Source organism: Sphingomonas sp. FARSPH (assembly GCF_003355005.1).
Taxonomy (GTDB): Bacteria; Pseudomonadota; Alphaproteobacteria; order Sphingomonadales; family Sphingomonadaceae; genus Sphingomonas.
In genome coordinates, this window is sequence record NZ_CP029985.1 from 618,149 (window position 1) to 727,623 (window position 109,475).

Annotated in this window: 110 protein-coding genes, 1 tRNA gene, 1 pseudogene and 2 riboswitches (1 of these 114 cut by a window edge); of the genes and pseudogenes, 58 read left to right on the forward strand and 54 right to left on the reverse strand. The window is 66.6% G+C overall.

Features of this window, described 5'->3' with window-relative positions:
- Positions 1–283: the beginning of a 3-hydroxybutyrate dehydrogenase gene (locus DM480_RS03110; protein WP_115377511.1), read on the reverse strand. It extends 503 nt beyond the left edge of the window; only the first 283 of its 786 coding nucleotides appear in the window; the start codon lies at positions 281–283; its stop codon lies beyond the left edge, outside the window.
- Positions 284–390: 107 nt separating this feature from the next.
- Here DM480_RS03110 and ypfJ point away from each other — a divergent pair, with 107 nt between their 5' ends.
- Positions 391–1,305, forward strand: coding sequence for a KPN_02809 family neutral zinc metallopeptidase (ypfJ, locus tag DM480_RS03115; RefSeq protein WP_115377512.1), 915 nt, complete (start codon positions 391–393; stop codon positions 1,303–1,305).
- A 54-nt stretch (positions 1,306–1,359) separates the two neighbouring features.
- Here ypfJ and DM480_RS03120 read toward each other — a convergent pair whose 3' ends face one another.
- Both DM480_RS03120 and DM480_RS03125 read right to left on the reverse strand, forming a co-directional pair.
- Complete coding sequence (locus tag DM480_RS03120) at positions 1,360–2,349, reverse strand: NADP-dependent oxidoreductase (RefSeq protein WP_115377513.1); 990 nt, start codon at positions 2,347–2,349, stop codon at positions 1,360–1,362.
- Between the two features lie 126 nt (positions 2,350–2,475).
- Positions 2,476–3,687 carry a DUF2171 domain-containing protein gene (locus DM480_RS03125; RefSeq protein WP_115377514.1) on the reverse strand — a complete coding sequence of 404 codons (1,212 nt, stop codon included), beginning with the start codon at positions 3,685–3,687 and terminating at the stop codon, positions 2,476–2,478.
- A 260-nt stretch (positions 3,688–3,947) separates the two neighbouring features.
- Here DM480_RS03125 and DM480_RS03135 point away from each other — a divergent pair.
- Positions 3,948–4,023, forward strand: a tRNA-Ala gene (locus tag DM480_RS03135).
- A gap of 16 nt (positions 4,024–4,039) precedes the next feature.
- Here the strand turns inward: DM480_RS03135 and DM480_RS03140 are convergent.
- Positions 4,040–4,306, reverse strand: a complete 267-nt coding sequence (locus DM480_RS03140; RefSeq protein WP_115380724.1) for a DUF6894 family protein — start codon at positions 4,304–4,306, stop codon at positions 4,040–4,042.
- Positions 4,307–4,444: 138 nt separating this feature from the next.
- On the opposite strand from DM480_RS03140, the gene DM480_RS03145 reads away from it, so the two are divergent.
- Positions 4,445–5,191, forward strand: coding sequence for an NUDIX domain-containing protein (locus tag DM480_RS03145; RefSeq protein WP_115377516.1), 747 nt, complete (start codon positions 4,445–4,447; stop codon positions 5,189–5,191).
- Complete coding sequence (locus DM480_RS03150) at positions 5,191–5,922, forward strand: extensin-like domain-containing protein (protein WP_115377517.1); 732 nt, start codon at positions 5,191–5,193, stop codon at positions 5,920–5,922. Before DM480_RS03145 ends, DM480_RS03150 begins: the two co-directional genes overlap by 1 nt.
- Before the next feature lie 39 nt (positions 5,923–5,961).
- On the opposite strand, the gene DM480_RS03155 is transcribed toward DM480_RS03150, so the two are convergent.
- The 4 genes from DM480_RS03155 to DM480_RS03170 all read right to left on the reverse strand — a co-directional run bounded on the left by DM480_RS03155 (position 5,962) and on the right by DM480_RS03170 (position 9,916).
- Entirely contained in the window at positions 5,962–6,519 is a 558-nt protein-coding gene (locus DM480_RS03155) for a hypothetical protein (RefSeq protein WP_115377518.1), read from the reverse strand.
- Positions 6,520–6,785: 266 nt separating this feature from the next.
- The gene (locus DM480_RS03160; protein ID WP_198665885.1) at positions 6,786–7,079 is read right to left on the reverse strand and encodes a hypothetical protein; all 294 of its coding nucleotides are present in this window, start codon (positions 7,077–7,079) and stop codon (positions 6,786–6,788) included.
- Positions 7,080–7,252: 173 nt separating this feature from the next.
- Positions 7,253–7,993: a Bax inhibitor-1/YccA family protein gene (locus tag DM480_RS03165; RefSeq protein WP_115377519.1), complete on the reverse strand. Its 741-nt coding sequence runs from the start codon at positions 7,991–7,993 to the stop codon at positions 7,253–7,255.
- A 147-nt stretch (positions 7,994–8,140) separates the two neighbouring features.
- Positions 8,141–9,916: a chloride channel protein gene (locus DM480_RS03170; RefSeq protein WP_115377520.1), complete on the reverse strand. Its 1,776-nt coding sequence runs from the start codon at positions 9,914–9,916 to the stop codon at positions 8,141–8,143.
- Between the two features lie 158 nt (positions 9,917–10,074).
- On the opposite strand from DM480_RS03170, the gene thpR reads away from it, so the two are divergent.
- Both thpR and DM480_RS03180 read left to right on the forward strand, forming a co-directional pair.
- Entirely contained in the window at positions 10,075–10,623 is a 549-nt protein-coding gene (thpR, locus tag DM480_RS03175) for an RNA 2',3'-cyclic phosphodiesterase (RefSeq protein WP_115377521.1), read from the forward strand.
- 101 nt (positions 10,624–10,724) lie between these two features.
- Positions 10,725–11,258, forward strand: coding sequence for a superoxide dismutase family protein (locus tag DM480_RS03180; protein ID WP_115377522.1), 534 nt, complete (start codon positions 10,725–10,727; stop codon positions 11,256–11,258).
- 33 nt (positions 11,259–11,291) lie between these two features.
- Here DM480_RS03180 and DM480_RS03185 read toward each other — a convergent pair whose 3' ends face one another.
- Complete coding sequence (locus tag DM480_RS03185) at positions 11,292–12,866, reverse strand: spinster family MFS transporter (RefSeq protein WP_115380728.1); 1,575 nt, start codon at positions 12,864–12,866, stop codon at positions 11,292–11,294.
- A gap of 294 nt (positions 12,867–13,160) precedes the next feature.
- Between DM480_RS03185 and DM480_RS03190 the strand changes: the two genes are divergently transcribed.
- A complete protein-coding gene (locus DM480_RS03190; RefSeq protein WP_115377523.1) occupies positions 13,161–16,265 on the forward strand; it encodes a TonB-dependent receptor in 3,105 nt (1,034 codons plus the stop codon).
- Between the two features lie 216 nt (positions 16,266–16,481).
- On the opposite strand, the gene DM480_RS03195 is transcribed toward DM480_RS03190, so the two are convergent.
- Together DM480_RS03195 and DM480_RS03200 are read right to left on the reverse strand one after the other, a co-directional pair.
- Complete coding sequence (locus DM480_RS03195) at positions 16,482–17,186, reverse strand: hypothetical protein (RefSeq protein WP_115377524.1); 705 nt, start codon at positions 17,184–17,186, stop codon at positions 16,482–16,484.
- Positions 17,187–17,201: 15 nt separating this feature from the next.
- The gene (locus tag DM480_RS03200; RefSeq protein ID WP_115380730.1) at positions 17,202–18,392 is read right to left on the reverse strand and encodes a TIGR04063 family PEP-CTERM/XrtA system glycosyltransferase; all 1,191 of its coding nucleotides are present in this window, start codon (positions 18,390–18,392) and stop codon (positions 17,202–17,204) included.
- Between the two features lie 142 nt (positions 18,393–18,534).
- Here DM480_RS03200 and DM480_RS18685 point away from each other — a divergent pair, with 142 nt between their 5' ends.
- From DM480_RS18685 to DM480_RS03210, 3 genes are read left to right on the forward strand one after another with little or no spacing between them, the layout of a single operon-like run.
- Positions 18,535–18,660 (forward strand): hypothetical protein, encoded by a 126-nt coding sequence (locus tag DM480_RS18685; RefSeq protein WP_269801931.1) that lies wholly within the window; start codon positions 18,535–18,537, stop codon positions 18,658–18,660.
- 9 nt (positions 18,661–18,669) lie between these two features.
- Complete coding sequence (locus DM480_RS03205) at positions 18,670–20,052, forward strand: DUF5935 domain-containing protein (protein ID WP_115377525.1); 1,383 nt, start codon at positions 18,670–18,672, stop codon at positions 20,050–20,052.
- Positions 20,049–21,068, forward strand: a complete 1,020-nt coding sequence (locus DM480_RS03210; protein ID WP_115377526.1) for an acyltransferase family protein — start codon at positions 20,049–20,051, stop codon at positions 21,066–21,068. The genes DM480_RS03205 and DM480_RS03210 overlap by 4 nt, the downstream gene beginning before the upstream one ends.
- Before the next feature lie 26 nt (positions 21,069–21,094).
- On the opposite strand, the gene DM480_RS03215 is transcribed toward DM480_RS03210, so the two are convergent.
- Positions 21,095–21,649 carry a type 1 glutamine amidotransferase domain-containing protein gene (locus tag DM480_RS03215; protein ID WP_115377527.1) on the reverse strand — a complete coding sequence of 185 codons (555 nt, stop codon included), beginning with the start codon at positions 21,647–21,649 and terminating at the stop codon, positions 21,095–21,097.
- 138 nt (positions 21,650–21,787) lie between these two features.
- Between DM480_RS03215 and DM480_RS03220 the strand changes: the two genes are divergently transcribed.
- The 5 genes from DM480_RS03220 to DM480_RS03240 all read left to right on the forward strand — a co-directional run bounded on the left by DM480_RS03220 (position 21,788) and on the right by DM480_RS03240 (position 26,757).
- A complete protein-coding gene (locus DM480_RS03220; RefSeq protein ID WP_115377528.1) occupies positions 21,788–22,825 on the forward strand; it encodes a DNA topoisomerase IB in 1,038 nt (345 codons plus the stop codon).
- 64 nt (positions 22,826–22,889) lie between these two features.
- The gene (locus DM480_RS03225) at positions 22,890–24,044 is read left to right on the forward strand and encodes a mechanosensitive ion channel family protein (RefSeq protein ID WP_115377529.1); all 1,155 of its coding nucleotides are present in this window, start codon (positions 22,890–22,892) and stop codon (positions 24,042–24,044) included.
- A gap of 188 nt (positions 24,045–24,232) precedes the next feature.
- Entirely contained in the window at positions 24,233–24,667 is a 435-nt protein-coding gene (locus DM480_RS03230; RefSeq protein ID WP_115380732.1) for a MaoC family dehydratase, read from the forward strand.
- 71 nt (positions 24,668–24,738) lie between these two features.
- Entirely contained in the window at positions 24,739–25,917 is a 1,179-nt protein-coding gene (locus DM480_RS03235; protein ID WP_115377530.1) for an acetyl-CoA C-acyltransferase, read from the forward strand.
- Positions 25,918–26,274: 357 nt separating this feature from the next.
- Positions 26,275–26,757, forward strand: a complete 483-nt coding sequence (locus tag DM480_RS03240; RefSeq protein ID WP_115377531.1) for a pyridoxamine 5'-phosphate oxidase family protein — start codon at positions 26,275–26,277, stop codon at positions 26,755–26,757.
- A 58-nt stretch (positions 26,758–26,815) separates the two neighbouring features.
- On the opposite strand, the gene DM480_RS03245 is transcribed toward DM480_RS03240, so the two are convergent.
- Positions 26,816–28,066, reverse strand: a complete 1,251-nt coding sequence (locus DM480_RS03245) for a polyhydroxyalkanoate depolymerase (protein ID WP_115377532.1) — start codon at positions 28,064–28,066, stop codon at positions 26,816–26,818.
- A 159-nt stretch (positions 28,067–28,225) separates the two neighbouring features.
- On the opposite strand from DM480_RS03245, the gene DM480_RS03250 reads away from it, so the two are divergent.
- Both DM480_RS03250 and DM480_RS03255 read left to right on the forward strand, forming a co-directional pair.
- Entirely contained in the window at positions 28,226–29,992 is a 1,767-nt protein-coding gene (locus DM480_RS03250; protein ID WP_115377533.1) for an ABC transporter transmembrane domain-containing protein, read from the forward strand.
- Between the two features lie 121 nt (positions 29,993–30,113).
- The gene (locus tag DM480_RS03255) at positions 30,114–31,262 is read left to right on the forward strand and encodes a saccharopine dehydrogenase family protein (protein WP_115377534.1); all 1,149 of its coding nucleotides are present in this window, start codon (positions 30,114–30,116) and stop codon (positions 31,260–31,262) included.
- A 9-nt stretch (positions 31,263–31,271) separates the two neighbouring features.
- Here DM480_RS03255 and DM480_RS03260 read toward each other — a convergent pair whose 3' ends face one another.
- Together DM480_RS03260 and DM480_RS03265 are read right to left on the reverse strand one after the other, a co-directional pair.
- On the reverse strand, positions 31,272–31,601 hold the full coding sequence (locus tag DM480_RS03260) for a hypothetical protein (RefSeq protein WP_115377535.1): 330 nt from the start codon (positions 31,599–31,601) through the stop codon (positions 31,272–31,274).
- Entirely contained in the window at positions 31,598–33,856 is a 2,259-nt protein-coding gene (locus DM480_RS03265; protein WP_198665886.1) for a ribonuclease R family protein, read from the reverse strand. Before DM480_RS03265 ends, DM480_RS03260 begins: the two co-directional genes overlap by 4 nt.
- A 44-nt stretch (positions 33,857–33,900) precedes the next feature.
- Here DM480_RS03265 and trhO point away from each other — a divergent pair, with 44 nt between their 5' ends.
- Positions 33,901–34,821, forward strand: coding sequence for an oxygen-dependent tRNA uridine(34) hydroxylase TrhO (gene trhO / locus DM480_RS03270; RefSeq protein ID WP_115377536.1), 921 nt, complete (start codon positions 33,901–33,903; stop codon positions 34,819–34,821).
- A gap of 108 nt (positions 34,822–34,929) precedes the next feature.
- Here the strand turns inward: trhO and proS are convergent, their stop codons facing one another.
- The 7 genes from proS to rpiA all read right to left on the reverse strand — a co-directional run bounded on the left by proS (position 34,930) and on the right by rpiA (position 43,296).
- Positions 34,930–36,462 (reverse strand): proline--tRNA ligase, encoded by a 1,533-nt coding sequence (gene proS, locus DM480_RS03275; protein WP_115377537.1) that lies wholly within the window; start codon positions 36,460–36,462, stop codon positions 34,930–34,932.
- A 224-nt stretch (positions 36,463–36,686) separates the two neighbouring features.
- Positions 36,687–37,433 (reverse strand): HAD-IIB family hydrolase, encoded by a 747-nt coding sequence (locus DM480_RS03280; protein WP_115377538.1) that lies wholly within the window; start codon positions 37,431–37,433, stop codon positions 36,687–36,689.
- Entirely contained in the window at positions 37,430–38,245 is an 816-nt protein-coding gene (locus tag DM480_RS03285; protein WP_115377539.1) for a Cof-type HAD-IIB family hydrolase, read from the reverse strand. The genes DM480_RS03280 and DM480_RS03285 overlap by 4 nt, the downstream gene beginning before the upstream one ends.
- Complete coding sequence (gnd, locus tag DM480_RS03290; RefSeq protein ID WP_232834101.1) at positions 38,242–39,219, reverse strand: phosphogluconate dehydrogenase (NAD(+)-dependent, decarboxylating); 978 nt, start codon at positions 39,217–39,219, stop codon at positions 38,242–38,244. The genes DM480_RS03285 and gnd overlap by 4 nt, the downstream gene beginning before the upstream one ends.
- Before the next feature lie 85 nt (positions 39,220–39,304).
- The gene (gene tal / locus DM480_RS03295) at positions 39,305–40,429 is read right to left on the reverse strand and encodes a transaldolase (protein ID WP_115377541.1); all 1,125 of its coding nucleotides are present in this window, start codon (positions 40,427–40,429) and stop codon (positions 39,305–39,307) included.
- A complete protein-coding gene (gene tkt / locus DM480_RS03300; RefSeq protein ID WP_115377542.1) occupies positions 40,429–42,522 on the reverse strand; it encodes a transketolase in 2,094 nt (697 codons plus the stop codon). The genes tal and tkt overlap by 1 nt, the downstream gene beginning before the upstream one ends.
- Positions 42,523–42,594: 72 nt before the next feature.
- Entirely contained in the window at positions 42,595–43,296 is a 702-nt protein-coding gene (rpiA, locus tag DM480_RS03305) for a ribose-5-phosphate isomerase RpiA (RefSeq protein WP_115377543.1), read from the reverse strand.
- A gap of 217 nt (positions 43,297–43,513) precedes the next feature.
- Between rpiA and DM480_RS03310 the strand changes: the two genes are divergently transcribed.
- From DM480_RS03310 to DM480_RS03320, 3 genes are read left to right on the forward strand one after another with little or no spacing between them, the layout of a single operon-like run.
- Complete coding sequence (locus tag DM480_RS03310) at positions 43,514–44,725, forward strand: efflux RND transporter periplasmic adaptor subunit (protein WP_405053278.1); 1,212 nt, start codon at positions 43,514–43,516, stop codon at positions 44,723–44,725.
- 4 nt (positions 44,726–44,729) lie between these two features.
- Entirely contained in the window at positions 44,730–47,996 is a 3,267-nt protein-coding gene (locus DM480_RS03315) for an efflux RND transporter permease subunit (RefSeq protein WP_115377544.1), read from the forward strand.
- Positions 47,996–49,612 carry an efflux transporter outer membrane subunit gene (locus DM480_RS03320; RefSeq protein ID WP_115377545.1) on the forward strand — a complete coding sequence of 539 codons (1,617 nt, stop codon included), beginning with the start codon at positions 47,996–47,998 and terminating at the stop codon, positions 49,610–49,612. Before DM480_RS03315 ends, DM480_RS03320 begins: the two co-directional genes overlap by 1 nt.
- Before the next feature lie 87 nt (positions 49,613–49,699).
- Here the strand turns inward: DM480_RS03320 and gcvPB are convergent, their stop codons facing one another.
- The 5 genes from gcvPB to DM480_RS03345 all read right to left on the reverse strand — a co-directional run bounded on the left by gcvPB (position 49,700) and on the right by DM480_RS03345 (position 55,323).
- Positions 49,700–51,274, reverse strand: a complete 1,575-nt coding sequence (gene gcvPB, locus DM480_RS03325; RefSeq protein ID WP_115377546.1) for an aminomethyl-transferring glycine dehydrogenase subunit GcvPB — start codon at positions 51,272–51,274, stop codon at positions 49,700–49,702.
- Complete coding sequence (gcvPA, locus tag DM480_RS03330; RefSeq protein WP_115377547.1) at positions 51,271–52,629, reverse strand: aminomethyl-transferring glycine dehydrogenase subunit GcvPA; 1,359 nt, start codon at positions 52,627–52,629, stop codon at positions 51,271–51,273. Before gcvPA ends, gcvPB begins: the two co-directional genes overlap by 4 nt.
- A 122-nt stretch (positions 52,630–52,751) precedes the next feature.
- Positions 52,752–53,123 carry a glycine cleavage system protein GcvH gene (gcvH, locus tag DM480_RS03335; RefSeq protein ID WP_115377548.1) on the reverse strand — a complete coding sequence of 124 codons (372 nt, stop codon included), beginning with the start codon at positions 53,121–53,123 and terminating at the stop codon, positions 52,752–52,754.
- Between the two features lies 1 nt (position 53,124).
- Entirely contained in the window at positions 53,125–54,324 is a 1,200-nt protein-coding gene (gene gcvT, locus DM480_RS03340; protein ID WP_115377549.1) for a glycine cleavage system aminomethyltransferase GcvT, read from the reverse strand.
- 64 nt (positions 54,325–54,388) lie between these two features.
- Positions 54,389–54,492: riboswitch (glycine riboswitch) on the reverse strand.
- Positions 54,493–54,495: 3 nt separating this feature from the next.
- A riboswitch (glycine riboswitch) is annotated at positions 54,496–54,578 on the reverse strand.
- Between the two features lie 109 nt (positions 54,579–54,687).
- The gene (locus DM480_RS03345) at positions 54,688–55,323 is read right to left on the reverse strand and encodes a hypothetical protein (RefSeq protein ID WP_115377550.1); all 636 of its coding nucleotides are present in this window, start codon (positions 55,321–55,323) and stop codon (positions 54,688–54,690) included.
- Positions 55,324–55,441: 118 nt separating this feature from the next.
- Here DM480_RS03345 and ispH point away from each other — a divergent pair, with 118 nt between their 5' ends.
- Complete coding sequence (gene ispH, locus DM480_RS03350) at positions 55,442–56,422, forward strand: 4-hydroxy-3-methylbut-2-enyl diphosphate reductase (protein ID WP_115377551.1); 981 nt, start codon at positions 55,442–55,444, stop codon at positions 56,420–56,422.
- 11 nt (positions 56,423–56,433) lie between these two features.
- On the opposite strand, the gene DM480_RS03355 is transcribed toward ispH, so the two are convergent.
- Positions 56,434–56,847, reverse strand: a complete 414-nt coding sequence (locus DM480_RS03355; protein WP_115377552.1) for a hypothetical protein — start codon at positions 56,845–56,847, stop codon at positions 56,434–56,436.
- A 149-nt stretch (positions 56,848–56,996) separates the two neighbouring features.
- On the opposite strand from DM480_RS03355, the gene thrB reads away from it, so the two are divergent.
- Complete coding sequence (gene thrB / locus DM480_RS03360) at positions 56,997–57,944, forward strand: homoserine kinase (RefSeq protein WP_115377553.1); 948 nt, start codon at positions 56,997–56,999, stop codon at positions 57,942–57,944.
- Entirely contained in the window at positions 57,941–58,408 is a 468-nt protein-coding gene (gene rnhA, locus DM480_RS03365) for a ribonuclease HI (RefSeq protein WP_115377554.1), read from the forward strand. The genes thrB and rnhA overlap by 4 nt, the downstream gene beginning before the upstream one ends.
- Before the next feature lie 10 nt (positions 58,409–58,418).
- Here rnhA and DM480_RS03370 read toward each other — a convergent pair whose 3' ends face one another.
- Genes DM480_RS03370 through DM480_RS03380 form a run of 3 tightly spaced genes read right to left on the reverse strand, consistent with a single transcriptional unit; the run spans position 58,419 to position 60,657 of the window.
- Complete coding sequence (locus DM480_RS03370) at positions 58,419–58,595, reverse strand: YegP family protein (RefSeq protein WP_115377555.1); 177 nt, start codon at positions 58,593–58,595, stop codon at positions 58,419–58,421.
- A 23-nt stretch (positions 58,596–58,618) separates the two neighbouring features.
- Positions 58,619–59,713 carry an NAD(P)/FAD-dependent oxidoreductase gene (locus tag DM480_RS03375; protein ID WP_115377556.1) on the reverse strand — a complete coding sequence of 365 codons (1,095 nt, stop codon included), beginning with the start codon at positions 59,711–59,713 and terminating at the stop codon, positions 58,619–58,621.
- Entirely contained in the window at positions 59,710–60,657 is a 948-nt protein-coding gene (locus DM480_RS03380; protein ID WP_115377557.1) for an alpha/beta fold hydrolase, read from the reverse strand. Before DM480_RS03380 ends, DM480_RS03375 begins: the two co-directional genes overlap by 4 nt.
- Positions 60,658–60,710: 53 nt before the next feature.
- On the opposite strand from DM480_RS03380, the gene DM480_RS03385 reads away from it, so the two are divergent.
- The 9 genes from DM480_RS03385 to DM480_RS03425 all read left to right on the forward strand — a co-directional run bounded on the left by DM480_RS03385 (position 60,711) and on the right by DM480_RS03425 (position 70,059).
- Complete coding sequence (locus tag DM480_RS03385) at positions 60,711–61,184, forward strand: A24 family peptidase (protein ID WP_115380739.1); 474 nt, start codon at positions 60,711–60,713, stop codon at positions 61,182–61,184.
- A 63-nt stretch (positions 61,185–61,247) separates the two neighbouring features.
- Positions 61,248–62,369, forward strand: a complete 1,122-nt coding sequence (cpaB, locus tag DM480_RS03390) for a Flp pilus assembly protein CpaB (protein WP_115377558.1) — start codon at positions 61,248–61,250, stop codon at positions 62,367–62,369.
- A gap of 1 nt (position 62,370) precedes the next feature.
- Positions 62,371–63,954: a type II and III secretion system protein family protein gene (locus DM480_RS03395; protein WP_115377559.1), complete on the forward strand. Its 1,584-nt coding sequence runs from the start codon at positions 62,371–62,373 to the stop codon at positions 63,952–63,954.
- Between the two features lie 22 nt (positions 63,955–63,976).
- Entirely contained in the window at positions 63,977–64,606 is a 630-nt protein-coding gene (locus tag DM480_RS03400) for a CpaD family pilus assembly lipoprotein (RefSeq protein ID WP_115377560.1), read from the forward strand.
- Between the two features lie 2 nt (positions 64,607–64,608).
- A complete protein-coding gene (locus DM480_RS03405) occupies positions 64,609–65,874 on the forward strand; it encodes a pilus assembly protein CpaE (protein ID WP_115377561.1) in 1,266 nt (421 codons plus the stop codon).
- 71 nt (positions 65,875–65,945) lie between these two features.
- Complete coding sequence (locus tag DM480_RS03410; RefSeq protein WP_115377562.1) at positions 65,946–66,920, forward strand: type II secretion system F family protein; 975 nt, start codon at positions 65,946–65,948, stop codon at positions 66,918–66,920.
- 20 nt (positions 66,921–66,940) lie between these two features.
- The gene (locus tag DM480_RS03415; protein ID WP_115377563.1) at positions 66,941–67,921 is read left to right on the forward strand and encodes a type II secretion system F family protein; all 981 of its coding nucleotides are present in this window, start codon (positions 66,941–66,943) and stop codon (positions 67,919–67,921) included.
- Positions 67,922–67,992: 71 nt separating this feature from the next.
- Positions 67,993–68,361, forward strand: a complete 369-nt coding sequence (locus DM480_RS03420; protein ID WP_115377564.1) for a hypothetical protein — start codon at positions 67,993–67,995, stop codon at positions 68,359–68,361.
- Between the two features lie 48 nt (positions 68,362–68,409).
- Positions 68,410–70,059, forward strand: coding sequence for a thiamine pyrophosphate-binding protein (locus tag DM480_RS03425; RefSeq protein WP_232834102.1), 1,650 nt, complete (start codon positions 68,410–68,412; stop codon positions 70,057–70,059).
- A gap of 63 nt (positions 70,060–70,122) precedes the next feature.
- Here DM480_RS03425 and DM480_RS03430 read toward each other — a convergent pair whose 3' ends face one another.
- From DM480_RS03430 to thiS, 3 genes are all read right to left on the reverse strand, one after another.
- The gene (locus tag DM480_RS03430; RefSeq protein WP_115377565.1) at positions 70,123–70,407 is read right to left on the reverse strand and encodes a hypothetical protein; all 285 of its coding nucleotides are present in this window, start codon (positions 70,405–70,407) and stop codon (positions 70,123–70,125) included.
- 91 nt (positions 70,408–70,498) lie between these two features.
- A complete protein-coding gene (locus DM480_RS03435; protein ID WP_115377566.1) occupies positions 70,499–70,681 on the reverse strand; it encodes a CsbD family protein in 183 nt (60 codons plus the stop codon).
- A gap of 181 nt (positions 70,682–70,862) precedes the next feature.
- A complete protein-coding gene (gene thiS, locus DM480_RS03440; RefSeq protein ID WP_115377567.1) occupies positions 70,863–71,897 on the reverse strand; it encodes a sulfur carrier protein ThiS in 1,035 nt (344 codons plus the stop codon).
- Between the two features lie 186 nt (positions 71,898–72,083).
- Between thiS and aroQ the strand changes: the two genes are divergently transcribed.
- The 8 genes from aroQ to radC all read left to right on the forward strand — a co-directional run bounded on the left by aroQ (position 72,084) and on the right by radC (position 77,946).
- Complete coding sequence (gene aroQ / locus DM480_RS03445) at positions 72,084–72,518, forward strand: type II 3-dehydroquinate dehydratase (RefSeq protein WP_115377568.1); 435 nt, start codon at positions 72,084–72,086, stop codon at positions 72,516–72,518.
- A gap of 14 nt (positions 72,519–72,532) precedes the next feature.
- On the forward strand, positions 72,533–73,030 hold the full coding sequence (accB, locus tag DM480_RS03450) for an acetyl-CoA carboxylase biotin carboxyl carrier protein (RefSeq protein WP_115377569.1): 498 nt from the start codon (positions 72,533–72,535) through the stop codon (positions 73,028–73,030).
- 4 nt (positions 73,031–73,034) lie between these two features.
- On the forward strand, positions 73,035–74,387 hold the full coding sequence (gene accC, locus DM480_RS03455) for an acetyl-CoA carboxylase biotin carboxylase subunit (RefSeq protein WP_115377570.1): 1,353 nt from the start codon (positions 73,035–73,037) through the stop codon (positions 74,385–74,387).
- A gap of 53 nt (positions 74,388–74,440) precedes the next feature.
- Entirely contained in the window at positions 74,441–74,776 is a 336-nt protein-coding gene (locus DM480_RS03460) for an arsenate reductase family protein (RefSeq protein ID WP_115377571.1), read from the forward strand.
- A gap of 153 nt (positions 74,777–74,929) precedes the next feature.
- Complete coding sequence (locus tag DM480_RS03465; protein WP_115377572.1) at positions 74,930–75,268, forward strand: P-II family nitrogen regulator; 339 nt, start codon at positions 74,930–74,932, stop codon at positions 75,266–75,268.
- A gap of 94 nt (positions 75,269–75,362) precedes the next feature.
- Positions 75,363–75,590 (forward strand): DUF6968 family protein, encoded by a 228-nt coding sequence (locus tag DM480_RS18850; RefSeq protein ID WP_443026400.1) that lies wholly within the window; start codon positions 75,363–75,365, stop codon positions 75,588–75,590.
- A 38-nt stretch (positions 75,591–75,628) separates the two neighbouring features.
- Positions 75,629–77,041, forward strand: a complete 1,413-nt coding sequence (gene glnA / locus DM480_RS03470; protein ID WP_115377573.1) for a type I glutamate--ammonia ligase — start codon at positions 75,629–75,631, stop codon at positions 77,039–77,041.
- Positions 77,042–77,262: 221 nt separating this feature from the next.
- Positions 77,263–77,946 carry a RadC family protein gene (radC, locus tag DM480_RS03475; protein ID WP_115377574.1) on the forward strand — a complete coding sequence of 228 codons (684 nt, stop codon included), beginning with the start codon at positions 77,263–77,265 and terminating at the stop codon, positions 77,944–77,946.
- Between the two features lie 54 nt (positions 77,947–78,000).
- Here radC and DM480_RS03480 read toward each other — a convergent pair whose 3' ends face one another.
- Entirely contained in the window at positions 78,001–78,558 is a 558-nt protein-coding gene (locus tag DM480_RS03480; RefSeq protein ID WP_115380743.1) for an EF-hand domain-containing protein, read from the reverse strand.
- Positions 78,559–78,773: 215 nt separating this feature from the next.
- On the opposite strand from DM480_RS03480, the gene purB reads away from it, so the two are divergent.
- Positions 78,774–80,096, forward strand: coding sequence for an adenylosuccinate lyase (gene purB, locus DM480_RS03485; protein ID WP_115377575.1), 1,323 nt, complete (start codon positions 78,774–78,776; stop codon positions 80,094–80,096).
- Here the strand turns inward: purB and DM480_RS03490 are convergent.
- The 3 genes from DM480_RS03490 to DM480_RS03500 form a co-directional block, all read right to left on the reverse strand.
- Positions 79,987–80,592 carry a TM2 domain-containing protein gene (locus DM480_RS03490; RefSeq protein WP_232834103.1) on the reverse strand — a complete coding sequence of 202 codons (606 nt, stop codon included), beginning with the start codon at positions 80,590–80,592 and terminating at the stop codon, positions 79,987–79,989. The two genes, purB and DM480_RS03490, sit on opposite strands and share 110 nt — an antisense overlap.
- A gap of 55 nt (positions 80,593–80,647) precedes the next feature.
- Entirely contained in the window at positions 80,648–81,421 is a 774-nt protein-coding gene (locus DM480_RS03495) for a hypothetical protein (RefSeq protein ID WP_125471454.1), read from the reverse strand.
- 148 nt (positions 81,422–81,569) lie between these two features.
- Positions 81,570–82,097 carry a thioredoxin family protein gene (locus DM480_RS03500; protein WP_232834104.1) on the reverse strand — a complete coding sequence of 176 codons (528 nt, stop codon included), beginning with the start codon at positions 82,095–82,097 and terminating at the stop codon, positions 81,570–81,572.
- Between the two features lie 169 nt (positions 82,098–82,266).
- Here DM480_RS03500 and DM480_RS03505 point away from each other — a divergent pair, with 169 nt between their 5' ends.
- Positions 82,267–82,458: a hypothetical protein gene (locus DM480_RS03505; RefSeq protein ID WP_115377577.1), complete on the forward strand. Its 192-nt coding sequence runs from the start codon at positions 82,267–82,269 to the stop codon at positions 82,456–82,458.
- Positions 82,459–82,461: 3 nt separating this feature from the next.
- Here DM480_RS03505 and DM480_RS03510 read toward each other — a convergent pair whose 3' ends face one another.
- From DM480_RS03510 to dnaK, 3 genes are all read right to left on the reverse strand, one after another.
- A complete protein-coding gene (locus DM480_RS03510) occupies positions 82,462–82,905 on the reverse strand; it encodes a hypothetical protein (RefSeq protein WP_115377578.1) in 444 nt (147 codons plus the stop codon).
- Positions 82,906–82,927: 22 nt separating this feature from the next.
- Entirely contained in the window at positions 82,928–84,052 is a 1,125-nt protein-coding gene (dnaJ, locus tag DM480_RS03515) for a molecular chaperone DnaJ (RefSeq protein WP_115377579.1), read from the reverse strand.
- Between the two features lie 113 nt (positions 84,053–84,165).
- The gene (gene dnaK / locus DM480_RS03520) at positions 84,166–86,076 is read right to left on the reverse strand and encodes a molecular chaperone DnaK (RefSeq protein WP_115377580.1); all 1,911 of its coding nucleotides are present in this window, start codon (positions 86,074–86,076) and stop codon (positions 84,166–84,168) included.
- Positions 86,077–86,238: 162 nt separating this feature from the next.
- On the opposite strand from dnaK, the gene DM480_RS03525 reads away from it, so the two are divergent.
- Positions 86,239–86,685 (forward strand): copper chaperone PCu(A)C, encoded by a 447-nt coding sequence (locus tag DM480_RS03525; RefSeq protein ID WP_232834105.1) that lies wholly within the window; start codon positions 86,239–86,241, stop codon positions 86,683–86,685.
- Between the two features lie 14 nt (positions 86,686–86,699).
- Entirely contained in the window at positions 86,700–86,954 is a 255-nt protein-coding gene (locus DM480_RS03530) for a hypothetical protein (RefSeq protein WP_198665887.1), read from the forward strand.
- Between the two features lie 30 nt (positions 86,955–86,984).
- Here the strand turns inward: DM480_RS03530 and DM480_RS03535 are convergent, their stop codons facing one another.
- Positions 86,985–87,461: a vgr related protein gene (locus tag DM480_RS03535; protein WP_115377581.1), complete on the reverse strand. Its 477-nt coding sequence runs from the start codon at positions 87,459–87,461 to the stop codon at positions 86,985–86,987.
- 353 nt (positions 87,462–87,814) lie between these two features.
- Between DM480_RS03535 and DM480_RS03540 the strand changes: the two genes are divergently transcribed.
- Both DM480_RS03540 and DM480_RS03545 read left to right on the forward strand, forming a co-directional pair.
- Positions 87,815–89,515: a hypothetical protein gene (locus DM480_RS03540; protein ID WP_125471456.1), complete on the forward strand. Its 1,701-nt coding sequence runs from the start codon at positions 87,815–87,817 to the stop codon at positions 89,513–89,515.
- A 49-nt stretch (positions 89,516–89,564) separates the two neighbouring features.
- The gene (locus tag DM480_RS03545) at positions 89,565–90,860 is read left to right on the forward strand and encodes a hypothetical protein (protein ID WP_115377583.1); all 1,296 of its coding nucleotides are present in this window, start codon (positions 89,565–89,567) and stop codon (positions 90,858–90,860) included.
- Between the two features lie 6 nt (positions 90,861–90,866).
- Here the strand turns inward: DM480_RS03545 and DM480_RS03550 are convergent, their stop codons facing one another.
- Positions 90,867–91,418 (reverse strand): recombinase family protein, encoded by a 552-nt coding sequence (locus tag DM480_RS03550; RefSeq protein WP_115377584.1) that lies wholly within the window; start codon positions 91,416–91,418, stop codon positions 90,867–90,869.
- Between the two features lie 213 nt (positions 91,419–91,631).
- Between DM480_RS03550 and DM480_RS18220 the strand changes: the two genes are divergently transcribed.
- From DM480_RS18220 to DM480_RS03560, 3 genes are all read left to right on the forward strand, one after another.
- Positions 91,632–92,042 (forward strand): hypothetical protein, encoded by a 411-nt coding sequence (locus DM480_RS18220; protein WP_198665888.1) that lies wholly within the window; start codon positions 91,632–91,634, stop codon positions 92,040–92,042.
- Positions 92,043–92,111: 69 nt separating this feature from the next.
- Complete coding sequence (locus DM480_RS03555) at positions 92,112–94,322, forward strand: site-specific DNA-methyltransferase (protein WP_198665889.1); 2,211 nt, start codon at positions 92,112–92,114, stop codon at positions 94,320–94,322.
- Positions 94,322–97,471: a BPTD_3080 family restriction endonuclease gene (locus tag DM480_RS03560; RefSeq protein WP_115377585.1), complete on the forward strand. Its 3,150-nt coding sequence runs from the start codon at positions 94,322–94,324 to the stop codon at positions 97,469–97,471. Before DM480_RS03555 ends, DM480_RS03560 begins: the two co-directional genes overlap by 1 nt.
- Here DM480_RS03560 and DM480_RS03565 read toward each other — a convergent pair.
- Positions 97,460–97,765: a DUF6626 family protein gene (locus DM480_RS03565; RefSeq protein WP_125471458.1), complete on the reverse strand. Its 306-nt coding sequence runs from the start codon at positions 97,763–97,765 to the stop codon at positions 97,460–97,462. The genes DM480_RS03560 and DM480_RS03565 overlap by 12 nt on opposite strands.
- A gap of 185 nt (positions 97,766–97,950) precedes the next feature.
- Between DM480_RS03565 and DM480_RS03570 the strand changes: the two genes are divergently transcribed.
- The 5 genes from DM480_RS03570 to DM480_RS03590 all read left to right on the forward strand — a co-directional run bounded on the left by DM480_RS03570 (position 97,951) and on the right by DM480_RS03590 (position 100,272).
- Entirely contained in the window at positions 97,951–98,367 is a 417-nt protein-coding gene (locus DM480_RS03570; protein ID WP_115377587.1) for a hypothetical protein, read from the forward strand.
- A gap of 340 nt (positions 98,368–98,707) precedes the next feature.
- Positions 98,708–99,166, forward strand: a complete 459-nt coding sequence (locus DM480_RS03575) for a hypothetical protein (protein ID WP_115377588.1) — start codon at positions 98,708–98,710, stop codon at positions 99,164–99,166.
- Positions 99,166–99,504, forward strand: a complete 339-nt coding sequence (locus DM480_RS03580) for a DUF3768 domain-containing protein (protein ID WP_115377589.1) — start codon at positions 99,166–99,168, stop codon at positions 99,502–99,504. The genes DM480_RS03575 and DM480_RS03580 overlap by 1 nt, the downstream gene beginning before the upstream one ends.
- On the forward strand, positions 99,504–99,683 hold the full coding sequence (locus DM480_RS03585; RefSeq protein WP_115377590.1) for a hypothetical protein: 180 nt from the start codon (positions 99,504–99,506) through the stop codon (positions 99,681–99,683). The genes DM480_RS03580 and DM480_RS03585 overlap by 1 nt, the downstream gene beginning before the upstream one ends.
- Positions 99,684–99,735: 52 nt before the next feature.
- Positions 99,736–100,272, forward strand: coding sequence for a hypothetical protein (locus DM480_RS03590; protein WP_115380749.1), 537 nt, complete (start codon positions 99,736–99,738; stop codon positions 100,270–100,272).
- A gap of 352 nt (positions 100,273–100,624) precedes the next feature.
- Here the strand turns inward: DM480_RS03590 and DM480_RS03595 are convergent, their stop codons facing one another.
- The 5 genes from DM480_RS03595 to DM480_RS03620 form a co-directional block, all read right to left on the reverse strand.
- Positions 100,625–101,356: a hypothetical protein gene (locus DM480_RS03595; RefSeq protein ID WP_125471460.1), complete on the reverse strand. Its 732-nt coding sequence runs from the start codon at positions 101,354–101,356 to the stop codon at positions 100,625–100,627.
- Positions 101,357–101,410: 54 nt separating this feature from the next.
- Entirely contained in the window at positions 101,411–102,844 is a 1,434-nt protein-coding gene (gene tnpC / locus DM480_RS03605) for an IS66 family transposase (RefSeq protein WP_115380751.1), read from the reverse strand.
- 111 nt (positions 102,845–102,955) lie between these two features.
- Positions 102,956–103,303: an IS66 family insertion sequence element accessory protein TnpB gene (gene tnpB / locus DM480_RS03610; RefSeq protein WP_076711207.1), complete on the reverse strand. Its 348-nt coding sequence runs from the start codon at positions 103,301–103,303 to the stop codon at positions 102,956–102,958.
- Positions 103,300–103,677 (reverse strand): IS66-like element accessory protein TnpA, encoded by a 378-nt coding sequence (gene tnpA, locus DM480_RS03615; RefSeq protein WP_056439051.1) that lies wholly within the window; start codon positions 103,675–103,677, stop codon positions 103,300–103,302. Before tnpA ends, tnpB begins: the two co-directional genes overlap by 4 nt.
- A gap of 55 nt (positions 103,678–103,732) precedes the next feature.
- Positions 103,733–104,869 carry a recombinase family protein gene (locus tag DM480_RS03620; protein ID WP_115377594.1) on the reverse strand — a complete coding sequence of 379 codons (1,137 nt, stop codon included), beginning with the start codon at positions 104,867–104,869 and terminating at the stop codon, positions 103,733–103,735.
- Between the two features lie 59 nt (positions 104,870–104,928).
- Here DM480_RS03620 and DM480_RS03625 point away from each other — a divergent pair.
- Positions 104,929–105,147, forward strand: a pseudogene (locus DM480_RS03625) (vgr related protein); the annotation flags it as partial.
- A 58-nt stretch (positions 105,148–105,205) separates the two neighbouring features.
- On the opposite strand, the gene DM480_RS03630 reads toward DM480_RS03625, so the two are convergent.
- Positions 105,206–106,432 (reverse strand): threonine synthase, encoded by a 1,227-nt coding sequence (locus DM480_RS03630; protein ID WP_115377595.1) that lies wholly within the window; start codon positions 106,430–106,432, stop codon positions 105,206–105,208.
- A gap of 72 nt (positions 106,433–106,504) precedes the next feature.
- On the opposite strand from DM480_RS03630, the gene DM480_RS03635 reads away from it, so the two are divergent.
- Together DM480_RS03635 and DM480_RS03640 are read left to right on the forward strand one after the other, a co-directional pair.
- On the forward strand, positions 106,505–106,756 hold the full coding sequence (locus tag DM480_RS03635) for a BrnT family toxin (protein ID WP_115377596.1): 252 nt from the start codon (positions 106,505–106,507) through the stop codon (positions 106,754–106,756).
- Positions 106,746–107,000 carry a BrnA antitoxin family protein gene (locus DM480_RS03640; RefSeq protein ID WP_115377597.1) on the forward strand — a complete coding sequence of 85 codons (255 nt, stop codon included), beginning with the start codon at positions 106,746–106,748 and terminating at the stop codon, positions 106,998–107,000. Before DM480_RS03635 ends, DM480_RS03640 begins: the two co-directional genes overlap by 11 nt.
- A gap of 7 nt (positions 107,001–107,007) precedes the next feature.
- Here the strand turns inward: DM480_RS03640 and DM480_RS03645 are convergent, their stop codons facing one another.
- Genes DM480_RS03645 through DM480_RS03660 form a run of 4 tightly spaced genes read right to left on the reverse strand, consistent with a single transcriptional unit; the run spans position 107,008 to position 109,327 of the window.
- On the reverse strand, positions 107,008–107,217 hold the full coding sequence (locus DM480_RS03645; RefSeq protein WP_115377598.1) for a hypothetical protein: 210 nt from the start codon (positions 107,215–107,217) through the stop codon (positions 107,008–107,010).
- A gap of 5 nt (positions 107,218–107,222) precedes the next feature.
- The gene (gene grpE, locus DM480_RS03650; protein ID WP_115377599.1) at positions 107,223–107,786 is read right to left on the reverse strand and encodes a nucleotide exchange factor GrpE; all 564 of its coding nucleotides are present in this window, start codon (positions 107,784–107,786) and stop codon (positions 107,223–107,225) included.
- 15 nt (positions 107,787–107,801) lie between these two features.
- The gene (gene hrcA / locus DM480_RS03655; RefSeq protein ID WP_115377600.1) at positions 107,802–108,842 is read right to left on the reverse strand and encodes a heat-inducible transcriptional repressor HrcA; all 1,041 of its coding nucleotides are present in this window, start codon (positions 108,840–108,842) and stop codon (positions 107,802–107,804) included.
- 5 nt (positions 108,843–108,847) lie between these two features.
- Positions 108,848–109,327: a DUF6438 domain-containing protein gene (locus DM480_RS03660; protein ID WP_115377601.1), complete on the reverse strand. Its 480-nt coding sequence runs from the start codon at positions 109,325–109,327 to the stop codon at positions 108,848–108,850.
- Positions 109,328–109,475 lie beyond the last annotated feature (148 nt).

Below are 109,475 nucleotides of genomic sequence, written 5' to 3' on the forward strand. Positions count from 1 at the left end.
GGATGCCCGCGTTGTTAATCAGGATGTCGACGCCGCCAAGCTCATGTGCGGCGCGATCGATCATCGCGCGGATTTGTTCGGGCTGGGTCATGTCGGCGGCATCGTACAGCGCCCCCGCCCCGCTTACGGCGGCCAGTTCGCCCCGCGTTGCCTCGATCGCCTCGGTGTCGCCGAAGCCGTTGATGACGACCGCCGCACCTTCCGCCGCCAGCGCACGGGCATAAGCGAGCCCGATGCCGGAGGTGGATCCGGTGATGACGGCTGTCTTGCCCTTGAGGAACATCGGCGCATTCTCCCTTTTTCTGGCCGCTTCATGCCCGCTTGCCCCATCCGGTTGCAACCGGGCGCCGCGATGCGCATTCGTAACGGCAGCACAACGGAGACCTGCCCATGCGCCTCGACGATTTCGATCCCAACGACATCGATGTCGGTGAGGCGCGTGAAGGCGGCGGATTTGGCGGCGGCGGTGGCGGCGGTCTGCTGTTCGGGCTGCTGCCGCTGATCGGCAGCCGCTTCGGCTGCGGCGGGATCGTCGTCGTGCTGTTGCTGTTGGCGGTATTCGGCGGCCTCGGCAATCTCGGCGGCATGCTGGGCGGCGGCGGCAACACGCCCGCCGTGACGCAGCGCGAGCAGGGCGGCGGGTCGGCGGCAGAGGTGACGCGGCTGTGCACCACCGACGCCAATGCCAAATCGGCGTGCAACGCCTTCCAGTCCGCGCAAAAGACGTGGTCCGCGATCTTCGCAGGGCAGGGCGCGAAGTTCGAGAAGCCGGGCCTGCGCTTCTTCTCGGGCAGCGGCATTTCTGGCTGCGGCGCGGCGCAATCGGCGATGGGCCCATTCTATTGTCCGACCGACCACGACATCTACCTCGACACCAGCTTCTTCAACGAACTGGCGAACCGGTTCGGTGCGAAGGGCGATTTCGCGCAGGATTATGTGATCGCGCACGAATTCGGCCACCACATCCAGAACCTGCTCGGCACGTCGGACCAGGTGCAACGCGTGCAGCGCTCGTCGAGCGAGGCAGAGGGCAATGCCGCCTCCGTCCGGCTGGAATTGCAGGCCGATTGCTACGCCGGTGTCTGGGCGGCGAAGAACCGCGACCGGATGGACGCGACCGATCTTCAGGAGGGGCTGACCGCCGCCAACGCGATCGGCGACGACACGCTGCAGAAGGAAGCGCAGGGACGCGTCGTCCCCGACAGCTTCACGCACGGCACCTCCGCGCAGCGCGTTTACTGGCTGAAGCGCGGGTTCGAGACGGGCGACCCCGCCCAGTGCGATACGTTCAACGGTGCGGTCTGACCGCAACGGATATCCGTTACCCCGGCACGCCTGCCGGGGTGACGGACAGAGCCCCTAGATGCGCACGAGCATCTTGCCGGTGTTGCCGCCGGAAAACAGCGCCAGGAACGCGTCGGGCGTCTTCTCCAGCCCCTCGAACACCGTCTCCTGCCGCTTGAGCTTGCCCTCGGACAGCCAGCCGCCCATGTCGCGATAGAATTCGCCCGCACGGTCGATGTAATCGCTGACGATGAAACCCTGCATCCGCACCCGGTTGCCGATCAGGCGGGCGAGATATTTGAGCGACGTCGGCTCCGCGGAATTATAGACGTCGATCATCCCGCAGATCGCGAAGCGCGCATGGACGTTGGCATGCGCCAGCGCCGCGTCGAGATGCTCGCCACCGACATTGTCGAAATAAACATCGATGCCGTTGCGCGCGACCTCGCCCAGCGCCTTCACCACCGGCACGCCGGCCTTGTAATCGACGACCGCATCCGCACCAAGCGACTGGACCCAGGCGCATTTGTCGGCACCGCCCGCGGAGCCGATGACATGGCACCCCTTCGCCTTGGCGATCTGCACCACGGTCGATCCGACCGCGCCGGCGGCGGCCGAGACGAAGACCGTGTCGCCTTCCTTCAGCTGCGCGACCTCGATCAATCCGAAATAGGCGGTCATTCCGGGCATGCCGAGCTGACCCAGAAACGCCTGCGGATCGACGTCGAGTTGCGGCAGCGGCTGCACCTGCTCCGCGGGCAGGATCGCCTCGTCGCGCCAGCCGCCGAAATGCTGGACCATGTCGCCGGCCGCGAACCGGTCCGACCGGCTTTCGACGACCCGCCCGACCGCACCGCCCTGCATCGGCTTGTTCAGCTCGAACGGCGGCGTATAGCTTTTCACGTCGTTCATACGGCCGCGCATATAGGGATCGACCGACAACCACTGGTTGGCGATCCGCACCTCGCCATCGGCAAGGTCGCGCGTGCCGAGGTCGATCAGCTCGAAATTGTCCATCGTCGGCATGCCATGCGGGCGCGACGTGAGGCTCCAGGCTCTGGCCATATTCCATTCTCCTTCGCGGGACAGCTTGGCCCCATCAGTTTTCAATCGCAACGAAAAAGGCCCGGAAAGACGATGCCTTCCGGGCCTTCTCCTGGGGATCCCGCAGGATCCTTATTGTCGAATGGCTTAGTAGGTGCCCGACGTGTTCCGGTCGGCCGCGGTCTTGTCCGCCGCCTGCGCGCCTGCCGTGGCCGTCGCGCCGGTGCCGGTCACCGTGCCCGTCGTCCCACTATTGGCCTGGCTCGACCAGTTCGCGGTATCGCGGTCGCCCTTGTCGCGACCCTGCACGTTGTCGCCGTAGCCGAACATGGCCTGATTGCGCTCTTCATCGCGCCACGCGGACTTTGCTTCCGACGCGGTCTTGGTCAGCGTCACCTTGTCGTCGACGCTCCTCAGCCAGCTCGACGGGATCGAATGGTGATGGCCGCCGGCATCGCGGTCGTTCTTGGTCAGCAGGATACGGTCGCCGCGCACCTTGTCGACGGTGCCGACATGCTCGCCGTCGCTGCCGACGACGTCCATATGTTCCTCGACCTTGTTCAGCGAATCGCGCTGCCCCTGGCGGTTCGTGCGCCACGAGCTGAATTCGTTCTCGAATTTCGTGCGATTCTCGCGGCGATATTCGTCGTAGTCGCGGTCGAGCGATGCGATTTGGCCACGGCGCCAGTTACCATAATGATCGTCGGTGCCGCTGTCGTAACGCTCGTCATAGCGCGAATCCATCTCGCGGCGGCGCTCCGCTTCCTCGTCGCCGAACCACGAGCGGACCTCGTCGCCGGCGCGCGCGAAGAAACCGCGCTCTTCATAGTCGTAGCCCTGCGGCTGACGGCCATAGCCGCCCTGCTGAGCCGCGCCGCGGTTGTAGCTGCTGCGGCCTTCGCCATAGCTGCCGCGATTGTCGTAGCGGCCGCGATAAGTGTCGTCGTCGGCGTGACGGTTCTGGCCGACGTCGAGGAAGCGGCGGCCATCGTGGCCGTAGCTGCCGTGATATTCCTGACGCGACGCGCCGTAGCGATCCTGGTCTGCGCCATAGCGGCTTTGGCTGCCGTAGCGATTGTCCGACTGGCCCCAGTCACGCGCGCCGCGGTTGTACCCGCCCGCGCCATAGGCCTCGCGGTCGCGGTTGAACCGGTCGCGCTGCTCGTAACGCTGGTTGCCGTATTCGCGGCGCCCGTAATCGCGATCATTGTCGAACGCGCCCGCCGCCTCGTAATCGCGCGCGCTGGAATAGCTGTAGTTGCGGCCCGAGCCATAATCCTGCCCGTAGTCCTGCGTGTCGGAGCGGCCGTAATAGTCGCCCTGCGGATTGGTTCCCCGCGGATAGCGTTCGTAGCCCATGATCGTCTCCTTCGGATGGTCGTCCTGCGGCTGCGGAGCGTCGTTTTTCGCGCTCCTGCGTCCGGCGCTAACAAGCGTCAAAGGTGCGGCTTCGTTCCTATCGTTGCGCTTTCAGAACAACGCAAATTCGCGGCTGCCGGTCGCGTCGGAACGCACCGGCCGCGGGATCAAGATTTTCGTGGGCGGGGCCCGGCGCGCTGTTGCATCACCGGAAAAGGCCCGCTAATGGCGTCGCTCCCGGCCATGCCGGGGCGGAGTGCGGGGCTGTAGCTCAGATGGGAGAGCGCTGCAATCGCACTGCAGAGGTCAGGGGTTCGATTCCCCTCAGCTCCACCACCCACTCCGCCGGCCGCTAGCGCGTCGAGCCGTCCTGCGATCCGTGTTGCTGCGCCGCGGGCGCGAGCGTGCCGACGAAATCCAGCAGGAACAGTGTCAGGCCGTGCGCGTCGGTCACTTCCAGACGCCATTCGTGCCCCGACCAGATATCGCTGATCGGCTCGATCATCTCTGCCGCGAACCGGATCGCGACGCGTTGCGCGGCGGCGAGGTCGGGAAGCTCCCGACCGACCGGGTCGGGGATCGAGACGCCATCGTGGATATGGAAATGGTAACGCGGCACCACGCCCTCCTCGAAGGGGCTTTCCTACCGCCTGTCCTGGATCATTGATCTATACGAAGTTAACCACGTTACCGCGATAGACGGGCCATCGGACATGGCGGGTTGACCCGTTCGGCCGCCGGCGCGTTACACGATGGCATGAGCGCCCTTCCGATTCCGGCCAGCACCCTCGTCATCCTGCGCGACCGGATCGGGCGCGCGCCGGAGCTGTTGATGGTCGAACGGGCAGCGACGATGGCGTTTGCGGCCGGCGCGATGGTCTTTCCCGGCGGCCGTATCGATCCCGACGATTACCGGTTGGCGGAGGTCATGGGTCTGGGCGACGACGGCCCTGCGCGCATCGCCGCGATCCGTGAGACGATCGAGGAAGTAGGGCTGGCGATCGGCGTCGCGCCCACGCCGTCCGCCGCCACCGTCGCCGACCTTCGCGCAAAGCTCCACGCGGGGATGCCGTTCGCGCAGACGCTCGCCGCACACGGGCTGACGCTGATCCCCGATGCGCTGACACCCTTTGCGCGCTGGCTGCCCGATCACCCGGGAATGCGTATCTTCGACACCCTCTTCTTCCTCGCCCGTGCGCCGGCGGACGTCGAGGTCGAGGTCGACGGGACGGAGAACGTCCGCCTTGTCTGGACCACCGCCGCGCAGGCACTGGCGGCAGCGGACGCGGGCGAGGCGACGATCATCTATCCGACGCGCCGCAATCTCGAACGGCTCGCCCGGTTCGATAGCCATGCCGCCGCCTGCGCCGACGCCGCAGCCTTTCCGATGCGCACGATCACGCCCTTCGTCGAGGAACGCGACGGCGTGTTGCATCTTTGCATTCCGGCGGACTGCGGCTATCCGGTTACCGCCGAACCCATGACCGCGGTACGGCGCCACTGATGCGCGGGCTGCGCCGCGCGATCATGTGGTGTGTTGGCCTGCTCGTAGCAGGGGCTGCGCTGCTCGTCGTCTTCGCGCTGATGCGCGGCCGTCCGCAGGATTTGCCCTGGACACCGCTCGACCTCGCCGCGCCGCCGGGCCTGTCGACCGCGCGCAAGCTCGCCGCGCTTGGCGACGACTTGGCGCTCTGCCACGCGCTGCTCGACCAGGCGGGGATCCGGTACACCGCCCTGCCCGCACACCGAGACGGGGCGACATGCGGCTATCGCGACGCGGTGCGCCTCGATCCCGGTGGCGCACGAACGATCGCGCTGACACCGCCAGGGCTCGGTACCACCTGTCCCGTCGCGGCGGCGCTGGCGGTGTGGGAATGGAACGTCGTGCAACCAGCCGCGCAGGCGCGGTTCGGCGTACCCATCGTCCGCATCGAGCATCTCGGCAGCTACGCCTGCCGTCGCCTCTACGGCCGCGCCGCGGGCAACTGGAGCGAACACGCCCGCGCCAATGCGATCGATATCGCGGGCTTTCGCCTGGCCAACGGCACGCGCATTACCGTCGCGCGTGACTGGCGCGGCCAGAGCGCGAAGGCGGCCTTTCTGCGCGACGTGCGGGATGGCGCGTGCCGGGTCTACGCGACCGTCCTGTCCCCCGATTACAATGTCGCGCATCGCGACCATCTGCATCTCGACCAGGCGGATCGCGGCGCGATGGGGCGGCGGGCCTGTCGCTGACCGGCGCCACCCCCCGGTGGGCGCCGGCTGTGCGACGGATCAGTGCGACAGCGTCGCCGATCCGCTGTCGACCTTTTCCACCCATTTCGGGAAGAAGCCCGGCTGGCGGTTCGACCAGCCCGACGCCGTCGCCGCCGCCTCGCTGATCGACTGGAGGAGCTTGCGCCGCACCTCCGGGTGAAGGTGTGGTAGCGCCGCCGCTCCGCAGAAGGCGCTCGGCAACCACGGCCGCACTTCCGCGCCGATCAACCGCTCGTACAGAAAGCGGAAGGCGGAGAAACTGGTCAGCCGCCCCTGCCCCAGATCGAACGCCGCGAGCGTCGTCAGCGGCGTCAGGAACGGCTCGATCTGCGACAGATCGGCGTCGTCAGGTACACGCTGGCGAATTTCGGGAAGCGCGTGATACAGCCGCGCCTGTGCGCGGATACTCGCCGCCTCCACCACGTCGCGCGACCAGCGCGCCATCGCATCCTCCCGGTCCAGCCCGATATCCAGACTGCGCCGGATGTACCGCTGCGTCGCCGCCGCGAACCCTGCGAATTCTTTCATCTCCGCCAGCGTCATCGCACCTTCGGCCGGCTTTCTGCTTGCACCCATCGTCTTCACCCCGCCCGCTGCTTCACATCGACGAAGGCATCATGCGCCCGGATGGTTAACCATTCCCTGAATGCGAACCCTTCGCCGCAACAAAAGCATCACGAATATCGCTGCGTCGCAACATTCATTGCGACGAACCGAGGCTCGACTTGTCGCAAAGCGCACAGGGCATGGTATCGCGGCAACGGCGCGCCTGTGCGGGAACGGACACAAAAGCGGCGGTCCCGGTCTCCCGGAACCGCCGTTCTCGCGTGATCGCGGAGCGCTCAATCCTGCTGTGTGCGCGCCTTTTCAGCGTCCTCATCATAGCCGGAGGACGGCGCGGGGTCGTTGCTGTGCACGGGCTGCGTCGAGGCTGGCGGATCGCTGGCGTCCATCGATTCGTCGAGCGCCGCGTCCAGCCGCGCGTCGGTATCCGCAGGATCGTCCTGCAACCGCCGATGGATCGACTGGTCCTGCCCGGCATCCTGCCGTGCGTCGCGTCCCTTTTCCTCGTCCGCCGGCGGGGCGACGGCAAGGCTGTCCAAGGCCCGCTGGTCCATTGCGTCGTCTATACCCATCGCACCCTCCTGAAAATCGTTGGATACGTTTTGAAACGATGGCTCCGACGGTTCCGTTCCCCCCGCCTCAGCATCATGCGTCGGGGTGCCCCCGTCACGCGCCAAACGTGAAAAAGGCCCGGCGGGATGGCCGCCGGGCCTTCGTTCTTTCGCCGGCAATGCCGATGCGAAGATCAGTTCCGCTGCGACCCGAACAGGCGCAGCACGAACAGGAACATATTGATGAAGTCGAGGTAGAGCGACAGGGCCGACAGCACCACGGCCTTGCCGACCATGCCCGTGCCTGCGACCTGGAAATACAGGCTCTTCGTACGCTGCGTGTCATAGGCGGTCAGCCCTGCGAACAGCAGCACGCCGATGAAGCTGATGACCAGCGCCAGCGGGCCCGAATGCAGGAACAGATTGATCAGGCTGGCAACGATCAGGCCGACGAGGCCGATGATCAGGAACGTGCCAAACGCCGACAGATCCCGCTTCGTGGTGTAGCCGTAGAGGCTGAGCCCCGCGAAACCGGCGGCCGTCGCGAAGAACGCGCCGGCGATCGACGTGCCGCTATAGACGAGGAAGATCGTCGACAGCGACAGGCCCATCAGCGTCGCGAACGCCCAGAACAGCGCCTTCAGCGTGCCCGTCGAGAAGCGCGCTTGGCCAAAGCTCATCGCGAAGACGATGCCGAGCGGCGCCAGCATCAGGATGAGGCGCAACGCGCCGTTCGAGAACACCGCCGCCGCGGCACCCGACATGGCGAAGCCGAGTGCGACGATACCCGTCAGCAGCACGCCCGAGGCCATGTAATTATAGACCGACAGCATGTACGAGCGCAGACCCGCGTCATAGGCGCCGCTGCGCGCGGCACCGGCGCGCGGGGCACCGAATGGCGCGGCGCTCTGCCGGGGGTCGGACCAGTTTGCCATGGTATCCAAAACTCCTTTTCCCGGCCACATGCCGGATAGGCGAAATATCGGCCCCTGCCCCGCGCTTTTCAAGCGAAACCGCGGATCGTTTCACGGACGCGCAACACAACGTTACAGGCGTGCTTTCGTGGCGCCGCATCGCACGCGCTACTTCTCGCCGAACAGTTCGCGCTGCGCCTTTTCCAGTTCGTCGGCGTAGCGTCGCCGGACGTGTGCCTCGGTCAGCAGACCGAGCACCGTGCCGTCGCGATCGATCACCGCCAGTTCGTCGCGTTGCGCGGCGTCGAACTGCTGCATCACCGCCGCGATGTCGAGGTCGGGGGTCAGCGCGACATCCGCCGCGCGCGCCAGCGTCGCGACCGGCGCGGCCTCGTCCACCCCTTCGGCATGCGCGGCGACCGGGCTGACGATGCCGGCGTAGCGGTCCGCCATGTCGGTGACGACGACGCGGCTTGTCGCGCCGAGCGGAAAGCGGCGACGGAATTCGGCGATGCTCGTCTCTCCCGCGACCGTGTTGGGCTGGCGCCGCATCATCCGCCCGGCGGTCAGCGCCTTGACCCAGCCGACGTCGCGCGCGCTGCGAATCGTCTCGCCGCGCAGGTGGAGTCGCCAGGTCGAGAAGGAATAGCCGAACAGCTGGCGCACGATCGTCGAAGAGACGAGACTTGCCGCCAGCACCGCGCCGGTCAGGCTGAAATTGCCCGTCGCCGACAGCACCAGCATCGTCATCGTGAACGGCGCGCCGACCACCGCGACCGCGAGCGCCGCCATCCCGACCATCGCGGCATTGCCCGCGTTGAGGATCGATTGGCCCGCGACCCAGCCGAGCATGCCCGCATACAGATGCCCGACGAGCGTTCCGAGGAACAGCGACGCGAAGAACAGTCCGCCCCGAAACCCGAAGCCGAGCGAGACGATCGACGCCAGCGCCTTCGCCACCAGCATCCCCGCGACGAAGGCGATCGGCACGCTCGTCATCATGTCGATGTGGAGCGCGCTGTGCCCGGCGGAGAGCACCTGCGGCGACAGTGCGGCGAGCCCCGCCATCAGCACCCCGCCGACGATCGGTCGCGACCAACCGGGCAGGCGCGCGCGCGTCTGCGCCTCCATCAGCGCGACGGCGCGCATGATCGCGATGCCGATCAGCGCGCACGTCACGCCGAGGCCGCCGTACAGGACATAGCCGAAGGTGTGGATTTCCGGCCCCCGGTCGACATGGACGATGTAGGGGACGACGCCCAGCCGCTGCGCGGTCTGCGCGCCGGCCAGCGCCGCGGCGACGACCGGCGCGATCGCCGCGGGGGTATAGGCGCCTATCACCACCTCGAACGCGTAGAAGGCACCCGCGAGCGGCGCGCCGAACGCCGCCGCGATCGCCGCGCCCGATCCCGCCCCCACCAATGTGCGGACATCGCCGCGCCGCAGTTTGAGCCAATGCCCCGCCAGCGACGCTAGCAGCCCGCCCGCCTGTGCATAGGCGGCCTCCAGCCCGACCGACGCGCCGAAGCCGTTCGACAGAATCGTCTGGCCAGAGATGATCGCGCTGTCGCTGGCCGACATCCGGCCGCCGTGCAGGGCATTCGCCTCGACCGCGTCGACCAGCGACCGTCGCCGCGCGCGGACCAGCCGGTTGAACGCGACCAGCACCAGCCCGCCGACGGGCAGTATCGCCAGATGCACCACCCCGAGCGGCGGCGCGCCGCTCAGCCGCACCGCGGGCGGCAGGTCGAACAGCAGATGCTGCAGCGTGCGCGCCAGCGCGCCCTGCACGACCGCGAGCATCCCTGCCCCCATGCCGATCGCGATCGCGAGTGCGACAAACAGAATCTCGATCGACCGGACCTGCCCGCCCAGCCAGCGCAGCCACGCCGGTCCCCGCACGTCCAGGCGCGCCTTGGCGAGGATCGGCGGGGTCGGCAACATGCCGTATCCCTGCCCGTACCGTGCGCGCTTGTCACCCGCTTCGATCGGGCCATCCAGTTCAATCGGTTATACGCAATGCGCCGAACTTGATCGACGGGCGCGCATCCTGTCTGCTGACGCGCGATCCACCAATCGTCCGCCTGGAAAGGCCCCTCGCAATGCCGCGCCTGTTCGTCGCCCTGCGCCCCCCGCCCCCGGTCCGGCAGCGACTGCGCGCACTCGGCACCGGCATCCCCGGCGCGCGCTGGCAGGACGACGAGCAACTGCACCTGACGCTGCGCTTCATCGGCGATATCGACCGGCCCTTGGCGGAAGACGTCGCCGCCGCGCTCGGCGGCGTCCATGCCCCCGTCCCGGCGGTGTCGATCACGGGCGTCGGACGCTTCGAGCATCGCGGGCGCATCGAGGCTCTATGGGCCGGCGTCGCGCCCTCGGAAGCCCTGCGTCATCTGCACCGCAAGGTCGAGCAGGCGTGCGTGCGCGCCGGCCTTCCCCCCGAACGCCGCGCCTTCCTGCCGCATGTCACGCTCGCGCGCTTCTCGCGCAGTGCCGGCGTCGCGCCGGAGATCGGAGGGTGGCTGGCGATGCATGCCGGGCTCGCGCTGCCCGCGTTCCCGTCGTCCCATATCGTCCTCTACGAAAGCCATCTCGGCAGCGCGGGCGCCAGCTACACCCCCGTCGCGCGCTGGCCGCTCGACGTAGGCTGATCGCGCCTGCGGTCGGGCGCGACGACGCCTTGCCTGCCGGAACCGGGCGGGTCATGACGGGTTCGTCAGCGACACGCCTGTCCATACGGGAGACGACCTTTATGCGCGCCCTCATTCTGGCCGGCCTGTCCGGCCTCGCCCTCACCGCCTGCGACCAGACCGAAAAGGTGCAGACGGGCACCCCCGTCGCCGGCGGCGTGCGCGCGGCCGCGATGCTACGCGATGCGACCGGTGCCGATGTCGGCCGCGCAACGGCGACCGATGTCGCGGGCGGCATCCGCTACACGCTCGACGTGCGGGGTCTCCCGGCTGGGACGCATGGCGCGCACATCCATACCGTCGGTCGCTGCGACGCGCCCGATTTCACCACGGCGGGCGGCCATTGGAACCCAACGATGAAGAAGCACGGGACGATGAACCCGCAGGGCCCGCACGAAGGCGACCTGCCCAACCTCATCGTCGGCAGCGACGGCCGCGGCACGCTGGGCGTGACGGTGCCGGGTCAGACGATGGCCGGGCTACTGGATGCGGACGGATCGGCGATCGTCGTCCACGCCGGCCCCGACGATCTGATGACCGATCCGTCGGGCAACAGCGGCGGCCGCATCGCCTGCGGCGTCTTCACCGCCGCCTGATCTTCAGCCTTTGGCGTCTTCACCGCCCGTCGCTCAGATCGCCTCCCCCGCCGCGCGGGCGCGCGCCTCGCGGCTCGCTTCCGCGGCGGGGACCAGGCGGTACGCCGCGATCGCGCAGCCGATCGTGATCGGCGTGGCGAGCAGCAGCGACAGCATCCCCGTCGAAAGACTGCCCGTCAGCGTCGACACGCGCCCCGCCAGATAGGGGCCCATCGCCAGCCCCATCAGCGTCGTGCCGATGAAGAAGGTCGCGGTCGCCGTGCCTCGCATTCGCGGCAGCACCAGGTCCTGCGTCGTCGCCGCAGCCGCGCCCAGCGCGCCGCTCGCGCACAGGCCCGACAGGAACAGGCACAGGTAGAAGACCAACGGCACGCTCGCGGTGAACGCGCCGACCAGGAACGGGATCGGCACGATCGCGCCGAACAGCACCACCGCCAGCCGCCCGGCCGGGTTGCCCTGTCGCAGCCGGTCCGCGACCACCCCGCCCAGCGATACACCCAGGAAACCGGCGAGCGCGCCGCTGCCGCCGATCAGGAATCCCGCCTCCGCCGGCGTCGCGCCCAGCGTGCGCATCGCATAGGGCGCGGCCCAGAAGCTCGCGGCGTAGCTCAGAAAGGCGTTGAGGCCATAGGCGACGACCGTGCACAGGAATGCCGGCGTCCCGACGATCAGCGCGAAGGTCGCCGGGTCGCGCCGCCTGAGCGCGCTCGCCCAGGAAAAGACCGCATAAACGCCGGTGCCGATCGCCAGCCACTGCGGCAACGGTTCGCCAGCGGCACGCAAGGCCGCCACCGCCGCTACGACGAGGCCGAGCGCGAGCAGGTTGACGCCAAGCGCCCGCACGCCGCCGCGCGCCGCGCCGATCAGCGTCAGCGGCGGGATGATCGTCAGCAATTCGTCGAGAAAGGCGCGGAATGGTGCCGGATGCCGCTCGGGCGGCGGCAGCCCTTCGACCGCGCCGCGAATCGGCTCACGCAGCGTTGCGATCCATAACGCGACGATCAGTCCTGGCAGTCCGACCGCGAGGAACGCCGCCTGCCACCCGACCAAACCCAGCGGGCCGCCATGCGGATAGGCACGGTTCCATCCCTGGACGATCAGCCCGCCGATGAACAACGAACAGCCGCCACCGACATAAAGCCCCGCCGAATAAATGGCGAGCGCGGTCGCGCGCAGCCGCTTGGGGAAATAATCGGAGATCAGCGAATAAGCGCCCGGGCTCGCGGTCGCCTCGCCGACGCCGACGCCGATCCGCGCTGCCGCCAGTTGCCCCCCGTTGTGCGAGAATCCCGACAGCGCGGTCATCGTCGACCATAGCGCGAGCCCGATCGTCATCAACCGCACACGATGCCAGCTATCCGCCAGCCGGCCGAGCGGGATGCCGAACAGCGAATAGAAGACGCCGAACGCGGTGCCGTACAGAAAGCCCAGATCCTCGTCGTGCAGGCCAAGGTCGCGCTTGATGTCCTCCGCCAGGATCGAGATCACCTGGCGGTCGACGAAATTGAGCACATAGACGAGGAACAGAATCGCCAGCACGTACCAGGCGTAACGCGACGCCCGCTGCTCCCCGCCCGCGCCGCTTTCGGTCGCCAAAGCCCCGGCCATCGCGCTCTCCTGCATACCGTATCGCCGAAAGACTAGAGCAACGCGACGGCATTGCAAGAGCCGTAGCGATACCGTTTCTTCGATCAATCAGACATGGGCGGGAAAGGGTCGATTCAATGACCTTTGTGTTGCAGTTATGCACCACATCGGGCCCAATTTCATTTTACGCTCATTGCGGTGGGGATATCGCAACAAATAGGGTTGAGTTCCGACGAATTTGAAACATAATTCCTTCGCCTACTGTATACCGTAGGCGGATATGGCGCTGGGGAGCGCCGAAGAGGGGACTTAATAATGCTGACCAATCGTAAGCGGGGCCTCCGCAAGAGGCTTCTCGCATCGGCCTTCTGCGGCTTGATGGTCGTCGCCGGCAACACCGTCGGCGCGCCCGTCGCGCAAGCGCAGGGCTTCTCCACCTTCCTGGGCACCGGTACCGTTGTCGACAGCAACGGCAAGCCGATCGAAGGCGCGACGGTGACCGTCCGCTCGCAGGACCAGGGCTTTACGCGCAGCGTGAAGACGGCGAAGGACGGAACGTACAGCATTCCCGAATTGCGCGACGGCAACTACGATTTCACGGTCGAGGCGCCCGGCTTCGACAGCTACGCGGAAACCGACGTCCGGCTCGTCGCGGGCGCAGCCTCCAACCAGTTCCGGCTCGGTGCGGCGAACGGCGACATCACCGTCACCAGCAAGCGCGTCAAAACGACCGACTTCGACCTGACCACGACCGGCCAGGTGATCAACGTCGCCGACATCGCCACCCGCCTTCCCGTCGCACGCAGCCTGACCGCGATCATTCTGCAGGCGCCTGGCACCGCGGCAGGATCCGGTGCGTTCGGCGGCCTGCCCTCCGTCAACGGTTCGGCGGTTTCGGAGAACGCCTATTTCGTCAACGGTCTCAACATCTCCGACTTCCGCAAGGGGCTGACCCCGGTCGAAATCCCGTTCGAGTTTTACTCGACGGTCGAGGTCAAGACGGGCGGCTTTGCGGCGGAATTCGGCCGCACGACCGGCGGCTTCACCAGCGCCACGACCAAGTCGGGCTCGAACGATTTCCACGGCGGAATGCTGTTCACCTGGAACCCGAACTGGGGCCGTTCGCTCGCCCCCGACACGCTCGGCTCGGACAATGACAGTTCGAAGAGCGAGTCGCGCTCGACGATCTTCCAGCTGTCCGGCCCGATCTGGAAGGACCATCTGTTCTTCTACGGCCTGTATCAGGCCCGCGACAACACGAGCAGCGCCGGCGGCCGCCAGTTCCTGGGCGACCCGCGCACCAACGACGTCAACGATCCGACGAAGTTCCTGGGCACCAGCCGCAGCTATTATTCGACGCATTCGCCCTTCTACGCGGGCAAAATCGACGCGATCATCACCAATGGACAGCGGCTGGAGTTCACCTACTTCAACACGTCGGGCGATGCGGTCAATTCGACCTACGGGAACACGACGAGCCGCGCCAACCGCTTCAACTACATCACAAACACCGACGGCCCCTACAGCGGCCGGACGCTCAGCCAATATGGCGGCGAGAATTACGTTGCGCGCTATACCGGCGTGATGACCAGGTGGCTGACGCTGTCGGCCGCCTATGGTCGCAACGTCAACACGAGCAATTATCAGTCGTTCAACGCGACGAACACGGTCGTGCCCGGCGCCGCCGATTATCGCGATCCGTTCAACACCCAGACCCTCACCGTCGCCGGCGGCAGCCAGGGCATCAACAAGGACGTGCGCAAATTTTACCGTGCGGACGCCGACCTCTACTTCAATCTGCTCGGCTCGCACCACGTCAAGGGCGGGTACGACCGCGAGAAGCTGGCGTCTGACTCGCTCTACCTGCCGTCGGGCAACGGCATCGGTTACGGCATCTATCGCGCGTCGGCGGGGAACCCCTATGGCCTCGCGTCGGGCACCGATTACGTGCAGCAAAGCGTCTACCGCCAGTCGGGCAACTTCACCTCGCTGAACGATGCCTTCTATATCGAGGACAGCTGGTCGCTCTTCTCGAACCGGCTCAACATCAACGCTGGTCTGCGCAACGATCGCTTCACCAACAACAACGCGCTCAACCAGACGTTCTACAAGTCGGGCAATCAGTGGGGGCCGCGCTTCGGCTTTACCTTCGATCCGATCGGCGACCAGCGCGATAAGGTGTATGGCAGCTTCGGTCGCCTCTTTATCCCGGTCGCGTCGAACACGAACATCCGCCTGACCGGCGGCGAAACCTACTTCGTCCGCACCAACCTGTTCGGCGGGATCGGCAACGGCAACGTGCCCATCCTCGGCGCGCCGGTTCTCTACGCGGGTGCGGCCGCCTGCCCGGACGACAAGGTCGCGAACTGCTCGGTCACCGGCAACGGCGAGCCCAAGGAAGCGGCTACCACCGTCTCCTCGACGCTGAAGCCGCAGTCGGCGGACGAATATATCCTCGGCTACGAAAAGCGGCTTGGATCGCGCTGGCGGGTCGGCGCCTTCTTCACCTACACCAAGCTCAACGAGGTGCTGGAAGACGCCGCGATCGACGCCGCGATCGTCAGTTATTGCAACGCGCAGAAGGCGACGGGTTGCAACCAATGGGGCGGGTTCGACCAATATGTGCTGATCAACCCCGGCCAGGGCGCGACGGTGCAGCTCGCCTATCCGATCAACGGCGAGAAGACCGCCCGCACGGTCAGCTTCACCGCGGCCCAACTGGGCTATCCGAAGGCGGTGCGCACCTACAAGGGCATCACGCTGGAGGCGCATCGTGAATTCGACGGCGTGTGGAGCCTGGACGCCTCGTACACCTACTCGAAGACGATCGGTAACTATGAAGGCGGCGTGAAGACCGACAACGGGCAGAGCGATACCGGCCTCACCACCGACTTCGACCAGCCTGGACTCGTCAACGGCACCTACGGCTATTCGCCCAACGACAAGCGCCACGTCATCAAGCTGGCGGGCAGCTACATGTTCTTCGACGCGCTCAACGTCGGCCTCAACCTCCAGGCCTATGCGCCGCGGCGGTACGGTTGCCTTGGTCAGGTGCCGCGGTCGGTCGATCCCTATGCCTATGCCTATGGCGCGGCAGGCCTGTACTGCCAGGTCAACGCGGACGGCAGCATCAACACCGACCCGAGCGTCACCCGTCCGGTGCAGCTGATCCGGCGGGGTTCGGTATTCACGAACGACTGGCTGATCACCAACGATCTCGACATCAGCTACAAGTTCAATGTCGGCAAGGCGGCGATGACGCTGCGCGGGACCGTATTCAACGTCCTCAACCGCCACGCGGTGACGAACCTGAACGAATACGGCACGGACAATCAGGGTCGCGCATCCGCCTATTACCGCACGATCACCGGATACCAGACGCCGCGCAACGCCCGTCTGCAGCTGTCGTTCGACTTCTGATCCCGGCGCGGAAGGCGGCGCTGTGGTGTCGCCTTTCGCGCTGACCGGAGGTCTCTCGAGAAAAGACGATAGTGGACAGGATCATCACGGTGTAGTATTTAACTACCACGCCATCGAAGCCCTGTCGTCGCACGGCTTCCGTTTGTTCCGACCGGCTGCGTTCCCTCGCTGCCATCGGCCACCTGCCGGTCCCGCTCCGTGCGGGGCCGGCTTTTTTCAGGCGCGGAGCGGCGGCCGGCGGGCGCCCTGCTCCAGGCGGCGGAGCAGCGATTCGATCGAGGGGCTTTCGGGCGCGGCGTCAGGATTGCGCGGCAGTTCGACGGTGTCGATCCGCTCCCCCTCGGCGAGCGCGACGCGCGGGCGGAGCGGCGCGACGGGCCGCAGCGGCTCGCGCGGCACGTCGGGGACCGCGCCGGGGTGGAAGGCGGCGAGCGGCTGGTCGAGGTCGGCGGGAATGTCGCGCTCGGCGGGGGGCGGCGGCGGCGCGGTGACCGCACGCGGCTCTGTCGGCGGCGGCATCGGCGCGCCCAGATCGGCGGCCGACATCGGCCGGCGGGCGGGTGCATCGGGATGGGCATCGGCCCGGCGCAGCATTGGCGCATCGTCCTCGCCGCGTCCCTTCGTCATCGGCGCGAGCAGGCCATCGGGCCCGAACAGCAGGAACAGCGCGGACCAGGCGACGGCCGCGGCAATCCCCCCGGCCGCCAGCGCCAGCACCGTCCGCGCGGTAAGGCCCAGCGGCGGCTGCGCGACGGGGAGCAGGGCCGCGACCCCGCTCCGCCACACCCAATCCTCCAGCGTCGAGGCGGGCACCAGCAGGAACGTCGCGGCGGCGGCAAGACCGACGACCGCACCGCCGACGGGCGCGATCCACGGCGCCGCGGCGGCAAAGGTCGGGTTGATGCGGGGCCAGGCTGCCATGATCGATCCAGTGTCTTACGCGATAAGTCGTTGGTAAATCGGTTCGTAACGGCAAATATTTGACGACCAGTTACGTTCCTGTTCGACGAACGTCCGCGCTTGCGCGCGGCGCGCCGGCCATCCGGATCGGTCCGCGAGCAACCCGGCGAGCGCCCGTGCTATCGCGGCGGGATCGTCGGGTGCGAACAACGTCCCCGTCTCGCCGTCGCGGATCAGCTCGCGATGACCGCCGACGTCGGATGCCGCGACCAGCTGGCCCTGCGCCATCGCTTCGAGCGGTTTCAGCGGCGTGACGAGATCGGTCAGCCGCATCCGCTTGCGCGGATAGGCAAGCACGTCGACCAGCGCATAATAATGTTCCACGTCCTGATGCGGCACGCGGCCGACGAAGCGGATCGCATCCGCCGCGGGCGATGCCGCGGCCTGCGCCCGCAACGCCGCCTCCATCGGCCCGCCGCCGACGAGCAACAGGCGCGCGTTCGGCCGGGCCCCGATCAACGCCGGCATCGCCGCGATCAGATCGTCGAGCCCCTCATAATCGTAGAAGCTGCCGATGAACCCGATCGTTTCCGCGCCATCCAAGCCGAGGTCGCCGGCCAGCCGCGGATCGCGCGCCACCGGCGCGCCGAACAGCGAGAGGTCGACGCCGTTGGGCGAGACCGCGATCTTGTCCGCCGCCACGCCGCGCGCGATCAGGTCGCCGCGCAGCCCCTCGCAGATCACCGTCACCGCATCCGCGCGCGCGACCGCCCAGTTCTCGAGCGCGCGCGTCGCGCGATAACGCGCCGATCCCTCGCGCCCCGTCCCGTTGCCCACCGCGGCATCCTCCCAGAAGGCACGGATCTCGTAGACCAGCGGCAATCCGCGACGTCGCGCGACCAGCCAAGCGGCGACCGCGTCGAGCGCGGGCGAATGCGCGTGGAGGATGTCGGGGCGAAACGCGTCCACCGCCGCGGCGATACGCCGGGCGAAGGCGGCGATGCCGCGCGCCTCGCCGATCGGTCCGCTGCCACCGACAGGCGGCGTGCGGTGAAAGGTGATGCCGTCGACCCGCTCGACCGCATCGGGACTTTCGCCCTGCCGCGGCCCGGTCACCGCCGCGACCTGCCACCCGCGCGCCTCCTGCGCCTTCAGGATGGCGCGGGTCCGGAACGTATAACCGCTCTGCAACGGCAGCCCGTGGTCGAGGACGTGGAGTATGCGCATGCCTGGCGCCATGGCATGGACGCGCTTAACGCCGCGTCAACCGGCATGTTCGTAAAGCCGTGGTCGATCGGCGGGCCGAGGCTGGCCGCGCCGGCCCGCATCGGCTCGGGCGACAGCGGCAAGGCAGAAGGGAGCGCGACCAATGATCGACAATTTCGCACTCGGTCTGACGCACGCGTTGCTGCTGTTGGCGGCGTGGCGACTGCTGCGTCGGCCCGATCTCGATTCGGAGAATCCCCCGCCGCGCCACTGGCGCGCGAAGGATTGACGGACCGGCGTGCGCGACCTCGTCTTCATCGCCTTTCTGGCCGCGATCTTCGGCATGGGCTTTCGCCGGCCGTTCCTGCTGGTCCTCGCCTATGTCTATATCGACATCGTCTCGCCGCAGCGCTTGACCTATCTGCTGCTCAACAGCGTGCCGATCTCGTTGATCGCCGTCGCGCTGGCGGTGGGCGGCTGGCTGCTCGCCGATGCGAAGAAGGACAGCCGCTTCGCCCCGCGCCAGGGGCTGATCGCGCTGCTGATGCTGTATTGCTGGGGCACGACGCTGACCGCGGACTTCCCGCTCGACGCCCGGGACAAATGGGACTGGGTGTGGAAATGCCTGGCCTTCGCGGCTTTCCTGCCGCTGACGCTGCGCACGCGGCTGCGCATCGAGGCTCTGCTGCTGTTCATGATCGTGTCCGCCGCGTCGATCATCATCGTCGGCGGGATCAAGACGCTGGCGGGCGGCGGCGGCTATGGCCAACTCGACCTGATGGTGAACAACAATTCGGGGCTGTACGAAGGCTCGACGATCTCCACCGTCGCGATCGCGATCGTCCCCCTGATCGCGTGGTTCATGCGGTTCGGCACGATCTTTCCGCCCGACTGGCGCGTGAAGGGCTTCTGCCTCGCATTGATCTTCGCCTGCCTGTTGATCCCGGTCGGCACGTCGACGCGCACCGGCCTGCTCTGCATCGTGCTCGTCGCGCTGCTGTCGATCCGCAACGCACAGCGCAAGTTGCTGTATCTCGGCCTGATCGGCGCGTGCGCGGTGATGGCGGTGCCGTTCCTCCCCGCCTCCTTCACGCAGCGGATGAGCACGATCGAAAACCACCAGGCGGACGAATCCGCCTCGACCCGCGTCGCCGTCTGGGGATGGACGATGGACTATGTCCGCTCGCATCCGTTCGGTGGTGGGTTCGACGCGTATCGCGGCAATCACATCCGCTACGAGATCAAGCGCGCCGATCCGGCCGCGGGCCCCGCCGCCGCGCTCACCGACACCGCGGTGACCGACAAGGCGCGCGGCTACCACAGCGCCTATTTCGAGATGCTGGGCGAACAGGGCTATTTCGGGCTGGCGCTCTGGCTGTCGATCAGCCTGATCGGCCTCGTTCGTATGGAGGTGCTGCGCCGCCGCTATCGCGACCGCGACGGCGAATTCGCCTGGGCGGGGCCGCTCGCCGCCGCGCTGCAGACCGCGCATATCGTCTACCTGCTCGGCGCCGCCTTCATCGCGATCGCGTTCCAGCCGTTCATCTACATGCTGATCGGCGCGCAGATCGGGCTCGACACCTATCTCGCACGCCGACGCAAGGAGGCGGGCGGGATGGACGGCTTCGTCCGCCGCCGGCCCCCGTCCCCGCCCTTGCCGCCACCGCCGCTGCCCGCGTGAGCGAGCTTCGCGCGCTGACCGGCGCCCGCGGCCTCGCCGCCTGGGCGGTGGTGCTCTACCACATCCGCGGATCGATCGCCGGCCTGCCGCCCCGCGCAGAGGCCGTGCTGGCCAAGGGCTATCTCGCGGTCGATTTCTTCTTCCTCCTGTCGGGCTTCGTCATCTGGCTGACCTGGGGGCCACGCCTGTATGCGCAGGGCATGCGCGCAGTGCCGGGCTTCTGGCGCAAGCGCGTCGCCCGCATCTGGCCGCTGCACGCCCTGATGCTGGCGTTCGCCGCGATGCTCGCCCTGCTGCTCGTCGCGAGTGGGCGGCACGATCCGGCTTTCCCCTTCGCCGAGCTGCCGCTGCACGTCCTGCTGATCCAGAATTGGGGATATACGGACGCGCTACGCTGGAACGACCCGGCCTGGTCGATCAGTTCCGAAGCGGCCGCCTATCTGCTGTTTCCCATACTCGCCTGCACGATCGACTGGCGGCGGCTGCCTGCCGCTGCGCTCGTCGCGATCGCCGCGGCGCTGCTGATCGGGCTGCACGTCGTCATGCGCGACCAGCTGTCGCTCGGCAGCGATATCCCGCGCTTCGGCCTTGCGCGCTGTCTCGCCGAATTCGGCTGTGGCACGGTGCTTGCGGCGCTCTACCTGCGCCGTCCGTCGATCGTCTGGCCGGCAATCGTCGGCGCTGTCGCCCTGGCTGCGCTTGTCGCGGGCGCGCCGGAGACGGCCACCGTGCCGGCAGCCTTCGCCGCGCTGCTGCTCTTGCTTGCCCTCACCGCGGGCCTGCGCGGCAATCCGCTCGAAACCCGCGTGATCCATTATCTGGGTGACATCAGCTACGCGACCTATCTGTCGCATTTCCTGCTGTGGAAGGCGTTCAAGCTCGTCCGCGATGCCGGCGCGGTGCCGGGAGGCATGATCGCCGCCTATCTGCTGCTCGTCCTCGCCGCATCGATCGCGCTCTACCATCTGTGGGAACGCCCGGCGCAGCGTTGGGTCAATGCAGCGCCCCTTTCCTGAGGGGAAAGGAGCGCCGCGTCGTGGCTTCAGGCGTCGGCGAGTTCCTCGGTCAGCGCCTGGATGATCGCGTCGTTGAACGCGGGGATGTCGTCCGGCTTGCGGCTGGTGATGAGGTTGCCGTCGACCACCACCTGCTCGTCCTCGACATCGGCGCCGGCATTTTCCAGATCGGTACGCACCGACGGCCAACTCGTCACGCGGCGGCCGTCGACGACATCCGCCTCGACCAGCAGCCACGGCGCGTGACAGATTGCGGCGACGATCTTGTCGTCCTCCATGAACTCGGTGACGATCTCGACCGCACGTTCCTGCAGCCGCATCTTGTCCGGATTGCCGACGCCGCCGGGCAGCACCAGCGCATCGTAATCGTCGGTATCGACCTGATCGAGCGTGATGTCGGGGGTGATGCTGTCGCCCTTTTCGCTGTCGTGGACGACGCCCTGGATCGCATCGGTCTTGATCGACGCCAGCGTCACCTTGGCGCCGGCATCGAGAAGCGCCTGACGGGGCTTGAACAATTCGTCCTGCTCGAACCCGTCGGTGGCGAGCATGAGGACGCGGGCTTGGCTGAGATCGGCCATGATCGGGGAACTCCTTTGGGGATTGCGAAGGGGATCGCGCGCCTTCCAACACGCGCCCGCGCCGGCCGTTCCGGAACGAAGCGACGGACCGCGCATTTTCCACGATCCGCAACCCATTGTTTCGATTGGGAGACCAAGGTGGCTGCCCGCATCGTCTATTGCGATGATTCCAAGCCCGGCATCACACGCAGCAAGGTGCGGAACGGCTGGGCCTATTTCGACACGAACGGCGCGCGGATCACCGACCGGGACGAGATCGACCGGCTGAACCGGGTCGGCCTGCCCCCCGCCTACACGAATGCCTGGTACTGTCCGAAGGCGAACGGCCATATCCAGGCGGTCGGCTGGGACGAGAAGGGGCGCAAGCAATACCGCTACCACACCGACTTCCGCGAGGCGCAGGAGGCGGCGAAGTACGAACGCTGCGCCGAATTCGGCCACGCGTTGCCCGATCTGCGCCGTGCGGTCGAACGCGACCTTGGCATGCGTGCCCTGACGAAGGATCGCGCCGTCGCTGCCGTCGTCCGCCTGCTCGACGTCGCCAACATCCGCGTCGGCAACGAAGCCTATGCGCAGGCGAACAAGAGTTTCGGCGCGACGACGTTGCGCAAGCGGCACGGCACGGTGCGCGGCGATACGCTGAAGCTGCGCTACAAGGGTAAATCCGGCAAGGAGCGCGACTGCGCCGTGACCGACAAACGCCTTGCCGCGACCGTGCGCCGGATGCAGGACCTCGACGAACAGCATCTGTTCGCGTGGGTCGATGCTGACGGGGTGGCGCACCCCGTCACGTCGTCCGACGTCAATGCCTATATCAAGGCGGCGACCGGCGGCGACTTTTCCGCCAAGCATTTCCGCACCTGGGGCGCGAGCGTCTGCGCGTTCGAGGCGCTGGCGACGGCGGAGGCGGACCTCAGCCTCAAGGCGATGCTGGAACCCGTCGTCGAGCGGCTGGGCAACACACCCGCGATCGCCCGCAAGAGCTACGTTCACCCCGCGCTGATCGCGCTCGTCAAAACCGGGCAGAGCGCGTTCCGCAAGGCACTGCGTCTGCCGCGCGCCGGCCGCTGGCTCAGCCGTGAGGAGCGCGGCCTGATCGCGTTTCTCGAGGCGGGCACCCCAGCATCGAAGCCGCCCGCGACGCTTGCGCCGGAAGCGTTGAAAAAGGCGGCATAACGCATTTTGTGGCACGACGGACGCGTTTACCGCATCCGACCCCGCCCAAAACGACAGGATACGCATGGCCAATTCCGCCGCCGCCGGACAGCCCGTCTTCGACCCCGGTTCCGTGCAACGTCAATTCGGCGCGCTGGTCGGCGAAAGCCAGCTGTGGCTGCGCGACCATTGGCTCCACATCCTGATCGCCTTCGTCGCCGGCACGGTGATCGTCCTGGCGCTGCACGGCCTGCGTCGCCTCGGCGACCGCCTGTGCCGCCGCGACGCATCGCTGCACGGATGGGGCACGGTGATCGGCCGGACGATCGCGCGCACCAACAACTTCTTCATCGTAATGCTCGCCGCAAAACTGGTCGCGGGCTATGCCGGCGCGCCGGGGCAGGTCGCCACGACGATCGGCTTCCTTTGGATCGTCGCCTCCGTCTTCCAGGCGGCGATCTGGGCGCGCGAACTGATCCTCGGCGGGATCGAACATCGTACCAGCGCGGAAAACTATTCCGGCGAAGCGTTGCTGTCTGCGCTTGGCCTGATCCGCCTGCTCGTTTCGGCCGTTCTGTTCGCGGTGGCGCTCGTCGTCGTGCTCGACAATCTGGGAGTCAACGTCACCGGTCTCGTCGCGGGGCTCGGCGTCGGCGGCATCGCGATCGGTCTCGCCGCACAGGGCATCTTCGCCGACCTGTTCGCGGCTCTCGCCATCATCTTCGACCGGCCGTTCCGCCGCGGCGACACGATCAGCTACGGATCGAGCAGCGGCACGATCGAATCGATCGGCCTCAAATCGACGCGCATCCGCGCCTTCACCGGCGAGCTGCGGATCATCTCCAACCGGCAGCTGCTCGACAAGGAAATCCTGAACACCGCGGTGCGCGACCATATCCGCCTGAGCTTCACGATCGGCGTCACCTACGAAACGCCGCCCGACACGCTGGAGCGCGTGCCCGCCATCCTGCGCGAGATCGTCGAGGCGGAGGGCGGCAAGGTCGCACGGTCCGGGTTCGAGACGTTCGGCGCCTCCAGCCTCGATTTCGCGCTGCAATTCGACATTCCGGGCAACGACTGGGCAACCGCCCACCCGATGCGCGACCGGATCATGATCGCGCTGATCCGTCGCTTCGCCGCGGACGGCATCGGCATCGCCTATCCGACGCAGACGACCTACACCGCCGCCCCCGACGGCCGCCTCGTCATGCCCTATCCGGATGGCAAGCCGACGATCTGACGCGGCGAGTAGGCCTAGCCACTCATATTTTCGAACAACGGGTTCGCTGATTTCTCCAGACCAGGCTAGGCCGGTGACGCGAATTCAAAAATCCGGTTCTTCGATCTTGCCCCGCGCTTGCCCCTTGGCCTACAGGAGCGCAAGCAAGATCGAGGGGAAAGCCGTTGGCCGAACTGACGCCCGAGCAGATGCACGCTGAGGTGGGGACGGAGAGCGTCTCCGACTGGATCGAGGTGACGCAGGCGATGATCGATCTGTTCGCCGACGCGACCGGCGATCACCAATTCATCCACGTCGATCCCGAAGCCGCGGCGCGAACCCCCTTCGGCGGCACGATCGCGCACGGCTTCCTCACCCTGTCGCTGATGCCCGCGCTCGCCGCGAAGACGCCCGACGCACCGCGCCTCGCCGGCGTGCGGATGGGCGTCAATTACGGCGGCAACAAGGTGCGCTTCCTCACCCCCGTCCGCGCCGGCAGCCGGGTGCGCGGCCGGTTCAAGCTGCTCGATTTCGCTGAAAAGCGGCCCGGCCAGTTCCAGCAGACCACCGAATTCACCGTCGAGATCGAGGGGCAGGACAAGCCCGCGCTGATCGCCGAATGGATCGGCCAAGCCTTTGTCTAAGTCCTTTCTCTAAATCCTTTTCATCATCCGCCAATCGCACGCTCCGGCGTGACCATAAGGGAGTTTCCGCCATGCGCTCCGCCGTCATCGTTTCGACCGCCCGCACCCCCATCGGCCGCGCCTATCGCGGCGCGTTCAACGCCACCACGCCGCAGGCGCTCGCCGCGCATGCCATCGAACACGCCGTCAAACGCGCAGGCCTTGAGGGTGGGGAGGTCGAGGACGTCGTCTTCGGCGCCGCGCTGCAACAGGGTCATCAGGCGGGCAATATCGCACGTCAGGCGCTGCTGCGCGCCGGGCTGCCAACCAGCGTCGCGGGCATGTCGCTCGACCGTCAGTGCGCCAGCGGCCTGATGGCGATCGCCACCGCCGCCAAGCAGATCGTCCAGGACGGCATGGACATCGCGATCGGTGGCGGCGTCGAGAGCATCAGCCTGGTCCAGACGCCGCAGATGCGCGTCGCACCCGACAAGCAGCTGATCGCGATGCACGACGACATCTACATGCCGATGCTGCAGACCGCCGAGATCGTCGCCAAACGCTACGGCATCGGCCGCGATGCGCAGGACGCCTATGGCCTCCAGTCGCAGCAGCGCACCGCCGCCGCGCAGGCCGCGGGCAAGTTCGACGACGAGATCGTGCCGCTGTCCACCGTGATGGACGTGGTCGACAAGGCGACCAAGGAGGTGTCGAAGAAGGACGTCACCCTGGCGAAGGACGAGGGCAACCGGCCGGAGACGACGCTGGAGGGGCTGCAGTCGTTGCAGCCGGTGGTCGGGCCCGAGGGCCACATCACCGCGGGCAACGCCAGCCAGCTGTCGGACGGCGCGTCGGCCAGCGTGCTGATGGAGGAAAGCGTTGCCGCTGCGCGCGGCCTCACCCCGCTCGGCCGCTACGTCGGCATGGCGGTGGCCGGCACCAAGCCCGACGAAATGGGCATCGGCCCCGTCTTCGCCATTCCCAAGCTGCTCGAAAAGAACGGCCTGACGATGGGCGACATCGGCCTGTGGGAACTGAACGAGGCGTTTGCGGTGCAGGTGCTGTATTGCCGCGACACGCTCGGCATTCCCGACGAACTGCTCAACGTCAACGGCGGCGCGATCTCCATCGGCCACCCCTATGGTATGTCCGGCGCGCGCATGACCGGTCACGCGTTGATCGAGGGCAAGCGCCGCGGCGCAAAATATGTCGTCGTGACGATGTGCATCGGCGGCGGCATGGGCGCGGCCGGCCTGTTCGAGGTGCTGTGAGGTTGAAGCGGTAACGCCAAGGGTGTATATAGGGTCTCGGCATTGTCATCGTGCCATCTTGTGTGAGCCCCGGTCGTTGCAGCGACCGGGGCTCAAACGTTTGGGGCCCGGGTTGCAGCCCGAGCCCCGCCCGTGTGCTTACTTCCTCCGCGTCTCGGCGATCTTTACGGCCAAGGCCGCAAAGCCGATCGAGACGGTCAGGATCTGGCACAAGTCGGACACCGTCATCGTGGTCTCCACCTTGTGGTGACGGCAGGATTGCCGCCGCCGGTAGCATGACCGGCCCGCCGGTGTTGCGCAACCAACCCCCCGCGCGCTCGTTCTCCGATGCGAACCTCACATTTCGGGAGAGTGACGATGGCCGACCATGACGATCCGCGGGAAATCGCCGACAAGTTCCTGTCCAAGCTGAAGGCCAGTCCGTTCGTGATGATCGGTCTGACCAATGGCGAACATAGCGAGCCGATGACGGCGCAGCTGGACGACGATCGGCCCAACACGCTGTTCTTCTTCAGCGGTCGCGACAACCGTATCGCCGGCGGCGGTGACGCGATGGCGCAGTTCGTCGGCAAGGGTCACGATTTCTTCGCCTGCCTCGCCGGCACGGTGTCGCAGGACAACGACCGCGCGCAGATCGACCGCCTGTGGAATAACCAGGTCGAGGCCTGGTTTCCGGGCGGCAAGGAAGACCCCAACCTGACGCTGCTGCGCTTCGACATCGACAGCGCGGAATTGTGGGAAACCGACCTCTCGCTGTCGGGCCGCGTCAAGATGCTGTTCGGCGGCACGATCCGCAGCGACGAGACGAGCAGCCACGCGGTGGTCGACTCGGTCGCCTGACCGATCATCGACTTGGCAAAGGCAAGGGCGCGGAAACCGCCGGTTCCGCGCCCTTCGCTTATCCGGCATTTGCCGCCATCCACTCTTCGACGACCGGGGCGACACGGTTGCGCCACTTCGATCCGTTGAAGATGCCGTAATGACCCGCACCCTCGACCATCAGATACCGCTTGCGATCCTCGGGCAGCGATGTCGCCAGCGTCAGCGCCGCCTTGGTCTGGCCCAGTCCGGAAATATCGTCGCGTTCGCCCTCGATCGCGAGCAGACCCACGTCCCTGATCGCGCCCGGATCGACGCGGCGGCCGCGGTGCATCATCTCGCCCTTCGGCAACGCATGCGTCTGGAACACCAGATCGACCGTCTGGAGGTAGAACTCCGCAGTCATGTCGCAGATCGAGCGATATTCCTCGTAAAACGCCTTGGTCGACGCCGCGCTTTCGCCATCGCCCTGGACGAGATGTTTGAACATCTCCCAATGGCTGACCATGTGATTGCCGAGATTCATCGACATGAAGCCGGCGAGCTGAAGGAAGCCCGGATACACCTTCCGCCCCGCGCCCGGATAGGTCATCGGCACGGTCGCGATCGCATTCTGTTCGAACCATGCGTGCGGCCGCTCGGTCGCCAGCGTGTTGACCGCGGTCGGCGCCTCGCGCGTGTCGATCGGCCCGCCCATCATCGTCAGCGTGCGCGGACGGCACGGATTGCCGTCCGCGCACATCAGTGCGGTCGCGGCATAGCAGGGCACCGATGGCTGGCACACCGCCAGCATATTCGCGCCCCTCGCTGCTGAATCGGGCCCGCCCGCATCCGGCCCGATCGCCTCGAGGAAGGCGATCAGATAGTCGATGTAGTCGTCGAGGTCGAAACGCCCTTCCCACACCGGCACCAGCTTCGCATCGCGCCAGTCGGTGATGTAGACGTCCGCGACCGGCAGCATCCGCTCCACCGTGCCGCGCAGCAGCGTCGCGAAATGGCCCGACATCGGCGCGACGATCAGCAGCCTGGGTCCGCCCTCGACACCCTCGCGGCGGAACCGTTTGAGCTGGCCGAACGACTTTTGCAGCACGATCTCCTCGTGCACCGTCACTTCGCGGCCGTCGATCACCGTATGCGTCAGGCCGAATGCGGGCTTGCCGCGCGGCGCCGCGGCGTGGGCGAACACCTCCAGCGCACTCGCGACGACCGACCCACCGCCCAGATAGGCCCAGGGGTTGGCGGGGTTCTGCAGCAGCCCCGCGCCGAAAGTCGCCATAGCGCTCGCGCCGGCGAGCATCGACCGCTGCATCTCATAGGCATCGTAAAGCATGGCGCCTCTTATCCCAATCGGGGTGTCATGTCCGTAACCAACTTGCCCTTAACGGCGCATTGCGACGAAACGTTGCGCTCACGCTGAACGGCTGCGTCGCTCATTCAATCGCGCCGGCCGTTGAGCCCCCCGCCCCCCGCTGCTAGGCGCGCGAGCATCATGGCCGCTTCCCCGCCCTCCGGCCGCCGCCTCGGCGACCTCCGCCTCGTCTGGCAGCGCGTATTGCGCTACCCGCGCCACCTCGCCATCGCGCTGCTCGCGCTGATTACCACCTCGGCCGCGACGATCGCCATCCCCTATGGCTTCAAACGGGTGATCGACAACGGCTTCGGCCCCGGCGCTGCGGGGTCGGTGTCGTCGTCCTTCCACTATCTGCTGATGATCGTCGCGGTGCTCGCGGTGGCGACCGCGATCCGCTTCTACCACGTCTCCTGGCTCGGCGAGCGTGTCGTCGCGGACATCCGGCTGCAGGTGCAGCGCCACCTGCTCAGCCTGACGCCGCGTTTCTTCGAGGAAAACCGTCCGTCCGAGATCGCCTCGCGCCTCACCTCCGACACGACGCTGATCGAAACGGTGGTCGGCGGCACGGTGTCGATCGCGCTGCGCAACACCGCGACCGGCATCGGCGGCATGGCCTATCTGTTCGTGCTCTCGCCAAAACTGGCGGGCATGCTGCTGCTCGGCATCCCGCTCATCATCCTGCCGGTGACGATCTTCGGCCGGCGCATTCGTGCGCATTCGCGCGCGTCGCAAGACCGGATTGCCGACGTCGGCGCGATGGTGACCGAGACGCTGGGCGCGATGAAGATCGTCCAGGCGTTCGGCCAAGAAGAGCGCGAGGCGCACCGCTTTCACGGCGCGGTCGATGCGACCTTCGCCGCGGCGAAGCAGCGCGTGCTGCTGCGGGCGCTGATGACCGCGATCATGATCGGCCTGATCTTCGGGTCGATCACGCTCGTCGTGTGGGAAGGCGTCGCCGACGTCGCCGCGGGCCGGCTGACGGGCGGGGGCATGTTCGCCTTCGTCATGACCGGCGGCATCGTCGCCGGCGCGTTCGGCGCGCTGACCGAAGTCTATGGCGACCTTTTGCGCGGTGCGGGTGCCGCGGGACGGATCGCGGAACTGCTCGCGGAAAAGCCGGAGATCGCGCGCCCCGCCGCGCCGATGCCGCTGCCCGTGCCGGTGCGCGGCGCGCTGACCTTTGACGACGTCCATTTCCGCTACCCGACCCGACCGGAGGTCGCGGCGCTCGACGGCCTCAACCTCGCGATCCGGCCGGGCGAGACGGTCGCCGTCGTCGGCCCGTCGGGCGCGGGCAAGTCGACGCTCTTCCAGCTCGCCGAGCGCTTCTACGATCCGACCGCGGGCCGCATCCTGCTCGATGGCGTAGACCTGACCGAGGCGGATCCGGCGGCGATCCGCGCGCAGATGGCGATCGTGCCGCAGGAAACCGTGATCTTCGGCGCGAGCGCGCGCGACAATCTGCGCTACGGCGACTGGCAGGCGAGCGACGACATGTTGTGGGCGGCGGCGGAAGCGGCGAACGCCGCCGACTTCCTGCGCGCACTGCCGGAGGGGCTCGACACGTTCCTGGGCGAGGGCGGCGCGCGGCTTTCGGGCGGGCAGCGCCAACGCATCACCATCGCCCGTGCGCTGCTGCGTGACGCGCCGATCCTGCTGCTCGACGAGGCGACGAGCGCGCTTGACGCCGAGAGCGAACGGCTGGTGCAGCAGGCGCTGGAACGGCTGATGGAGAACCGCACCACGCTTGTCATCGCGCACCGCCTGGCGACCGTGCGCGCGGCGCAGCGGATCGTCGTGATGGACGCGGGAAGGATCGTCGAGGAGGGCACGCACGCGACGCTGATCGACCGCGGCGGCCTTTATGCGCGGCTCGCCAGCCTCCAGTTCCACGCGGCGGAATAGGTTCCCGCCTGCTCCCTTCCCGATTGCGGGAGAGGTCGGCGGAGGGCATATTGCCCCCGAAACCAGCGGCGCAGGCGGCTATCGCCCTCCCTAGCCCCTACCGCATGCGGGAGAGGATCAGATGCGCGACTTCGATATCATCGTATATGGCGCGACAGGCTTCACTGGCCGGCTGGTCGCCGAATATCTGGTCGCTGAGGGCGCGCCGCGCTGGGCGATGGCGGGCCGCAGCCTCACCAAGCTTCAGGAGGTGCGCGACCTGATCGGGGCGCCGGCGGACGTGCCGCTGATCGTCGCCGATTCGGACGATCCCGCCGCGCTCGCCGCGATGGCCGCACGGACCGAGGTGGTGCTGACCACGGTCGGCCCCTACCAGCTTTACGGCAACCACCTCGTTGCCGCCTGCGTCGCGGCGGGCACCGCCTATGTCGACCTGTGCGGCGAACCGGCGTGGATGCGCCACATGATCGACGCGCACCATGCCGAGGCGCAGCGGACCGGTGCGCGCATCGTGTTCAGCTGCGGCTTCGACTCGATCCCCTTCGACCTCGGCGTGATGACGTTGCAGGATTGCGCCCGCGCGAAATACGGCCAGCCCGCGCCGCGCGTGAAGGGCCGTGTGCGCGCGATGAAGGGCACGTTCTCCGGCGGCACCGCGGCGAGCGCGCGCGCGACGATCGCCGCCGCCGCGCGCGATCCGTCGACGATCGGCCTGCTCACCAATCCCTTCGCGCTGACACCGGGCTTCGCCGGCCCGCACCAGCCGACCGGTATGCTCCCCGAGTTCGACCCGACGCTGAACACCTGGGTCGCGCCGTTCGTGATGGCGGCGATCAACACCAAGAACGTCCACCGCACGAATTTTCTGCTCGGCCACCCTTATGGCGCGGACTTCGTCTATGACGAGATGATGGTCGCGGGGCTGGGCGAGATGGGCAAAGCGGCAGCGGATGCGATCGCCAAGTTTAATCCGTTCGCTGGCGACGGCGGCCCCAAGCCCGGAGAGGGTCCGAGCAAGGAGGAGCGTGAAAGCGGCTATTACGACCTGTTGTTCGTCGGCCTGATGCCCGACGGCGCGCGCTTCGACGCAGTGGTGACAGGGGATCGCGACCCAGGTTACGGATCGACGAGCAAAATGATCGCGGAGACCGCACGCTGCCTGGTCGAAACCCCGGGCGATGGCGGCGTTTGGACACCGGGCGCATTGCTCGGCACACGCCTGCGCGATCGGCTGGAGGCGAAGGCGGGACTGACGTTCACGGCAGGGTAGGCGCGCGGTTCAGCCCCGATAGAAAAACAAGGCGGCAACCGCGACGATGATCGCGACCAGCAGGATAACGGGCAGGCGCCGCCGCCGCCGCACCGCGGCGGCGGCTTCATAGGCGTCTATGTCGAACCAGAAGCGGCCGTTGCCCAACGTGCGGATCGACCCGTCCGCGACCATCGCCGCCAGTTCCTTCGCCTGTCGCGTGTCGGCGGGCCGGAACGCGATCGCCTCCGCCATCGTCAGCGCCCCCGCCTCGACGAAGTGCGGCGCGACGGTGCCCTGGACCAGATAATGGTCGCGTAGGCGCGGTGCGGGCGGCGGGACGAGACGCAGGTCGCTCACCGCCGCCGGCCCTGGTGACGGATGTTGCCGGGTCGCCCGCGCTTGCCGACGACGCGGTCGCGCCGGCCGGGCTTGTCGCCATAGCGCGGCGGCGGCGCCGCGCCCTTGCCGCCGGGAAGCTCGAAGCGGAGTGCGCCCGACACCGGGTTCGCCTCCGCCAGCCGCAGCTCCAGCCGCTGGCCCAGCGCATAGACGTCGCCGCTGTCCTCGCCGACCAATTGCCGCGCCGCCTCGTCATAACGGAAATATTCCCCGCCGAGGTCGCGCACGGGGACGAGGCCGTCGCCGCCGATCCCCTCAACGGTCGCGAAGAAGCCGAAATTCTGCACGCCGGTGATCCGCGCCGACAGCGTCTCCCCGACACGTTCGGACAGATAGGCGGCGACATAGCGGTCGAGCGTGTCGCGCTCCGCCTCCATCGCGCGGCGTTCGAGGCCGCTGATCGCGGTGCCGATCCGCTCCATCCCCGCCGCCTCGTCTGGCGTCAGCGCGCCCGGCCCCAGCGCATAGGTGCCGACCAGCGCGCGGTGAACGAGCAGATCGGCGTAGCGCCGGATCGGCGAGGTGAAATGCGCGTAGGAGCCGAGCGCGAGACCGAAATGCCCGTGATTGGCGGGGGCGTAATAGGCCTGCGTCTGTGTGCGTAGCACCTGTTCCATCACCTGCGGCCGGAAATCGGCATCGCCGATCCGGGTCAGGATGTGGTTGAACGTCGCCGGGCGGATCACCTGCCCCAGTGCGAAGGGGACGCCGAACGTCTCCAGATACTCCTTCAGCGCGACGAGCTTCTCGCGCGCGGGCGGTTCGTGGACGCGGTACATCACCGGCGCCTTCTTCGCCTCCAACGCCTTGGCGGCGGCAACGTTGGCGGCGATCATGTAATCCTCGATCAGCCTATGCGCATCCAGCCGCTCGCGCGGCGCGACGGAGAGCAGCCGGCCCTTTTCGTCGAGCACGACGCGCCGTTCGGGCAGGTCGAGGTCGAGCGGCTCGCGCGCATCGCGCGCCTTCGACAGCGCGCGCCAGCACGCCCATAAGGGGCGCAGCGCATCGATCCTCGCGCCCTCGCCCGCGTCGATCACCGTCTGTGCGTCCTCATAAGCGATGTTCGCGGCGATCCGCACCACCGCGCGCGTGAAGCGCCAGCTCTTCAACGCACCCGCCTTGGTGACCTGCAGGTGACAGACGAGCGCGGCGCGATCGACGCCCTCCTTCAACGAGCACACATCAGCCGAAAGGATCTCGGGCAGCATCGGCACGACGCGGTCGGGAAAATAGACCGAATTGCCGCGCCGCCGCGCATCGCGATCGAGCGCAGAGCCGGGGCGAACGTAGAAACTGACGTCGGCGATCGCGACCACCGCCTTCCACCCGCCCGCATTGGCGGGATCGTCGTCGGGCGCCGCCCAGACCGCATCGTCATGATCGCGCGCGTCGGCGGGGTCGATCGCGACGATCGGCAGATGCCGCAGATCCTCGCGATCCTCGCCCAGCGGCTGCGTCGCAACGCGGGCCGCCTCGTCCAGCGTTTCGGGCAGGAAGACATCGGGGATGTCGTGCTTGTGGATCGCGATCAGCGAGAAGCTTTTCGGCGCGAACGGGTCGCCCAGTTTCTCGACCACGCGCGCGGTGAGGCGCGGCGGCCGGCCGCCCTTTTCCGCCAGCACCAGGTCGCCCGGCCCGGCGCCGCCCGCATCGGACACGGCGAACTCGCGCCGCTCCTTCTTGTCGACACTGGTCAGCCAGAACCGCCCCGCCTCCTCGCGCAGCACGCCCAGCACCTGCTCCGACGCCTTGGCCAGCGTCTTCATCGGGTGCGCGATCCAGCCGTTGCCCGCCTCCTCGGTGCGCGCCAGCACACGCTCGCCGACGCCCAGCGAGCCGCGCTTGCGTTCGCGCACCCGCAGCCGCGGCGCGGGGCCGTCGGCTTCCCAGCGATCGGGCACCGCCCAGACGTTGCCGCCGTCGTCGACGTCGGCGATGCGCAGCACCGTCACCTTGGGCAGGCCACCCATCTTGTGAAAGGCGCGACCGGGGGCGGAATCGATCAGCCCTTCGTCCGCCATGTCCTTGAGCAGTGCCTTCAGCGCGATCTTGTCCTGCGCGCTTAGGCCAAAGGCGCGCGCGATCTCGCGCTTGCCCGCTGGGGTGTCCGAACGTTCGATGAAATCGAGGATCTGCTGCCGCGTCGGCAGGCCGGGTCTGGGTTTTTTCGCCACATCGGCGAAGATAGGCGCACCACGCGCCCGCGTCATCGCAAGACTTGGGGCCGCCGCCGTTTTCTGCGAAAGCGCGGCCCATGTCCGTCACCGTCGCCGCGCTTTACCACTTCACCCGGCTCGAAGATCCCGCGGCGCTGCGCGCGCCGCTGCTCGCCCTGTGCGAGGCGCAGGGCGTGCGCGGCACGCTGTTGCTGGCGCGCGAAGGTATCAACGGCACGATCGCCGGGCCGCGCGCAGGGATCGACGCGGTGCTCGCGCGCATACGCGCGCTGCCCGGTTGCGCGGCCCTCGACGTCAAATTCTCGTCCGCCGACGCGATGCCCTTCCATCGTACAAAGGTGCGGCTGAAGCGCGAGATCGTGACGATGGGCATGCCCGACATCGACCCGACCGACCCGGGCACCTATGTCGCCCCCGCCGACTGGAACGCGCTGATCACCGATCCCGCGACGCTCGTCATCGACACGCGCAACGATTACGAAGTCGCGGTCGGCACGTTCGCGGGCGCGGTCGACCCCGGCACCGTGAGCTTTCGCGACTTCCCCACTTGGTTCCGCGATCACCGCGACGCGTTGCTCGCGGGCAAGGCGCGCGTCGCGATGTTCTGCACCGGCGGCATCCGCTGCGAAAAGGCGACCGCCTTCCTCAAGGCGGAAGGGGTAGAAGACGTGTTCCACCTGAAGGGCGGCATCCTCAAATATCTGGAAGAAACGCCGGTTGAGGACAGCCGCTGGCAGGGTGAATGCTTCGTCTTCGACGAGCGCGTCGCGGTTGGCCACGGTCTGGAGCCGGGCAGCCACAGCCTGTGCCGCGGGTGTCGCATGCCCGTCAGCGAAGCGGACCGCGCCTCGCCGCTCTATGTCGAGGGCGTCTCTTGCCCGCATTGCCACGCGACGCGCGATGCCGAGACGAAGGCGCGTGCGGCAGAGCGGCATCGGCAGGTCGAACTCGCGGCGAAGCGCGGCGCGGCGCATGTCGGGGCGAGATACCCCGACTGACCGCCCGCCCTCACCCTTCCGCGGCTTCGCCGCTCCCTCTCTCTCCCAACGGGAGAGGGAAGAGGTCGCATAGCGACCGATAGGGTGAGGGCGGGTGCGAGGCGTCGATCAATAGGCCCGCGCGAGCAGCACGCGTTCCACCGCAGGCGCGCCGGTGAAGACGCAGACGCCCTCGATCGCGCCCTGCCCCTGCGGCGCGTTGCGGATCGTCAGCTTCAGCGCCTTCAGCCGCTCGACCACCGCGTCGAGCGCGGCGCCCGTCGGCTTCGACCAGCGCACGTCGACCCAGCCCGGATTTTTGCGGCCATCCGCGAAATGCGCCTCGACCCCCGCCCAATCGTCAACCGGCACGATCTGCGCCTTCAGCGCCTCGGTCGACTGGCGATGCAGCTCTGCCTGGATATCCTCGAGCAGCTGCGCGGCGCCCGCCACGAAATCGCCGCGCGGCGTCACGACCGAATCGAGCTTGCCGTCCTCGCGATACAACCGGTCGCGGCGGATGACGGAGACGTTGCCGCCCGCCATGTCGCGGCCGCCGACCTCGATCACCACCGGCGCGCCCTTCTTCACCCAGCCCCAGCGCTTGGTCGCGGCCTTCTGCGCGCGCGCATCGACCATCGCGCGTACCGGCTCGCCGAGCGCGGTCAGGCCGACGAGTTCCTTCTGCAGATCGCGGCAATAAGCGAGCAGCGCTTCATCCTCGGGCTGGTCGCGGAGCATCGGCACGATCACCACCTGCCAAGGCGCGACGCGCGGCGGCACGCGCATGCCATCGTCGTCACCGTGCACCATGATCATGCCGCCGATCATCCGCGTCGACACGCCCCAGCTCGTCGTCTGCGCATGCTCCAGCTGCCCTTCGGCATTCTGGAAGCGGATGTTCTGCGCGCGCGCGAAATTGTCGCCCAGGAAGTGGCTGGTCCCGGCCTGAAGCGCCTTGCCGTCCTGCATCATCGCCTCGATCGACCAGGTCTCGACCGCGCCCGGGAAGCGCTCGTTCTCCGGCTTCTCGCCCGCGATGACGTGCATCGCAAGGCAATCCTCGGTGAAGCTGCGATAGACGTCGAGCATCTGCAGCGTTTCGGCGCGCGCCTCGTCCACGGTGGCGTGGGCGGTATGCCCCTCCTGCCACAGAAATTCGGCGGTGCGCAGGAACATGCGCGTGCGCATCTCCCACCGCACGACATTGGCCCATTGGTTGATGAGCACGGGCAGGTCGCGCCACGACTGGATCCAGCGCGCGAACGCCGTGCCGATCACCGTTTCCGACGTCGGGCGGATGACGAGCGGCTCCTCCAGCTTCGCCTCGGGATCGGGAACCAGACCGCCCTTGCCGTCACCGATCAGCCGGTGGTGCGTGACGACCGCCATCTCCTTGGCGAAGCCGTCGACATGCTCCGCCTCCTTTTCGAAATAGGAGAGCGGGATGAACAGCGGGAAATAGCAATTCTCATGCCCCGTCGCCTTGATGCGATCGTCGAGCAGCCGCTGGATGCGTTCCCAGATGCCATATCCCCACGGCCGGATGACCATGCAGCCGCGCACACCCGATTCCTCGGCCATGTCGGCTTCGGTGATGACGGACTGATACCAGGCGGCGAAATCGGCGGCGCGGGTGACGGGCAAAGCGTGCTTGATCATGGCGCCCGCGATTATCGCGCCGCGCCGGGTCCGTCACCGGGATTTTCCACCCGGAAGGGAAAACCCGGTAACGATGGCATCAAACGTCATTCCCCGGCGAAGGCCGGGGTCCAGTTGGGCGACGGGGGTTGCGAGCGCCGCGCTTCTTACTTCGGCCATCCCGACTGGGCCCCGGCCTTCGCCGGGAAGTATCTCTGTCTGCGCTTCTCGTGATTTCGTGGGCGTTACTTCTGGCAGGCAACGATCGCGGCGATCACCGACAGCGTTTCCTCCGGATCGCGCACCTTGACGGTGTCGAGGCCCAGTTCCTTCGCCGGATAATCGTTGCCGCCCGGGAAGATCGCGTCGCCGATGAACATCATCTTGTCGAGCTGGATGCCGCTCGCGTCGCGCAGTTTCTTGAGGCCGTACGCCTTGTCGACGCCCTCACGCGTGATGTCGATCGACGTCGCGCCGCCCATATTGATCGACAGGCCGGGCAGGCGCTGCTTGAGATCGGCCTGGATCACCTTGCGCTTCTCGAACTTCGGGTCCCAATGTTCCTTCGCGTCGATCGGCGCCTGCTGGCCGAGCGCGGAGAAGGTGATCTGGCTGCCGCGATCCTCGATCCGCTCGCCCCAGGTCTTTTCCGGTACAAAGCCCGTCGCTTCCAGCGACTCGTCGAACGCCTTCAGGATCTTTGCCTTGGTCTCGTCGTCGAACAGTTCGGCGTAGACGGGCGACCATTGGCCGTCGCGGTGGGTGTAGAGCTTCGTGCCCGTCGTCGGCATCAGCCACAGTTTCGACAGGTCGGCGCGCGCGGGCAGGCGACTCGCCACCTGCTTGTCGAACTGCGGCCAGTCGCCGCCGGAGATCACCGCGACATGCGCAACGCCGAGCAGGTCGGCGAGCGCCTCTCCCATCGGGTCCTGCAACGGCTGTTTGCTCTCGGCCAGGGTTCCATCGAGGTCGAACGCAACCAGCTCTTTCATGCGGAAACTCCAATACGGGGGAAGATGAGGGTATCGATCGCGTACGCGACGCCGTCGGCGTCGTTGGCTCGGGTCACGGCATCCGCCTTCGCCTTCACGGCATCAGGCGCGTTGCCCATCGCGATCGAGAAGCCGGCGATGTCGAGCATCGGCACGTCGTTGAACTGGTCGCCGATCGCTACCGTCGCGTCGAGCGGCACGTCGAACGCGCGGGCGAGCGCGCGCGCGCCGTCGCCCTTGTTGCCCGCGAGCGCGGTGACGTCGAGGTAATAGACCTGGCTCTGCACGATCGTCGCACGATCCGCGAAGGACTTGCAGCGATCCGCCAGCGATTTCAGCAGATCGTGATCGTCGCTGACGAACGTCACCTTGTCGGCGTGATCGAGATAGGGGGCGAAATCGGTGGTGACGACGGGGTCCTGGTTGGACGCCAGCCGCTCGTGCGCGACATGCTCCCCCTCGTCGGTCGAGGCATACCAGCGGTCGTCCGCGAACACCCAGGTGTCGACCTTCGCGTCCGTCGCGACATCCATCACGGCGCGCACGACATCCGGGTCGACGACATGGTGTTCCTCGACGGTCCCGTCGCGGCGAAAGATGATGCCGCCGTTGAATGCCGCCATCGGCGCGTCGATGCCCAATGTCTGCGCGATCGGCATGATGCCCGACCGCGGCCTTGCGCTGATCACCGAAAAGCCGACGCCCGCCTGCTCCAGCCGCAGCACCGCATCGGCGGTGGCGGGGGTTAGTTGCTTGCCCTTGTCGACGAGCGTGCCGTCGATGTCGGACACGACCAGTCGGATCGGGCTCATTGCGGGATTTCGACGTGACCGCCGAAGCCGAAGCGCATGGCGGAGAGCACCTTGTCGCCATAGGTATGCTCGATACGGCTGCGGTAGCGTGCGAAGAGCGAGGCGGTGAGCACGTTGGCCGGCACCTTTTCCTCCATCGCCGCATCGATCGTCCACTGCCCCTCGCCCGAATCGGCGACGCTGCCGCTGAACTGTTCGAGCGCGGCATCCTTCGCCAGCGCGATCGCGGTCAGGTCGAGCAGCCACGACGAGATGACGCTGCCGCGCCGCCACACTTCGGCGATGTCGGTCAGGTTGAGGTCGAAGCGCTCGTCCTCGGGCAGCTTGTCGCTGTTCTTGCCCTTCAGGATGTCGAACCCTTCGGCATAAGCCTGCATCAGGCCGTATTCGATGCCGTTGTGGACCATCTTGACGAAATGGCCCGCGCCCGCCGGGCCTGCGTGGATATATCCCTTTTCCGCGCGCGGATCCTCGCCCTCGCGGCCCGGCGTCCGCGGGATCGTGCCATAGCCCGGCGCCAAAGCCTCGAAGATCGGGTCGAGCATCGTCACCGTGTCGGCGTCGCCGCCGATCATCATGCAATAGCCGCGCTCCAGCCCCCAGACGCCGCCCGACGTGCCGACGTCGACGTAATGCACGCCCTTGTCGCGCAAGACCTTGGCGCGGCGGATATCATCCTTGTAGAAGCTGTTGCCGCCGTCGATCACGACATCGCCATCGCGCGCGCTCTCGGCGATCGCCTGGATCGTGTCCTCGGTCGGGCCACCGGCGGGCAGCATCACCCACCAGATCGCCGGCGTGTCCAGCTTGGCGCGCATGTCGTCGAGCGAGTTCGCCGGGATCGCGCCATCGGCGGCAAGCTTGTCCACCGCCTCCTTGGCGCGGTCGAAGGCGACGACCTCGTGACCCGCCTTCATCAGGCGCCGCGCGATGTTGCCGCCCATGCGGCCTAGTCCGATCAAACCGATCTTCATGTGTGCCATGTCCCGTGGGGAAGAAGATGCAGCGTCAAACTCCGCCGCGGCCGTTCCGTTGCGCCGCGGCGGAGGAACATCACGTTCAGGCAGCGGCGGGCTGTTTGGCCGCGATCGCCCCGAGCAGGTCGTCGAACGCCTTGGCGAAGGAAGCGACGCCCTCCTCGACCAGCCGTCCCGTGACGCCGTCGAGATCGAGGCCCAGCCGCTCCGCCTCGGCGAGCACGTGACGCGCGTCGTCGACGTCGGCGGTCAGAGTCTCGGCGACGGTGCCGTGGTCGCGGAACGCGTCCATCGTCGCGGGCGGCATGGTGTTGACCGTGTCGCGACCGATCAGCGTGTCGACATAGAGCGTGTCGGGATAGGCCTTGTCCTTCGTGCCTGTCGACGCCCACAGCAGACGCTGCGGCTGCGCGCCCTTGGCGGCGAGCGCCTGCCAGCGGTCGGACTTCTCGAAGTCGAGGAACCACTGATACGCCAGCTTGGCATTGGCGATGGCGACCTTGCCGCGCAGCGCCTTCAGCGCATCCGCCTCTGCGTCGCCCGCCGCGACGCGCTCGTCGATCGCCTTGTCGATCGCCGAGTCGATGCGGCTGACGAAGAAGCTGGCGACGCTGGCGATCCGGTCGATCGGCTGGCCTTGACGCACCCGCTCCTCGAGGCCCGTCGCATAAGCTTCGGCGACGCGGATGTAGGCATCCTTCGAGAACAGCAACGTGACGTTGACGTTGATCCCCTTGGCGATCGTCGCGCTGATCGCAGGCGCACCGGCGGGGGTGCCGGGGATCTTGATCATCAGGTTGGGTCGATCGACCGCGTGCCACAGCTTTTCCGCTTCGGCGATCGTCGCATCGGTGTCATCGGCGATATACGGCGACACTTCCAGGCTGACGTAGCCGTCCTTGGCGTCGAGCCGGTCGTAGACGGGCTTCAGCGTCTCGGCCGCGGCCTTGATGTCCTGGATCGCGAGCGCCTCGTACCGGTCGATCGTCGCCGCATCGGGGTGCGCCTTGTCGAATTCGGCAAGCGTCTGGTCATAGGCGTCGCCATGACCCATCGCCTTTTCGAAGATCGACGGGTTCGACGTGACCCCGGTCAGGCCATCCGCGTCAACGAGCTTCTGGAGGCCGCCAGCCTCCAGGAACTTGCGGTCGACGAAGTCCAGCCACACCGCGGTGCCCGCCTGGCTGAGGTCCTTGAGCGTGCTCATCACTTCGTCTCCAGCATGTCCTTGGCCACCTTGACGACATTGTCGACGGTGAAGCCGTATTTGTCCTGCAGCTTGGATATGGGGGCGGAGGCGCCGAACGTCGACATGGTGATCTGGCGACCTTCATAACCCACGTAACGATCCCAGCCGATCGGTCCGGCCTGCTCGACCGCGAGCCGCGCCTTGACCGCCTTGGGCAGCACGCTCTCCTTATATTCCTCCGACTGGAGCTCGTAGCGGTACCAGCTCGGCAAGGAGACGACGCGGCTCTTCACGCCGTCCGCCTTCAGCTTTTCGTGCGCCTGCACGACCAGCGCCAGCTCGCTGCCAGTCGCGATCAGGATCACGTCGGGGGTGCCTTCTGAGTCGGCGAGCACATAGCCGCCCTTCAGCGTCCCTTCCGCCGGCGCGTATTTCTCGCGGTCGAGTGTCGGCAGCGCCTGGCGCGAGAAGATCAACGCGGTCGGTCGGCTGGCATCCTCCAACGCGGCGCGCCAGGCATAGGCGACCTCGTTGGCGTCGCCCGGACGGATCGTGTCGAGGCCGGGGATCGCGCGCAACGATGCGAGATGCTCGATCGGCTGATGCGTCGGCCCGTCCTCGCCGACGCCGATCGAATCGTGCGTGAAGACCCAGATGCTCGCGAGTTCCATGATCGCCGACAGCCGAATCGGCGGGCGCATATAATCGGCGAAAACGAGGAAGGTGGAACCATAGGAACGCAGGTGCGACAGCGACATGCCGTTGACCACCGCGCCCATGCCGTGCTCGCGCACGCCGAAGTGGAAGTTCTGGCCGCCGTAGTTCGAGGCCTCGAAACTGTCCTTGCCCTTGATATCGGTCTTCGTCGACGGCGCGAGGTCGGCGGAGCCGCCGATCAGCCACGGCACCTTGCCGGCGAGCGCGTTGAGCACCTTGCCCCCCGAATCGCGGCTGGCGAGCCCCTTCTCATCGGCCGGGAAGGCGGGGATGTCGGCGTCCCAGCCCTCGGGCAGCTCGTCCTTGAGCATCAGGTCGAGTTCGGCGGCGAGGTCCGGATGCTCGGCGCGATAGCGGTCGAACAGCGCGACCCATTCGTCGCGCAGCTTGCCGCCGCGATCCTTCAGAGCACCATGGAAATGCTCGCGCACGCCCTCGGGAACGTAGAAGTCCTTGTCCTCCGGCCAGCCGTAGGCGCGCTTCGTCGCCTTGACGTTGTCGGCGCCCAGCGGCTCGCCGTGCGCCTTCTCGCTGCCCGCCTTGGGACTGCCCCAGCCGATGACGGAGTGGACGACGATGAAGGTCGGCTTGTCGTGCGTCGCCTTGAACGTCTCGATTGCATGCGCGAAGGTCGCGGTATCGTTGGCGTCGTCGACGTGGATGACGTTCCAGCCATAGGCCTGGAAGCGCTTGCCCACGTCCTCGTCGAACGCGAGGTCGGTGCCGCCCTCGATCGAGATGTGGTTGCTGTCGTAGATCCAGCACAGGTTCGACAGCTTGAGGTGGCCCGCCAGGCTCGCCGCCTCGGCCGACACGCCCTCCATCATGTCGCCGTCGCCGCAGAGGGCATAGACGTCATGGTCGAACAGCGCGAAGCCCTGCTTGTTGTAGCGCGCCGCAAGCCAGCGCTCGGCGATCGCCATGCCGACCGAATTGCCCGCGCCTGCGCCGAGCGGCCCGGTCGTCGTCTCGACGCCGGTGGTGTGGCGATATTCCGGGTGACCCGGGGTCTTCGACGACAGCTGGCGGAACTGTTCGATATCCGCGAGACTCACCGCCTCGCGGCCAGTCTTGGTGCCCTTGGCGTCGATCTCCTCGATCCCGGCCAGATGAATCAGGCTGTACAGCAGCATAGACGCATGGCCGACCGACAGCACGAACCGGTCGCGATTGGGCCAGTCGGGATGCGCGGGATCGTAGCGCAGAAACTGCGACCACAAGGTATAGCCGACCGGCGCCAGCGCCATCGGCGTGCCGGGATGGCCGGAATTCGCCTTCTGCACCGCGTCCATCGACAAAGTGCGGATGGTATCGATCGTCAGCCGCGCGAGCGAACCGTCTTCGCGGATCGACGCGTCAGGCGCACCGGCGGAGGGGGAAATGGTGTCGGACATGGGAAAGGGCCTCGCTCTTGTCGCGGTCCGAACGCGGCGCGTCCGATCCGGTTGCCTGTCTTGCCCCGCGCCTTAGCCGCCTCGTCCGTCCCGTTCCAGCCGCGAAACGACACTGCCGTCGGCGATATAGGCCGCGTCGACCTCAACGAGGAATAGGCCGTGGCCGAGCACGCCGGGGATGGCCGACAAATTCGCGGCGATGGCAGGCGGGTCGGCAAGGTCGAGCGCGCAATCGGCGATCAGATTGCCGTTATCGGTGCGATAGGGCGCGTCCGACACCATACGCAGCGCCGCATCCCCGAGCGCGCCGAGCGCCAGAAGCACAGAGGCGCGCGCGAACGGCAGCACCTCGACCGGCACGCGGGCGCCTGCACCGATCGCGGCGACGCGCTTCGTCGCATCCGCGATCACGACCATCCGGTCCGATGCCGCCGCGACGGTCTTCTCGCGCAGCATCGCGCCGCCCGCGCCCTTGATCGCGAAAAGCCGTGCATCGATCTCGTCGGCGCCGTCGATCGTCAGGTCGATGCGCGGCACGTCGGCGAAATCGAGCATCGCGATGCCCAGGTCGCGCGCCAGCGCCTCGCTCGCCCGCGACGTTGCGACCGCGCGGATCGCCAGCCGCTCCGCCGCGACGCGCGCGCCGAGCAGGCGGATCGCATGCGTCGCGGTCGATCCCGTTCCCAGGCCGACGAGCATGCCGTCCCGCACCTCGGCGACCGCGGCCGCGGCCGCCGCCGCCTTGTCCCGGTCCATCTCGAGCGGTGAATTCATGACAGCGGCCTTTCTCCATTGCGACAATTTGCGACATTAATAACGCCGTCGTCGGCTTGCTTTTCCGCCGGTTTGATCTGCATTGGTCTGCGACACGCAACCGTTCGCCGCCATCGAGCATTACCGCGCGGTGTCGGCTGCGCGAGCCGAGATTCGAACGGGTATACGCACCTTGAACACAGCATCGATTCGCGGGCGCCGCCTGTCGTCCGTCCCCGTGACCGCCCTTACCGTCACCGCTCTTGCCGCAACGCTCGCGCTGTCGGCCTGCGGCGACGGCTCGGCAAAGGACAAGGGCGCGCGCGGCGCCAACCAAGGTCCCGTCACGGTCGGATATGTCGTCGTTCAGCCGTCCGACGCCGCGATGGTCACCGAACTCGCCGGCCGCACCAGCGCATACGAAAGCTCGGACGTGCGCCCGCAGGTCAACGGCATCATCCGTCGCCGCTTCTTCACGGAGGGCACGATCGTCCGTAAGGGCCAGCCGCTCTACGAGATCGATCCGCGCCTCTATCGCGCCTCCGTCAACCAGGCGCAGGCGAACCTGCTGAGCGCACAGGCGAATGCCGAGGCGACGCGAATCCAGGCCGACCGCTACCGCCCGCTCGCGCAGATCGAGGCGGTATCCAAGCAGGATTACACCAATGCGGTCGCCACCGCGCGTCAGGCCGCCGCGTCAGTGGCGCAGAACCGCGCCGCATTGGAAACCGCGCGCGTCAACCTGAGCTTCACCACCGTGCCCGCGCCGATCACCGGGCGCATCGGCCGGTCGCTGTACACCGTCGGCGCGCTGGTGTCGTCCAGCCAGACCGATCCGCTGGCGCAGATCCAGCGGCTCGACCCGATGTTCGTCGATATCCAGCAATCCGCCGCCGACCTGCTCAGCCTGCGCCGCAGCCTGTCGCAGGGCGGGGTCATTCCCGCCTCTGCGCAGGTCCGCCTGATGCTGGAGGACGGCAGTGATTACGGCCAGACCGGTACGGTCGAATTCGCCGAAACGGTGGTCGACACGCAGACCGGGACCGTCACGCTGCGCGCGCGCTTCCCCAATCCGCAAGGCTTGCTGTTGCCCGGCATGTTCGTACGCGCCCGCTTCGCGCAGGCGATCAACACGCGCGCCTTCTTGGTGCCGCAGCAGGCGGTGTCGCGCGATCCGAAGGGCAATGCGACGCTGTTCGTCGTCGGTCCGAATAACAAGGCGGTTCAGCGCTCCATTACCGCCGACCGCACGCAGGGCACGAACTGGGTGGTGACCGCGGGCCTCAATTCCGGCGACAAAGTCATCGCCCAGGGCCTTGCCAACGTGAAGCCCAATCAGGCGATCAAGCCCGTTCCCGCCAACGCTCCGCAAACGGTGAAGCCGCCCTCGCCCGAGCAGATGAAGCAGGCCCAGGAAAAAGGCGGCGCAGGCGGCCGGGGCGGGCGCTGAACCGATGATCAGCCGCATCTTCATCGACCGCCCCATCTTTGCATGGGTGCTGGCGATCATCACCATGCTTGCCGGCGTCGGCGCGATCCTGTCGCTGCCGATCGCGCAATATCCCGACGTCGCGCCGCCGCAGGTATCGATCCGCGCGACCTTCCCCGGGGCATCGGCGCAGACGCTGCAGAATTCGGTGACGCAGATCATCGAGCAGCAGCTGACGGGCATCGACGGCCTGCTCTATTTCCAGTCCTCCTCGTCCAGCCGCGGGCAGGTGACGATCACCGCGACGTTCCAGAAGGGCACCGATCCCGACATCGCGCAGGTCCAGGTGCAAAACCAGGTGCAGCAGGGCGTCTCGCGCCTGCCGCAACAGGTGCAGCAACAGGGCCTCGTCGTCCGCAAGTCGAACCCCGACAACCTGCTGATCGTCGGCGTCTATGACGAGACCGACAAGCGCTCCAATATCGACGTCGCCGACTATCTGGTATCCAATCTGCAGGACCCGCTCGGCCGGGTGCCCGGGGTTGGCGACGTCAACGTCTATGGCTCGCAATATGCGATGCGCATCTGGCTGAACCCCGCAAAGCTGGCGAGCGTCCAGCTGATCCCTGCCGATGTGGTCACCGCGATCCAGAGCCAGAACACCGAGGTCGCGGCGGGCGAGGTCGGCGGCCTGCCGTCCGGCCCCGACCAGATGCTCGACGCCACCGTCACCGCGCAATCGCGGCTCCAGACGCCCGAGCAGTTCCGGCAGATCATCCTCAAGACGCTGCCGTCGGGCGCCACCGTGCGGCTGTCGGACGTCGCCCGGATCGAGCTCGGCGCGGAAAGCTATGCCTCCGTCAGCCGCATCAATCGCCATCCGGGCGCCGGCATCGCCGTGCTGCTCGCGCCGGGCGCCGACGCGCTCAAGACCGCCGAGCTGGTGAAGGCCGAGGTCGCGCGCGTGGCAAAGGGATTCCCGGCCGGCCTCAAAGTCGCCTACGCCAACGACACCACCGCGTTCATCAAACTGTCGATCGAAGAGGTGGTCAAGACGCTGATCGAGGCGATCATCCTCGTCGTCATCGTGATGTTCGTCTTCCTGCAAAGTTGGCGCGCGACGCTGGTGCCCGGGATCGCGGTGCCCGTGGTGCTGCTCGGCACGTTCGCGATCTTCCACGTCGCCGGCTTCTCGATCAACACGATGACGCTGTTCGGGCTGGTGCTCGCCATCGGTCTGCTCGTCGACGATGCCATCGTCGTGGTTGAGAACGTCGAGCGGTTGATGGAAGAGAATCCGGACATGACGCCGCGCGAGGCGACGATCGAGTCGATGAGCGAGATCAGCGTCGCGCTGATCGCGATCGCGCTCGTCCTGTCCGCGGTGTTCCTGCCGATGGCGTTCTTCGGTGGATCGACGGGCGTCATCTATCGCCAGTTCTCGCTGACGATCGTGTCGGCGATGGTGCTGTCGGTGCTCGTCGCGCTGATCCTGTCGCCCGCGCTCACCGCCTCGCTTCTCAAGCAGAGGTCGAAGGAAGCCGAAGAGGCGCAAGGGTTCAAGCGCCGCTTCCCGCGCGTCGCCGGCTGGGGAACGAAGGCGTCCGACTGGTTCAACCGCACCTTCGACCGCGGCGTGCAACGCTATACCGCCGCCGTGCAGACGGTAATCGACCGCAAGTGGATGTTTCTCCTGATCTACCTCGGCGTCGTCGCCCTGCTCGCGGTGCTGTTCCTACGGCTGTCGACGGGCTTTCTGCCGACCGAGGATCAGGGCGCCGCGAGCATTCAGTTCCAGCTGCCTGCCGGTGCCACGCAGGCGCGCACCCTGCAGGTCCAGCGCCAGGTCGAAAGTTATTTCACGCATTACGAGCCCAAGAACACGGCCGTGCTCTTCACGGTTGCGGGCGGCGGCGGCGGCGGCGCGTCCGGCCAGAATACTGGGCAGGGCTTCCTCAATTTCGTCGACTGGAAAGACCGCAAGGGCAGCGAGAACACCGCCGATACCATCACCACCCGTGCGTCCGCGGCCTTCCGGGCCCTGCGCGATGCACGCGTGTTCGTGCTCGTGCCGCCGGCGATCCGCGGTCTCGGGTCCACCGACGGCTTCACCATGGAGCTTCAGAACACCGGCGGCCTGACGCAAGAGCAGTTCAACGCAGCGCGCGACAAGTTGCTCGGCATGGCGAATGCCGATCCGAAGCTCGCGTCGGTCCGCCTCACCGAGCTTCCCGACATCGCGACCCTGCGCATCGATGCCGACGCACAGAAGCTCGCCGCGCTGGGCCTCACGCAGGCCAACGTCAATTCCACGCTCACCACCGCCTGGGGTGGGCAGTATGTCAACGACTTCATCGACCGCGGCCGCGTGAAGCGCGTCTACGTACAGGGCGATGCGCCATATCGCTCTTCGCCCGAAGACCTGAAGCAGTGGTTCGTACGCGGGTCGAACGGCCAGATGGCGCCCTTTTCGTCCTTTTCCAAAACGGGCTGGTCGACCGCGCCCACCACGCTGTCGCGCTTCAACGGCATTTCCTCGTTCGAATTTTCGGGATCCGGCGCGAAGGGCGTCAGTTCGGGCGATGCGATGACGCGGATCAGCCAGCTCGCCGCGCAAATCCCCGGCACCTCGATTGCCTGGTCCGGCCTCAGCTATCAGGAGCGGCTGTCCTCGGGCCAGGCGCCGCTGCTCTACGGGCTGTCCATCCTCGTCGTGTTCCTGTGCCTGGCCGCCTTGTACGAAAGCTGGTCGATCCCGTTCGCGGTGCTGCTCGTCATCCCGCTCGGCCTGATCGGCGCGATCGCGTTCGTGACCCTGCGCGGCCTTACTAACGACGTCTATCTCCAGATCGGCCTGCTGACGACGATGGGTCTCGCCGCGAAGAACGCGATCCTGATGATCGAATTCGCCGAACAGGCGGAACGCAAGGGCGCGCGCGTCATCGACGCGGCGCTGGAGGCGGCGAAAATCCGTCTCCGGCCGATCCTGATGACCAGTTTCGCGTTCATCTTTGGCGTGCTGCCGTTAGCCGTCTCGACGGGCGCGGGCGCGAACAGCCGCATTGCGATCGGTACCGCCGTCATCGGCGGCATGCTGACCGCGACGGTGCTCGCCATCTTCTATATCCCGCTGTTCTTCGTGCTCGTGCGTCGCGGCGTGCGCGACGGCCTCGCCCGGCTGCGCGGCAAGCCGGTCGGGCACCATGGCGGCCATGATGGCGACGACGGCAATCCGCCCGCGCCCCCGATGCCGCCCGCCACCACCCCGCCCCATGCGCCGGAGCCTGCCTGATGCGCCGCCTCGTCCCGACCCTCGCGCTGGCGTCGACCATCCTTGCGGGCTGTTCGATGGAGCCGAAGTACGTTCGCTCCGAACTGCCGGTGCCCGCATCGTGGCCGGTTGGCGACGCCTATCTGCGCCAGAGCGAGGCGTCGCTGCCCGCGATCACTTATCGCGACGTGTTCAAGGACGTGCGGCTGCAGCGGCTGATCGACCAGGCGCTGGCCAACAACCGCGACCTGCGCACCGCGGCGGCCAATATCGTGGCGGCACGCGAGCAATATCGTATCCAGCGCGCGAACGTGCTGCCGACGGTCAGCGCCAACGGCCGCTACACCTATACCGACGGTGGCCGCGGCGCGACGACGGTGGCGACGGGTTCGACGGGTACCGGGACGGGGACCGGTACGGGCACTACGCCGGGTACAGGTACCGGTACGGGTACGGGCACCGGCACCGGCGGCGTCGACACGGGCACCGGCGCGAGCGCGGGCAACGGAACCGGAACCGGCACGGTCACCACCAGCGGTTCGGGCAGTAGCTGGTCGGCGAACATCGGCACCACCGCGTTCGAGATCGACCTGTTCGGTCGGTTGCGCTCGCTGTCGCGCGCGGCGCTTGATCGCTATTTCGCGACCGAGGCGGGCGCGCGCGCGACGCGGCTGACGCTGGTCGGCGATGTCGCCTCCGGCTGGCTGACCTATGCGTCCGACCGCAGCCTGCTCAAGATCGCACAGGACACCGCGACGAGCGCCGCGAAAAGCGTGCGGCTGACGCAGGCCCGGCTCGACGGCGGCGTCAGCCCGCGCACCGACCTGACCCAGGCGCAGCAAATCCTGGAGACGGCGAACGCCGACCTCGCCCAGCAGCGCACATTGGTGGCGCAGGACGTCAACGCGCTGCAACTGTTGGTCGGCGCGCCGGTCGATCCCGCGCTCCTCCCCGCCTCGATCGAGGAAGCGCGCGCGACGATCGCCTCGCTGCCGGCCGGGCTCGACAGCAGCATCCTGTTGCGCCGCCCCGACGTGGTACAGGCCGAATACCAGCTGCGCGCCTATAACGCGCAGATCGGCGCGGCGCGCGCGGCGCTGTTCCCGCGCCTGTCGCTGACCGGTGTGCTCGGCTTCGCCAGCAACGCGCTGACCTCGCTGTTTTCCAGCGGGGCATTCAGCTATTCGGTCGCCCCCAGCGTCAGCTATTCGATCTTCCAAGGCGGCGCGGCGCGCGCCAACGTCCGCTATACCGAAGCGCAGCGCGACGCGGCGCTCGCGACCTATGAAAAGGCGATCCAGACGGCGTTCCAGGAAACCGCCAATGCGCTCGCCCGCCAGGGGACAATCGCCGACCAGCTGCGCGCCAACACGAATTTCCAGACCGCGGCGGCCGATACGTTGCGCCTGACCAACGCGCGCTATCAGGGGGGCATCGACACGTTCCTGTCGAGCCTGGATGCGCAGCGATCCTATTATTCGGCGCAGCGCACGCTGGTTGCGACGCAGCTGACCGACGCGACCAACCGCGTCACGCTGTACACCGCGATCGGCGGCGATTCCTCGCTGGAGGCGACGCCGGATGGGCCGAAGCCGGTCAGCCCGAGCGGCGCCCCGCGGTCCGAAACCCGGCCCTGACCGCCTCGCTCGGCCCGGCTCTTACGCTCCGGGCAAGCGCGTCGCCTTCAGACGAAACGGGGAGGGTCGCCCCCCTCCCCGTTTCGTTCATTCGGCCGCAATCGCAAGCGGCTTTTCCTTCCAGACCAGCACGGGCTTGCGCGCGGCCAGCGTCTCGTCGAGGCGCGCGCGCGGTGCGAAGTGCGGCGCGGTCTTGAGGCTCTCGTCACCCGCCTTGGCGCGTTCCGCCACCGATCGCAGCGCGCCGATGAACTGGTCGATCCCCGCCTTCGACTCCGTCTCGGTCGGCTCGACCAGCATCGCACCGTGCACGACGAGGGGGAAGTACATCGTCATCGGATGGAATCCCTCGTCGATCAGCGCCTTGGCGACATCGATCGTCGAGAAGCCGGGCGCGAGGCCGGCATCGCTGAAGATCGCCTCATGCATGCACGGACCACTCTTCGCGAACGGCGCATCAAGCGTGTCCTCGAGGCTGCGCAGGATGTAATTGGCGTTGAGCACCGCATCCTCCGCGACCTGCTTCAACCCGTCCGCGCCATGGCTGAGGATGTACGTCAACGCCCGCGTGAACATCCCCATCTGCCCATGAAACGCGGTCATTCGCCCGAAGCTGTCGGGGTGGCGATCCTCGACACTTTCTTCCTCGACCAGCGTGATATGGCCGTCCGCATAGCGTTCGGTGAACGGCAGCGGCCCGAACGGCGACAGCGCCTCCGACAGCACCACGGGGCCCGAGCCGGGCCCGCCGCCGCCGTGCGGGGTGGAGAAAGTCTTGTGCAGGTTGATGTGCATCGCATCGACGCCGAGGTCGCCGGGGCGCACCTTGCCGACGATCGCGTTGAAGTTGGCGCCGTCGCAATAGACGTAGCCGCCCGCCGCATGGACGGCGTCCGAGATGCGCTTCAGATCGCGCTCGAACAGGCCGCAGGTGTTGGGGTTGGTGATCATCACGGCGGCGACGTCCGGCCCCAGCCGCGCCTCGAGCGCCGCGGTATCGACACGGCCGTCCGGCGTCGCGGGAATATCCTCGACGGTGAAGCCCGCGAAGGCGGCGGTCGCGGGGTTGGTGCCGTGCGCGCTCTCGGGTACCAGCACGACCTTGCGATGGCCCTCGCCGCGCTTCTCCAGCGCCGCCTTGATGCACAGGATGCCGCACAATTCGCCATGCGCGCCCGCCTTGGGGCTCATCGCGACGCCGTGCATGCCGGTCAGCTCGATCAGCCACACCGCCAGTTCGTTGATGACGCCCAGCGCGCCCTGCACCGTGTCGACAGGCTGGAGCGGGTGGATATCGGCGAAGCCGGGCAGCCGCGCCATCCGCTCGTTGAGGCGCGGATTGTGCTTCATCGTGCACGAGCCGAGCGGGAACAGCCCCAGGTCGATCGCATAATTCTGGCGCGAAAGGCGGGTATAATGCCGCACTGTCTCCGGCTCCGACAGTCCGGCGAGGCCGATCGGGTCCTTGCGCGTCAGATTGCCGAGTCGGGAGCCCGCGACATCGCCATCCGCGAAGTCGACGCCGGTCGTATGCGCGTCGCCGATCTCGAAGATCAGCGGCTCTTCCAGCATCAGTGCCCGGTTGCCGGTGTGGGTCGCCGGCGCGCCGCCGTCCTTCGCCGCGGGCGCGGTCGGCTTCCAGCCGCTCTGGTTGATCGTCATGCCAGCACCTCCTCAAGCGCGCTTGCCAGCGCCTCGATATCCTCGTCGGTCACGGTTTCGGTCACCGCGACGACCAGCCCGTTCTGCAACGCGTCTTCACCCGGATACAGCCGGCCGAGCGACACGCCCGCGAGCACGCCGCGATCGGCGAGCGTGCGCACGATCGGGCGCGCTTCCTTGCCCAGGTCGATGGTGAATTCGTTGAAGAACGTGTCGTTGACGACGCGCACGCCCGGCACCTGCGCCAGCCGGTCCGCCGCGCGACACGCCGCTGCGTGGTTGATCGCCGCGAGCCGGCGGATACCCGCCTCGCCGAGCAACGTCATGTGGATCGAAAAGGCGAGCGCACACAGGCCCGAATTGGTGCAGATGTTGCTCGTCGCCTTTTCGCGGCGGATATGCTGCTCGCGCGTCGACAGCGTCAGCACGAAGCCGCGCTTGCCGTCCGCATCCACCGTCTCGCCGCAGAAGCGGCCCGGCATCTGGCGGATGTATTTCTCCTTACAGCCCATCAGGCCCACATAAGGCCCGCCGAACTGCAGGCCGACGCCCAGCGACTGACCCTCGCCGACGACGATGTCCGCATCCATCTCGCCCGGCGAGCGGATCGCGCCCATCGCGACGGGCTCCGTCACCACCGCGATCAGCAGCGCCTTCTTGGCGTGGCAGGCATCGGCAAGCGGGGTCAGGTCTGCGATACGGCCGAGGATGTCGGGATATTGGACGACGACGCAGCTGGTGTCGCCATCGATCGCGGCGATCAGCGCATCGATGTCGGTGTCCGCATTCAGCGTCGGGACGGACGTTTCCAGCGCGTCGCCGGTGTATTTCGCCATCGTCTTCGCGACGCTGACGTAATGCGGGTGCAGCCCCGACGACAAGATCGCCTTGCCGCGCCTGGTGATGCGCCGCGCCATGCCGATCGCCTCCCAGCAGGCGGTCGATCCGTCGTACATGCTGGCATTCGCGACGTCGGTGCCGAGCAGGCGCGCGACCTGCGTCTGGAACTCGAACAGCATCTGCAGCGTGCCCTGCGCGATTTCCGGCTGATAGGGCGTGTAGGCGGTCAGGAACTCGCCGCGCTGGATCAGATGGTCGACGCTGGCGGGCACGTGGTGCCGATATGCGCCGCAGCCGAGGAAGAACGGCACTTCGCCCGCGACCGTGTTCTGGCGCGCGAGTTTGGTCATGTGCCGCTCGACCGACAGTTCGGACGCGTGCAGCGGCAGGCCTTCGATCGGGCCATCGAGGCGAGCGGCCTCGGGCACGTCGACGAACAGCGCGTCGATATGGCTCGCACCGATCGTCGCGAGCATCGACTCGCGATCATGGGACGTCAGGGGCAGATAGCGCATTGTCATTCCTCAAAGCCCCTCCCCTTCAGGGGAGGGGTTGGGGTGGGGCGCCGCAAGCGTGGGTCTCGGTGAGACGTCCCCCACCCCCTACCCCTCCCCTGAAGGGGAGGGGCTCACAGGGGTCACAGCTTGGCGACGAACGCCTCGTAGGCGGTTTCGTCCATCAGCTCCTCGAGCTCGGCGGGGTCGGACAGCGTGATCTTGAAGAACCAGCCCTCGCCCTCCGGGTCCGAATTGACCAGGCTGGGATCATCGGCGAGCGCGGCATTGCCCTCGATGACGTTGCCCGACACGGGCGAATAGACGTCCGACGCCGCCTTGACCGACTCGACCACCGCGGCCTCGTCGCCCTTGCTCAGCTGCTTGCCGTCCTCGGGGACGTCGACGAACACGATGTCGCCCAGCTGACCTTGCGCATAATCGGAAATGCCGACCGTCCCGGTCTCGCCGTCGACGTCGATCCACTCATGGTCTTGCGTGAAGTAACGGCTCATCTCACTTGGCTCCTGCACGGATATAGCGGTGGGGGACGAAGGGCATGGCCGCGACGGTCGCGTCGTGGAGCTTGCCCCGCTGGATCAGTTTGAGCGGCGTGCCAGCCGCAGCCAGCGCCGCGGGGACGTAGGCCATGCCGATCGGTGCGCCGACGCTGGGCGCGAACCCGCCGGAGGTGACGCGCCCGATGATCGCGCCGTCGGCGTCGACCACGCTCGCGCCCTCGCGTACCGGCTGGCGACCATCGATCATCAGGCCCACGCGCTTCACCGTGGGGCCGTTCTCGCGCTCGCCGAGGATGCGCGCGGCGCCGGCGAAGTCGCCCGCCTCGCGCCGCCGCTTGGACAGCGCGAAGCCGAGGTCCGCCATCACCGGCGTCGTTTCGGGATCGAGGTCGTGGCCATATAGCGGCAATCCCGCCTCGAGCCGCAGCGAATCGCGCGCGCCGAGCCCGATCGGCTCGACCTCCGGCTGTTCGCACAGCGCGGTGGCGAAGCCCTCCGCGATCTCCGCGGGCAGCGAAATCTCGAAGCCGTCCTCGCCGGTGTAGCCCGATCGGCTGATCCACAGCGGCGTGTCGTTCCATGCGAAGGCGCCCGCGGTCATGAACACCAAAGCCTCGACGCCCGGCACGATCCGCGCCAGCGCATCGACCGCCTTTGGGCCCTGCAGCGCGAGCAAGGCCTGGTCTTCCATCAGGTTAATGACGACGTCCTCGGGCAGCACGTCAAGCAGGTAAGAGACGTCGTCGTACTTCGTCGCGCCGTTGACGACCATGTAATGGCTCGCCTCGCCAAACGGATGCGCGCCCTCGCCCGCGGGCAGCGTCGTCACCATCAGGTCGTCGAGGATACCGCCCGCATCGTTGAGCAGCAGCGAATAGCGCATCTTCGCAGGGGCAAGGCCGGCGATATCGCCGGGCAGCACCGCTTCCAGCGCCTTGGCGACGCCCTCGCCGGTCAGGCCGACCTGGCCCATATGGCTGACGTCGAACAGGCCGGCATTCTCGCGCGTCCAGAGGTGCTCGGCCATGATGCCCTTGTACTGGACGGGCATCTCATATCCGGCGAAGGGGACCATGCGGCCGCCCTGGGTGCGGTGCCAGGCGTCGAGCGGAAGCTGCTGGATCGCGGGTTCCTCGCCGTCCAGTTCCCCGGCCAGCTCGGCATCCTGCGCCTGTTCGATCACCGCGTCGCTCATCGTCTCATCCGGCCTTTCAAAAGGGCGACGGACGCAAGCGGCCGGGGCCGCGGGCGACCATCGATGAACCCCCTCTGTCACGGAACCTGAGAGCTTTCGCCCGTCGCCAACGCGGCGGGCTTACCCCTTCGGTGGCCCCTGAAAGGGGCGCTTTCCAGAGTGTCGATGGCGTCCGCGCGGTCCCGCGTGCCTGAGAGATTCCGGGGTGGTTGCTCCTTCGGCGGCCCTTTCGGGCTCTCTCCCGCGCGCGCCTATGCGGGTCGCCCCGCATCGACGACAAAAGCTCTGGCGACGCGCCCGCGCCAAGTCAATCGGCAAACGATGCCCCGCCCCAAGAGGCAGGACGATCGCCGCCGTCCGCCGTCACCGCTGCGCGTTATATTTCAGCTGGTCGTTGGTCAGCTGGAACCCGACGAGCGCCTCGAACGTCGCGCTCAGCACCGCTTGGCGGATTTCGGGCCGGCTCAGCGGATCGGTCGCGGCATCCTCTTCGCCCGCCTTGCGCTTCTTGGTCAGTTCGCGGCGGACATCGTCGGACAGCGTCGCGGCGGCGCGGCTGACGTAGCTCGTCGCCTCGCCGGTCGCCTGCGCGCGGGCCTGGCCCGCGTCGAAATGGACGACGATCTGGCCGACGCGCTTCGCCGTCACCTGGTTCCCGCCGCGCACGATCGCGATGTAATAGGGCAAGGTCACGTCGCGCGCGCCATCGGTACGGGTGCGGCGGGCGAGCACGTCGAACGTCACCGTCGTCGTGATCTGGTCGCCCGCATCGTTACAGGCACCGCGGACGTGCGTCATGTTCGCGACGACGTCGACCGCATTCTCGTCCTGGCTGGTCGCCGGGTCGAACAAGGTGATGTCGCCGGTGCCGGCGGCAACGCCCACTGTCGGGCAGGCGGAGCGGACGGCGGAGATGCCGCCTTCCACCACTTCACCCTTACCGGCGCAGCCGCCGAGGACGAGCGCAAGGGCGCAAGGGGCGAGGAGCGAGCTTTTCACGGTGAACGCGTACCTTTTCGAACGGGCGACGACATCGGGCCGGGCTGCCCCGGCCGGGCGGCGCGCACCATAGGAACCGCCTTTCGCGCGTGCAAGCAATCGCGTAGAGCGCTTCCCCATGGCCACCATCGATCCGATCGCCGCCCACGCCCCCGATCTGCCCGTCCTCGAGTTGCTGATCGCCGCACCGCGCGGCTTCTGTGCAGGCGTCGACCGCGCGATCCGCATCGTCGAACTGGCCATCGAAAAGCATGGCGCGCCGGTCTATGTCCGGCACGAGATCGTCCACAACAAGTTCATCGTCGACACGCTGCGGGCCAAAGGCGCGATCTTCGTCGAGGAACTCGATCAGGTTCCCGACGGCAAACCCGTCGTATTCAGCGCGCATGGCGTGCCCAAATCGGTGCCCGCCGCGGCGCAGGATCGGGGACTCGACTATCTCGACGCGACGTGCCCCCTGGTGTCGAAGGTGCATCGCGAGGCGGAGCGGCTGGTCGCGGCCGGGCGCCACATCGTCTTCATCGGCCATGCCGGCCATCCCGAGGTGATCGGCACGTTCGGCCAGGTGCCGACGGGCGCGATGACGTTGATCGAGACGGTGGACGACGTCGCCGTCTTCGCCCCCGCCGATCCCGACAACCTCGCCTTCCTGACGCAGACGACGCTGTCGGTCGACGACACCGCCGCGGTCGTCGCCGCGCTGCAGGCGCGCTTCCCCAGCATCCAAGGCCCACGCGGCGAGGACATCTGCTACGCGACGTCGAACCGCCAGGCCGCGGTCAAGGCGATCGCGGCGGCGTGCGACGCGATGCTGGTGATCGGCGCGCCCAATTCGTCGAACTCGCTGCGCCTCGTCGAAGTCGCGCTGCGCGAGGGCACGCCCGCCCGGCTGATTCAGCGCGCCGCCGATCTCGACTGGTCGTTCCTCGACGGCGTCGGCACGCTCGGCATCACCGCGGGCGCGTCCGCACCGGAGATGCTGGTGCGCGAGCTCGTCGACCTGCTCGGCACGCGCTATGCGGTCAGCGAACGCGAGGAGGAAACGACGCGCGAGACGATCGCGTTCAAGCTGCCACGCGGGCTCGACGCGGCCGCCTGAAGGCGCCGCGATCACTCGACCGCGATGATCTGATCCGCGGTCTGGATCGGCACCGTATATTGCCAGCGGGCAAGCGAATGCGGACGGCCTGCGACCAGATTGGCGATGGCCCGCGCGCGGATCTTGTCGCGCACGGTCACCGTGCGACCGCGCAGATAGGTTTCGGGCGGCGCGCCGAACCGTTTCTCCAGCGTCTTCGCGACGATCGGCCGCATCGCGAAGGTAACGTCGCCCGGCGCGCGATAATCGTCGCTGGAATTGAGGAAGACGGCATCGTCGGTCCGCGCGGTTTCGGCGATGCGCATGCGGAACGTGCCGCTGCTGGCGCGATTGGGGTGCGCGTCCGCCAGCGCGATCGCACCGGCGGGATCGAGCACGTTCTGGTCGACGGCGGGCATGGCAAGCGCAAGCAGCAAGGCGATCATCGGTCGGCTCCCCTGTCGCCGCGCAACCTAGGGCAGACCGCCCGCACCCGCGACTGAATAATCCGTCATCCCACCCTTCCCTTGCCGGCCCCCGCGGGGCAGGACAACGCGCTTGGCGACGAGGCGCGAGGAAGGCGACGGACGAGGCGATGGCGGTCTACACACAGGTATCGGCCGAGACGCTGGCGGCGTTCCTGACGCGCTACGACGATGTCGGCTCGCTCGTCTCTGCGAAGGGGATCGCGGAAGGGGTGGAGAATAGCAACTACCTCGTCGATACGACGACGCAGCGCTACATCCTGACGCTCTACGAAAAGCGCGTCGACGCGGGCGACCTGCCCTTCTTCATGGCGCTGCTCGACCATCTCGCCGCGCGCGGGCTGCCGGTGCCGCCCGCGATCCGCGACCGCGACGGCGCCGCGATCCAGACGCTGGAGGGGCGGCCCGCTTGCCTGATCCGCTTCCTGCCCGGCGTGTCGGTGACGCGACCGACGCCGGCGCAGGCGCGCACCGCGGGCGCGGCGCTCGCCGACCTGCACGCCGCGGTCGCCGATTTCGACGGTAAGCGCGCCAACAGCCTGGGTGTCGCCGCATGGCGGCCGCTGCTCGAACGGTGCGGCGCCGACCTCGACGACATCGCACCGGGCCTGTTCGCGCGTGTCGATTCGGCGCTCGCCGCGGTGGAGGCAGACTGGCCGCGCGACCTGCCAGCCTGCGTCATCCATGCCGACCTGTTTCCCGACAACGTCCTGATGCTGGACGCGCGCGTCACGGGACTCATCGATTTCTACTTCGCCTGCACCGATCTGCGCGCCTATGACGTCGCAGTGATGCATACCTCTTGGGGGTTCGATCCCGCCGGCGCGCCGCTCGACGGCGTCGGCAGCGCTTCGATGGAAGGCTATGGCGCGCGGCTGTCGGCCGCGGAGCGCGCGGCGCTGCCCGTGCTGGCGCGCGGCGCGTGCATCCGCTTCTTGCTGACGCGGGCGTGGGACTGGCTCAACACGCCCGCCGACGCGCTGGTGACGCGCAAGGATCCGCTCGCCTATCTCCGGCGCCTCGACTGGTATGACGCGCATCCGGAGGCGTTCGCGTGACCGAGCCCCTGACTCCGCCGCTGACTTTGGTCGAAATCGCCACCGACGGCGCGTGCAAGGGCAATCCGGGCCCCGGCGGCTGGGGCGCGCTGCTCCGTTTCGGCAGCCACGAGAAGGAATTGTCGGGCGGGGAGGCGATGACCACCAATAACCGCATGGAGCTGACCGCGGCGATCGAAGCGCTCGGCGTGCTGACGCGGCCGTGCCACGTCAAGCTGTCCACCGACAGCAAATATGTGATGGACGGCCTGACCCGCTGGATCCACGGCTGGCGCCGTAACGGCTGGAAGACCGCGGACAAGAAACCGGTCAAGAACGCCGAACTGTGGCAGGCGCTGTTCGCCGCGACGCAGCGGCACGAGATCGAATGGATCTGGGTAAAGGGCCACGCCGGCCACCCCGACAACGAACGCGCCGACAAACTCGCCAGCGACGCGGCGCTGGCCGCTGCGAAGAAACCCTGATCGCCGCGCGCTATTCCGCCTCTTCGACCGGGGCGTCGGGGCCGTTCTTGAGAATGGAGGCGATCGCATTGCGGGCGTTCGCACGGCTCGAATAGCCTTCGGTCCACCAGATCAGTTCGGCGTTGTGCTTGAATTTGGCGACGAACTCGCCCGCCTTGTTCTTCTCGATCACGAACTTGTGCGCCATCACAGCCTCCTTCGCGAGAGTGGTCAGCGAATGGTAGCCGCGAAGCGTGCCGGTGCATAGCGGTCCGCGTCGATGCCCGCGACCGCGTCGGGCAGCGCGCGCCCGAGCAGCAGCGCCGCCCCGATCGCGGCGGCGGCAGGCGAGGTCTGGATGCCGAAGCCACCCTGCCCCGCGAACCAGAAGAAGCCCGGCGCGTCGGGGGCGAAGCCATAGACGGGCAGGCGATCGGGTGCGAAGCTGCGCAACCCCGCCCAGCGCCGCTCCACCACCGCGACGCGCCAGTCGACCGCGCGCTCGAACCGATCGATCGCGATCGCGACGTCGATCTCTTCCGCGGCCGCATCGCACGGATCGCTCGGCGTCTCGTCCGACGGGCTCAACCAAAGGCGGCCGCCGGCCTCCGGCTTGAAGTAGAAACCGCCCGCGATATCGGCGATCAGCGGCAGGCCCGCGGGTGGCGCTGGGTCGGTGCCGAGCTGCACGACGGTGCGGCGATAGGGGCGGATGCCGATCGGCGCGACGCCCGCGCTGATCGCGACCGGATCCGCCCAGGCGCCCGCCGCGTCGACCAGCACATCGGCACTATAGTCGCCCGCCGCGGTCGCGATCCGCCACGCGCCGCCCGCGCGCGTCGCCGCATGCAGCGCCGCCTGCGTCACCAGGCTCGCGCCCGCCCGCCGCGCCGCGCCGAGGTAGCGCGCATGCAGCGCCGCGACGTCGATATAGGCGCAGCTCGGCTCGTGGATGCCGATCGTCCATTCCCGGCGCAGGCCGGGGACGATCGCCGCCGGGTCGACGCGCGACAGCCCCACGCCGCTGTTCGCGAAGGCGGCAAGGAAGGCGTCCGCCGCCGCCGCATCTTCGGCGCGGCCGATGTGCAATTCGCCCAGCGGATCGAGGAAGCCGCCATCGCGCAGCACCGCCTGCGACGCGCTGGTCAGCGGCTGGATGCCCGGGCCGCCATAGGTTTCGGACCAGAAAGCGGCGGAGCGGCCGGTGGCGTGATAGCCAGGCTGCGCCTCCGCCTCGATCAGCAGCACGCGCGCCGCGTCGCCGATCGCGGCGGCGAGGCTGGCGCCCGCGATCCCCGCGCCGACGATCGCGACGTCGAACCTCATGCCGCGTGCCGCGCCAGGAAGGCGTCGATCAGGCCGAACGCACGCAGCCGGACGTCGTCCGATTCGCGCAGAATCTCGTGCGCCGACTCGGGCCCGAACCGCACCAGTTCGCAATGCGGCAGGCGTGCGGCGACGCGGATCGCCGCGCCGGGATCGACCAGCCCGTCGGCGTCGGCGACCAGCATCAGGACGGGTGTCGTCACCGACTCTAGCCGCGGGTCCCGCTGCAACGCCGCGCAGGCGGACAGGGCCTCCGCCACCCAAGCCCAGCTCGGCGGGCCCAGCCGCAGCGCCGGTTCTCGCGCATACCAGAAAGCCTCGTCGGCGTAACGTTCGTGCGAATGCGTCAGCAACCGCTCGCGATGCCCCGCCGAGGGCGCGTCGTCGCGCACCTTCCACGCGGCGCGTGCCGGGTCGCCAATCCGGGTCATCAGACGTGCGAGTATCCCGCCCAGCCACGGCCCGACGGGCGAATGCACGCCGATCATCGGCGCGACGAGCACCGCCGCATCGGGATCGACGCTGCGCTCGACCAGCGCGCGGAGCGCCAGATGCCCCCCCATCGAATGGCCGATCAGCATCGCCGGCCCCGCCTGCTCCCGCCGCCAGTCGCGCCAGAAGGCGGCAAGATCGTCCAGCCACGGCCGGAAGCTGGCGGCATGGCCGACGTGGCGGTCCGCCGCGAGTCGCCCCGATCCGCCCTGCCCGCGCCAGTCGAAGGCGGTGACCGACCATCCCCCCGAATGCAGATTGCGGATCAGCTCCAGGAATTTTTCGACGATATCGGCGCGCCCGCCCTGCACCAGCGCGCGGCCACGGGCGGCGGGATGCGCCCAATCGAAACGACGATGTACCCATCCGTCGGGCGCGACCCAGTGCGAAAGACGCGAATCGGCGGGGAAATCACGGCGCAGGCGATCGGGATCGGTTGGGTAATCGGTCATCGGCGCGCTCTGGTTACGGTTTCGAAAGCCCTCGCGTCTACCTGTTCCCGATGATGGGGTGGGACAAACTTCTCGGCTATGCGCTGCTCGCGGCGCTGTTCGCGCTGCTGCTGGCGGCGGGTATCGAGGACGCGCGCCGGCGCGAGATCGCCAATTGGAAGAATGCCGCCATCGCGCTCGCCGCCCCCGCGTGGTGGTGGGCCAACGGCCTCGGCTGGGGCGATGTCGCGCTCCAGCTGGGTGTCGGCGCTGCGGTATTCGCGCTCTTCGCCGGTATTTTCGCCGCCGGCTGGATGGGCGGCGGCGACGTCAAGATGATCGGCGCGCTCGCGCTCTGGCTGCCGCCGGGCGGCGTTCTGTCGATGCTGATGCTGATGGCGATCGCGGGCGGCGCGATCACGATCGTGATGGTCGCCGACAGCCGCTGGCGCCGGCGCGAAGGCGCGGTGGAGGTGCCCTACGGCGTCGCCATCGCCGCCGCCGCGCTGCTCACCCTGGCGCCAGTGGGCGCACCAACCGGATTTTAACCACTCCTCCCCCAATGCTTAGCGTCGGATCAACCACCGGTGCGCTGAAAGGCCCGTTGAGACATGGATAGTCGCAAGATCGTTTTGCTGGTGGGCGCCCTGCTGGTCGCCGGCATCACGGCGTTCTTCGCCCGCACATTGCTCGCGGGCTCCGCCGCGCCGCAAGCCGCCGCGATGACGCAGCCGATGGCCCGGCCGGTCGACGGCCCCGAGGTGCTCGTCGCCACCCGCGCGCTGCCCGTCGGCACCATCCTCGATGCCAGCGCGCTGAAGTTCCAGCCCTGGCCCAAGGAACTGGTCGACGGCGCCTATTTCCTGAAAGCGGGCACCGACCTCAAGTCGCTGCAGGGTACCGTGGTGCGCAACGCGATCACCGCGGGCCAGCCGGTAACGCAGGGCGCGCTGGTCAAGCCGGGCGATCGCGGCTTCCTCGCCGCCGCGCTCGGGCCGGGCATGCGCGCGGTCACCGTCGCGGTGTCGGGCCAGGCGGCAGTCGCGGGCTTCGTCTTCCCGGGCGACCGCGTCGACCTGGTCCTGACGCAGTCGGTCACGGGCGGCGGCGACGGCCAGCCGCTCAAGGTATCGGAAACCATCATGCGCAACGTCCGCGTGCTCGCGACCGACCAGCGCACCGACAACAGCGTCGGCGAGGACGGCAAGACCAAGGTCAGCACCTATTCCAACGTCACGCTGGAAGCGACGCCCAAGATGGCCGAGCAGATCGCGGTGGCGCGCACCGTCGGCGACCTGTCGCTGTCGCTGCGCAGCCTTGCCGACAATCCGGCCCAGCTCGAGGAAGCGATCGCCAGCGGATCGGTGAAGGTGCCCGCCAATGGCGACGCCCGCGCCGAAAAGGCGATGATGCTGGCCGTCGCCAGCCAGCCGCAATCGGGCGGCAGCACCTTCGCCACCGGCGCCGACGTGTCGCGCTTCCAGCGCAGCACGGTGCCGGGCAAGGCGAACGGCGCGGCGGGCATGACGCCGCAGGGCGTTACGCAGGCGACCGTGTCGACCGGTATGCCGGGCGATGCCAGCGGCCTGCCGATGGGCCCGGTGGTGCGCATCGCACGCGGCACGACCGTGACGGTCGTCCCGGTCGGCGGCCAGCGTATCGCGCAGCAGCAGACCAACGCGTCGCCCGTCGGTGCGACCAATACCAGCGTCCCGATGGGGGGGAACAAGTAACATGCGCAAGCTGAAAACTCCGCTCGCCCTGCCGCTCGCGCTCGCGCTCGCGGCCGGCGGCGCGGTCGCCGACGCGCGGCCCGCAGGGGCCGCCGCCAGTGCCGCTTCCGGTCTCGTCCAGGTCAACACCGGCCGTGGCCGCCTCGTCACGCTGCCGCGTCCGATGAGCGACGTGTTCGTCGCCGACGATACGGTCGCCGACGTCCAGGTGCGCTCGCCGACACAGCTCTACATCTTCGGCAAAAAGCCGGGTGAGACGACGATCTCCGCGACGACGAAGGGCGGCGCGGTGGTCTATGCCAGCACGGTCCGCGTCGGAAACAATTACGACTCGATCGGCGCGATGCTGCGCCTCGCGATGCCGGACGCGCAGATCGTCGCGACGCCGATGAACGGCCTCGTCCTGCTCACCGGCACGATCGCCAGCCCGGGCGACGGCGCGGAGGCGGAACGGCTGGTCCAGGCCTATGTCGGGGACAGCACGAAGGTCCTGTCCCGCCTGAAGACCGCGACGCCGCTGCAGGTCAACCTGCAGGTCCGCTTCGCCGAAGTCAGCCGCACCTTCATCAAGCAGGTTGGCGTCAACATCACCAGCCGCGACAATTCCGGCGGCCTGCTGTTCGGCATCAGCCAGGGACGGCAGGGCACGATCACCACCGTGCCCGGCGTGATCGGCCAGCCGAATGCGCCGGTGGACGCGAACGGTCTCGTCCCCGGTGCCACGCTGTTCGGCTTCCCGCAGCAAGGCGCGCGGGGCACGACCTTGGGCCTTGCCGGCAAGCTGCTCGGCATCGACCTGCTCGGCGCGCTCGACCTCGGCGAGACGACGGGTCAGGTGACGACGCTCGCCAACCCCAATCTCACCGCGCTGTCGGGCGAGACGGGCACGTTCCTTGCCGGCGGCGAGGTGCCGATCCCGGTCGCGCAGGCGCTCGGCACGGTCTCGGTCGAATACAAGCAATATGGCGTCAGCCTCGCCTACACGCCGACGGTGCTCGCCGACGGGCGGATCAGCCTGCGCGTGCGGCCGGAAGTGTCGCAGCTCGATTATTCGAACGCGGTGACGCTGAACGGCACGCGCGTGCCCGGCCTCACCACCCGTCGCGCCGAAACGACGCTGGAACTGGGTTCGGGCCAGAGCATGATGATCGGCGGCCTGCTTCAGAACAGCCACAATAACTCGATCGACAAGGCACCCTTCCTCGGCGACCTGCCGATCATCGGCGCGTTGTTCCGATCGAACAGCTTCCAGCGCAGCGAAACCGAACTCGTCATCATCATCACGCCGTATCTGGTGAAGCCGATCAACAGCATGGCGCAGGTCGCGCTGCCGACCGACGGCTATCGCGCGCCGACCGATGCCGGCCGCATCCTGCTGGGCGAACTCGGCACCGGCGTCAGCGGCGACCGTCGCCCCGTGCCATCGATGGCGCCCGGCACCGCAGCAGCCGGCGTGCCGAGCTATGGCGCCGCCGCCGCCGTTCCCGCGCAGCCGCGCCGCGACGTCGCACCGGCCGCCGCCGACACGCGCAGCACACGCAAATCGCGGAAGGCGGACATCCCCGCCCCCGGCTTCTCCAACTAAGCGCGCGAAGGAAGTGTTTCCGATGCTCCGTCACATCCTCCTCGCCTCGCTCGCCGCTCCCGCCTTGCTCGTCGGGGGATGCATGGGCACCCAGAACCGCGGCGTCGAATCGGTGCACCAGCCCGTCGTCGACCGTGCGAGCTACGCGCTCGACCTCGCGACGCGGGGCGGCATGCTCGCGCCGGGCGAGGATTATCGCCTCGCCGGCTGGATGCAGGGCATGCACGTCGGCTTCGGCGACCGGATCGCGATCGACGATCCCGGCGATGCCGCACCGGGCGCACACGAACAGGTGGCGGGCGTCGTCGCCCGCTACGGCCTGCTGCTGTCCACCGACACACCGGTCACCGCCGCGCCGGTCGCCCCAGGCGTCGTGCGCGTCGTCGTCAGCCGCATGCGCGCCGGCGTTCCCGGTTGCCCCGACTGGAGCCGCGACAGCAGCACCGAACTCGATCAGCATACCTCGTCCAATTACGGCTGCGCGGTGAACGCGAACCTCGCCGCGATGGTCGCCCGGCCGGAAGACCTCGTCCACGGCGTCGATGCGGGATCGGTCGTCGATCCGGCGCTGACCAGCAAGGCGATCGACAACTACCGCAAGCGCCCCGCGACGGGCGCCACGGGCACGCTGCCCGCCACGGGAGGAAAGTAAGGATGAACGCCCCCTGGAAACCGGTCGGCGTCGGCCAGCGCGATCCCTTCGCTGCCTACGCCTGCGACGACACGACATCCGATACGCTGCGCACCGTCGCGGGCGAATTCGGCTGGGCGTTGGAAAAGGTGCACAAGGGCGGGCTGCGCAACGCGGTCCAGTCGCTGTCCATTTCCGCCAGCCCGCAGATCCTGTTCGTCGACCTCGCCGAATCGGGTGATCCGCTCAACGACATCAACGCGCTCGCCGAAGTGTGCGAGCCGGGCACCGTCGTCATCGCGGCGGGACAGGTCAACGACGTGCGCCTGTACCGCGACCTCGTCGCCAGCGGTATCCAGGATTATCTGCTGAAGCCCGTCCACCCGGACATGCTGCGCGAGGCGCTGGGCCATGCGCAGGCGATGCTCAACGCGCCCAAGGCCGCAGAAGCCGCGATCGATCGCCCGCACAGCGCGACCGCCGTCATCGGTACGCGCGGCGGCGTCGGCGCCTCGACGATCGCGACCTCGCTCGCCTGGCTGATGAGCGAGCGCGAGAAGCGCGCGACCGCGCTGCTCGACCTCGACGTCCATTTCGGCACGGGTGCGCTTGCGCTCGACCTCGAACCGGGCCGCGGCCTGACCGATGCGATCGAGAATCCCAGCCGTATCGACGGATTGTTCATCGAACGCGCGATGGTCAAGGCGTCCGAAAAGCTCGCCGTCCTCTCCGCCGAGGCGCCGATCAACCAGCCGCTGATGACCGACGGTGCCGCCTTCTACCAGTTGCAGGAAGAGATGCGCGCCGCGTTCGAATGCACCGTCGTCGACCTGCCGCGCGCGATGCTGATCCAGCATCCCCACCTCATCAGCGACATCCAGACCGCCGTCGTCGTGACCGAGCTGACGCTGGCTGCCGCGCGCGACACGATCCGCATCCTGTCATGGCTCAAATCGAACGCGCCGCAGACGCAGGTGACCGTCGTCGCCAACCGCATGCACGCCGCGGGCCAGCTCGAGATCAGCCGCAAGGATTTCGAAGGGTCGATCGAGCGCAAGATCGATCACGTCCTGCCCTTCGACCAGAAGCTGGCGGCGCAGGCGGCGAAACTGGGCAAGCCGATCGCGGAAGCCGGCAAGAATTCGAAGACGGTCGCGCCGCTGCTCGACCTCGCCAAGGCGGTGCTGAGCGCCGGCGACGAGGCGATAGAGGCCGCGCCCGCCGGGGCCGGCGGCAAGAAGGGCAAGTCGTTGATCGCCTCGCTGCTCACCAAACGTCCCCGGACGTGATCGCGCCCGGGATCGCTTCGGCCGTTACCGTCGCCGCCACCGTATTCGTCATGGAGCCCTGAACGCCCGCCATGGACACGATGCCCCTCTTCCTGATCGCGATCGGCGCGGTGCTGGTGCTCGGCCTGGTCGTTTTCGCCTTTGCCGGCCCCTCGCCGCAGCGTACGCAGGCGCGGCGCATCGCGGCGGTGCGCGGTCGTCACGGCGCGGCCGATCCGATTGCCGAGGCGCAGATGCGCCGCATCACCGCGGGGCGCGCGCAGACGCGGACAGACATCGCCTTTGGCAAGCTGCTGCCCAATCCGGCGCAGCTCGCGAAACGGCTGGCGATGACCGGCAAGGACTGGACCGTGGGCCAGTACGGGATGGCGAGCGCAGGCCTGGTCGCCGTCGTCGCAGCCTTCCTGTGGCTGAAGGGCGCGCCGATCCTGCTCGCGATGTTCCTTGCGCTGTTCGTCGGCGCCGGGCTGCCGCATTTCATCGTGGGCAAGTTCATCAAGCGCCGAATCGCCAAATTCACCGCCAAATTCCCCGACGCGATAGAATTGCTGGTCCGCGGCCTGCGGTCCGGCCTGCCGGTCAGCGAGACGATGGCGGTCGTCGGCAATGAGGTGGAAGGACCCGTCGGCGAGGAATTCCGCATGGTGTCCGACAAGATGAAGATCGGCAAGTCGATGGACGCCGCGCTGCAGGATACCGCGGACCGCCTCGGTACGCCGGAATTCCAGTTCTTCGTCATCACCATCGCGATCCAGCGCGAGACGGGCGGCAACCTTGCCGAAACGCTCGCCAACCTGGCGACGGTGCTGCGCCAGCGCGGCCAGATGAAGCTGAAGATCCGCGCGATGTCGTCCGAATCGAAGGCATCGGCCTATATCGTCGGCTCGCTGCCGTTCATCGTCTTCGGCATGATCTGGATGATCAACGCCAGCTACATGCAGAACTTCTTCGTCGACCAGCGGCTGATGGTCGCGGGTCTGGGCGGTCTGCTATGGATGAGCATCGGCGCCTTCATCATGGCCAAGATGGTCAGCTTCGAGATCTGACGGGCAAGGACACAGCGATCATGCAGGCATCCGGCCCCACCCTCCTCGGCGTCGACGTCCTTTGGGTCGCGACGATCCTGTCCGGCGTCGCCGCGTTCGCGGTGATGATCGCGATCTATGCGGTCACCACGGTCAGCGATCCGATGGCGAAACGCGTCAAGGCGCTGAACGACCGGCGCGAGCAGCTGAAGGCGGGCATCACCGCCTCCACCAAGCGGCGCGCGAAGCTGGTCCAGCGCAACGACACCGCCGACCGGATGCGCAGCGTCCTGTCCTCGCTCAAGGTGCTGCAGGACAGCCAGGTCAAGATCGCGCAGGTCAAGCTGATGCAGGCGGGCATCCGGTCGAAGGACTGGGCGGTCGCGGTCATCTTTGGCCGGCTCGCGCTGCCCATCGTCATCGGCGGGCTCGCGACCTTCCTCGTCTACGGCACCGACGGCTTCGCCGATTATTCCGCGCTCCAGCGCTACGGGATCGTCGCCGGCGCCTTCCTGCTGTCGTACAAGGCGCCCGACATCTATCTGAAGAACAAGATCACGAAGCGCAGCCATGCGATCCGCAAGGGCCTGCCAGACGCGCTCGACCTGCTCGTCATCTGCGCCGAAGCCGGCCTTACCGTCGATGCCGCCTTCCACCGGGTCGCGAAGGAACTGGGGCGCGCCTATCCGGAACTGGGCGACGAATTCACGCTGACCGCGATCGAACTCGGCTTTTTGACCGAGCGGCGTCAGGCGTTCGAGAATCTGGCGACGCGCGTCGACCTCGACGCGATCAAGGGTGTCGTCACGACGATGATCCAGACGGAGAAATACGGCACGCCGCTGGCCAGCGCGCTGCGCGTCCTGTCGGCGGAATTCCGCAACGAACGCATGATGCGCGCCGAGGAAAAGGCCGCGCGCCTGCCCGCAATCATGACAGTGCCGCTCATCCTGTTCATCCTGCCGACGCTGTTCGTCGTCATCCTGGGCCCCGCGGCCTGTTCGATCAGCGACGCGTTCTGACGGCGGCGGCGATGCGCGGGTGAACCAAGCCCTGCCATCGTCGTTATGCCCCCGTAACAGGGAGCGCCGACATGCTGTTCACCACTACCACGCAATTCGCCGCGCTGGCGCTGTGCCTGATCGCGGGCTGGTTCTTCGGGCTCGCCAGCAGCAGCGGCGGCAAGAAATGGAAGGCGCGCTATGCTGCAGAGCGTGAGGCACATGCCGCGCACCGCAAGCAGGGCGAGACGAGCCTGGCCGCCGCCAATGCGCGCATCGCGGAGCTGGAGCGAGAGAACGAGCGCCTTGCCAAGGCAACGCCGGTTGCCGCACCCGTCGTCGACACTACGGTCCGTCCGACGTTGACCGACCGGATCACCGGCCGCGCGCCGGTCGCCGCACGCACCGCGCGGCCTGCCTTTGCCGATGGCCGCCAGCGCGGCTGGTTCGACTTCCGCTGACCCTCCACGGCCTCGACTTGGCGGCGTAAAGCCGTCAAGGACGCGGGCATGGAGAGCATGACGCGCACCGGCGGCCGGATCCTGGTCGACCAGCTGCTCGCGCAGGGTTGCGAGCGAATCTTCACCGTTCCGGGCGAGAGCTTCCTCGCGGTCCTCGACGCGCTGCACGACACGCCGCAGATCGAGACGGTGGTGTGCCGACAGGAGGGCGGGGTCGCCTTCATGGCCTGCGCCGACGGGACGCTGACGCACCGTCCCGGCATCGCCTTCGTCACGCGCGGTCCCGGCGCGACCAATGCCTCGATCGGCGTCCATGTCGCGATGCAGGATTCGCAACCGATGATCCTGTTCATCGGCGACGTCGACCGCGCGACGCGCGACCGCGAAGCGTTTCAGGAGGTCGATTTCGCCGCGATGTTCGCGCCCCTCGCCAAATGGGCGGCGCGGATCGACGACGCGCGGCGCATCCCCGAATATGTCGCGCGTGCCTACGCCGTCGCCATGAGCGGCCGCCCCGGCCCCGTCGTCCTCGCACTTCCGGAAGACATGCTGCTCGACCGCGTCGAGACCGTCGATCGCCCGCGCGTCGAAAGAGTACGGCAGGCGTGCGATCCGGTGACGATGGGCGCCCTTGCGGGATTGCTGGATGAGGCCGAACGGCCACTTGCGATCGTCGGCGGTGCCGGATGGGATACGGCGGCATCGCGCGACTTTACCGCATGGGCGGAGCGGAGCGGCATTCCAGTCGCCGCCGCCTTCCGCCGGCAGGATGCGGTGCCCAACACCTCTGCCATATGGGCGGGCAATCTGGGCTATGGTCCCAATCCGAGACTGGTCGCACGCGTCCGCGACGCGGACCTGCTGCTCGTCGTCGGGCCGCGACTGGGGGAGGCGACGACCGACGGCTACACGCTGGTGACGCCCGACCATCCCGGACAGCGGCTGGTCCATGTCCACCCCGATCCCGCGGAGCTCGGCCGCACCTATCGCGCGGACATGGCGATCTGCGCCGGTATGGCCGAATTCGCCGACGCGCTGGGCGCGATCGACCTGCCGCCGCGCGACGCGGGCGCCGCGGCGCATGCCGAGTGGCAGGCCTGGTCGACGCCGCAGCTACGCGCCATCGCCATGGACCTTGGCCCCTGCGTCGCAGCGATGCGCGCCGCGCTGCCCGCCGATACGATCGTGTGCAACGGCGCGGGCAATTACAGCGGCTGGTGGCATCGATACTGGCCCTATGCCGGGCCGGGCACGCAGCTGGCGCCAACCGCCGGCGCGATGGGCTATGGCGTTCCCGCCGCCATCGCCGCGGCGCTCCGCCATCCCGATCGCATGGTCGTGGCGCTGGCGGGCGACGGATGCTTTCTGATGAACGGCCAGGACCTGGCCACCGCGGTCCAGCACGATGCGCAGATGCTGGTGATCGTCGTCGACAATGGCGCCTATGGCACGATCCGCATGCACCAGGAGCGCGAATTTCCCGGCCGGGTCGCGGCGACGCGGCTGAGCAACCCGGATTTCGCTATGCTCGCTCGCGCTTACGGCTGCTGGGCGGAAACGGTGGAGCGGACGGAGGATTTCGCCCCGGCACTCGAGCGGGCCGTCGCGGCGCGGGGCGTACGGATGCTGCACGTGCGTACCGATGTCGAGGCGATCACCGCCGGGACGACCCTGTCTGAGGTCGCGCGGCGCGGCTGATCCGCCGCGGTCGATATGGCCGCCGCCGTCCGGCACCGGCCGGATCGGCGGCGGCGGCAGGCATCAGCGCAGCTTTTCGGTGCCGTTCTTCAGCGCGTCCTTCTGTCCCTCCGTCATCGCCTGCGCGTTGACGTCGGCATCGTCGATCGCATCGGCCTGTTGCTCGCCGCTCTTGCGCAGCTGCTTGGCCTGATCCTTCATATTGTCGGCAGCCTGCTCGATCGCGTCGGCACGGTTGTCATACGCCTTCTCCACCTCGTGGCCGAGCTTGTCGTCGCCCTTGCCGCCGCAGGCCGCGAGCGACAGCGCCATCGTGCCGAGCATCGCGGCGATCACCGTCTTCTTCATATCGGTTCCCCTGTTTTCCTATGTGGTCTTCACGAGAAAGGGCCGCCCCGCATTGGCGGGACGACCCTTCATCAGCGAAATGGGCGGACAATCAGATGTCGTCGCCGAGCGCGCCCTTGATCTTGCCCTTGGCCTGCTCGCCCTTGCCTTCCAGCTGCTGGGCCTTGCCCTCGGCAGCGAGGTCTGCGTTGTCGGTGTGGTTGCCGATCGCTTCCTTCGCCTTGCCGATCGCCTCGTTGACGTTGCCCTTGATCTTGTCGGTGAGCTCGCCCATCACGGCCTCCTGCTAGTATCGCGGCCCGCCGATCGGGCCGCTTGATCTACATGAGGAACAACGGGCCGATCTCGTGCCGGTTCCGTGACAAATCCGTACCGAACAAAGCTTTGCGACGAGCCGCACCGTCAACGGCCGTCCGCGTTCGGACAGGCCGCGGACGTTCGCGCGGTTCGGACTTTCAGATCAGGCCGGCGAGCGGGCTGGACGGATCGGCATAGCGGCGCTGGCCCATGCGGCCCGCGCGATAGCTTAGCCGCCCCGCCTCGATCGCCGCCTTCATCGCGGCGGCCATCATCACCGGATCCTTCGCTTCGGCGATCGCGGTGTTCATCAGCACGCCGTCGCAACCCAGCTCCATCGCCACCGCGGCGTCGGACGCGGTGCCCACGCCCGCATCGACCAGCACGGGAACCTTCGCGCCCTCGACGATCAGGCGGATCGTCACGCGGTTCTGGATGCCGAGGCCCGAGCCGATCGGCGCGCCGAGCGGCATGATCGCGACCGCGCCGGCTTCCTCCAGCTGCTTGGCCGCGATCGGATCGTCGACGCAATAGACCATCGGCTTGAAGCCTTCGCGCACCAGCACTTCGGTCGCCTTCAGCGTCTCGCGCATGTCGGGGTAGAGCGTCTTCGCCTCGCCCAGCACCTCGAGCTTGACGAGATCCCAGCCGCCCGCCTCGCGCGCCAGCCGAAGCGTGCGGATCGCATCCTCCGCGGTGAAGCAGCCCGCGGTGTTGGGCAGGTAGGTGACCTTCCTGGGATCGATATAGTCGGTCAGCATCGGCGCATTGGGATCGCTGACGTTGACGCGGCGCACCGCGACGGTGACGATTTCCGCCCCCGACGCTTCAACCGCGGCGGCGTTCTGCGCGAAGTCCTTATACTTGCCGGTGCCGACGATCAGGCGCGAACGGAACGTCTTGCCCGCAACGGTCCAGGTATCGGCGTCGAAGAGGCGGGCATGATCGCCGCCGCCACCCGCGATCGGATGGTCGCCACCACCGACGAAATGCACGATCTCGATGTCGTCGCCGTCCTCGACGGCGACGTCCTTGAGCGTCGAGCGCGGTACGACCTCCAGATTGCGTTCGACCGCGACCTTTTCGGGGACCAGCCCCAGTTCGGACGCGAGCTGCGCGAGGCTGAGGCCGGCGGCGACGCGCTTGTGCTCGCCGTTGACGGTGATGGAGACGGTGCCGTCGGTATGGGGCATGATCGTGCTGCGTGGGGCGCACCGCCCCACCCTTTCCGTTCGGGCTGCGCTGGTCGAAGCCCTGCTCTTCTCCTCCGCCCGTTCGGCAGAAGAAGAACAGCCCTTCGACAAGCTCAGGGCGAACGGGCTAGGAGACGGCGGTCGATCTAGGCCCGCCAGCCGGGCGTCGCAAGCCAAGGAGCGCGCATGTCCGAAACCATTTTCGTCCTGAACGGCCCCAACCTCAACCTGCTCGGCCTGCGCGAGCCCGACATCTACGGCCATGACACGCTGGACGACATCGCCGGCATGCTGGAGGACCGGGCGCGCGAACTGGACCTTGCGATCGACATGCGCCAGTCGAACCACGAGGGCCATCTGATCGACTGGCTGCACGAAGCGCAGGCGCGCAATGCGAAGGCGGTGCTGCTCAACGCCGGCGGGTTCACGCATACATCGGTGGCGATCCACGATGCGATCAAGAGCGTGACCACCCCGGTGATCGAGGTGCATCTGTCCAACCCGCACACGCGCGAAGCCTTTCGTCACACGAGCTTCGTGGGACGCGCGGCGAAGGGCAGCATCGCCGGCTTCGGCGCGATGAGCTACATGCTCGCGCTTGAAGCCGCCGCGCGCTTCTGACAGGAGGCTCCGCCATGACTGAGAATAGCCAGAACATTGCCCAGGGAGGCACCATGCAGGTCGACGTCAACCTGGTGCGCCAGCTCGCCGAGCTGCTCGACGCCACGCACCTGACCGAAATCGAGGTCGAGGAGGGCGACCGCAAGATTCGCGTCGCGCGCAAGGCCGCGGCCGCTGCGCCCGCGGTGCATTACGCTCCTGCGCCGGCCACCGCCGCTGCCGCGCCCGCGGCGGCTCCCGCCACCGCCGAAGCCGGCGCGCCAGCGCCGACGGTGTCCGCCAATGCCGTAAAGTCGCCGATGGTCGGCACCGCCTATCTGTCTGCGGAGCCGGGCGCGAAACCCTTCGTCAGCGTCGGCCAGAGCGTCGCGGCGGGCGACACGCTGCTGATCGTCGAAGCGATGAAGGTGATGAACCCGATCACCGCCACCTCCGCCGGCACGGTGAAGGCGATCCTGGTCGAGAACGGCCAGCCGATCGAATTCGACCAGCCCCTGGTGGTGGTCGAGTAAGATCATGCGTCCGATCAAGAAGCTGCTGATCGCCAACCGCGGCGAGATCGCGCTGCGCATCCACCGCGCCTGCCGCGAGATGGGCATCCGCACCGTCGCGGTCCATTCCACCGCCGATGCCGATGCGATGCATGTGCGCCTTGCGGACGAGGCGATCTGCATCGGCCCGCCCGCCGCCGCGGACAGTTATCTCAACATTCCCAACATCATCTCCGCCGCCGAAATCTCCGGCGCGGATGCGATCCACCCGGGCTACGGCTTCCTGTCCGAGAACGCGCGGTTCGCGGAGATCGTCGAGCTCCACAACCTGCTGTTCGTCGGCCCGAAGCCCGAACACATCCGCACGATGGGCGACAAGATCGAGGCGAAGCGCACCGCCGGCGCGCTGGGCCTGCCGCTGGTACCGGGGTCCGACGGCCCGATCAGCGACCTTGCCGAGGCGAAGGCGATCGCGGCGAAGGCCGGCTATCCGGTCATCATCAAGGCAGCGTCGGGCGGCGGTGGCCGCGGCATGAAGGTGTGCACGAGCGAGGATCAGCTCGAGACGCTGATGCAGCAGGCGGGCACCGAGGCGAAGGCCGCGTTCGGTGATGCCACCGTCTATCTCGAAAAATATCTCGGCAACCCGCGCCACATCGAGTTCCAGGTGTTCGGCGACGGCAACGGCAATGCCATCCATCTGGGCGAACGCGACTGTTCGCTGCAGCGCCGCCACCAGAAGGTGCTGGAGGAAGCCCCCTCGCCCGTCATCAGCGCGGACGAGCGCGCGCGCATGGGCGGCATCGTTGCCAGGGCGATGGCGGACATGGGCTATCGCGGTGCGGGGACGATCGAATTCCTGTGGGAAAACGGCGAATTCTACTTCATCGAAATGAACACCCGCCTGCAGGTCGAACATCCGGTAACCGAGATGATCACCGGCCTCGACCTGGTGCGCGAACAGATCCGCGTCGCCGAAGGGCATCCGCTGACACTGCGTCAGGAGGACGTGCAGTTCCGCGGCCATGCGATCGAATGCCGGATCAACGCCGAGGATCCGCGCACCTTCGCGCCCTCGCCGGGGCTGGTGAAACAATATCATGCGCCGGGCGGCATGCACGTCCGCGTCGATTCGGGGCTGTACGCGGGCTACAAGGTGCCGCCCTATTACGATTCGATGATCGCCAAGCTGATTGTCTACGGCACGACGCGCGACGGCGCGCTGCGCCGCCTGCGCCGCGCGTTGGAGGAGTTCGTGATCGACGGGATGAAGACCACCATCCCGCTGCACCAGGCCTTGCTCGACGATCCGGAATTCCAGGCGGGCGACTATACGATCAAGTGGCTGGAAGAATGGCTGGCGCGGCAGGACGCCTGAAGTGATCGCTTCCCCGCCATGCGCGGGGAAGCACCGACCGGAGCGTGACGGGCATGAAGGCCACCATCTATCACAACCCGCGCTGCGGAACGTCGCGTGCGACGCTCGCGCTGCTCGAGGAGGCGGGCGCCGACGTCACGATCGTCGAATATCTGAAGCATCCGCCGAGCGTCGCCGAGCTCTCGCGCCTTTACGCCCTGGCCAGGATGCGTCCGCGCGACGGCCTTCGCGTGACCGAGCCCGATGCGAAGGCGCTCTCGGATGCGGAGGATGCGACGGTGCTCGAGGCGATGGCGATCAACCCCATCCTCATCCAGCGACCGCTCGTCGAAACCGACAAGGGCGTCGTCCTTGCGCGCCCGCCCGAACGCGTGCGGGACATCCTCTGACCCCTGCGCAAAAAGCAGGCATCGCGCCTGACCGTGCCCGACAAAGGGGCAGCAGAAATCCCAGAATCCCCGTTGTTCGACGGGCCCGCTGCTGGCACAATTGACGCCACGTCGCCCGACCGGGCGAAGCGCCATCATGAAGGGCATGTCGCGGTGAAGAAGGTCGAAGCCATCATCAAGCCGTTCAAGCTGGATGAGGTGAAGGAGGCGCTGCACGAGATCGGCGTCAGCGGCATCACCGTCACCGAGGCGAAGGGCTTCGGCCGGCAGAAGGGCCACACCGAACTCTATCGCGGCGCCGAATATGTCGTCGACTTCCTGCCCAAGGTGAAGCTGGAGGTCGTCGTCGACGATGCGCTGACCGAGCGGGTGGTGGAAGCGATCGCCGCCGCCGCGCAGACGGGGCGTATCGGCGACGGCAAGATATTCGTGATCCCGGTCGAAACCGCGCTGCGCATCCGCACCGGCGAACGCGATGAAGCCGCTATTTAATCCGGATGACGTAGTCGCGCGCAGAGTGTTCGGCAGTGAGGCTGGCCCGGTCGAACTGCGCATCCACCGGCCACAACCGTGGCCGAGCGATACGATGGAGCGCGAGCCCGATTGGGTCTGTTGGTATTCCATAGCTTTTGCTGGAGGCGAGACGCGCAAACACGCCACTGCGGGCGTCGATAGTGTCCAAGCCATGCTACTTAGCTTCGCGAGTGCGGCAGGCGATCTACGGTACGTCGGCAATGGATCACCGGAGCGTCGCCCACCAGTGACATGGCTGGACGACGACGATTTGGGACTGACGACCAACCACTTCGAGTAAGGCGCCGCAACCTCGCGGCGAGAGCAAGGGAAAGACACATGGCGACGACCGCTTCGGACATCCTGACCAAGATCAAGGACGAGGAGATCGAGTGGATCGACCTCCGCTTCACCGACCCCAAGGGGAAGTGGCAGCACCTCACCATGGTCGCGTCCGTCATGGGCGAGGACGAATGGACCGACGGCCTGATGTTCGACGGCTCCTCGATCGAGGGGTGGAAGGCGATCAACGAATCGGACATGGTGCTGAAGCCCGATCTCGACGCGGTCTACACCGACCCGTTCTCGGCGACGCCGATGCTGATCGTGTTCTGCGACATCGTCGAACCCTCGACCGGCGAACTCTACGCCCGCGATCCGCGCTCGACCGCCAAGCGCGCCGAGGCGTATCTGAAGACCACCGGCGTCGGCGACACCGTCTACGTCGGCCCGGAAGCCGAATTCTTCATGTTCGACAACGTGCAGTTCGATACGAACTATGCCGGCTCCTATTTCAAGATCGACGATATCGAGCTGCCGACCAACACCGGCCGCGAGTATGAAGGCGGCAACCTCGGCCACCGTCCGCGCGCCAAGGGCGGCTATTTCCCCGTCGCGCCGGTCGATTCGGCGGTCGACATCCGTGGCGAGATGGTCTCGACCATGCTCGAAATGGGCCTGCCCTGCGACAAGCACCACCATGAGGTCGCCGCCGCGCAGCACGAACTGGGCCTGACCTTCGGCACGCTGACCACCACCGCTGATCGCATGCAGATCTACAAATATGTCGTCCACCAGGTCGCGCACGCCTATGGCAAGTCGGCGACCTTCATGCCCAAGCCGATCAAGGAAGATAACGGGTCGGGCATGCACACCCACTTCTCGATCTGGAACGGCAAGACGCCGCTGTTCGCGGGCGAAGGCTATGCCGGCCTCAGCGACATGTGCCTCTACTTCATCGGCGGCATCATCCGCCACGCCAAGGCCGTCAACGCCTTCACCAACCCGACCACCAACAGCTACAAGCGGCTGGTGCCGGGCTACGAGGCGCCGGTGCTGCTCGCCTATTCGGCGCGCAACCGCTCGGCGTCGTGCCGCATCCCCTACGGCTCGGGCCCCAAGGCGAAGCGCGTCGAGGTCCGCTTCCCCGACGCGATGGCCAACCCCTATCTCGCCTATGCGGCGCTGATGATGGCGGGGATGGACGGCATCCAGAACAAGATCCACCCGGGCGAGGCGATGGACAAGAACCTGTACGACCTGCCGCCGGCAGAGCTCGCGCAGGTGCCGACCGTCTGCGGTTCGCTCCGCGAGGCGCTCGACAGCCTCGAAGCCGACCACGACTTCCTGCTGAAGGGCGACGTCTTCTCGAAGGATCAGATCGAGGCCTATGTCGAGATCAAGCGCGGCGAAGTCGCGCGCTGGGAAATGACCCCCAGCCCGGTCGAGTACGACATGTACTACAGCGCCTGAGCGTGCCGGGCCGGCACGCGGTGCGGCACAGCCGCACAGGCGCTGTCGGCCAGCCTCGCACAGCGAGGGCTGACGGCGTGGCTTCGCCACGCCGCCGCCCATAACTAAGGGGCGCCGGCTTATCCCCCGGCGCCCCTTTCCATTTGTGCCCACCCCTGCTCGCCCCACCCCCGTGACCGGGCCCCCTTCCACCCACGCCTCACCCCCGCTAGCCTCACCGCATGGCCGACACTCCAGACGATACTGCGGGTCATCGCGCGCGCCTGCGCTCACGGTTGCTCGGCCATGGTGGCGAAGCCCTGCTCGACCACGAACTGATCGAATATCTGCTCGCGCTCGCCATCCCGCGCCGCGACACCAAGCCGCTCGCCAAGGCGCTGCTGCGTGAATTCGGCGGGATCGGCGGATTGCTGACCGCCGATGCGGAGGCGCTGACCCGCGTGGCCGGCATGGGAGAAACGAGCGCCGCGGCGATCAAGATCGCACAGGCCGCCGCGCTCCGCCTGCTACAGGCGCCCGTCGCAGAGCGGCCGGTGCTCGCCAACTGGCAGGCGCTGCTGGACTATCTGCGCGCCGACATGGCGCATCACACGGTCGAGCGGTTCCGCGTGCTGCATCTCAATACTCGCAACATGCTGATCCGCGACGAGGTGATGAGCGAAGGGTCGATCGACGAGACCGCGGTCTACGTGCGCCAGGTCGTGCGCCGCGCGATCGACTTCGGGTCCGCCGCGGTGATCCTGGTGCACAATCATCCGTCGGGCGATCCATCGCCGAGCCGCGCGGACATCGACATCACCCGCGCGATCGCGGAGGCGGGCAAGCGATTAGGGATCGCGGTGCACGATCATCTGATCATCGGCCTCAGCGGCCACGTCAGCCTGCGTGCACAGGGCCTGATCTGAAATGAAAAGGCCGCCGGTGCGATGCCGGCGGCCTGTCGTCCTACCTTACGAGGATCAGGACTTGCCCTGTGTCAGGAAGCCGAGCAATTCGGCCTTGCTGATCTGCTTGTTGCGGTCCTTGTCCGCCTGCGTGAAAGCCGCGCCCAGCCACTTCTTCGTCGCGGGACTGTCCGGCGTCGCGCTGGGATCGCTCTTTTCCTTGAGCTTGAGCATCCAGTCGTCGAACTCGGCGCGGGTAAGCTGGCCGTCCTTGTTCGCGTCATAGGACGGGAATTCGGTATCGACGATCGACGCGACCTGCTGCGTGCCGGTTGCCGGCTGCGCGGCAGCGGTCGCAGTCGCATCGCCGGTCGCTGACGTCGCTGCAGGATCGGGCTGCGTCTGCGCGGTCTGCGCCGAGGTGGTTTGCGGCGCCGTCTGATCCGCAGGGGTGGCAGGGTCGACGGTCTGCGCCGGCTGCTGCGTCTGCGCGGTCTGATCCTTCACAGTCGCGGGATCGGTCGGTGCGATCGGCGTGCGTCCGGGCTGCGCCTGCGTCTGATCTGTCGCCGTCTGCGCAAGTGCCGGCGCAGCAATCGTCATCGCGCCGGCGAGCAAAGCATATTTCAACATCTGCTTGTCTCCCATTGTCGTTCGAAACGGATCGCGCGATGAACTTCATCCACCGCTGCGTTCATTTCATGTGGGTCAACGGACCGGCGGTTTCAACGGTTCCGCAGCGGACCGTTTGTCGCCGCGCACCGGCTTTGCTAACGCGCCGCAGAAATCCGCGAGTCGTGGCGACACCGCCGCGGCGAGCCGTGCCCCTGACAGGACGAAGGAACCCCATGGTCCCCCGCTATTCCCGCCCCGATATGGCCGCGATCTGGACGCCCGAGGCGCGCTATCGCATCTGGTTCGAGATCGAGGCGCACGCCACCGACGCGCTCGCCGACCTCGGCGTCGTGCCGCGCGAGGCCGCCGACGCGCTGTGGGCGTGGTGGCGCACCGATCCCGTGATCGACGTCGCGGCGATCGACGCGATCGAGGCGGTGACCAAGCACGACGTCATCGCCTTCCTGACCTGGGTCGCGGAGCATGTCGGCGAGCAGGCGCGCTTCATGCACCAGGGGATGACCTCGTCCGACGTGCTCGACACGACGCTCAGCGTGCAGCTGGCGCGCGCTGCCGACATCCTGATCGCCGATCTCGACCGGCTGCTCGACGTGCTGCAACGCCGCGCGCGCGAGCACAAGCTGACCCCGACGATCGGGCGCAGCCATGGCATCCACGCCGAGCCGGTCACCTTCGGGCTCAAGCTGGCGCAGGCCTATGCCGAGTTCGACCGGTGCCGCACCCGCCTGATCGCGGCGCGCAGCGACATCGCGACCTGCGCGATCTCGGGCGCGGTCGGCACCTTCGCCAACATCGATCCGCGCGTCGAGGCGCATGTCGCCGAGAAGCTGGGCCTCGCGATCGAGCCGGTGTCGACGCAGGTGATCCCGCGCGATCGCCATGCGATGTTCTTCGCGACGCTGGGCGTCATCGCCAGCTCGATCGAGCGGCTGGCAACCGAGGTCCGCCACCTGCAGCGTACCGAGGTGCTGGAGGCGGAGGAATATTTCTCGCCCGGGCAAAAGGGCTCGTCGGCGATGCCGCACAAGCGCAACCCGGTGCTGACCGAAAACCTGACCGGCCTGGCGCGCATGGTGCGTGGTTATGTCACCCCGGCGCTGGAGAATGTCGCGCTGTGGCACGAGCGCGACATCAGCCACTCGTCGGTCGAGCGATACATCGGGCCGGATGCGACGATCACGCTCGACTTCGCGCTTGCCCGGCTGACCGGCGTCGTCGACAAACTGCTCGTCTATCCGACGCGGATGCAGAAGAATCTCGACCGGATGGGCGGGCTCGTCCATTCGCAGCGGGTGCTGCTTGCACTGACGCAGGCGGGCGTGAGCCGCGAGGATGCCTACGCCCTGGTCCAGCGCAACGCGATGAAGGTGTGGGAATCGGATGGCGCGCTGTCGCTGCTCGACCTGCTCAAGGCGGATGCGGACGTCACCGCCGCGCTGTCGCCGGCGGAGATCGAGGCGCGCTTCGACCTCGACTATCACCTGCGCCACGTCGACACGATCTTCGATCGCGTCTTTGCCAAGCGCGACGCCTGATGAGCTTGGGGTGCCCCGGCCGACGCGCCGGGGCGCTCCTGCCGGTCAAACCGTGCGCGGGTAGCGCGCGGCGAATTCGCGGTCGGATGATGAGGTAGCGGATCGTGTCGACCAGCGCCCAGATGCCCGTCACGAACAGCCCGATGATCGTGATCGACAGGATCAGCATCACCACGCCGCTGCCCGTCCGCCCCAGATAGAAACGGTGGATGCCGAGCGTGCCGAGGAAGAAGGCGAGCAAGGCGGCGACCAGCTTGTTGCGATCGGTGACGGGCGCCTCGGGCTTAGGCGGCAGCGTCACCGCGCCGCGCTCGCCGGGCATCGGGAAGACGCTGAGCGCGCGGTCGTCCGCGGCCTCGAAATCGACCGCCATGCCCACCGCAGGCTCGCCGCGCGTCGCCCAGTCGCCCTGCGCGAACCGATAGCGCCGCCCGTCGTCGCCGGCGACCAGCCCCTCGCCCGTCCGAACGTCGACGCCCAATACCTTGCCGCGCATGCTCACCCCCGATGGCTAAGCGCAGGATGATGGCGGTTTCGGCGCGGGGCGCAAGTCACCCGCTCGGAATCAGCGTGTCCACCCCGCGCGCCGCGACGACCCAGCGATAGAAGGCCTCCGTCACGTAGAAGCGCAGAAAGGTCGGATCGATGGTGATCCGCTTGACCTGCCCCAGACAATCGCGTCCGCCGATCAGCAGCGCCTGCGCCAGACCCTTCGACAAATCGCTGCCGGACGGCGCGTGTACGAAGCGCGTGGCGATGCGTGGCTGACGTTGCACCAGGCAGGCCGATACCCTGAAGGCATCATAGTCGTTGGCGAGGCGGTATCGGTTCCGATGCTGCTCCGTATCCATCATCCGCCGGCTGATGACCGGATCATAGGTCTGCGCGGTATCGAGCGTGGCGTCAGGCGCGAAGTCGGCGAGAACTTGTTCGATCAGCACGCCGCGGTCGGTAATGGTGCCGTTGGCCGTTGGATCGTCGCTGACAGGGGCCGGCGGAGAGGGCCGGTAACAACCACGCTGCCGCGCCATCAGCCAGCCGATCGCATAGCGCGTCGATGCGTAATTCGGCGCGCCCTCCACCGCGTTGCGCAGGGTCGCCCGATCGCTGCCCTTGATCGCGCATCGGGCGAACATCGCCGAATTTTCCTGGATGATCGTCGAGTCAAACTGCGTGCTACGCGCCCATTCGACCTGTACTGGCAGCTTCTCCCGCGGAATACGCAGCGCACGGACGACGATGTCGTCGGAACTGTCGGCGTCGGGCAGAACGATCGGGTCCTTGGGCAGCTCCTGTGTAAGGGCAGACCCTGCGACGGCGAGCAATGCGATCGTAACGAACAATCCTGCCATCTTTGCGCCCCTCGCTCAGCGTCGCGCCGACCCTGCAAGCCCGCGATGACAACTTACCATATCCCACCGCGCCGCCCCAGCGCTCCTTGGTCGATAATGGGTCTACCCCGCCGGGCGCCTTTCACCCCGCCCAGCCAGCGATCCAGTCGGCGAGCGCCTGCGGCGTCAGCGTGCGGGCGTCGGCGAGGGCGGTTTCGCGGCCGGCGTTGACGAGGCGGTTGGTCCTGGGATCGATGATCAGCACGGCGGGGACGCCGGCGAGACGGCCCTTGATGCCGTAGGCGGCGGGGATGTCGAGGTTCTGATCGAAGCGGCCGACGTCGACGGTCACCACCTCGAAATGGCTGGCGACGAAGGGCTTCATCTGCGGCAGGTCCATGACGCCGGCGAGCAGGCGGCAGTCGAGGCACCAGTTGCCGCCGAGATCGATCAGCAGCCGTTTATGCGCCTTGAGCGCGCGCGCCCGCGCCGCCGCGACCTCCGCCTTCGCGTCGCCGGCGTGATAGGGCAGCGGCAGCGGCTGGGGGAGGCTGTCGAGGCTGGCGATGGCGATGCGCGGCGCCTTTGCCGGGGCGGCGGCGAGCGGCGCCGCGGCGAGCGTGACGGTGGCGGCGAGCGCGGCGGCCATGGTCGGGATGCGGATCATCATGGGGTGCCTTCCGGTAAAGTGCGATGCGCCGATCAGACCGCGTCGGGGGCCGACTGGCAACCCCCGCCCCGCTTGTCGCCCCGATAGCTTCGCTCGTCGCCGCGGCGGGAACCCGGCAGGCCGGCCGCGCGTCCGACGATCCGCAGCATCATCGAAGGCCCGCGCCCGCATGTTCGTCGATTTCCGCGACCAGCCCCCGCCGCCGCCATGGCGACCCAAGCCCGTCCAGAAAGGCCCACAGCTGACGCGGCGGCAGCAGGATACGCTCGCGGCGATCATCGGCGTCAACATGCTGCTGCTGCTGATCGCACCGATCGGCGGGGCGACGGTGATCCAAGCGATCGTGGCGTTGTTCCGATAGGGCTCAGGCGACAGCGAAGCGTCGATGGTCTTCGTCGTCATTGGCCGGCGCGAGTTTCGGCCGCGTGCGCGCCGCCCGATGCGCGCGCCGGGCGGGAAGGCGGCGGACCAACACACCGGCTCCGCCCCCACGCCACGCGGAAAACGCCACCGCGACCGCGACGAGCGCATCGACGACCGCCGAAAGTTCGATCGTCGTCAGCCAGATCACCGCATCGGGCATCGCATAGAGGAAGAGCCGCCCAGCCGAGCTGTCTTCGCAGACGCTCATGACGATCACTGCAGCGACGATCACGATGCCGACCGCGACATCGCCCCGGCGGATGGCGGACAGGCGTGCGGCGGGGTGCACGATCAGCCATGCGCGCAATCGCTGCACAACAGGCACGTCAGGCCAGACGACCATCGCTGCCCAGGCCATCACGAACGTCACGACCACCGCCAACATTGCCCCCCGATGCCCGCGCGAGCTATTCTGCCGCGAAGACGTTCTTAAGCTTGGCGAAGAAGCCTTGGCTTTCGGGGCATTCCTCGCCCGTCTCGGTTTCCCGGAACAGTTCGAGCAGTTCGCGCTGGCGCGTCGAGAGGCGGGTGGGGGTTTCGACCTCGATCTGGATGACGAGATCGCCCTGCCCGCGGCCCTGCAGCACGGGCATGCCCGCACCGCGCTGGCGCAATTGCTTGCCCGACTGGATGCCGGCGGGAATCTTGATGTCGTGGGTGCGGCCATCGAGGCCGGGGATCGACAAGGTGCCGCCGAGCGCGGCGGTGGTGAAGCTGATCGGCGCGCGCGCGAACAATGTCGTGCCCTCGCGCTCGAAGATCGCGTGCCGCTTGATGTGGAGGAAGATGTAGAGATCGCCCGCGGGCGCGCCGCGCGGCCCCGCCTCCCCCTCGCCGGTCAGGCGGATGCGCGTGCCTTCGTCGACGCCGGGGGGCACGTTGACCGCGAGCGTCTTGGTGCGTTCGATGCGGCCATCGCCGCGGCAGTCGGCGCAGGGGTCGGCGATCACCTGGCCCGAGCCCTGGCAGACCGGGCAGGCGCGCTCGACGACGAAGAAGCCCTGCTGCGCGCGCACCTTGCCGTGGCCGCCGCAATGGCGGCAGGTCGTCGCCTGCGTCCCGGGCTTTGCGCCCGAGCCCTGACAGGTTTCGCATTGCGCGGAGACGTCGACGGTGATCTCGGTCGCCTTGCCGTGGAACGCCTCCTCGAGGCTGATCTCCATATCGTAGCGCAGGTCCGCACCGCGCCGCGCCTGCGCACGGCCACCACCGCGGCCGCCGCCCATGAATTCGCCGAAGACGCTTTCGAAGATGTCGGAAAAGGCGCCGAAGTCCTGCGCGCCGCCGCCACCACCACCGCCGTTCTGGAAGGCGGCATGGCCGTAGCGGTCATAGGCGGCGCGCTTCTGCGGGTCCTTCAGGACCTCATAGGCTTCGCTCACCGCCTTGAACTTCGCCTCGGAATCCTTGCACCCGGCATTCTTGTCCGGATGGTATTTCATCGCGAGCTTGCGGTAGGCGGATTTCAGCGTCGCGCCGTCCGCATCACGCTCGCATTCGAGCAGCTCGTAATAGTCGACTGTGGTGCTCATGGCTGCCCTTCACACAAACCCCTCCCGTCCTCGGTGAAAGGTCGCAAAGGTCGCAGTGTTTGCGGGTCCTTCGCGGCCTTCCACCGGAAACGGAAGCCGGGGCCTGTTACGCCTTACGCCTTGTGGTCGTCGACTTCCGAGAATTCGGCATCGACGACGTCGTCCGCCTTCGCCTGCTCGCCGCCAGCCGCGCCGCCCTGCGGGCTAGCTTCGGCCTGCTGCTGCTTCTCATAGATCGCCTGGCCGAGCTTCATCGCGACCTGCGCGAGCGCCTGCGCCTTTTCCGTCATGCGATCCGCATCGTTCGATTCGACCGCCGACTTGGCCTCGTCGATCGCCGCCTGAATCTCCGACTTCAGCGATTCGTCGACCTTGTCACCATTGTCGGCGAGCTGACGCTCCGTGGTGTGGATCAGGCTTTCGGCGTTGTTCTTCGCCTCGGCCGCGGCACGGCGCTTCTTGTCTTCCTCGGCGAACTGCTCGGCGTCGCGGACCATCTGTTCGATGTCGTTGTCGCTGAGCCCGCCCGAGGCCTGGATGCGGATCTGCTGTTCCTTGCCGGTGCCCTTGTCCTTGGCCGACACGTTGACGATGCCGTTGGCGTCGATGTCGAACGTGACCTCGATCTGCGGTACGCCGCGCGGGGCCGGCGGGATGCCGACGAGGTCGAACTGGCCGAGCAGCTTGTTGTCCGCCGCCATCTCGCGCTCGCCCTGGAACACGCGGATCGTCACCGCGCCCTGGTTGTCGTCGGCGGTCGAATAGGTCTGCGACTTCTTGGTCGGGATCGTCGTGTTGCGATCGATCATCCGGGTGAACACGCCGCCCAGCGTCTCGATGCCGAGGCTCAGCGGGGTCACGTCGAGCAGCAGCACGTCCTTGACGTCGCCCTGCAGCACGCCCGCCTGGATCGCAGCGCCCATCGCGACGACCTCGTCAGGATTCACACCGGTGTGCGGCTCCTTGCCGAAGAAGTTCTTCACCGCCTCGCGCACCTTGGGCATGCGGGTCATGCCGCCGACGAGAACGACTTCGCTGATGTCGGCGGTCTTGACGCCGGCGTCGGCGAGCGCCTTCTTCATCGGCTCGATCGTGCGCTGGATCAGGCTGTCGACCAGACGCTCCAGGTCGGCGCGGCTGATCGTCTTGACGAGATGCTTCGGGCCGTTCTGGTCGGCGGTGATGAAGGGCAGGTTGACCTCGGTCGAGGCGGCCGACGACAGTTCGATCTTCGCCTTTTCCGCGGCTTCCTTCAGGCGCTGGAGCGCGAGCTTGTCCTTGGTGAGGTCGATGCCCTCATCCTTCTTGAAGCCTTCCGCCAGATAATCGACCAGCTTGTTGTCGAAATCCTCGCCGCCAAGGAAGGTATCGCCGTTGGTCGCCTTCACCTCGAACACGCCGTCGCCGATCTCGAGGATCGAGACGTCGAAGGTGCCGCCGCCCAGGTCGTAGACCGCGATCGTCTTGCCGTCCTGCTTCTCGAGGCCATAGGCCAACGCCGCCGCGGTCGGCTCGTTGATGATGCGCAACACTTCGAGACCGGCGATCTGGCCGGCGTCCTTGGTCGCCTGGCGCTGCGCGTCGTTGAAATAGGCCGGGACCGTGATGACCGCCTGCGTGACCGTCTCGCCGAGGTAGCTCTCGGCGGTTTCCTTCATCTTTTGCAGCGTGAAGGCGCTGATCTGCGACGGGCTGTAGTCCTTGCCGCCCGCCTGCACCCACGCATCGCCATTGGGTCCACGCACGATATGGTACGGAACCAGCTCGGTGTCCTTCTTGGTGATCGGGTCGTCGAAACGGCGACCGATCAGGCGCTTCACCGCGAAGATCGTGTTGTCGCCATTGGTCACCGCCTGGCGCTTCGCCGGCTGGCCGACCAGACGCTCGCCGTCCTTAGCGAAGGCGACGATCGACGGCGTGGTGCGCGCGCCCTCGGCGTTCTCGATCACCTTGGGCTTGCCGCCCTCCATCACCGCGACGCAGCTGTTGGTGGTGCCGAGATCGATACCGATTACTTTAGCCATACGTGCTTAACCCTAGCCCCTGACATACAAAACAAAGAAAGGACGCGCCCCGTTACGGCAGCGCAATCTCTTCCGTCACGGCGGGCGATATAGGCAGGGTTCGCCTTGCCGCAAGAACCGCCAGTCCATAGAGCGGCCGCAAAGGTTCCCGTGCGGAGACACATGATGGTGCGACAGCTGATTGCCCTGGGCGCGGCGGCGATGCTGGCGGGATGCGTCAAGCCCGATCCGCTGACGATGACGGACGCGTGGGTCCGGCTCGCCGCGGTGCCGGGGCGACCGGCGGCGGGCTATTTCACGCTGCACGGCGGCGCGACGCCGATGCGCGTGGTCGATGCCAATTCCGACGTTTCGCTCCGCGCCGAAATGCATGAAAGCATGGGCGGCCCCGGCGGCATGGCGACGATGACGCCGCTCGCCAGCGTCCCCCTGCCCGCGAACGCGCCACTCGTCTTCAAGCCGGGCGGGCGGCACGTGATGCTGTTCAACGTCAATCCGGCGGTCAAGCCGGGCGACCGCGTGACGCTGACCGCGACGCTGGACAACGGACGGCGCATCGGCGCGCGCGCGATCGTGGTCGCAGCGGGCGCGCCGGCGCCGCAGTTCTGATCGCCCGTGACGGTATGACGAGGACGGGCCGGCCGCTGACCGCGAATGAAGTCGCCCTCGCGCGCAGCGTCTTTCACGATGCGATCGACTATGCGCAGGTGACGATCGCGCGGCGCAAATGGGCGTTTTTCCAGCCCAAGGAGACGGTGATGGCGCCGTGCGGCTGCATCCACTTCCATCCCGCCGGCCACGCCTATCGCGACGATTTCGCCGCCGCGGCGCTGAGCGACCAGGGGCTGTTCGTGCACGAGATGGTGCGTCTATCATAAAGTAGCGCACCCCGACCGATGGCGCGACCTTTATGCGGGGTGAAACGGTAAGATGCTTTCCATCGTCGGCAGCGGCGGTGCACCGGGCACGGCGATGCCGTGACGCATCAGGAAGGTATGCCGAACGATCTCGGCCTGCTGCTCCAGGCCGTAGCGATCGAGCGTCCATCCGGGTTTGATCGTATAGTGATAACGGCAGAATGGGTGCCGGCGCAGCACGAGATTGATGCCGCGCTGGTATTGCCAGACGTGAACCAGCTCGTGGATCAGGTGTCCCTGCCACCCGATCGAAACGCTGGCGAAGCAGTCGCGATAGCTGTCGCCTTTCGGATGAAAATGTATGTTGCCGCATGGGGCCATTGTAACGTTACGCGGCTGGAAGAAGGCCCATTTGCGCCGAACGATCCGCACAGTTCCATAGTCGATGGCGGTGCCGAACACCGTTTTTGCCAGTTCAAGCTCGGCGGCCGTTAGCGAACGTGAATGGCACGGGTCGGGGGCAAACATGCTGCGGATATAGGCTCCCCCCGCCAGATCGGGGAGGCTGTCTGTTTAACAGATCGCGGAAGGCCGTTGCCCCGCTATCGGCTAACCCCTATTTTGCCATGCGCGACGTGATCGCGACTTTGAGGTTCTCCTCAAGACGACGATCATGGGGGTGCCCGTTCTGCTGATGCCGCAGGAGGGGATGCCGAACTGGCGGGCACGGCAAGGCCCGGTGGTGGTTTGGCGGCGTCGGGGAACCCGGCGTCAACGGCACAGTCCGACCTTCAAGGGTCAAACCCTCTTCAGCGGCGCGCAGCCGCACCCAGAAGCCGAAAGGTTGGCGGGTGTGCTGTGTGATTTTCGCGGCCCGACCCATGCCTTTCGGCTTCAAAGCCAGAGAGACGTATATGGTCAGGAAGAATATCGCGCAGCCTGCAGCAAGCGAGCCGGTCGATGAACCTGTGCTCGAAAGCAACATGCCCACCGCCGAAGCAACGCTCGACGAAGCCGGCAAGGACGGATGGCGCGAGCAAACCCGCGAAGGTATCGGCACCGTGATGGTCAATCGCGACAAGGTGCTGATCCGGGTCGTGGTCAGGGCCTCCATCGACTACATGCGAAACGGCGGAGCCGGGTCTAGTAGTTATTTCGAACCCCGCTTGAAGGCCATCGGCCTGCGGACAAGCGGCAGCAAGATCACGATGGCGGCGGCGACACTCGCCACCCGTCTCGATCGCCTCGATCCAAAAGATGGGAAGGATGCAGGCAAACTGCTGGACGCGATCGCCAGTGGCATGGAGGGGGTGGTGATCGCGGCCGGCACTGGCTTTCCATGGGCCTATAGCGACGATTGCGTGGCGAAGCTGACCACCAAGGTCGATGAGATAGGCGGCCTCCGCAAGCTGGCTGATCTGGCGCGGAACGAGAATATCGATGACAATCCGCGCGGCGTCATCCGTCTCGACGGCAAGAAGGTCCGGGACATCGTTCAAGGCCGCATTGCCGATCTGCTTGGCAATGTTTCGGCATCGAGCTTTGCGTTGGCGGTGGTGAAGGACGGCAAGACGGCGGCGGTGCCGAACGTCTCCCTCGATGTGCAGGACGTGACGGCGGCGCTGGCGAACCGGGATATCGGCGAAGGCCGCGCGCAGGTTCTTTACGAACTGACGCTTGCGACGATTGCGATCACGCTGGACGATACCGGCATGGTCAAGGCGCATGACGACGATCCCAAGGACAAGAAGTCCCCCAAGCGACAGACCGAACCGCACATCATCTTCCGCCCGGATCGCTCGGTGATCGTGTCGGCCCATCTCGCGGCTGGCGCGAGCAATATGGTCAGGATCAAGGACATCGCCAGCCCATTCGATGAGTGGCCCAGTTACGACGTGATGTTGCCTCCACAGGTCCACCGCAAGCTCAGGCTGAACCTTGATAAGCCCGCCCAGCGCAATGCGGTGGAAATCACCGAGGAGGCGCCGGAGCCGGGACGCGCACTGATCGACCGGACGTGGCATGTCCGCAGCGAAGCGGCGCTACACCCGAAGTATCAGCATGACGGACGTGGCCTGCTGTTCAGCCCGAGGATACCGACCTACGGCCGGCAGGGCGAGCCGCGCGACACGGTTCATGTCGTTCGCGATGATCGCCAGTTCGACGAGGTCGCGCAATTCCTCTGCGATCTCGCGCCGACCGGCTTCCTGATGGGCGTCATCGCCGCCCATGAACGGATCAAGCGGGCGGCGAGCACCGGCAAGGCCATATCGCTTTCAATGAGGGATGGGTTGTTCGGCGCGACGATCAGCAAAGAGAATGTGCTGGTCGCCAAGGCAGAAGGAGCCATGGAAGCCGTTCATGTCTCCGCCGCCGATTTTCGCAACCTGCTTCTCCTGCTGGAAGCGTTGAAGCCGGGGCAAGTCAATCTTGCGCTGGACGAGCAGAAGGCCGCGCTACGCTGGCGGTTCCGCTCGTCGCGGGCACACTACGAACTGTTCATGCCCGCCGCGACATCGGCCGGCACCCGCCTCGCCTCGGCCTTCAAGCCGATCTCGATCGTCGCTCGCTCGGCGGCCTGATCCTCCACCACGCCCCGCGACGATCGCGGGGCGTTCAGGGATACATACAATGACCATCGACCTGACGGCCGCCATGGCCGACTATGCCCTTCCGCTGCCCGCGATCGGCCAGAATTACAGCCATTTCGTCATGCGTGCCGCGCCGCCGCGCAAGATCGGCCTCACGCCTCGGCGTCTGGATTTCCTAAGCCGTCCCAGCCGGCCGTTGTTCCACTATGGCCATGCCCTATACAGCGCAGACTTCGCCCGTCGCGACGGCATAAGGGAGACCATGGTGTCGCAGCGCGATCGCGCGGACAGCACAATCTTTGTGGACAGCGGCGGCTTCGGCTTCATTCACGGAGCCATCCCGATCCACGATATTGAAGACCTCCGCAGGGAAGCTTTGAGCGCACAAGAGCTTCTTGGCGATGCTGGCGTCATCGTGGACGTGCCGACCGCCTGTATCAGCCGAGGGGTGTTCGGCGCGACGACATTCCGACAATGCCTCGATCACACGTTGACCTCGATCGACTACGCGCTGGCCTATCGCGATCCCGCCAACGGGATGCGCCTGCTGAACATGATACAGGGCACATCGAACGCGGAGTGTCGGCGCTGGTACGAGGCTGTCGCCGATGCTCCGTTGGACGGGTTCGGTTTTGCGGGAGCGCGCCGCAAGGATATTTCGCTAGTGCTGGAACTGCTGGTCGAGATGATCCGGGACGGCCGGATCGCCGGCAATTCTTGGTTCCATGTGTTTGGAACAGATCACCCCGGTATCGCAATCTACCTGACCGTCATACAGCGCCAGCTTCGTGCCCTACTGGGAAATGGGGTCAGGATCAGCTTTGATAGCTCGACCAGCTTCCGATACACGCAGTCACTTGGGCAGATCATTACGGGCCTTCTCGCCGATGGTCAGAACATCCGCCTCACGAACTACCGTGTCGCCGCAGAGGCTCATGGCATCCCAGGTAATGATCCTTGGCCGTTCGACAGCCCGATCGGGCGAGGCCGGCGGATTGGCGACTTTCTCGATATGACAGACGCATCGGGTGCCGACCGGCAAAAGCGGTTCGATACGACCGGCGCGATGATGCTGACGCACCATAGTCTCTATGTCGAACTGACCGCGCTTGTGCAGGCGAACCGCTGGTTCGACATGGAGCATGGTGACGATTGGAAGAACCGGGCGAAGCTGGCGATCCCGTTCGTCGTCCACAAGGGCGTCGATCGCATCATCGAGGTGTTCGAGCGGGTGCAGGCAGGCGACTTCGATGGCGCTGTCCGCCACGCCAAGGCTAGTAAGCATAGCCTCGCCATGTTCGGTGGTGGACCTGAAGAAGACGAAGATCTTCGGTAGCGTCCGTTAAACAGACGGTTTCGGCATCAAGCGATAGATGCTGGCGCGCCCGATACCCATCTCGCGGGCGATGGCGGCAGGGGCCATCCCCGCCGCCATCAGCGTTTCGATCCGGGCGGTATCAATGCTGGGTTTGCGCCCGCGATATACGCCCTTCACTTTGGCGAGCTCGATCCCATCCCGCTGACGGTCGCGGCGAATGTCAGCCTCGAACTCCGCGACTGCACCGAGGATCGAAAGCGTAAGTTTGCCGGTGCTGGTCGTGGTGTCGATGCCGGCTTGCTGGAGAACGCGGAAACCGCAGCCCTTGGCGGTCAGGCGATCAATCAGTCGATGCAGGTCCACCACCGATCGGGCGAGCCGGTCAAGCCGGGTCACGGCCAGGACATCACCCTCGCGCACGAAATCGATCGCATCGGTTAACGCATCGCGACTCTCGGTGCTCCGACCGCTGCGTTTCTCGGCAAAGACCTTGTCGCAGTTGGCGGCGGCAAGCTGCTCGTGTTGGACCTCAAGGCTCTGGCTGCTGGAACTGACGCGTGCATAACCGACGATCATGGCATCTCCTGTCTCGGATGGGTTTAAGCCCTCATCGCCAAGTGTCTCGGAAGTCCTGCGTCAACCGAAAGGAGACAGCTCCAGCGTCTCGGGAACGCGTCTCGGGAGGGTAAACCCAAAGGGGATGCTTTTTCCGACACTTTTCCTACCGTTGCCCCATCTCGGCCGCTAGGTTGTCGGGGCGTGGAATGAATCAACATCGACAGGGAATCTATGGCGACCGACAAGGCGAAATCGGCATCTGTTTATAAACATGAGAGCGAGGCCGTTCAGCGCCCTGATGTCGGACTGGAAGCGCAGTTCTCGAACAAGAAGCTGCCGAAAACGTATCGTTACGATTCCAGCGTCGCACCGGAATTGGCGTGGGATGAGAATGGCGAGCGCGCCTTCGCCGAATGGTTATTGGTGCTGATCGCCGACGCCGCCGACAAGGGTGAAAACGTCGTGTTCGCCCAGCCGCAGGTGTGGCAGGGAACGGAGGAAAGCTTCACATCCCTCTCGCAATGCGCTGCGCGGCTTCGCAGCCTGACGAAGCCCTTTCTGAATTGGGCGGGCAAGGCCGAGCGCCAAAAGATTACCGTGCCGACGCTCCCGCTTTTCGTTCACGAGCGACACTCCACTTAGGCGATCCTTGACACCCTCACGTCCCACAAGGCGACCGGCACCAATCTTGACCTGTTCGGCGATACGGGCTTGGACGTTGCCGACAAGCTGGACGCTTACGAACATAAGGGGCCGTGGACCAACCGCCTTGTCCTTGGAGACTCATTGCAGGTGATGAACTCCCTGCTTGAATATGAGGGCATGGGCGGTCAGGTGCAGACTGTTTATTTTGATCCACCGTATGGCGTGAAATACGGCTCGAACTTCCAGCCGTTTGTCCGCCGCCGAAAGGTTGATCACGGTAAAGACGAAGAACTGTCCCGCGAACCCGAAATGGTGAAAGCCTATCGGGATACTTGGGAACTGGGGCGGCACTCATATCTGAGCTACCTGCGAGATCGCTGCCTCCTGGCTAAAGAGACATTGCACGAATCCGGCAGCATATTCGTGCAAATCTCCGATCAAAACCTTGGATTAGTCAGAGACATTCTTGACGAGGTTTTCGGCGAGGAAAATTTTGTTGCCGTTATCAATTTCAAGACGATGATGCCGCTGGAGTCAGGTAAGATCGAGTCGGTAGTCGATTACCTCTGCTGGTATGCGAAATCGAAGCGGGTAATGAAGTATCACAATATCTGGTCGCGAAAGAACGTCGGCAAAGGTTCGGAGTTTGTCTATGCCGACACCGGGGATAACGGCGAATACCGACGTCTTTCTAGTAAAGAAATCGAGGATTTCGATAACACCGCGGCAAAAGAGCGGGTTTTCAAGCGATCCGATCTAACATCGTCGGGTTATACGCCGTCATGCACTTTTCCCATCCAATTCGAAGGCCGGACGTTTGAAACCAAACGCGGTAAAAGCTGGCGCACAACGCCTGAAGGCGTAAAGCGTCTTATAGAAAGAAAAAGACTATTTGTCCTTGGTGATAAGCTATACTTTAAGATGTATCTGCGTGATTTCGGGTATGGGTCGCTTATCAACCAATGGACGGATACCATCGAGTTTGGAAGCCGCTCGTATGTCGTTCAGACCACCCCGACCGTCATAGAACGGTGTCTCAATATGACGACCGATCCCGGCGATCTCGTGCTGGATATAACCTGCGGATCGGGAACAACCGCGTATTGCGCGGAGAAATGGGGTCGCCGCTGGATTTCTTGCGATACGTCGCGGGTGCCTATTGCACTCGCTCGCCAGCGAATGCTGACCAGCACATTTCCGTGGTTTCGATTGAAGAATCCGGCACAAGGTCCGGCAGGCGGATTTGTTTACGAACGTCGCCAGAACCGGAGTGGAGAAGAAGTCGGCGGCATCGTTCCCCGGATCACGCTGGGGTCATTGGCGAATGACCAAGAGCCGGAAACGATCAACCTAGTGGATAAGCCGGAGTCGAATGACTCTATCACGCGCGTTTGCGGCCCGTTTACGGTTGAGGCCACTATCCAAGTGGCGATGAGTTTGGAGGAGGACGGCACGGGACCGACTTCACAATCAGCGTCAAGCAATCCGCGCGCTTACCTTGATCGGATGATCGAGGTGCTGCGCCAAAGTAGGTCGCTGCAACTACCCGGCAATGTCTCGCTGGAACTAGAAACGGTGAAGCCGCTTGTTGACCGCGAGTATCTTCATGCCGAAGGCGTCGCCCGCAACGGAACGGAGAAGCCCATCGCCATCGTGTTCGGTCCCGAAGATGGCGCTATCGGCTCCGAATATGTGTTCAACGCCCATACTGAGGCGTTGCAACAGGGCTATCAGCAGCTTTTCCTGTTCGGTTTCGCCATCGACGCCAAGGCGCGCGAGATGCTGGCGAAGTTAAAACTCTCCACCACCTACGTCGCCGTCACGCCGGATGTGGTGATGTCCGACTTGCTCAAAACCAGCAAGTCGAGCGAGATCTTCTCGATTACCGGCTTGCCGGACGTGCGGCTGGACGAAGCTGGCAAGGCGAAGGACGGAGCCCCGCTTCACCGTGTCGTCATCAAGGGGCTGGACATCTTCCGGCCCGACACGATGGAAACTGATGAGGTGAAAGCGGAAAACCTCCCGTGCTGGATGCTCGATACCAATTATAATGGCATGGCGTTCTTCGCCTCGCAGGTATTCTTCCCCAAGACGAGTGCATGGGATAACCTTCAAAAATCCCTGAAAGGTCAGTTCGCCGACAGCGTGTGGGAGCATCTCGCCGGAACCGCCAGCGAGCCGTTCGCCTTGGGCGACAAGAAGCGCATCGCCGTGAAAGCGATAGATGAGCGCGGCAACGAACTCATGGTCGTCAAATCGGTGGGGAGCGCTAACTGATGCCGGCCGCGCAACAGCAGGTGCCGCCGATCACCGTTACGGAGGTGGAGTCCCCGATCATCAACTCGCCCTTTATCGAGCCACAATGCCATTGGCTGATCGAGCGCGGCAAAGTGCCGGTGAAGGCTGAAGGGCGGCGGCGCGCCAGCTACTTCTATCGCGTTCCCGAACATTCTGGTCGGGGCCGCCGCAGTCGCGCGCAGGCCGAAATGTTCGAGAGCGAGCGTGGCGAAGAGGTCGAGCTTGAGATCGTCAATCTCATTCGGGAGCGCGTAAAGGAATGGCGCGAAGGCGCACGCTCCGGCGGCGTCGCCTACGATGGCGCGTCGTCGGTGACGAAGGAACTGCTGGAGCTTTGGCGCAGCGACGAGCGGATGCAGCGCCTGTTTTTCGCACAGATCGAGGCTGCCGAGAGTATCATCTTTCTGGTCGAAGCCGCCGAAATCTATCGCAAGGGCACCCCAGAAATTCCGAAGGACGAGCCGGGCTTGGAGGCGAAAGCCGCAGGTCTCCGCGCCTTTCTTCGATACGCCTGCAAGATGGCGACCGGCTCCGGCAAAACGACAGTCATGGGAATGCTCGCGGCGTGGTCGATCCTCAACCGCGTAGCCGCGCCTCGCGATGACCGCTTTTCCGATACGGTCCTGATCGTCTGCCCCAACGTCACCATTCGTGAGCGGCTTCGGGAACTGGACCCGGCACTAGGCGATCTAAGTCTCTATCGGACCCGCCAACTTGTGCCGCCACACCGCATGGAAGAATTGCGGCGCGGCGAGGTGATGATTGCTAATTGGCACCGCCTCGCGAAGAAGGAAACCAATACGGTCAACGGCGATTCCGCTAAAGTGGTCAAGGCCGGCGAGCCGGTCGAAGTTGTGAAGAACGCCGGCAAGGCCAACGAGAGCGTCGAAACCAAGTATTTCGAATCCGATGCTGCATGGTTCAAGCGGGTCCGCCGCGAACTTGGTAGCGGCAAGGGCCGCAGTCCACATTGGCTGATTTTCAACGACGAAGCCCATCATGCCTACCGGCGTGGTGATGCCGCTGACGGCGACGAGCAGACGCTGGACGAGGACAAAGATCTCGCCAAAAAGAATGCTCGCGAAGCCACTATCTGGATCGAGGGGCTGGACCGCATCAACAAGTTGGCGGGCGGAAGCCGCCGGCGTGGCGTCAACCTTTGCGTCGATCTGTCCGCGACACCTTTCTACATTCAAGGTTCTGGCAACGAGGTTGGGCAACCTTTTCCGTGGGTCGTGTCGGACTTCGGATTGTTGGACGCGATTGAATCCGGGCTGGTGAAGATCCCGCAGCTTCCCGCGCGCGATGTCAGCGGCGCCGAGGAAGCGGCATATTTCAACATCTGGCGATGGGTTCAGGCCAAAGCGAAGGAGGACGGTTTCGGCACGAACGTCACGCCCGAAATCGTGATGAACTATGCCAGTGCGCCGATCAATCTTCTCGCCGCCGAATGGCATCAGCGATTTGTTGAATGGGAGCAGTTCGCCAAGGCGCAGCACAAACATCCGGTGCCGCCGGTATTCATCGTCGTTTGCCGGGACACCGCAGTCGCGCGTGAAGTGCATACATGGCTCGCCAAAGGCAAAGACAGCTATGGCGTCGCCCCGGCATGGTTTCGCAATTCGCCCGGCCATGAAGTGACGGTGCGGATCGACTCCAAGGTGATCGAGGACATTGAGGAAGGCGGCACCAAGGAAGAAACCCGCCGCCTCCGCTTCATTCTTGATACCGTCGGCAAGGCGGAATGGCCCGGCGGCAAGGTGCCAGACGAATGGGCCGAGCTAGTCCGAAAGCACAATGATAAAGCGGCGAGCGACGATAATGACGGCTCGCTCAAGTGGATCGACGAGCGCATTCCGCCGGGCCGTGACGTGCGTTGCATCGTGTCCGTTGCCATGTTGGCGGAAGGCTGGGACGCAAATACCGTCACACATATCGTCGGCTTGCGCCCGTTCGGCTCGCAACTCCTCTGCGAACAGGTCGTCGGGCGGGCGCTCCGGAGAAAGAACTATGCGCTCAACGAGGAAACGCAGATGTTCGCCGAGGAAACCGCGAAGGTTTTCGGCGTTCCGTTCGAACTGATCCCGTTCAAGGTGTCGCCGCCAGGCCCGACGCCTCCGCAGCCTGACCCGAACCACATATATTCCGTGCCGGAGAAGGCTGAGTTCGAAATCACTTTTCCGGTCGTCACCGGGTATCACCAGTCAGGCCAATTCGATGTTTTCGTGGATTGGGCGCAGGTGTCGAAAGTCACCATCGATCCAATGAAGATTCCACAGATTGTGGAGTTGACCCCGCTCACCACCCCGGATGGCACGCTCGCTGCCTATGGCCCCGGCGAAAAACCCATTCTGTCCTTGAAAGAATGGCGGGCGCTGTTCCGCGAGCAGCAGGTGGCGTTCCGGCTCGCTAAAGAAATCTGCACCCGCTGGGCTGCCGACAATGGCGCGGCTGCCGTGCCGATGCAGGTATTATTTCCCAAGGTAGCGTTCGCCGCCAAACGCTTCCTGGCGGAAAAGCTCGACCGTAAGGGCGACAGCCAGCCATGCGACGTTCTCTTGGTCGGCGAATATATGCAGGCCGCCATTGGTTCGCTCTTGGAGGCAATCAAGAAAGGGGCTTCGACATCGGACGCGGAAGTGGCTGTGATCCCCCAAGGCGCTGCCGGCCGGGGCAGCACGCTTTACGTCGACTTTCACACCACCAAACCGATTTACCCGGTGACGCACTGCCACCTCAACGCGATGGTCGCTGACACGAAAAAATGGGAGCAAAGCGCCGCCTTTCTTCTCGACAGTCATCCCGGCGTTCGTCGTTGGGTGAAGAACGATCGGCTTGGATTGTTTATTCCATATCGCAATCGCGGCGTTCCGACCCGCTATATCCCTGACTTCATCGTGATGACGGACAAGGGGTTGAATGTCATCGTTGAAATCAAGGGACAGGTTACGGATAGCGCGGATGCAAAGGCAAAGGCCGCGATTCGGTGGGTGAACGGCGTTAATCGGCTCGGAACCCAAGGTGAGTGGGCTTATATGTTCGTCACCGATCCGGGCCGAGTTGGCGAAGAACTAAACGCTTATACCGAGGCAAAAAGCACGGCCGCTCCGTTCGAGCTAACTGGTTGACGTTCGGGATGGGCTGACGCCGTGTTTTCGGTGGCACCGCATCAGCGCCATCGACATGACACGCTTTGCCAAGCGGCCAGCGGCTGTATCGTCGAGTTCGCCAGCGGTCTCGTGCGCGATGTCGGTCAGCCGCATGGCGGCCTTTAGCAACGACCGCAGGCTGGGCGGCGTTCGGGAGCACCGCAGATAGTCGTAATAGCGTGCCGAATGGCCGAGATAGTCGGTCGAGAAGGTGGCATGATTCGGCGCACGGCCGGCATCGTTCAGGAATTGATATACTTCATCAAGGATCATCGGTGGCGCGCCTCCGGTTAGCAGCATCGTATTTACCAGCCGCCCCCAATCCGACACGCCCGATCGCTCGAGATAAATAGCTTTGCGAGCCGGCTAACATCCCCGGCAGCAAGGAAAACGCGATGCAATTATTCACACCACCGCTAACGAAGGCGGAGAAATACCGGGCAGAATGCGTCCGATGGATGACCGATTTCGAGCCCAACCTGTTCGTCACCTTCGCGATCAATCGCTGGGTCAGCATGGACGAGGCGCAACGGACATTCGAGGAATTTCACCAGCGACTTGATCGAAAGCTGCTTGGCCGTTCATATTTCGAACGTGCAGGCGATCGCACCGTCTATATCGCTGCAATCGAAAAGCCCGACACAAACATTCACATCCACGCGCTATTCCGCATGACAGCGGAGCAGGCCGCGGGTTTCGGAGATATCGCACCCGGCATCTGGACGAAACTGGTGGCGGCCGGAAATCTCGACATTCAGGCGGTCCGTCATACCGAAGGGGCGGCGCGCTATGTCACGAAGGCGTTGCGCCCTGAAACCAGCGACCGCCTGCTGATCCCACCGCACATGGAGACGACGACAAAGATCGCTGCCTAACGGGAGGACTGCCGCAACGCGAGGTCCACGGCTGACGAAGCCATCCTGTTCAAGCGGGTGCCGGTGACGGACCCGCAGTGATATCTATCACCAAATGATATTGAAGATGAAGAATATCAAGTAATGACTGAAAGTCAATAACGCTTTAGATAGATAGATCAAAAGAGCGATAAAGCCGTCAATAGATATTCCGTTACCACCCCCAAACGGCTCAAGAACCGTGGCGATGGTGACGGAATTATTTTTGACCGAATTTCCGCATCCAGACCCCAATCATCGGTCGCTCTTTTGATCCTCGACATTACGGCTCGATCTGTCCGAAACCAGATAGGAGCCGTCCATGTCAATCCTCAAGTCCTTGAAGCTGGCTGCCGCTGCGCCGGCTCTTCCCTCCAACACCGAATATGGCTTTCGCGCCAAGCTGTTGGGCTGGCTCGCCGAGCAGAAGGCGTTGGCGGAGGCGGAAATCACCGGCAAGCCGTTCACCGCGACGCGGCGCGTAACGCGGACCAATGACGCCGGCGAAAAGGTTCGCGTCGAAGCGCCGCGCCATGTCCGCAAGGGGTGGTTCACCGACACCGCTGGCAAGATGTTCATGCAGGTCCGTTACGGTGCGAAGCCGATCGAACTCGTGAAGGGCATGAATGCGGTCGAGGTTCAGAATCTCGCGGCACTGCCCGCCGTGATCGGGGCGATCAGCGATGCGGTGAATGCCGGTGAGCTGGATACCCAACTTCAGGCGGCGATCAGCGATCGGAAGGCGAACTTCAAGCCACGCGCGAAGAAGGCGGCTGCCTGATGGCGACAATCATGGGGCGGGCGGAGATCGCCCGCCTCAACGATCACTTTCGCGGCACCGGAGAGGACGGATGGACCTTCCTCTCTGCCGGCGTCGCCGCCCTTCCGATTTCAACCAAGGATACGATCATCCGCGCGGTGCGGCTGTTTCGCGATTTTACGCCCGATAACGACCCTTGCGGCGAACATGATTGCGCGGCCCTAACCGTCGGGAGGCATCGGATTATCTGGAAGATCGACTATCACCTTCAGGCTAGGCGCCAGGGCGTCGATCCAGATGTTGCCGATCCGCACAGCGTGCGGCGGATCATGACGATCATGTTGGCAGAGGAATATTGATGCGGCGCTACAACATCGCCGACCTGACCGATGACGACCTCCGCCGGCTGCGGATGCTGGTTCGGATGGAACGCGCCACGGCGCATGTCGTCGTCAGAACGGATTATGCTTGGCCGATCCCGATCCAGACCCGACCACGGCAGTGGCAAGAACCGGCGATCGGCGACGCGATCAACTGATCTAGCGAAAGATTGGTCGATCGCGCTGACGGTAGCGCCTATGGTCAACGCCATGGCGAGCATCGACATTCACTCCGCGCATTCCACGCTACGCGAGCGGATCGTGGAGCATGTCTTCGTGGGCGAAGCCCTTCGCGCGCTCTGGCGGCACGGGATTACCGATGTCGAAGTCCTGCGGTCGGAGTTTGATGCTCACGGATACGACCTGGTGATGGGTCGGGGGCAAATCGTCAGGCATATTCAGTTCAAGACCGGCGTGAGGAACAGGCCGTCGCCCGTATCAGTCGGTAGCGCGCTCGCGGAAAAGCCGAGCGGTTGCGTGATCTGGATTTCTGTGACGCTCGGACTGGATATGGGACCATTCTGGTGGTTCGGCGGCAAGCCGGGTGAGCCACTTCCTGATCTTTCCGAATTCGCCAGTCCCAAGCGCATCGGCAGAAACAAGGAAGGCGAGCGGCCCCTGCGGGCAAACCATCGAAAAGTGCCTGCTCGATACTTCCGACGCATCGACACTATCGACGCCATGCTGGAGACGCTGTTCGGGCCGCTACCGACTGGGCAGGTGCCAGTCGTTGTCGAAAACGGCTAAGGCAGGATCAACGCGGATAACAGGTTGCCACGTCCCACGATGCGGCCAAGCCGATCGCGGGTCTGATCTTCGCGGGAGCTATACCACCCGACAAGCCGGCCCAGCCGATCGCGACCTTCGATCCTATCTCCGCGACTATCCAACCAGCCCAGCGGGCGGCCAAGCCGATCTCGTAATTCCTGTCGCATACCGTGCCTCCCAACTGTCGAGGCTTTCCGATCGAACGCCAGACTGACAAAAGGTCAAGCTCCCCGGCTGCAGGGCCAATGCGCCCCGCTGAGGGACGAACGGCACCACGGGGCACATGGGACGCCCGGCGGTGCGAGTGGCCCTGCGTGACCCCTCGCAGGGGCTATGCGGTGCGACGGGAACGCCCTCGCTTCAACGCGGTGTCGAGCCGGGTAGCAGCGTCCCGCTTTTCACTCGCGGCGGCGGCGGCTTCCTCTTCCGATGCCGATATACGCATCGGTCGGTTCAGCAGCGCGTCTCGCAACGCATTTGCGTTCGTGCTGACCGTCGTGCCGTCCCGCAGGGTATAGGATGCGCCACCGGCCGCCAATTCGGGAAGAAAATTGAAAGTCCCGATTGTGTTGCCCTGATTGTCGAACTTGATGCCGGCGGCATTGCCCGCCATCAGCAACGTCAGGGTCCGGGTCGGAACGCCACCGATCATTTCGACAGGATCGCACCACACGACATCTACCACGTTGCGGATCGCCTCGCGCACCTTCAGCCGAGCGTCGCGCATCGCATCTGGATCACTTGGATCGTTGATCGCTTCGCGGACTTCCAGAACGCGCTGAAGGTGGACATTCGGCGGCAGATGGCCGCGTGCGGCCTGAAGCTCCTGCGCCACCTTGGCGCATTCCACTTCCAAGGCGCGTTGTTCCTGCTTCACGGCACGAAGCACATCGTCAAATTCGTCGCGATCTTCGTCATCGAACTGCGCCATTTTCCGCACGAGGCGCTTGGCCTCGGCCTTCTTGTTATCGATAGCCCGTTCGATCTCCGCCAGCCGGATCGCCAACGGGCCGGACAGGTCATCGCGTTGGAAGAAGCGACCATCGAGCGCGAGGTGGAGCATCGCATCGAGCGCCGCTTTCTCGAAAATGCGTAAGCGTCCGGTGACGGCGTCACCTCAAACGGGCCGGTAGTTCCACGGCAGCAGTTCAGCGACCCGGCGGGCCGGATGGTCTGCGATGCGTCTGATGGTGTCGGCCAGCCAGGCCTCGGGGTCGACGCCGTTGAGCCTGGCGGTTTCCACCAGGCTGTAGATGCTGGCGGCGCGGTGCCCGCCCTGGTCGGAGCCCGCGAATAGCCAGTTTTTGCGCCCGACGGCGATACCGCGCAGCGAGCGCTCGGCGGCATTGTTGTCGATCTCCAGGCGACCATCGTCGGCATAGCGGGTCAGCGCCTGCCAGCGGGCGAGCGCATAGCGGATGGCGACCGCAAGGTCGGAGCGCCGGGACAGCTTCGGTCCGGTCGCGTCGAGCCACTGGCGGAAGGCATCGAGCAGCGGTCCGGCCCTGGCCTGGCGCGCGTGCCGTCGCTCGTCAGGGAGCCGGCCACGCACATCCCGTTCGACGGCATAGAGGCCGGCGATATGGTCCAGTGCCTCGCGGGCCGTGGGGGAGCCGGTTGCGGCATGGACGTCGAAGAACTTGCGCCTGACATGCGCCCAGCAGGCCACCTCTGCGATGCGGTCGCCATAGAGGCGGTCGAACCCGGCATAGCCATCGGCGTGCAGATCGCCCCGGAACCGGGCAAGATGTCCGGCGGGTCGTTCGCCCTTGCGGTCGGGCGCGTAGTGGAACAGCACGGCGGGCGGAGCCTCGCCGCCAGCCCCGCGCTCGTCGCGTACATAGGTCCACAGCCTGCCCGTCCTGGTGCGACCGGCACCAGGGGCCAGTACCGGCACCGGCGTGTCGTCGGCATGGAGGGTCGCGCCGCCCATGACGTGGCGCTCGAGCGCGTCGACCAAGGGGCCGAGGAGCGCGGCCGAGCGCCCGACCCAGTCGGCGAGCGTGGAGCGGGCAAGGTCGACGCCCTGGCGAGCATAGATGCCCGACTGGCGGTAGAGCGGCAGATGGTTGGCGTATTTGGACACCAGCACATGGGCGAGCAGCCCCGCACCGGGTCGACCGCGCTCGATGGGCATGGACGGCAACGGCGCCTGCACTATGCGCTCGCATGACCGGCAGCTGAGCCGCGGCCGGACGTGGCGCACGACCCGGAACGAGGCGGGCACATAGTCGAGCTGTTCCGTAACGTCCTCGCCCATGCGCCGCATGGCACCACCGCAGTCGGGGCAGACGCACGGTGCCTCATGCACGACCTCGGTGCGGGGCAGATGATCGGGCAGCGGCTGTCGATACGGCCTGGCGGTCTCCCGTGTCCGGGTGACCACCGGCATCGCCGCAGTGGCGGCTTCCGCCTCGCGCTCTTCCAGCCCGAGTTCCAGCTGGTCAGCCTGGTGCGTCAGCTTCTCCGACGAACGGCCGAAGGCCATGCGCCGCAGCCGCGCGACCTGCATCCGCAACTGCTCCAGCTCGGCGCCGGCAGCAATGAGCATGGCCTTCAGAAGGGCGATATCGTCGGGCAGCGAGGCGGCATCGGGCGACACGCCCGCTTATACCAGAACCCCCGTGCCGATACACGCGAAAGCCGCAGGAAACCGTACTTTTTACCAGGCCAAGGTCGGCTGCGAGGACCGGATCGGATGCCGCCAGTCCACCCCTTCGAGCAGCATCGACAGCTGCGCCGGGGTCAGCACCGCGACGCCGTCCGCGGTCGCCGGCCAGGTGAACCGGCCCCGCTCCAGACGCTTGGCATGGAGCACGAGACCCTGACCATCCCACCACAGCAGCTTGACCAGATCGCCACGCTTGCCCCGGAAGGCGTACACCGCACCGCCAAACGGATCCTGGCGCAGCCGCTGCTGTACCAGCGCGGCCAGCCCGTCGAAGCCCTTGCGCATGTCCGTGACCCCGGCCGCCAGATACACCCGGACACCGCCCGGCGGCCCGATCAAGCAAACCCCGCCAGCACGGTCTTGAGCACCCGCGCGTCGATGGGAGGTGCCAGGCGGATGCGTTGCCCGGCCGGGCCGACCACTTCCACCACACCCGGTCCGAGCGGCTCCGAATGCGGCACCATGGGCGCGCCCGCCACCTCGACCGGAATGAATGCCGGCCCCGGCAACGGCAATGCTTCGCTCGCCACCCCGTCGCGCAGCAGCGTGCGTCGCCAGCGATACACCAGCGACGTGCACACCCGGTGTCGCCGCGCCACCTCCAGCACGCTGGCACCCGGCATCATCGCCTCCGACACGATCCGCGCCTTGTCATCTTCGCTGAACCGCCGGCGCGGTTCAGGCCCAACCATCTCGATAATTCGCGTCGCCATGATGCCGCACCGGTGTCTGCCACAGTGCCGAACCTGTGGCTTGCGCATCACCTCGTCAGCAAGGTGGAGAAGACCGGACGCTTACGAAAATGCGGTGGTTGAAAAACTCGGGACGATCGCAGCCGGTATGACGGGCGGCGCTGTCGCATTGCAGGTAGCGATAGCGAGCATCGACCTCGGCGCGGCTGCGCATGGTCATCAGCCCGCCGCAGTGTCGGCACCGCGCCAGGGTCGAAAACAGGTTGCGGGCGTAAGCCGCATAGCGGCCGGATCGGGTCTGCCAGCGTTTCGACGCGCTGGCTCTGGCCCGTGCGACGAGGTCGGCGTCAACGGCGCGCGGGAAAACATTCTCGATCCGCTCGCCGGTTTTCTTGCGTTTGCCGCTCTCCGTCATGCCGGCGGGATGATATTCGCCGTCGATAGCCGGATGCTTCAGCAGGATGCCGACATAACTCCAGCCCCAGCCTTTATTGGTCGTGGTGCTACGCGCCTTGCCCCAGCTTGGCACGCCTTGTTCATTCAGGCGCTTCGCGATGCCCCAATAGCCAATGCCATCGGCCGCCCATTCGTAAATCTGCTTCAGCACCGCCACGCGCTCGGGGATCAATTCGTATCCGCGGTAATCCTGATCCTTGTCGATCCGCTCGCCGACGACCCGAAGCCACGCCGGCGGCTTGGCCGACAGAACTTTGCCCTGTCGCGTGAGTTGCTGCTTTCGGCGCCAAGCATCGGCGACCAGTTCGCTTTTCTTCTCGCTCTCCTTGTGGCTGACCGTCGCATTCATGACGATCTCCATGATCCCCATGAGCGCCGTCGGCCCTTTCAGATAGGCATCATCGAAGATGCGTTCGCCATCGACGGTCGCGATCCTGATGCCCTTGTCGCACAGGTCCTCCATCCATCGCTGCGTCACCCGCGGTTCAAGACGGCTCAGTCGGTCAAGCTTGTGGATGACGAGTGTGGTGCCTGGCGCGACATCACCGGCATCGACACGCTTGCGCCATTTGCCGAGATTGCCGACACTCAGGTGATGGCCCTTCCATGCCGACTGCCCGAGGTCCTCCACGACCTCCACGACATTCCAGCCCTTCCGGCGGCAGAAGGCCTCGCACTCCTCAAGCTGCCGCTCTTTCGAGAAGCCCTTTTCCTGCCGCTTGGTTGAAAAGCGAATATAGATAACGGCGTCGGGCAAGCCTATCCTCCGGCGATGACGCCTATGTTTCGGCCTTCTGTGTTACTTTTGGTTAAACGGTGCATATCTGGCAGCACCAGCGCGGTATCTTCCTGCCGATCGCGCGTCATCCTTTCTGCCGGTACGATTACACGCTGAAACCCGGCTGGCCGCTACACCGCTACGGCATCGAGCAGCAGGGCGAGATCGTCCGCCATGCCTTCCTTTTGCGCCACGGCGCGAGGGTGCCGGGTGCGCCGCCGCTGGCGCAATATGAGACGCTGCTGCCGTTCGGGTGAAACCTACCCGTCATGGCTTCGCTACGCTCGCAATGACGAAGAAAAGATGCTGCCGCGCCTACAGCGCGCCGAGATCGATCGGTGTGTGCCGATCGAGCCAGTTCGGTGCTTCGGGCATCGGATATTTGAGCCCCGTGGCGCAGTTGAACAGCACGACGCGCTCGTCCGCGTCGACCTCGCCGGTGCGCAGCGCCTCGCGATAAGCGGCGAGCGTCGCGCCGCCTTCGGGGCAGAGCAAGAGGCCGTCCTGCTTCGCGCAATCGTCGACCGCCTTCAGGATGGCGGGATCGCCGACGCCGAGCGCCTTGCCGCCGCTCGCCCGCACCGCGCGCAGGATCAGGAAATCGCCGACCGCTTTGGGTACGCGGATGCCGGCGGCGACGGTGTGCGCATCCTCCCACCGCTCGGCATGCTCCTCGCCCGCCTCGAACGCGCGGACGATCGGCGCGCATCCCGACGCCTGCACCGCGTACATGCGCGGCCGCTCGGGGCCGATCCAGCCGAGCGCCTCGAGCTCGTCGAACGCCTTCCACATGCCGATGAGCCCCGTGCCGCCGCCGGTCGGATAGAAGATCGCATCCGGCAGCGTCCAGCCGAGCTGCGCGGCGAGTTCGAGGCCCATCGTCTTCTTGCCCTCGATCCGATAGGGCTCCTTCAGCGTCGACAGGTCGAACCAGCGGCCCTCCGCGGCGCCGCGGCCAACGATCGCGCCGCAATCGTCGATCAGGCCGTTGACGCGGTAGACGCGCGCGCCCTGCAGCGCGATCTCGCGCACGTTCACCTCGGGCGTGTCCTCCGGGCAGAAGACGATCGTCTCGATTCCGACACGGGCGGCATAGGCCGCGAGCGCGGCGCCGGCGTTGCCGTTGGTTGGCATCGCGATGCGCGTGACGCCCAGTTCCTTCGCCATCGCCACCGCCATGACGAGCCCGCGCGCCTTGAAGCTGCCCGTCGGCAGGCGGCCTTCGTCCTTGACCAGCACCGTGCCGCTGCCAGCGCTCTTCGGGATCGGGACCAGCGGCGTCTCGATCTCTCCCAGGCTGACGACGTTGCGGGTGTGGCGAACGGGAAGCAGCTCGCGCCAGCGCCACAGGTCGCTCGGCCGCGTTTCCAGCAGGCGCTTGGGCAGGTTGGCGCGCACCGCATCGAGATCGTAGCGCACGAGCAACGGTCGCCCGACGCGCGACAGGCCGTGCAGCGTGTCCGCATCGTAACGCTCGCCGGTCATCGAACATTCGAGATGCGTGACGAAGGTCGGGCGATCGGTGGTGAGGTTGGGGTTCATGGACATTGTCCTAGCCTTGCCAACGGGCTGGCGTCCACTTGAATGGGACTCTGATCGTAGTTACAATCAGATGTGGAGATTGAATTCGACCTGGCAAAGGATGCGGTCAATCGCGCAAAGCACGGCGTGCCGCTTGCACGTGCCGCTGAGCTGACGGACGTGATCGTCGTCGAGGACGATCGCTTCGGCGAGCAACGGTATCGCCTGTACGGCTGGATCGACGATGTCCGTTACTGCGCCGCCGTGACCCTGCGCGGGGATATAGTGCGGGTGATCAGTCTGCGGCGGGCGCATCGAAAGGAGTTTAACCGTCATGGCCACTAAGCAGGACGCGATTTTCGACGACGACAATCCGGAATGGACAAAAGAGGATTTCGCACGGGCGCGTCCGCTATCCGACTTTCCGGAATTAGCCGCAGCCTTTGCCAAGGTCCGCGGGCCACAACGCGCACCCACCAAGCAGCAGGTGACCTTGCGCCTCGATCCCGATGTCGTCGCCAAATTCCGTGCGACCGGGAAGGGGTGGCACGCGCGCATCAATGCGGCGCTGCGGGCGGCGGAGGTCTGACGGTGCCCTAGGCGTCGAATTCCAGCGCCGCCGCCGCGCCGCCCGACAGGTCGAGCGGGTGGTTCGGGGTGACCGGGCATGGGTCCGCGCCCGGCTGGCCCGGCCGCCGCATCGAACGGCGTCGCCGGGCGGTGAATATCCGCAGGACGAGACCCCGCGCCTCCGACCATGCGAGTTCGACAGCTTCACCCGTCGGACTGTCGTGGCGCGGGGTCATCGCGGTTACTCCGGTTTCTTCGCCACCGCGACCAGCGCGGGGCGGAGCAGGCGATCCTTGATCATGTACCCCGCCTGCATCTCCTGCACGATCGTGCCGGGTTCGGCGTCGCTAGGCATTTCCATCATCGCCTGGTGCTTGTTGGGATCGAGCGTCACGCCCATCGCCTCGACCTTGGTGATGCCGTGGCGGGTGAAGACGCTTTCCAGCTCGCGGCCCGTCGCCTCCAGCCCGGTGACGAGGCCCTTCATCTTGTCGTCGGCGCGCAGCTCCGCCGGGATAGCCGCGAGTGCGCGCGCGAGATTGTCGGCGACGGACAGGATGTCGCGCGCGAAATTGGTCGCGGCATAATTGCGCGCGTCGGCCACGTCCTTTTCCGCGCGACGGCGGACGTTCTGGATATCCGCCTGCGCGTACAGCGTATCCTGCTTCGCGGCGGCGAGCTGGTTCTCCAGCTCTGCGATGCGCTGCGCCGCCTGGTCGTGCTCCGCCACTTCGGGCGCGCCGTCCGCGGTTTCCTGGCGCAGGTCGTCGGCCGCGGCGGGGTTGGTCGTCGTCTCGTCGGTCATTCGTGTCCCTGTTCTTCAGCCCATGCGTCGGGCAAGCGTTGCCGCCGTGAAATCCACCATGGGCACGACGCGCGCATAGTTCAACCGCGTGGGGCCGATCACGCCGACCACGCCGACGACGCGCCCGCCCGGCCCGCGGAACGGCCGCGCGATGACGGACGAGCCCGACAGCGCGAACAATTTGTTCTCCGCGCCGATGAAGATGCGCGTCGCATCGCCGGCGCGCGCGCTGTCGAGCAGCGCCGCGATCTCCTGCTTTCCGTCGAGGTCGTCGAGCAGGTCGCGCACGCGGTCGAGATCGGCGGCGGCGGCGGCGTCGATCAGCCGCCCCTGCCCACGCACGATCAGCACCGGGCGGCGGTCGGTGTCCTCGCTCCACACGACGAGGCCCTGTTCGACCAGGGCGCGCGCGGCGCCGTCGAGCATCGCGCGCTCCTCCGCCATCTCGCGCTCGATCCTGGCGCGCGCCTCCGCCAGCGTCAGGCCGCCGAGCGTCGCGGTCATGTAATTGCCCGCCTCGACCAGCGCCGAGGGCGTCATGCCGGCGGGCAGGCGGATGACGCGGTTCTCGACCGATCCGTCCTCGCTGACGATCACCGCCATCCCCTGCGTCGGCGACAGCGCGACGAAGCCGATCGAGCGCAGCGCGAGCTCGCGCTTGGGCACCAGCACCAGCCCCGCGCACGCCGACAGGCCCGACAGCGCGGCGGTCGTCGCGGCGAGCGCCTCCTCCACCGGGCCGCCCGCGCCGGCGCGCGCCTCGATCGCGGCGCGTTCCTCCGCGCTCGGCTCCAGCGCCTGCATCATGCCGTCGACGAACAGGCGCAGGCCGCGCTCGGTGGGGATGCGGCCCGCGCTGGTGTGTGGGCTGGCGAGCAGGCCCAGTTCCTCCAGCTCCTGCATCACGCCGCGGATCGAGGCGGGGGAGAGATTGAGACCGCTCGCCGCCGCGATCGTCTTCGATCCCACCGGCATGCCGTTGTCGACATAGCCGTCGACGACGGCGCGGAAGATGTCGCGCGCGCGATCGGTCAGTTCGGTGACGGGCGGGGCCATGCGGGTTATTTAGGGCGGTGCGGGTCGCCGATAAAGCCGGCAATCGGCAGCGCCTGCGGCGCGGTCCGCAGGCGGCGGAACAGTATGGCGTTGCGGTCCATGTCGCAGCCGAAATAGGCGCTGAGGTACGATGGCCGCCCCGCGCCTCCTATCCATCTCACATCGACGGTGATCTGGTCGGTCGCCATCGATTGGCATCCCGCATCACCGCCCAGCAACCGCTTACCGATGGGGCGCTCGGGCTGGAGCGCGGCGCGGAAGGCGGCGAACTGCGCGGGCGTGACGCGGAACGCGCGGCGGCCCTTTACGGCGGTGAACCGGCCGCCTTCGAACACACCCTGCCCGGTCGACGACACGGTGACGCGATAGGCGGGGCAGAAGCCGAAGCAGGGGCCGGTTTCGTAGACGATCCGTTCGGGGGTTGGTCGCGCCGGGGTGGCCGCGGCGGCGGTCGCGATCAGCAATGCGTGCATCACGATGTTCATTGGGTCCCCTCCTGCGTCATTCCGACGTACGCCGGGATTCGTGAACGCGCCGTCGCTACTGGATCGCACAAAACCGGCGTTCCGTAACCATGGGTCCCGGCGTGCGCCGGGATGACGGATGGGGTTGGGTTATGGTGCCATTCCTATA

What these genes read in the sequence shown, in the direction of transcription:
- radC (WP_115377574.1), top strand. Translation starts at nt 77,263, where the DNA reads ATGGCCGACACTCCAGACGATACTGCGGGTCATCGCGCGCGCCTGCGC.
- purB (WP_115377575.1), top strand. Translation starts at nt 78,774, where the DNA reads ATGGTCCCCCGCTATTCCCGCCCCGATATGGCCGCGATCTGGACGCCC.
- dnaJ (WP_115377579.1), bottom strand. Translation starts at nt 84,052, where the DNA reads ATGAGCACCACAGTCGACTATTACGAGCTGCTCGAATGCGAGCGTGAT.
- DM480_RS03215 (WP_115377527.1), bottom strand. Translation starts at nt 21,649, where the DNA reads ATGGCCGATCTCAGCCAAGCCCGCGTCCTCATGCTCGCCACCGACGGG.
- DM480_RS03535 (WP_115377581.1), bottom strand. Translation starts at nt 87,461, where the DNA reads ATGTTTGCCCCCGACCCGTGCCATTCACGTTCGCTAACGGCCGCCGAG.
- DM480_RS03385 (WP_115380739.1), top strand. Translation starts at nt 60,711, where the DNA reads ATGGGGTGGGACAAACTTCTCGGCTATGCGCTGCTCGCGGCGCTGTTC.
- DM480_RS03660 (WP_115377601.1), bottom strand. Translation starts at nt 109,327, where the DNA reads ATGAACATCGTGATGCACGCATTGCTGATCGCGACCGCCGCCGCGGCC.
- proS (WP_115377537.1), bottom strand. Translation starts at nt 36,462, where the DNA reads ATGATCAAGCACGCTTTGCCCGTCACCCGCGCCGCCGATTTCGCCGCC.
- DM480_RS03460 (WP_115377571.1), top strand. Translation starts at nt 74,441, where the DNA reads ATGAAGGCCACCATCTATCACAACCCGCGCTGCGGAACGTCGCGTGCG.
- DM480_RS03405 (WP_115377561.1), top strand. Translation starts at nt 64,609, where the DNA reads ATGAACGCCCCCTGGAAACCGGTCGGCGTCGGCCAGCGCGATCCCTTC.
- DM480_RS03395 (WP_115377559.1), top strand. Translation starts at nt 62,371, where the DNA reads ATGCGCAAGCTGAAAACTCCGCTCGCCCTGCCGCTCGCGCTCGCGCTC.
- gnd (WP_232834101.1), bottom strand. Translation starts at nt 39,219, where the DNA reads ATGAAGATCGGTTTGATCGGACTAGGCCGCATGGGCGGCAACATCGCG.
- DM480_RS03185 (WP_115380728.1), bottom strand. Translation starts at nt 12,866, where the DNA reads ATGGCCGGGGCTTTGGCGACCGAAAGCGGCGCGGGCGGGGAGCAGCGG.
- trhO (WP_115377536.1), top strand. Translation starts at nt 33,901, where the DNA reads ATGTCCGTCACCGTCGCCGCGCTTTACCACTTCACCCGGCTCGAAGAT.
- DM480_RS18850 (WP_443026400.1), top strand. Translation starts at nt 75,363, where the DNA reads ATGGAGCGCGAGCCCGATTGGGTCTGTTGGTATTCCATAGCTTTTGCT.
- tkt (WP_115377542.1), bottom strand. Translation starts at nt 42,522, where the DNA reads ATGTCCGACACCATTTCCCCCTCCGCCGGTGCGCCTGACGCGTCGATC.
- DM480_RS03550 (WP_115377584.1), bottom strand. Translation starts at nt 91,418, where the DNA reads ATGATCGTCGGTTATGCACGCGTCAGTTCCAGCAGCCAGAGCCTTGAG.
- dnaK (WP_115377580.1), bottom strand. Translation starts at nt 86,076, where the DNA reads ATGGCTAAAGTAATCGGTATCGATCTCGGCACCACCAACAGCTGCGTC.
- DM480_RS03245 (WP_115377532.1), bottom strand. Translation starts at nt 28,066, where the DNA reads ATGCTTTACGATGCCTATGAGATGCAGCGGTCGATGCTCGCCGGCGCG.
- DM480_RS18220 (WP_198665888.1), top strand. Translation starts at nt 91,632, where the DNA reads ATGGCGACCGACAAGGCGAAATCGGCATCTGTTTATAAACATGAGAGC.
- DM480_RS03155 (WP_115377518.1), bottom strand. Translation starts at nt 6,519, where the DNA reads ATGGGTGCAAGCAGAAAGCCGGCCGAAGGTGCGATGACGCTGGCGGAG.
- DM480_RS03280 (WP_115377538.1), bottom strand. Translation starts at nt 37,433, where the DNA reads ATGAAAGAGCTGGTTGCGTTCGACCTCGATGGAACCCTGGCCGAGAGC.
- tal (WP_115377541.1), bottom strand. Translation starts at nt 40,429, where the DNA reads ATGAGCACGCTCAAGGACCTCAGCCAGGCGGGCACCGCGGTGTGGCTG.
- DM480_RS03420 (WP_115377564.1), top strand. Translation starts at nt 67,993, where the DNA reads ATGCTGTTCACCACTACCACGCAATTCGCCGCGCTGGCGCTGTGCCTG.
- DM480_RS03230 (WP_115380732.1), top strand. Translation starts at nt 24,233, where the DNA reads ATGCACGCTGAGGTGGGGACGGAGAGCGTCTCCGACTGGATCGAGGTG.
- DM480_RS03585 (WP_115377590.1), top strand. Translation starts at nt 99,504, where the DNA reads ATGCGGCGCTACAACATCGCCGACCTGACCGATGACGACCTCCGCCGG.
- DM480_RS03510 (WP_115377578.1), bottom strand. Translation starts at nt 82,905, where the DNA reads ATGTTGGCGGTGGTCGTGACGTTCGTGATGGCCTGGGCAGCGATGGTC.
- DM480_RS03320 (WP_115377545.1), top strand. Translation starts at nt 47,996, where the DNA reads ATGCGCCGCCTCGTCCCGACCCTCGCGCTGGCGTCGACCATCCTTGCG.
- DM480_RS03545 (WP_115377583.1), top strand. Translation starts at nt 89,565, where the DNA reads ATGACCATCGACCTGACGGCCGCCATGGCCGACTATGCCCTTCCGCTG.
- DM480_RS03530 (WP_198665887.1), top strand. Translation starts at nt 86,700, where the DNA reads ATGACGAGGACGGGCCGGCCGCTGACCGCGAATGAAGTCGCCCTCGCG.
- DM480_RS03565 (WP_125471458.1), bottom strand. Translation starts at nt 97,765, where the DNA reads ATGATCCTTGATGAAGTATATCAATTCCTGAACGATGCCGGCCGTGCG.
- DM480_RS03285 (WP_115377539.1), bottom strand. Translation starts at nt 38,245, where the DNA reads ATGAGCCCGATCCGACTGGTCGTGTCCGACATCGACGGCACGCTCGTC.
- DM480_RS03375 (WP_115377556.1), bottom strand. Translation starts at nt 59,713, where the DNA reads ATGAGGTTCGACGTCGCGATCGTCGGCGCGGGGATCGCGGGCGCCAGC.
- DM480_RS03580 (WP_115377589.1), top strand. Translation starts at nt 99,166, where the DNA reads ATGGCGACAATCATGGGGCGGGCGGAGATCGCCCGCCTCAACGATCAC.
- ispH (WP_115377551.1), top strand. Translation starts at nt 55,442, where the DNA reads ATGGCCACCATCGATCCGATCGCCGCCCACGCCCCCGATCTGCCCGTC.
- DM480_RS03435 (WP_115377566.1), bottom strand. Translation starts at nt 70,681, where the DNA reads ATGGGCGAGCTCACCGACAAGATCAAGGGCAACGTCAACGAGGCGATC.
- DM480_RS03410 (WP_115377562.1), top strand. Translation starts at nt 65,946, where the DNA reads ATGGACACGATGCCCCTCTTCCTGATCGCGATCGGCGCGGTGCTGGTG.
- DM480_RS03120 (WP_115377513.1), bottom strand. Translation starts at nt 2,349, where the DNA reads ATGGCCAGAGCCTGGAGCCTCACGTCGCGCCCGCATGGCATGCCGACG.
- DM480_RS03415 (WP_115377563.1), top strand. Translation starts at nt 66,941, where the DNA reads ATGCAGGCATCCGGCCCCACCCTCCTCGGCGTCGACGTCCTTTGGGTC.
- gcvPA (WP_115377547.1), bottom strand. Translation starts at nt 52,629, where the DNA reads ATGCGCTATCTGCCCCTGACGTCCCATGATCGCGAGTCGATGCTCGCG.
- tnpA (WP_056439051.1), bottom strand. Translation starts at nt 103,677, where the DNA reads ATGGCGACGCGAATTATCGAGATGGTTGGGCCTGAACCGCGCCGGCGG.
- DM480_RS03560 (WP_115377585.1), top strand. Translation starts at nt 94,322, where the DNA reads ATGCCGGCCGCGCAACAGCAGGTGCCGCCGATCACCGTTACGGAGGTG.
- grpE (WP_115377599.1), bottom strand. Translation starts at nt 107,786, where the DNA reads ATGACCGACGAGACGACGACCAACCCCGCCGCGGCCGACGACCTGCGC.
- thrB (WP_115377553.1), top strand. Translation starts at nt 56,997, where the DNA reads ATGGCGGTCTACACACAGGTATCGGCCGAGACGCTGGCGGCGTTCCTG.
- DM480_RS03235 (WP_115377530.1), top strand. Translation starts at nt 24,739, where the DNA reads ATGCGCTCCGCCGTCATCGTTTCGACCGCCCGCACCCCCATCGGCCGC.
- hrcA (WP_115377600.1), bottom strand. Translation starts at nt 108,842, where the DNA reads ATGGCCCCGCCCGTCACCGAACTGACCGATCGCGCGCGCGACATCTTC.
- accB (WP_115377569.1), top strand. Translation starts at nt 72,533, where the DNA reads ATGACTGAGAATAGCCAGAACATTGCCCAGGGAGGCACCATGCAGGTC.
- accC (WP_115377570.1), top strand. Translation starts at nt 73,035, where the DNA reads ATGCGTCCGATCAAGAAGCTGCTGATCGCCAACCGCGGCGAGATCGCG.
- ypfJ (WP_115377512.1), top strand. Translation starts at nt 391, where the DNA reads ATGCGCCTCGACGATTTCGATCCCAACGACATCGATGTCGGTGAGGCG.
- DM480_RS03255 (WP_115377534.1), top strand. Translation starts at nt 30,114, where the DNA reads ATGCGCGACTTCGATATCATCGTATATGGCGCGACAGGCTTCACTGGC.
- cpaB (WP_115377558.1), top strand. Translation starts at nt 61,248, where the DNA reads ATGGATAGTCGCAAGATCGTTTTGCTGGTGGGCGCCCTGCTGGTCGCC.
- DM480_RS03225 (WP_115377529.1), top strand. Translation starts at nt 22,890, where the DNA reads ATGGCCAATTCCGCCGCCGCCGGACAGCCCGTCTTCGACCCCGGTTCC.
- DM480_RS03425 (WP_232834102.1), top strand. Translation starts at nt 68,410, where the DNA reads ATGGAGAGCATGACGCGCACCGGCGGCCGGATCCTGGTCGACCAGCTG.
- DM480_RS03645 (WP_115377598.1), bottom strand. Translation starts at nt 107,217, where the DNA reads ATGACCCCGCGCCACGACAGTCCGACGGGTGAAGCTGTCGAACTCGCA.
- DM480_RS03640 (WP_115377597.1), top strand. Translation starts at nt 106,746, where the DNA reads ATGGCCACTAAGCAGGACGCGATTTTCGACGACGACAATCCGGAATGG.
- aroQ (WP_115377568.1), top strand. Translation starts at nt 72,084, where the DNA reads ATGTCCGAAACCATTTTCGTCCTGAACGGCCCCAACCTCAACCTGCTC.
- DM480_RS03480 (WP_115380743.1), bottom strand. Translation starts at nt 78,558, where the DNA reads ATGTTGAAATATGCTTTGCTCGCCGGCGCGATGACGATTGCTGCGCCG.
- glnA (WP_115377573.1), top strand. Translation starts at nt 75,629, where the DNA reads ATGGCGACGACCGCTTCGGACATCCTGACCAAGATCAAGGACGAGGAG.
- DM480_RS18685 (WP_269801931.1), top strand. Translation starts at nt 18,535, where the DNA reads ATGATCGACAATTTCGCACTCGGTCTGACGCACGCGTTGCTGCTGTTG.
- thpR (WP_115377521.1), top strand. Translation starts at nt 10,075, where the DNA reads ATGCCGCGCCTGTTCGTCGCCCTGCGCCCCCCGCCCCCGGTCCGGCAG.
- gcvT (WP_115377549.1), bottom strand. Translation starts at nt 54,324, where the DNA reads ATGAGCGACGCGGTGATCGAACAGGCGCAGGATGCCGAGCTGGCCGGG.
- DM480_RS03180 (WP_115377522.1), top strand. Translation starts at nt 10,725, where the DNA reads ATGCGCGCCCTCATTCTGGCCGGCCTGTCCGGCCTCGCCCTCACCGCC.
- thiS (WP_115377567.1), bottom strand. Translation starts at nt 71,897, where the DNA reads ATGCCCCATACCGACGGCACCGTCTCCATCACCGTCAACGGCGAGCAC.
- DM480_RS03500 (WP_232834104.1), bottom strand. Translation starts at nt 82,097, where the DNA reads ATGATGATCCGCATCCCGACCATGGCCGCCGCGCTCGCCGCCACCGTC.
- DM480_RS03575 (WP_115377588.1), top strand. Translation starts at nt 98,708, where the DNA reads ATGTCAATCCTCAAGTCCTTGAAGCTGGCTGCCGCTGCGCCGGCTCTT.
- DM480_RS03380 (WP_115377557.1), bottom strand. Translation starts at nt 60,657, where the DNA reads ATGACCGATTACCCAACCGATCCCGATCGCCTGCGCCGTGATTTCCCC.
- DM480_RS03570 (WP_115377587.1), top strand. Translation starts at nt 97,951, where the DNA reads ATGACCGATTTCGAGCCCAACCTGTTCGTCACCTTCGCGATCAATCGC.
- DM480_RS03195 (WP_115377524.1), bottom strand. Translation starts at nt 17,186, where the DNA reads ATGGCAGCCTGGCCCCGCATCAACCCGACCTTTGCCGCCGCGGCGCCG.
- tnpC (WP_115380751.1), bottom strand. Translation starts at nt 102,844, where the DNA reads ATGCTCATTGCTGCCGGCGCCGAGCTGGAGCAGTTGCGGATGCAGGTC.
- gcvH (WP_115377548.1), bottom strand. Translation starts at nt 53,123, where the DNA reads ATGAGCCGTTACTTCACGCAAGACCATGAGTGGATCGACGTCGACGGC.
- DM480_RS03540 (WP_125471456.1), top strand. Translation starts at nt 87,815, where the DNA reads ATGCCTTTCGGCTTCAAAGCCAGAGAGACGTATATGGTCAGGAAGAAT.
- DM480_RS03165 (WP_115377519.1), bottom strand. Translation starts at nt 7,993, where the DNA reads ATGGCAAACTGGTCCGACCCCCGGCAGAGCGCCGCGCCATTCGGTGCC.
- DM480_RS03265 (WP_198665886.1), bottom strand. Translation starts at nt 33,856, where the DNA reads ATGACGCGGGCGCGTGGTGCGCCTATCTTCGCCGATGTGGCGAAAAAA.
- DM480_RS03145 (WP_115377516.1), top strand. Translation starts at nt 4,445, where the DNA reads ATGAGCGCCCTTCCGATTCCGGCCAGCACCCTCGTCATCCTGCGCGAC.
- DM480_RS03490 (WP_232834103.1), bottom strand. Translation starts at nt 80,592, where the DNA reads ATGCGCGGCAAGGTATTGGGCGTCGACGTTCGGACGGGCGAGGGGCTG.
- DM480_RS03250 (WP_115377533.1), top strand. Translation starts at nt 28,226, where the DNA reads ATGGCCGCTTCCCCGCCCTCCGGCCGCCGCCTCGGCGACCTCCGCCTC.
- gcvPB (WP_115377546.1), bottom strand. Translation starts at nt 51,274, where the DNA reads ATGACGATCAACCAGAGCGGCTGGAAGCCGACCGCGCCCGCGGCGAAG.
- DM480_RS03150 (WP_115377517.1), top strand. Translation starts at nt 5,191, where the DNA reads ATGCGCGGGCTGCGCCGCGCGATCATGTGGTGTGTTGGCCTGCTCGTA.
- DM480_RS03170 (WP_115377520.1), bottom strand. Translation starts at nt 9,916, where the DNA reads ATGTTGCCGACCCCGCCGATCCTCGCCAAGGCGCGCCTGGACGTGCGG.
- DM480_RS03190 (WP_115377523.1), top strand. Translation starts at nt 13,161, where the DNA reads ATGCTGACCAATCGTAAGCGGGGCCTCCGCAAGAGGCTTCTCGCATCG.
- DM480_RS03370 (WP_115377555.1), bottom strand. Translation starts at nt 58,595, where the DNA reads ATGGCGCACAAGTTCGTGATCGAGAAGAACAAGGCGGGCGAGTTCGTC.
- DM480_RS03315 (WP_115377544.1), top strand. Translation starts at nt 44,730, where the DNA reads ATGATCAGCCGCATCTTCATCGACCGCCCCATCTTTGCATGGGTGCTG.
- DM480_RS03125 (WP_115377514.1), bottom strand. Translation starts at nt 3,687, where the DNA reads ATGGGCTACGAACGCTATCCGCGGGGAACCAATCCGCAGGGCGACTAT.
- DM480_RS03430 (WP_115377565.1), bottom strand. Translation starts at nt 70,407, where the DNA reads ATGAAGAAGACGGTGATCGCCGCGATGCTCGGCACGATGGCGCTGTCG.
- DM480_RS03590 (WP_115380749.1), top strand. Translation starts at nt 99,736, where the DNA reads ATGGCGAGCATCGACATTCACTCCGCGCATTCCACGCTACGCGAGCGG.
- DM480_RS03630 (WP_115377595.1), bottom strand. Translation starts at nt 106,432, where the DNA reads ATGAACCCCAACCTCACCACCGATCGCCCGACCTTCGTCACGCATCTC.
- DM480_RS03160 (WP_198665885.1), bottom strand. Translation starts at nt 7,079, where the DNA reads ATGGGTATAGACGACGCAATGGACCAGCGGGCCTTGGACAGCCTTGCC.
- DM480_RS03355 (WP_115377552.1), bottom strand. Translation starts at nt 56,847, where the DNA reads ATGATCGCCTTGCTGCTTGCGCTTGCCATGCCCGCCGTCGACCAGAAC.
- DM480_RS03505 (WP_115377577.1), top strand. Translation starts at nt 82,267, where the DNA reads ATGTTCGTCGATTTCCGCGACCAGCCCCCGCCGCCGCCATGGCGACCC.
- rpiA (WP_115377543.1), bottom strand. Translation starts at nt 43,296, where the DNA reads ATGAATTCACCGCTCGAGATGGACCGGGACAAGGCGGCGGCGGCCGCG.
- DM480_RS03400 (WP_115377560.1), top strand. Translation starts at nt 63,977, where the DNA reads ATGCTCCGTCACATCCTCCTCGCCTCGCTCGCCGCTCCCGCCTTGCTC.
- DM480_RS03525 (WP_232834105.1), top strand. Translation starts at nt 86,239, where the DNA reads ATGATGGTGCGACAGCTGATTGCCCTGGGCGCGGCGGCGATGCTGGCG.
- DM480_RS03200 (WP_115380730.1), bottom strand. Translation starts at nt 18,392, where the DNA reads ATGCGCATACTCCACGTCCTCGACCACGGGCTGCCGTTGCAGAGCGGT.
- DM480_RS03595 (WP_125471460.1), bottom strand. Translation starts at nt 101,356, where the DNA reads ATGCTCCACCTCGCGCTCGATGGTCGCTTCTTCCAACGCGATGACCTG.
- DM480_RS03240 (WP_115377531.1), top strand. Translation starts at nt 26,275, where the DNA reads ATGGCCGACCATGACGATCCGCGGGAAATCGCCGACAAGTTCCTGTCC.